Source organism: Caballeronia sp. SEWSISQ10-4 2 (assembly GCF_030464885.1).
Taxonomy (GTDB): Bacteria; Pseudomonadota; Gammaproteobacteria; order Burkholderiales; family Burkholderiaceae; genus Caballeronia.
The window spans coordinates 1-107825 of the sequence record NZ_JALPRJ010000028.1 but is presented as its reverse complement, the minus strand read 5'-3'; the positions used below and the strand labels follow the sequence as shown (position 1 = coordinate 107825).

The window sequence follows — 107825 nt, the reverse complement described above, 5'->3', positions numbered from 1 at the left end:
CGACTTACGATGACCTAACAGTTAGTAGTATTCAGAAGCAGCGGTCGTGGCCGGCGAGAGCTATTTCCTGCGGCGGGTCGTCTGTGACGGCCGCGAACGACAGCAGGTCTGGTTCGCCCTTCCCTTCCCAGTGTGACCACATACAGGCAATCAACATTTCTTGAGGCGGGTTGGGCCTGAATTCCAGGACCACGTTTTCATCTTTTTCTCCCTCAAGCGGCACGCGATTTTCGAGTCGAAATCGACTCACGTTTTCGTAGAATGCGGTCACTAGCATCAGGCCGTGCGTATAACCGAAAAGTCCTTTCCAGAAGCCTTCCAGATTGTCCCGTCGAGCGTTGTAGGTTCCGGGGTATTTGACGTCGTAGATAGCGGGCTTACCTGCCGGCCGACATTGATAGCGCATCGGCTTAATGACGCGCCGGCCATTCTCCATCACCATGACAGGAGCATATTGACCGGGGAATATCCGAGAGTCCCGCTCCGCTGGTTCCGTTCGACGCAGATCGTCGAGGCGGCGCAGCATTCCCTCGATCTTGCCCGTGGCGATCCGTTTGCTCTCGATGGCCGCCTTTGTGGTTTTGGTCTGGAGGACGCGGGCCGCATCCGCGAGCCGGGTGCGCTGTTTGAACAGTTCCTGTTCGAGCTTCGTCATCTGAGCCGCGTCATACCGCTCGATCCACTGCTTGATGCGCCGCTCCTCTTCTGTCTCCGGATTAATGAAGGGCGCATCCATGCCCTTGGGGACCTTCGCGCCGCTGCCCTCGGCGCGCTCCCAGTAGAGCCGCGCGAACTCCCTAATATCCATGTCAGGACCGAACATTCTCACGTACTTGCGGTAGTCCGCCACGATCTGCGCCGAATAGCACATAGGGCAATCTCCCTGATGAAGGCGTGAGGCACCATGATAAAACCGACTGCAACCTCAGTCGCCGTACCCAGAACGCCTGTTTACTGGCGTTCCGGCGTAGCCGCTCTATCCTGCCCCCGGGCACCGGCCGCCACGCAGAGGGGCAGCGGAATTTCGTGAGACTGGACCTCTGTCGAGCAATCAGCGACTTGCCGACTACTTCTCAGTGCTCTTCTGGTCGCGGGTCGCCCATGAGTCATTCCAATAGTTGACGCAATCTGCACTCTGAGGATATTTGGGCAAGCTCGTCTCTTTTGGGAGATGTGGCGGGTGTCCCGGTCGAAAACAGGATAGTTCGAACGCGCCAGGGTCCAGTTCGGGCTTCGGGAAAACAAATCCCTGTGTATGCGTGTCAGCTACAAGATCGGAAATGTCCGCACTATAAAAATTAGCGTTGTGAAAAGTTCCTCTAGTGATTTCCGCGCCCGTCAAATCTGCATCAACAAACAACACACTGCCGCATTGGCAGTTGCTTATATATGCGCCCTCGAAATCGTCTCGTCCCAGGTAAGCGCCCGACAGATCGACGTCAATCATCGACGCTCTCTTGAAGGACGCGCCAAAGGCTTCGAGGCCATGGAGATCGGCCTTTTTAATGATGGCGCCGTGCGCGTCCAGATTATTCAGACTAACCCGATGCCGGACCAGTGTTTCCAACGCGAAGCGCTGCCCTGCGTCGAACTGTACCCGCGGCTCGCCCTGCAGGTACGTCTGCAGCAAGGTCCAAGCGGCGATATCGGCCTGGTCACGGCGGTCGTGGATCAGAAAGATCAGCGCGACCACAGTTGCGACCGATGCGAGCAGCGTCGTCACGTCAACGATGAAGTGAAACGACAGTTCCTGCCTCAGGCGTGCGGCCAGACCACGCAGAATGTTGCACATCGCACCTCCTCCGGCCAGCCGGTTGTGGGCCGGCTGCACGTCTGATCGTAATCCGAGTGAACGGCCGGTACGGTGCGGCCGCACACATGGCGATCACCTGACCGGCCGGAGCGCACGTGAAGGCGGCTGTATTTACAGCTCGCCAACTCAAAAAGACGTTCTCTCGCATTTCTGATACCGTTAAGCTATTCTTTTACTGGGAAGACAAAAAAGTCCTTAACGGGGCCAGTGGCTGGCAGCAAGCATGACGTAAACGATACTCATGCCGAAATAACTTCCAGCCATCATCAAGTACAGATTTGCGTTGTTCATATGCCTCCTTTTTAAAGTGGGCGTGTGGAAACCGAAGGGACCCGTCCGCTATCTGCCAGGACGTTGGCGGTATCCCTAGACCTATTTGAACGGCGCGGACTTCCCGCCCTGTTTCCCTTTGAGCGACAGCATCGCTCAGTTCAATCATACGGCTGAAGCCTTTATCTCCCCTGCACTTCGGTAGCTTCATGCATGTGGCGATCGTAGGCCAGCAAAAACACGAGTCCCGAGCGCGCGAAAAATTAAGGCGCCCTGCCCGTCTGCTTTCAGCATCACGCCGCCCTGTCAGGCCGATCGACGGCGTCGTGTTGCACACCCTCTGGCAAACCTCGTGTATGACTGAATGGTATTGACGGCGCTTATGGGTTGCGAGGGATGAAAACTGGCGCTACGGACTTCCGGAACCCCATTGATCAAAAATGTTTTCCGGAATGTAATTGGGGTGCCGTCAGGAAACGGAATAAATCGTACGTTAGCCCCACTGCACAATCAATAAAATCGACGACTTGTCGTCGTCAGCTACCGCAAAGTTGGTGATCGGTACACGTAGCGAAGCGAGGCCTTATCCGACAAGGTTGTCCGGACCGCTGGCGTACGAAAAAGCTCGTGTCCTGTGTGCACCCCGACAACGGCGCGTGGCTACCCGCAAAATGGGGTATGACCGACATAAGGTAAATCAGCGATCAGCGTCGATCTTTGAGGTGGAGCGTTTCTTCACGGTTGGACGTTTGACGCGGCGCGATGCGGCATGAAGAACCGGCCGCTTGTGCAGCCAGAGGGCGAAGACGGCGAACCCAGCCATTGCTAGCAGAACGAACGCGCCAACAGGGTTGGCCTGCATCGTTTTTGCGAAAAGGCAGCAGCCGTTAAAAAACGCGCTGACGATCTGGATGAACAATTCGGTAGTCATGGGCCATTCTCCTGATGAACCCAGAATACTTCTTGCGAATCCCGAATTCCATGTCGTCTGGACCGGGCATCAATCGATGATCTTGCGAACCGGGGGCGTCTCAAGATCCGGAGGTTTGCGCACGTTAAGCGTTCGCGAGCTGTGCTGTTCGAATGTCGCTGATCGACCCTGCGCGGACAATTGGCTGCCTCGGTAGCGGACGTTCGCCGAGCGGATGTGAAGCCGAGGAGGTGGACTCTGCTTCTAGTAGAAAACGAACCTTTCGCCTATGGCTCGCCTCGGTCAACTTTCCAAACGTAGATTTTGCCGCTCGCACCAATCGTGTAGTCGACTTTCACCGGCTCGCCAGGAACGGCATGAAACGGCGCGGGATACTCGACCTCCTGCCCTTGTACCCGGAAGACGAATTTCTCCGTGGCAGCGAATCCCTGCTTCGGTCCAGGCCGATACATGCCAACGCGCACAATGGTGGAATAGGCGTGATGCATCGATCGGTCCGCAAGCTCCGTTTCGAAGTGACCCGTCAAGTAAAGGTAGCCAGCAATGCCGAGCGCAATCAAGCCGATGACGACTGCAAACGGCACGCCCCAGTCTCGCAAGTAGATTCGCGCATCGAGTAACAAATATCGTCTTTTCATTTTTTGGTCAGCGCCCCGAACCTGATACTTGCTCTACCCGCACCTCTAACACGCGCAGCTATGCAAAAACTCCGGAGTTAGCGCATTACTGATTCAACGATCCAGGAGGCCATGTCGGCCGACTGTTCGTGGCCGCACGCAGTCCCACAGTGACTGGCTGCACATTATCGCGTCAACGGCAGTCGCAGCGACAGATCGCCTGGGTCATGGAACGTCCACAGCGCCGATCTTGTCTGGATTTGACCCCCAACTGACGGGCCAGGCGTTGAAGTCTGCCGCAACGACGATACGATCGTCCTCCAGCACAAAAAACACGTACCGAGGCGGATTGGGCCACCCCCACCAGTCTCGATCGCGAACGAGCCACCGCTCCTTTCCGACATCGGCGACGAGTTGCGTCTGGTCGCCGAAGCGGCCCACAATCGGATGCACATCGACTTCCTGCCTTTCGACATCGGACGGAACACGCCAGGTGATGACGCGACGCCGACGGCTCCAGAAGCGCAATAAGAAACGCAGGTCCTCCCAGAAACTCTGTTCGAAGCCAGCCATCGGTTCCTTGCGAGCCAACTGTTCTCCCCCAATAGTGTCGATTCCCCGGTTGCCCAACCGCCGACCGGCGAACAGCGTATTGACGCTTCCGATCGTGCCGCGGGCGATATTATGTTTCTATCCCTTGATTTTACATTCCCGAGATGATTGTTAACGATCTGAACACTGGGGTCGACCGTACGTTCCTGGCCGAACTCGGTCCGATGCCGGACTTCCGCTGACCCGAAAGCGACGATCACCCGCGATAAATGACGGTCTGAAAAGCAAAAACCAAGCGATCGCTCAAGTGGCTGCCAATAGCTTGGTTCGCTTACCAAAATGACGAAGCGGACACGTCAGCGCAGCTTTTTTTCAAACCAGTGGTGAGCATATGGCTCAGCATTGAACGCATCGACCTCAACGTATCCAGACCTCCGATAGAGAGCAATCGCCTCGCGTAACGTTCGATTTGTCTCCAGGCGAATAACTCGCACTCCGGTCTGCCGTGCATGTTTCTCCGCCTCATCGATCAACCGCCGGCCTACACCCAGACCGCGAGCAGACGGACTCACCCACATCCTCTTGAGCTCGGCCGGCGACTTCTTGTGAAACTTGAGTGCGACGCACCCTATCGGGTTGCCATGGAGTCTCGCTACGATCAACGCGCCCTCCGGCGCCGTCAGTTCACGGGCATCCGCCGACAAGCTGATCGACGGGTCGAATCCTGATTCAAAGCGCTTGTCGAGTTCGGCGAAATACTGTTCGAAGCACCACCGTGCGTTATCGCTATTCGGATCCTCAACGGCGAAGCGCACCAGGGATGGCTGTAGCAAGCGCTCTACTTCAGACATGGCTGTGATAAGCCTCCGGCGCTGCTCATCGCTTAACGGTTCGAGTACACGAGTAGCAACCGCGTCCGAAAGCCGTTCGAGTTCAGCTCTTTCATCGAGGCCAGCTTTGGTCAGACAGGCCCGGCGTACTCTGCGGTCGTCCGGATGCGTCTGGACGACGACAAGCCCCTGTCGTTCAAGGGAGACAAGCGTACGGCTGAGATATCCTGAATCGAGGTCAAGCCGCGCGCGAAGCGTACGAAGATCAGCGCCGTCAACCCCGACCTCCCAAAGAAGGCGGGACTCGCCCATTGGGCGCCCGCGCCCGAGGAAGCGATCATCTATGGCGCCAATGCCCTCGGCAACCATGCGATTAAAGCTACGAATCTGTTGAATGTCGGATGCGTTCATATCTCTGACTTTAGTCAGAGATTTTGATTCCGTCAACCTGCAGATCAGACGCCACCATTCAACGCGGACAATTGAATCTCCGTTGCGGGTAGCACAGGCGCAAAGCGATGCCGCGTCGTTTTATAAGGGAACAAGCCTTTGTCCAGCAAGATGCGCCTGCGGATACTATTGATACAGAATGGCGCGCCAGTCTGCCAATGCGTGACCGAAACCCTCGGATCCCGATAGTCGAGCAACACGCAGGGCAAATACCGTAACCCGAGCAAAGCCGCCGCGCGCGCCCTGTGGTTACCGTCCATGATGATGCCGGTCTCCTTTTCGACGGGGATCGGTGTTGTCCACGAATCGGCCTCGCGGATGACAGCGGCCAGACGGTGTACGTCGCGCTCATCGACCTCCTCGGATGGGAGAAAGAACGCGATCGGTTTGAGCGCGACGCAATACGGCAGCTTATCGAGCATTTGCCCTCCCCTTGGAATTCGCCTTCACTGCCTGTACGAGCGCCTCGATGTCCTCGTCCGAGTTGTACGCGTAGACCGCAAAGGCGCTACGATCATATCGATGACCATAGCCTCCCCAATCAGATGAAATCCTGAACGGCGCCGTCGACAATGACGTGACACGCCCCCCGCGAACAACGCTCGATGCGAGCGTTAATCTGGTACACGTCACGCAGCATCGCGACCGTGATGACGTCTTCGCAAGGCCCGCTGCCGTGCGCCGTACCGTCGGCGATCACCAGCACCTGGTCGGCGAAGCGCAGTGCCTGGTTGAGATCGTGCAGCGCGATAAAGACGATCACCCCGCGCTGCCTCGCGAGCGCGCGCATGAAGCCGAGCACCTGCGCCTGCCGGCGCATGTCGAGGGCGCTCGTCGGCTCGTCCATGAGCATGATCTCGGGATCGCGTGCGAGCGTCTGTGCGATCGAGACGAGTTGCCGCTGTCCGCCGCTCAACTCGTCCAGGTAGCGAAACGCCAGCTCCCCGATACCTAGCGAGGCCATGATCCCGTCAATCAGCGCGAGATCGGCCTCGTGCACCGCCCAGGTCGGTTGCTGCTGCTTGCAAGCCAGCAGGACGGATTCATAGACGGTCAGCCGGGCGCTGGCGGCGCTGTCCTGCGGCATGTAGCAGATGCCATCCAATCCTTTGCGCGAGTCTTCCAGCCGCACGTCGCCGGGCCCGGCGACCAGCCCCGCCATGCGTTTGAACAGCGTCGACTTGCCTGCCGCATTAGGGCCGATCACGGCGACCACCTGGCCGCCGAAAAACGCAGGTGTACTGATCTCAGAGAGAATCCGGCGCCCGCCGTAAGCGGCCCCCACACCGTCCAGCCGTAGCTTCACCATGCGTTCCTCTTGCTGCGCAGAATCAGGGAAATGAAGAACGGAACGCCGACGAGGGACGTCACGACCCCAATGGGAAAAATGGCACCCGGAATCAAGGTCTTGCTCACCACTGAACTCACCGACAGCATCAGTGCGCCTGTCAGCAACGAGGCCGGCAGGAAAAAACGCTGATCTTCGCCAACCAGCATGCGCGCGATATGCGGCCCCACCAGACCGACAAAACCGATGACGCCGACGAACGCGACCGGAAACGCAGCGAGCAGGCTGACCATGATCAGTGTCTGGAAGCGCAAACGCCGCACGTCGATGCCAAAGCTTGCTGCCTTGTCGTCGCCCAGACGCAATGCCGTCAACGCCCAGACGCGCCGCGCGAAGACGGGCAGCATGACCAGGATCGCGAGGAAGATCACACCGACCTTGGGCCATGTCGCCTTGGTGAGACTGCCCATTGTCCAGAACACCACGGCTGCAACGGCCTGCTCGGTCGCGAAATACTGGACCAGCGCGAGCAGCGCATTGAACGTGAACACGAGGGCGATGCCGAGCAATACGATGGTCTCGGCCGTTACGCCGCGCCGCATGCTGAGCACGTGGATCAGGATCGCCGACAATACCGCCATCACGAAGGCATTCAGCGGCACCATATAGTCGACGGCGACCGGAAACAGCCTGAGGCCGAACGCCAGCCCCAAGGCCGCGCCGAAACTCGCCGCGGCGGAAATACCCAGCGTGAACGGGCTCGCGAGCGGATTGTTAAGGATCGTCTGCATCTGCGCTCCAGCCAACGACAGCGCCGCGCCCACGGCCACCGCCATCAAGGCTACCGGCATGCGGATGTCCCACAGCACCACCCGCACTTGCGACGAAACGGTATCCGGCCAGAGCACGGCTCGCACCACCTCTCCCAGGCTGTAGTTCGCCGGGCCGAGCGCCAGATCGAGCAGCACGCTCAACAGCAGCAGCATCGCGAAAACGCCGAGCAGCACGCGCTTGCGCCGCACAAGCCCGCGATAAGCACTGCGCTGGGTGGTTTCGGCCAAGGACACGGCGCTCATTGGCTCACCTCCCGGGCGGGCAGACTCACGAAATAGCCCGGCGAATAGTCGATGGGCAGGAAACGTTGATGCAGCTCACGGAACGTGGCGTCCGGATCGAGATCGGCAAAGAGCGCCGGGTGAAACCACTTCGCCAGTTGCTGGATGGCGACGAAGTCGTACGGACTGTTATAGAACTGATGCCAGATGGCATGAAACGCGCGGTTCCGGTTTGCCTCGATACCTGCATATGCCGGCCGCCTGGTATAAGCCTCGAGCTTGCGTGCGGCTTCCGTCAGATCCGCGCCCGGCCCTACCCCGACCCAGCGCCCGTGCGGCACGAAAGCTTCCCAGTTGGCGCTCGTCACGACCACCTGGTCTGGGTCGGCGGCGACCACCTGTTCGGGATTGAGTTGGCCGAAGGTCCCTCGAATGACACCCTTCGCAATATTGTTTCCGCCCGCCATCTCGACGAACTTGCCGAAGTTTTCGTTTCCGAAGCTCAGGCAGCAGTCCTCCGTGTATCCGCCAATGCGCTCAATGAACACCTTCGGGCGCGCCGGCCGGCGCGCATCGATGACGCCGGTGACGCGCCGGATCTGCGCGGCACGGAAGGCGATAAACGCCTCCGCCCGCGCTTGCCTGCCGAACAGCTTGCCGACGAGGCGCATGGTCGGCTCCGTGTTCTCCACGGGATGGTGGCGGAAATCGACGTACACGACGGGTATGCCAAGCGCGCTGAGCTTCTCGACGTAGCCCGCGTCCTCGGTGGCCCGTTGTGCTTCGATATTCATCAGGATTACATCGGGCTTGAGTGCAATGGCCTGCTCGATATCGAACGTGCCGTCTTCGAAGCCGCCGAACGTGGGGATACCGGCGATCCCGGGAACCTTGCGCAAGTAAGCGGAATACGTGTCCGGATCCGACTGGATCAGATCCTTCCGCCAGCCGACCACACGCTGAATCGGATTTTCAGTGTCGAGCGCCGCAACCAGATAAAGCTGGCGCCCTTCCCCCAGGATCACGCGGCGCACCGGCACGTGCACCTGGACCTTGCGTCCAAGCAAATCGGTCACCGTGGTCAAGGCGGACGGGCTCTCACTGGCCGCTGTCGGCGTCACCCCTGTCCCTTTCAGGACCACAAGCACCACGGCGAGAACGGCGATCCCGGCGATCCCGGCGAGCGCAATGAGCACGATGCTCCAGCGACGTTGTATTGTCATAATAAGTAATACTTATAATAGTTGTGAGTGATCATTCGGCGGCTTCCTGCTGACCGGGTGAAATCGGCGAACCTGCGAGCACGCTGCGCTCCCGCCTGAGGGTCACGATGACGACCATCGCCAGCGCGTAGGAAACCGCCACAAAGAAATACGTGTATTGCAGTCCGACGCCGTCGCTCAGCCAGCCGCCAAGTGCAATGCCCACGACCGACGAGAACTGCGTCATGCTCTGCGCGATGCCGAGGATGCGCCCCTGGTAGCGACCGCTCGCCGCCCTCGAAATCAACGACATCAGCACCGGTGTCGTGGCGCCGAGCAGGACGCCCCACAAGAAATGAATCGCGATGAACACGCCTGCGTTGCGCGTGAGCCCGGCAGCCAGCGTCAGGCCGGCGCAGGCCAGCGCGATGAAGGTCATCCTGCGCAACGCCTCCGGCCGCGTCTTGTCCTCGAAATAGCGGGCCCAAAGCGAGGCGGACACCGCAAAGCCCAACGACAGCATTCCGTAGCACAGGCCCACCACCCAGTTGCCCACGTCGAACATCGAACTCACATAGAGCGAGAACGGCGTCTGAGCGATCATACGGCTCACAAGCAGGATGCCGACGATGCCGAGCAGCCCGGGAATCGGCGAAGAACGCCACATGGATAGCGAGCCGGACCGCGCCACGGCGCCAGGACCCGGATCGGCTGCCGGCACGGGACTCGACACCGGAACGTTGGGCAGGATCGACCACACGGCCGCGGCGCAGCACACGCACAGCACGGCCGCGACGGTATTGATCCAGAAGAATGTCGCATGGTCGAGAATCAGGCCGCCCGCGACTGCGCCAGCCAATGACCCCAGATTGGTCGAGACCTGCAGATACGCGAACAGGCGCGCCCGGCGCAACGGGGATTCGATGCTAACGCCATAGGTTTGTGCCGGTGCGATGTAGCCCGCGCACGCGCCTTGCGCAAAACGCAGCGCGAGGATCGTCCAGACGTCGCCCGCGAAGGCTAGCGCCAGTTGCGTCAAAGACAACCCGAGCAAGGCCCGGATCATCATCAGCTTGTGTCCGGTGCGATCGCCGACACGGCCCCAGAACGCGCTCGTCAACATGATGCCGAGCATCGGCCCCACGTAGACCGCGACGCCGGCAAAGCCGAACTCCAGGCTGGACGTGCTGAGCGCTTTCAGATGAATGGGCCAGAACGGGCCGCTCATTTCCATGGCGCCCATGGAAATGAGCTGAATCACGAACAACACGTGAATCAGGCGCGCCGCCCGGTCTGGCGCGACCATGGCATTCGTCATCGCTCAACCCTCGTTGCGCGCCGGCAGCAGCGGATTGGGCAGATGATGCTGGAGCCGGTAGTCCGAATATCTGAGCAGATGCATTCGCAACACCGAGCGCGTCGGCCAGGGACGTTCGAGAAACGCCTCCCGTTCGGCCTGCCACAACGCGCTGGAAACACGCGGCGCGAGGGTATCGAAGGTACGCTCCGTTTCTTCGCGCAGAATCTCCCACAAGCGGGACCGCGCCAGCCCATATTCCTCCGTCAGCAACAGCGCCACTTCGTGCAGGTGACACACAAAGCATGCGTCGAGCACGAAGGATCGGACCGGCTCGATGTCGTCGTCAAAGACGGTCGGGAGAATTCCTGGATGCACGTAGGGCTTGAGTTCATAGCCGCGTTCAGCAAGCAGCGGCGCATAGGTGCGGCCGTCTCCGAAATCGCGAATCAACACGCGTGCGGGCGTTCCGTCCGCGGCGAACAGCACCGACGTATTCTGCTGATGCGCTTCGAGCGCGATGCCGTACAACAGATAAATGCTGATCACCGGATACGTGACGACTCGCGCGTACTGCCGGAACCAGGCTTCCACCGCCACCGCGCCGGCAGGTGCACCGTCGCACCCGATCAGCTCCGTCATGAGCGACCGGCCGCTCGCCGGCGAGCGGGTAAGCAATGCCGCCACGGTGATCGGGAACAGGCCGTCCGTGCGCTCGAAGGCGTCCTTGCTCGCGCGATACGCAACCGACAAATGGCGTCCTGGCCGGTCCTCCTGCCGCACTGCGTGCTTATAGTGAAACGCAACCTCTTCCGGGAAAATTTCGAGCGTCTGGTCGAAGCCGTTTTCGTCGGCCAGGATGCGTTTGATCACGGTGCTGACGCGCGGCCCCATGTGGATCGACTTCGCCTGGAGGCTGCGCTGCTCGCTGGTTAGCCACAGCGCCACCGGCAGCTTGATGAACGGCACCGGTCCCGGCAGCCGCGGCATCATGGTGCGGAACGACATGGTCGGCCATGTCTCTACATCCGGTCCGTCGAGGATCAGCACGCCCTCTTCGATCTCCGCCGCGTATTCCTTGCGCACGAAATGCTCGAGATGCCACGCATGGATCGGCAACGGCAGCCACGCGCGCTCGTCGAGTTGCCGTGCCATCAGGCCGTCTTTCCAGCGTACCCACAGCTGCGGGAATTGCGCGGCGAACCAGTCGTGGTAACTGTCAACATGCGGCATCCGCTCCACATACGCCATGTCCGCCCGCAGCGAGGCGATACGCACGCCGACCGTCGCGTTGAATTCGGGTGACAGCTCGGCGACTTCGGTTGCGCTCAGGTCCGGCTTGCTCTTCCAGGTGGGATAGAAAGGATGACCTTCGAGCGCGCCCCACTGATCGAGCAGCACCGCCGCATCGCGCACGCTCATGTGCTTGCGCAGGTAATCGACCAGACCAGGGGCACCCGCCGCGTCAATACGCGCGCGCAGATTCGCATCCCACGCCTCGCGGTAAATGCGGGCGAGCGCGTCGTTCCCGATGCTGTTGGCCACATCGGACTTGAGCCCGGCCACGTCTTCGTCGGCTGGCTCAAAATCGAACCCCGGCCGCAGCAAGTCGATCATCTGATCCGGGCTTTCGACAACCATGCGCGTTCCGTCTGATTCGATCAGCGTGATCGCGCCACGGTTGATAAAGGTGTCGGCCGGCGCCGCCTCGAGGTCGGCGAAGAACAGCAGCGCATGCCTGCTCCACAGTGGTAACCAGGCGCCGCGGCCTTCGGGCGCGTAGGCAAGCGCGTCCTTACTGATGATCTTCTCGGCGAACAGGCAGCGGACGATGCGCCGCAAGGCATTGCGCCGTGCCGACGCGAAGGCGCCGTGCTGCCGGTCTGCATAGAATGCGTTTTCAGGTTGCAATAGCGAAAGAGTGGTCTTCATAGAGCTCCGGCTTCAGGCTGGCCAGGTTTCGGGAAAGTAGTCGAGCGCGGAACTGCGCAGGCCGTTCATATAGGACACGTTCCAGTGAAAGATTGCTTCGATGTGAGGCAGACGCATGTCCAGGCGCTTCGCCATCTCGACCAGCAACGCCAGGCCGTAAGCCACATCCTCGTGAAAGGCGCGACTCTCTTTATCGATGACGTACCCCGTGGAGTCTCCGGCCGGGACCAGCGGGGCCGCGATTGCGTCGTAGGCCTGATTAGTGCGCAACACCGACAGCATGGTCTCGTGGTCGCGGATCTGGTCCTCGTAGGCCTCGATGATCTCCTGCTTCAGCGGCTTGATCGACGACAGGTTTACGCCCAGCCGCCGCTCGATGGCTTTGCACAGCATCTGGCTCTCCTCGTCGCTGCGCTCGAGGAAATACGCACCGAGTTCGGGGCAATCGGTCCACCAGCAAAGCGGCGCCGGAAACACCTTGTTGTGCCATTGCCCGTAGGGTCCAATCAGCCCATAGATCACTGAACTGTGCATGATCGGGTTACCAGGTGTCAGCGTGATTTCCAGGTAGTCATCCAGCAATTCGACGGGCGCCGCGTAGAGCCTTTGCAGGTGCGCCAGCAAAGCGGCACGCGACGCGTCGTGTTCGCGTGCGTGCGTCCCGACGTACAGCGTGCTCTTCGCGCCACCCATCCTGACCGACACGCCTGGCCGCAAATCGAAGGCGGTATGAGCCACGTCTTTCATGCCCCAGATGACCGCGTTGGGCCGGGCCGCCAGGCTGTGTTCAGCGAGCCAGTCGAAACCGCAGAAACCCGGGATCGCGCCGACGTAGATGGGCTTGTTCGACGGCAAATGCGTCGCAATGGCGCGCAGCAACGCCGGCCTGACGTGCGCCGGCACAGTGATGATGACGACATCCGCGTTGGCGAGGATCGCAGCTGGCTCGCTCGCGACGGCGTCGAGCCGCGCAGCGCACGCCGTGCCGTCCGGCATCAGTGCGGTGATGCCGGTCGCGCTGCGGCGATGGTTGTCCACCACCTCACTCCGGCTCGTGAGTAACGAAACGCACACGCCGGGAATCTGTTTGAACAGGACTGCCGCGAGATGGCCGGTCCGGCCGCCTCCGCAAACGACCACATTGAGCGGCGGCGAGGCGCTCTGGTTGGCCGCCGTCATACCGCGTGCAAGCGCGGAACTTCGCGCGGCGCCTCTACGGCGCTTTCGCTGCCGAACCACCCGTCGAGCTGATCCCACACTTGCGGGTCGAGCAGATTGCGCTCCTTGAGCCAGCTCTCGCTAAAGACCGTATGCAGATATTTCTCGCCGCCGTCAGCCACTGCCGCCACGACATTGCCGCCGATCAGGCCGCTATGGATAAACTCCAGCGCCTTGTAGATGACACCGCCGGTCGATCCGCCGACCAGCAACCCCGTGCGCTTGGCCATGTAACGAGCCGTCTCGAACGCCTGCGCGTCCGAAACCTGCACGCCCATGTCGATGCAGCTGTAGTCGAGCACGAGGCCGACCGTGTCACCCGCAGGCGTTCCCGTGCCGGATTGATAGTAGGCATGTCCCGGCTGGCCGAACACGATAGAACCGTCGGGTTCGACGGCAATCGTCTTCGTTCGGGGATCGTGCACTTTCAGCCCGCGAGCGATGCCGGTCATCGAACCGCCTGTGCCGACGCAACCGACATACGCATCCACGCCGCCGACCTCGCCAATCACTTCCCGGACGAAATCGGAATACCCGCCCGAGTTGGCCGCGTTGTCCGATTGATTCATGAACACCGCACCGGGAATCTGGCTGGCGAGTTCGGCGGCCATGCGCTGCCGTTCGACGACCGCGACCTCGTCCTCCCGGTAGTCACCCTCGACAAAACGGATTTCCGCGCCAAGCGCGCGCATGATCGCGATCTTGTCCGGCGCGGCATGATGATCGACTACGGCGATAAAGCGCAGTCCGAACTCCACCGCCGCGATCGCGAGGCCGATGCCCGTATTGCCGGAAGACGACTCCACCACCACGCCGCCTGGACTGAGCCGCCCCGATTTGAGCGCAGCAACGATCATGTTGCGAGCCATGCGGTCCTTGATGCTTCCCCCCGGGTTGTTCTTCTCGATCTTGAGCAACAACCTGGCATTCTTTGCTGGAATGGAAATGCTGAGAATCGGCGTATTACCAATGAGGTCGGTTACTTTATTCAAAATCATTCCGGTACTCCATTCGATCGTCAGGTGAGACTTCCATGCCGCCTGTGGCGTCGTAGGTCACAGAAATCCGGCGTGGCACGGGATGGCGGTGAAATTCGTTTTCGAGCATGTCCATCTGGTAGCCCGCTGTGTTCGCGTACACCAGCAGGTCGCCGGCTTTCGGCCTCCTTCGAAACTGGATCAGGCGGTTGGTGATGACGTCTTCGTCAAGACAACTGTGTCCGGCAATGTAGGCGCGCACCGGCGGCTCTCCTTGCTCGCTGCCGACGTGTGCCGACACGAGAATCGGGTCCACCAGGAACTCGGACGCGAACCACGTTTCGCACGCGCTGAAGCTGCTGCCTTCCACGAAGATCACAACGCTGTCCGCAGCCAGCGACTTGACGCGCGTGATCCGGAAAACAGAGACGGCGGTCTGATCGGCGAGGCTGCGCCCGGGCTCGATCGCCAGGGTAAGCCGCATCTCGTTGAGATACCCCGCAATAGACACGCCATCGACACAAGGCGATGCGAGAAACCGGTCCAGCCACTGACACGCGCCGATCGGGCCGCCGTACGGATAGAACGACTCGGGCACCTTGCCATGGCGGTAGTCGCCGCTGCACTGCGCACCCAGAAACGCTTCGTACACCTCGTCATCCACGTACTGGACCGGCAGGCCGCCGCCGATGTCGAGGATTGTCGGATCAAGGCCCATATCGCGCGCTGCAGCGAGGAGGCCGGTGAGCTCGCGCACGGCCTGCACGCGTGATTCATGGCCATAGCCGCCGAGATGGAAATGAAAGCCCTCGAACGAGAACCACTCCTTTAGCTGGGTCAGGCGGCGCACACAGGTAAGAAGGTCGTCGGCGCCCATGCCGAAGCGACTCGTTCCGGACGCTGCGGGCCGATAGCGCAACAGCACCCGCGCCGGGCGATCCGGTTCTATCTCCCGGACAATCATTTCGAGGTCGTTGAACTCCTCGACGGAGTCGACCGCAATCAACGCAGCATTGGCAATGAGCGCCGCGTGAAATACCCTGGTCTTGGCTGGCCCGGTGGCGCAAAGCATGGCTGGTTCGATCCCGGCGCGCAGGGCATCGCGCATTTCATAGATGCTGGATACATCCACGCCGACGGCGGCTTCGACCGCCGCACGTACGAGGCCCGGTGACTTGTTGACTTTCGCCCCGTAGAAGATCTCAAACCGCGCGGTGTGCCGGTTCAGCACGGTGCGCAATGCCTCGACGTTTCGACGCAGAATGTGCGGCCACACGATATTGAGCGGCGAACCATACTGCTCAACCAGCTTCAGCAGTGCGCCCGGTGAATCGAAGACAAGGCTTGAGATGGCGGGATCGAGAAGCGGAGGAAGCACATCGGGTGCATAAGCTTTTATGCGACCGTTTGCTGTTGCCTGCAGCAGCACGTTGTCTCGCGTTTGCGTCATGATTAACCGGCCTAGAAATCCACGGAAGTAGACAGGAAGACGGTGCGCGGAGCACCGAGCGAAATCGTCCCGTACGAGGCCACGCCCGACCAGTACTTACGATCGAACACGTTGAGCAGGCCCGCCCGAACCGTGGTGGACTTCCCGTAAAGCGTGGTCTTGTAGCGGGCGCCCAGATCGACCGTCGTCCAGGACGGCACGGACTGGCTGTTCGCCTGATTGATGTATTCCCGGCCGGTGTAGTTGATGCCGCCGGTCAGCGTGACGCTGGGGACCCACGGCAGGTCCCATTCGGTGCCGACATTGGCCATCCACGTCGGAACGCCCACTGGCCGGTTACCCAACGTCGCGGCGCTGTTGGTCTTCGTTAGCGTGGCATCCAGCAGCGTCACCCCTCCCAGGAAGCGGACGCCCTTGAGCGGCTCGCCGGACACGTTCAGTTCTAACCCCTGATTGCGCTGCTCGCTGTCGACCGAATAGACCGTGCCGTACAACTGGCCGCTTGGCTTGGTGATCCTGAAGGCAGCCAGTGTTGCCAGCACGCCGCGCATGTCGAGCTTGACACCGACCTCCTGCTGTTTCGTCTTGTAGGGTGCGAAAACCTGGCCCGCGTTCGTCGCGGCTGCAGGGGCGATGTCGCCTTTGCTTAGCCCTTCGATGTAATTGGCGTAAAGCGACACGTTTTGCCACGGCCTCACGACAAGACCGACCAGCGGCGTGGCTGCACTCTCGTTGTACGACGATGTCCGTGCCCCGGTAGTCGAACTGAAGTTGTCGGACTGGACGTGCTGCTGACGCACACCGACAGTCAGTTGCAATCGCTCGTTCAGCATGCTCAATGTATCGGCCAGCGCCACACCCGAAAGCGTCGATGACGAGACCTTCGGCACGCGTGTCGGTGCGCTCACGTATTGCTGCGTACTCGCGACGGGCGAATAGATATTCGACAGGACCGCCGTACCTGAATTGCTCGCACTCGCGATACGGTCCTGATAGACGTTCGCCTCGAACACCACTGCATGCTTGACTGCGCCAGTATTGAACTGGGCGCGTACGCCCGTGTCCGCGGTCGAGCGATTGATCTGGAATTTCCAGTTCTGCGGCGTGGCCGAGGTATCTCCTGCAGCATTCAGAATTGTCGGTGTCTGATCCGACAACCGCGAGACATCCGACTTTGTGCCGCCGGCGTCGGCGAATACGGTTACGTTGTCGCTGACGTCGTATTCGGCATGCAGCAACGTCGATATGTCGTTGGATTTCCACCAACCCCAGGACTGGGTGACATTGCGGCGCCCATCCGCTGCAGAGGGCACCTGAATGCCCGATGCCACGAGAAACGGGCGCGTCGGGGCGTCGATCCACTGATACTGCTCGATCACATCGAGCGATGCCCGAAACCGCTCGCCCTGGTAATCGAGCGACAGCGCCCCGACCTCGGCACGTGACTTCTGGTTGTCGAGCGGCGTGCTGCCCTGACGGTGCAAGCCATTGAACCGGATCCCGAACTGACGATCACTGCCAAAGCGGCGACTCAGATCGATCGCCTCGCCCACCTGGGAATCTGACGCATAGTCCAGCGTGACACGGGTCAGATCCTTGTTCAGCGGACGCTTGGGCACCACGTTGACGACACCGCCGACACCACTGTTCGGAGACATCCCGTATAACAATGCGGCCGGCCCCTTGAGCACCTCGACGCGCTCCAGATACTCCGTGAACAGGTGGTAATTGGGCGAAACGCCATACACGCCGTCGAACGCGACCTCGCTCAGATTACCTTCGTTGACCGGAAAGCCGCGGATGAAGAACGAGTCGGTCACGCCGCCGATCTGCCCCGTAAATCGCGTGGACGGATCCCGGTTCAACACCTCCGCCAGCGTCACCGCCTGCAGGTCCTCCATCCGTTGCGAGGTGGTGTCGCTGACGCTAAAAGGCGTATCCATCACGCTCTTGTTACCCAGCAGTCCTACTCGTCCGCCACGCGCGATCTGCCCACCGGCGTAGGGTTGCGGAAGGTCGCTGTCAGACTTTGCGTTGACCGTCACCGCTGGTAATTTCTTTGTGCCGTCACTCACTTCCTGGGTAGTCTCTGTTGCCGCCTGAGCATGGGCAGAAGCACCGAAACCGGTTGTTAGCGCACCTGCAAAGACAAGCCGTATAGACAAAGCCAGTGGTCTGAAAAGTAGGAACGACCGCTCGGGCGGCGAAACGGCGAACCGAAGGGCAATGCGAGAAAAGCGCAATAGCATGATGATTACGTTCGTGTTTTTGTTAAAGAAATCGGTTTCGGTGCCAAGCTTTCACTTTTGTTAACATTAATGCAAATGATAACGATTCGCAATACTATTTTGAAGAAAACCTCTTGTGCATGTATGTGACGAAACTCTTCCAGAGTGAGCACCCGAAGAACCGCTTGAACTCGTGGTGGAACTGAGACGAATCCTCGTAGCCAACGCGCGCCGCAGTCGCTGCAACAGTCAAGCCGTCGCGAATCCCTAGCCCAATTGCCGCGAGCCCTGTCTCTTGAAGAGATCGATCGTGGCATTCGCGTCAATGCGGTCGGCTCTGGCGACGTGATAACGAACATCACGGACAACATCCCCGCAGACGGTCAAGCGTCTCTCGTCGAACATCGAAAAATATTAACTTTGTACTACCAATTAGATAAGGAAGCTCTCGTGAGCGGCACATCAAGGATCGGGCTCGTCACGGGCGAATCGAAAGACATCGCACAGAGACCCGTCAAGAGACTCCTCGAACGCAACAATTCATGTCGAAATATGTCACGACGCGTTTTCCCTGCTCGCAAACCCCCGCCTGGCGGGCCTCTGCCGCGGTGAAACCGCGTGACATATCTTCGTTGCAGATTAAATCCGCACGTCCTCCTATAGTCCGTTCATCGCCACGCCGCAGTGCTGGAAGTGGCCCGGAACCAACAAGGAGATACCGTGAACACCCGCTCGTTTGTCCTCCCGACCGCCGCCTGCCCTACGTTCGTCACGACCACCGCATCGGTACGCGGCGCCCTGCGCAAGCTCGTGCTCGCAGCAACCGTCGCTGTGCTTGCCCTCGGTAGCGCTTCGGCTTTCGCCTGGTCGCAACACGGCACGGCGTACACATCACGTGGCACGTACAACGGCGCCCGGTATGGCTCGTGCGGCGGCGGCAGCTGTTCGCATGCGGGTGGCGTCGCCGGCCCTTACGGCGGAGTGGCGACCAACACCGGTACGGTAACCCGCAACGAGCCGGGCCAGTTTTCGAACTCGGGCACCGCGACCGGACGCTACGGCAACTCGGTCCAGCACGCCGGCGACACCAACTGCGCAGGCGGCACGTGCTCGCACACCGGCACCCTCACCGGACCCGACGGCAAAACGGCCTCCACATCGAGCGACGTGACTAAAACCGCGCCGGGCCAGTATTCATCGTCCGGGTCGATCACGGGCTCGAACGGCAACACGGTCGACCACTCGGCATCGACGAATTGTGCGGGTGCTTCGTGCTCCCGTTCGGGAACGGTGACCGGCTCGGACGGCGGGACCGTCTATCACTCCGGCACGGCGACGCGCGTCGCACCAGGTGTCGTCACGACTTCGACCAACGCCACGGGCACGCACGGCAACACCGTGGTGACGAGCGGGACGGTCACAACCACGGGCGTTGTAACGACGGGCAGCACAACGGTCGTCGTCGCGCCGAAGCCGGTGGTCGTTGCTCCGCCAATCGTGTATGTGCCGCCGCCCCCGGTTGTCTACGCGCCGCCCCCGCCCCCGGCCGTGTACGTCGCACCGCGCGTGGTCTACGTGGCGCCTGCGCCGCGCCCTGTGGTGTGGGTACAGGGCCACTGGTTCGGGAACATCTGGATACCGGCGCACTGGTCCTGAGCTATGACCTGTGACCTGTGAACGGCGGGTCATGAACTGGCGGCATGGTTACGCAAATCGGTCAGCATCCGGCGGGCGGGCAAGGCGGCGGGATGCTCGTGCGTCCAGGTTTAAAATTGCGGCGCACACTGTCATGCAAAGCCGGTGCGTTGGCAATGCTGATCGTCGCGACGGGGTTAGTGACGAGATTGGCAGTTGGCTTCGGCGGCCGCATGGCGAACGTCCCAACGCCGGCCGTGTATCGCGCGATCGAACCCTCGCTGCACTGTGAATAAAAACACCATGTCATCACGCGATCCAGCTCATTTCCTGCCCTCCTTCGTCTGGCATGCTGCCGCCGACGGCCGCATTGAATACGTTAATCCCTGGACGTGCAGCTATCTCGGCAAGACGGCGGAAGATTTGCACGGCATGCATTGGAAGGCTTTCGTGCATCCGGACGACATCGCGCGGGTGATCGACTCCTGGCGACCGATGCTGAAAGGCGCCTCGCTTCGGGACGTCGACGTGAGACTTCGCCGCACCGACAGCCTCTATCGCTGGCACACGCTGCATCTGCAAGCCATTCGCGACGAAGGCGGCCATATTGTTCAGGCGATTGGCGTCGCCATCGATATTCACCAATGCAAGCACGCCTGGGAGATGTACGAAGCCAGCGAGCGGCGTTTGCAAGCAGCCTTCGAGGGAGCCCGGCTGGGCGCATGGGAATGGAACACCGAGACCGGCGCGGTCCGGATAACATCGCAGCTCGCTCAGATTTACGATTTTCCTGCGGGCACTGAAGACGCGACACCTGACGAACTATGGCGACGGATACCTCCCGACTACCAGCCGAGATTCCAGGCTGAACTTGCGAAGTCCCTCAACGACCGGCGCCCCTTCCAGATCGACTATCCGATCATCGCGACAAACGGTTCAAGGCGGTGGTTGCGCATGCGAGGCGAGACCGAATTCACAGACGACAGCGAGTTGAGGCGCGTGCATGGCGTTACCTTCGACATCAGCGCGCAACGTGAAAGCGACGAGCGCCTCAGCATGAGCGAGCGGCGTTATCGCGCGCTCGTGGAGGCGACGACCGCGCTGGTGTGGTCAGCCGATGCGAACGGCGACATCCTCTTGTCAGAAAGCCAGTGGCAACGCTTCACGGGCCGCCCGCCGGAGAGTCACGCGGGCTCGGGCTGGCTCGAAGCGGTGCATCCCGACGATCGGGAGGAAGCGCGGCGTCAGTGGAACCGGTCGGTCGAGAGGCAGACGCTGCACGATTTTACCTTCCGCATGCGGCGGCACGACGGCGTGTATCGGATGGTCCGCGCCTACGCGGCGCCCCTGTACGACGAAAACCACCGCTTGCAGGAGTGGTTCGGCACCACGACCGATGTGACCGGGCAATACGAAGCGAAAGCCGCTATTGAAGAGCGCAACTTGCGGCTGTCAGTGGCCATGGATGCCGCCAACATGACGATAGTGTCCCTGGACCTGCTGACCTGGTCGCTCTCGTGGGAGGGCTGTCTGGGGTCCACGAATCTCTGCCAGAGCAGGACGCTCTCCTACGAAGCCGCGCTCAACTATGTCCACGCTGAAGACCGAGCTGGACTGGACACTTTCCTTACGCATTTATCGAGCGGGCAGGAGACGGACTTTCAATTCGAATTTCGCCTTCTGCTCGACGGCGGCGAACGCTGGATGCATGGTAGCGCCCTGCTTTACCGCACCCCTCAAGGTATTCCGCTGCGTATCATCGGCAGCCTGATCGACATCACCGATCGCAAGCGGATGGAACTGATGCTGCGCGAAACCGACCGCCGTAAAGACGAGTTTCTCGCGATGCTCGCGCACGAGTTGCGCAATCCACTCGCTCCATTGCGCACCGCAATCGCGTTGATGCAGAAGACAGGGCTCGCCGACCTGAAGGCTCAAGACCTGGTCGGCCTGATGCGCCGTCAGGTTGAACACATGACACGCATCGTCGACGACCTGCTGGAGGTCTCCCGCATCACGCAAGGGCACATCACCCTCAAACAGGAGCCCATTTTTGTGGGAAGCGCGGTCTACGGCGCGGTCGAGGCGGTCGCCGATATGGTGGAAAGCCGTCAGCAACGCCTCGAAGTCAGCGTGCCCACCGGAATGACGTGGGTCTATGGGGACCCTACGCGGCTCTCGCAGATTCTCGTGAACATCCTCAACAATGCGAGCAAGTACACGCCGGAAGGCGGCCGCATTGCCGCAGGCGTCCGGGCGGACGAGGATCAGGTCACCATCACGATCGAGGACACCGGCACGGGCATTTCAGCGGACTTGCTGCCGAACGTATTCGAATTGTTCTCGCAGGGAGAACGTACGCTGGACCGCTCCAATGGCGGCCTCGGCATCGGCTTGTCACTCGTGAAAAAGCTCGTCGAGATGCATGACGGAAAAATATCGGTCCAAAGCCCGGGACCCGGAATGGGCACGACAGTGACGGTGCGCTTGCCTCGCCTGCATCAGCACGAGCGTCATCCGGCACATCCGCCACTGACGACTCCAGCGATCGCGTCTTCGACCGGGCATGCCGGCCTACGTATTCTCATTGTCGACGACAATCGCGACGCAGCGGATTCGCTCGCTTTGCTGTGCGAGAGCGAGGGGCACATGACCCAGGTCGCCTATACGTCATATGAAGCAATTTCGCTCGCGCAGAACTTCCTTCCTGATGTCGCGCTGCTCGACATTGGCCTGCCAGATCTAGATGGCTACGAGCTCGCGACACGCCTGCGCCACAAGGGCGCAAAAGTCCCGGTGCTCATTGCCATCACAGGCTATGGCCAGGCTGAGGACCGCTTGCGCGCTCAGGTCGCGGGCTTCGATTATCACTTTGTCAAACCGGTCAATCTGGAAGACCTGCTTAACTTGCTTTCAACGCTAAGGTAGCCAGATTGATGCAGGCGGATTAATGCTGCCGCCTTCGCACAGTTCCCGTGGTCAGGCGTCCCCATGCGCTCCGATCCACTCGCGAAACAGGTTCACCTTTTGCTGGTGCGCGAGGCAATTCGGGTAGACGAAGTAATAGCGGGCGCCGGTCGTCAGTACGATGTCGAACGGCATCGCGAGGCGCTTTGACGCGACATCTTCGCTCACAAGCGAGCAGTCGCTGATCGCGACGCCGAAACCTTGCTCCGCCGCGTTCGTCGCAAGATCGAGCGATTCAAAACTCTGTCCAAGATCGGCATCGATCTCGGGCGCATTGGCATGGGCGAGCCACATCTTCCAGTCGCGATGGTCGCGCGTGGGATGCAGGAGCGTATGCCGGGCAAGATCGGCGACGCTATCGAGCGACTTTTCCTCCAGCAGCGAAGGTGCACACACAGGCGTCAGTTGTTCGTCGAAAAGCTCGATCGAATGAACGTCCACGCCCGGGGAAGAGCCATAGATGATTGCCGCGTCGAACGGCTCGACCTGGAAATCGACGTCGTGCTGCCAGCTGGTCGTGAGTTGCAGCTGGATCTCAGGGTACTCGGCCTGAAAGCGCATGATCTTCGGCAGGATCCAGCGCATCAGGCAAGTGGGTACCTTCAGCGCGAGGTCGGTGCGCTGCCGGGTCAGGCGCAGCGAAATCTCTTCGATCCGCGAGAAGCTCTCTTTCACGGTCGGCAGTAGCTGCTCGCCTTCGTTCGTCAGCGCAAGCCCCTTCGAGTGCCGCGTGAACAGCGGAAAACCGTAGTACTCCTCGAGCGTCAGGATCTGGCGGCTCACGGCTCCCTGCGTCAAACAGAGGTGATCGGCGGCACGCGTGAAACTGCGGTGGCGCGCGACTGTTTCGAAGATTTGCAGCGCATTCAGCGGTGGCAGGCGGCGCATTTTCGTCTCCTTCCTGCATTTCTAAAAATCATGACGGCCGGGTGTGCTTCGGGCCAGAGGGTTTGATACGGACACAGATCCAAGGCCTTATATATACACCGAATCAAGGTCCCAGCTTCTCCTGAAAGCATTGCTTCCCCTTGTAAGCCCATGAGTAAGCCCATGAGCCGGGAACATGGCGAGCATGCAAATTCATCGATTGCCGTTCACGTGCCATGCGCCAAGAATGCACGAACACGCAAACACCGGAGAAAAGCATGCGCCGGCAACGGACCCATACGCAGGAGTCTCATGAATTCGCCTGAAAATACCTCGCGCTTCTGCCACACAAGGAGCCATGCGAGCGGACACCGCCCGCTCAGGACGGTCGATACACGGACCTGTGGCGAAGCGCTCGTGAGACTGCTCGAACACTACGGCGTCGACGTGGTGTTCGGCATTCCCGGCGTCCATACCGTCGAGCTGTATCGTGGATTGGCAACGTCGACGCTGCGCCACGTCACTCCTCGCCACGAGCAGGGCGCGGGCTTCATGGCGGACGGTTATGCGCGCGTTACGGGAAAACCCGGTGTGTGCTTCATCATCACCGGGCCGGGTATGACGAATATCGCGACCGCGATGGCTCAGGCTTACGCAGATTCGATCCCGATGCTCGTGATTTCCAGCGTCAACACCACGCGTCAGCTCGGCGGAGGAACTGGCCGCCTGCACGAACTGCCGTCGCAGCGCAACGTATTCGCCGGGCTCACCGCGTTCTCCCACACGCTGCTCGACGCGGACGAACTCCCGCAAGTCCTGGCCCGCGCGTTCGCGGTGTTCGCGACCGCGCGGCCGCGGCCGGTTCACATCGAGATTCCCCTCGACGTGATCGTCGCGCCGGCACGCGACACCACATCCAGTGCGGTCGTGTTGCCCGCGAAGCCCGCCGGTGCACCTGCCGCCCTCGATGAAGCCGCCGCCTTGCTCGCCGCCGCGCGCCGCCCGCTGATCCTGGCCGGCGGCGGGGCTATCGAGGCTGCTGCGGAATTGCGCGCGCTGGCCGAACGCCTGCAGGGGCCGGTGGCACTGACGATCAACGCGAAGGGCCTGTTGCCGCGCGGCCATGCGCTGTCGATCGGCTCGACCCAGTCGCTCGCCGTGACGCGCACGCTGGTGCGTGAGGCCGATGTGGTGCTTGCGGTCGGCACCGAACTAGGCGAGACCGACTATGACGTGGTGTTCGACGACGGGTTCGTGATCGACGGCATCCTAATCAGGATCGACATCGATGCCCAGCAGGTCATGCGTAATTTCCGGCCGGATGTGGCGATTGCAGCCGACGCAAAGCTCGTGCTCGCCGCGCTGGACCACCGGCTCGCCACGCGCCCGTTGCCGCCGCGCGATGCCGGTTGGGGCGCACCGCGCGTAGGCGCCGCGCGTGCTGCCCTCAACGCCGGTTACGACGCACCGATTCGTTCGCAGGCAGCGCTCTTCGACACCGTCTTGAACGCCCTGCCCGACGCGATCATCGTGGGCGATTCAACCCGGCCCGTGTACGCGGGTAACTTCGTCTTCGAGGCGGCCGCGCCGCGGTCGTGGTTCAACTCCTCGACGGGCTACGGCACGTTGGGCTACGGGTTGCCGGCCGCGATCGGCGCGCGGCTTGCATCGGGCGATCGGCCCGTGATCTGCCTGATCGGCGACGGCGGGTTGCAGTTCACGCTGCCCGAACTGGCGAGCGCTGTTGAAGCCGCCGTGCCGGTGATCGTGCTGCTGTGGAACAACCGGGGTTATGCCGAAATCAGAAAATACATGGTTGAGCGCGATATCGAGCCGATCGGCGTCGACATATACACGCCCGACTTCCTCGCGCTGGCGCTCGGTTTTGGTTGCTGCGCCGCGTCTGCCCATACGCCTGCCGTACTGGCAAACGAACTGGAGCAGGCCGCGAGGCGCCGCGTCCCCACGTTGATCGAAATCGACGAACAGAAGTGGTTCGACCACGTCCCGGGAGTCCCGGCATGAACGCACCGAACGACACGCGATTCCTGACGCAGCTTTATATCGATGGCCGCTGGGTCGACGGCGCACTGGGCCGCACGATTGCCGTGGTTAACCCTGCGACCGGGACCCACTTGGCCGACGTGGCCGCGGGTACCGCGCACGACGTCGAACTGGCGGTGACCGGCGCGGCCCGCGCGTTCCGTACCTGGCAGCAAACGACCGGCACCGAGCGTGCAGGCTACCTGCGCGCTATCGCGGCGGAAGTCGAGGGGCGGCGCGAACGTCTCGCCATGCTGCAATCGCTGAACAACGGCAAGCCGCAAGCAGAAGCGCACATGGATGTTGACGATGTGATCGTGACATTCCGCTATTACGCCCAACTGGCCGAGCGACTGGACGACACCAGCAGCGCGGAAGTCAGCATCTCCAGCACGGAGCACCGTGCGCGGATTCTTCGCGAACCCTGCGGCGTGGCCGCGCTGATCGTGCCGTGGAACTTCCCGATGGTGACCACGGCATGGAAGCTCGCCCCGGCGCTCGCGGCCGGTTGCACGGTCGTGCTCAAACCCTCCGAGATCACGCCGCTGCCCGAACTCGAACTGGCCTCGGCGATCGCATCGGTCGGCTTGCCGGCGGGTGTTTTCAACGCGGTGACGGGCACCGGTGCGGACGTGGGTGCACCGCTCGTCGCGCACCCTGGAGTCGCGAAAGTATCGTTTACCGGTAGCACGGGCGTCGGCCAGACGGTGATGAAGACCGCCACCGACTCGCTCAAGGGCGTGAGTCTCGAACTCGGCGGCAAGTCGTCGATCATCGTGTTCGACGATGCGGACCTCGACCTTGCTGTCGACCTCGTCGAAGCAGGCGGCTTCTTCAACAGCGGCCAGATGTGCTCGGCCACGAGCCGGGTGCTGGTCGCTCGCGAGCTCGCGCTCGCCTTGCTGGCGAGGCTTGTCGAGCGCGCGGAGCGGATCGTCGTTGGCGACCCGTTCGCGCCTGACGTGCAGATGGGGCCGCTCGTGAGCCGTGCCCAATTCGACCGAGTGCGTGGCCATATCGAACAAGGTATTGCCGACGGCGCGCGGCTCGTCACGGGTGGCGACCGGCCAGTTGGAGCGCCGGAACAAGGGTTTTTCATCGCGCCGACGATTTTCACCGACGTGCCGCCGACAAGCGCTTTATGGCGTGACGAGATCTTCGGCCCGGTCTTGTGCGTGCGCGCATTCGACACCGAAGAGGAAGCCATCGAGCTCGCCAATGACAGCGAGTACGGGCTGGTGGCGACCATCGTCACCGCCGGCGAAGCTCGCGGCGAGCGGGTCGCTCGTGCCCTTGCGGCCGGCGTGGTGTGGGTCAACACGCCGCAACTGATCTATCCGCAGACCTCGTGGGGCGGCTACAAGCGCAGCAGCATCGGGCGTGAACTGGGTCCGTTCGGGCTTGCCGCCTTCCAGGAAATCAAGCAGGTGCTGACACGCCGTCAGGCCAACTAGCCCGTCTACTTAAAAGGATTTGCGATGAAGCACGATAACCATTCCGACATCCCGTTCAACCAGCCGCTCGGCGGCAACCAGATGCCTCGCTTCGCCGGTCCGGCGACGATGATGCGCCTGCCGACCGCGACCTCGGCCGAAGGGCTCGATGCGTGTTTCGTCGGCGTGCCGCTTGATACCGGCACGTCGAACCGGGCGGGCGCGCGCTTCGGGCCGCGCGCGATCCGGGCTGAATCGTGCCTGCTGCGCCCGTACAACATGGCGACCCGCGCGGCGCCGTACGACAGCATCCAGGTGGCCGACATCGGCGACGTCGCGATCAACACGTTCAACCTGCAGAAGAGCATGGACATCGTCACCGAAGCGTATGACGAGATCCTCGCACATGACTGCGTGCCGCTCACGATGGGCGGCGACCATACGATCGTGCTACCCATCCTGCGCGCGATGAAGAAGAAATACGGCGCGCTCGGCGTGGTTCATGTCGACGCGCATGCGGACGTGAACGACACCATGTTCGGCGAGAAGATCGCTCACGGCACGCCATTTCGGCGGGCGATAGAAGAAGGACTGATCGACGGCAACCGCGTCGCGCAGATCGGCCTGCGCGGCACCGGCTATACGGCGGAGGACTTCGACTGGTCGCGCTCGCACGGCATCCGTGTCGTGCAGGCTGAGGAGTGCTGGTACAAGTCGGTCGCGCCGGTCATGGACGAGGTGCGCGCGAAACTGGGCGACGGCCCGGTGTACCTGAGCTTCGACATCGACGGCCTGGACCCGAGTTTCGCGCCCGGCACCGGCACGCCGGAAATCGGCGGCCTGACGATCTGGCAAGCGCTTGAAATCATCCGCGGCTGCCGTGGACTGGATATTGTCGGGTGCGATCTCGTGGAGATTTCACCGCCGTACGACCCGTCCGGCAACACGGCGCTGGTCGGTGCAAACCTGCTCTATGAAATGTTGTGCGTGCTGCCGAAGGTGAAGTACCGGGCGTAGGCCGCCTCGCACCAGCGATCTGCCATGCGCCTCGGTCATGGCAGACATGACGATATATCGATTGTGATGCCTATTTTGCGATCCTAACATTTTTCATGCAGGGCGAATTCACACGAATTCAGACGAATTCAGCCATTCACCCGGCGCATAGGTCGGACATCTTATTTAACCACTCACGGAGTCGGCGATGACAAAATTCAGCACAGGACGGCGGCAAGCCTTCAAGACGATCGGCGCAGCGCTCGCGGCGTCCGCGCTACCGGCCCCGTTCGTCAATTTGAGAGCGCAGGAACACAACTTCTCGGGCAAGACGCTACGTCTGCTGACCTGGTCGGACGATACAGGGACAGCCGCGCTGCACAACATCGCCGCGACGTTCATGGCGAAGACCGGCGCGAAGGTGATCGCAGACCGCGCGGACGGCACCTCCGGCATGGTCGCCAAGGTCAAGGCCGCGGGCGACCGTCCCACCTATGACGTGATCACGCTCGCAGGCGTGGGCGCCTCGGGTCTCGGCGATGCGGGCCTGCTCGTCAAGCCCGACCTCGACAGGCTGCCGAATCTCAAGGACGTGCCAGCGCGGTATCGAACGGGCGCGGACGGCTTCGGTGTCGGCTACCTGCTGTGGTCCGACGGCCTGATCTACAACACGTCGACCGTGAAGACGCCGCCTGCGTCGTACGAAGCACTGTGGGACCCCAAATACGCAGGCCGCCTGTTCTTACCGCCGCCCGAGTTTGCCGAGGCGGTCGATCTGGCGATCATCGCCGCAAAAATGTCCGGCGGCTCGCAGCAGAACATCGACCCGGGCTTCAAGAAGCTCACGGAACTGAAGGACCGCGTGATGACGCTCGGCGAGAATCCGAACCAGGTCGCCGACCTGTTTCGCACGGGCTCGCTCGATATCGGCGGCATCTATTCGCCGGCGTTCTTTCCCGACCAGATCAGGAAACCCGAATACAAGATGGGCGTGACGTACGGCATGAAGGAAGGCTTTGCGACGCAACTGATGTTCACGGTGATTCCGAAATCGCACCCTGGCGATCTCGATCTGATCCACGCGTTCATCAACCATTCACTCGATGCCGGCGTGCAAGGCCGGATGGCCGCCGATGTGCTGAACGGCCCGGTGAATTCGAAGGCGATGATTCCCGCCGAGAGCCTCAGGTTCGTGCCGAGCCCGCAGCAGATCGCGGAGAAGTCCGTACTGCACGACGACAAGTCGCTTGCCGTGGTACAGGCTGCGTGGATCAAGCGCTACACCGAGATCTTCTCGGCATGACCACGATGGCCGAACTCTCCTCGCACCGCGCCGGACCGGGGGCGCCGGACCAGCCGGTTGCCCCTGCTTCGACCGCCGCGATGGCCCATGCACGGCCATGGCTGCTGCTCGCCCCGATCCTTGCGTTTCTCGCGGTGCTCGCGGCGGCGGCGCTCGTGGTCCTGCGCATGAGCTTCGGTGCGCAGGGCGACGAGTGGCACGGGTTCACGCTGCAGAACTACGCGAACCTCGCCGATTCGTATTTCCTGAAGGCGCTGTGGCTCACGCTGCGGCTCGCGTTTCAGAGCATGGTGTGCGCGGTGCTGCTGGCGATTCCGGTCGCGCTCGCGATGGCGCGCACCGAGTCGCGGCTCGCGCGGCGCTTGCTGCTGGCGGGCGTGCTGCTGCCGCTGCTCGTCAATCTGTTGCTGCAAGGCTATGGCTGGCTCGTGATCCTCGGCCCGGCAGGCTTGCTCAATCACGCATTGCTCGCAAGCGGCGTGATTCAGCGTCCGATGCAATGGCTTTATCGCGAGCATGGTGTGCTGCTTGGTTTGATCCAGACCGCGTTTCCGCTCGCCGTGCTGCCGCTGTCGAGTGCAATGCGCGCCGTGTCCCTTTCGTATGAAGAAGCCGCTGCAACACTCGGCGCAACGCGCTGGCAAACGCTGCGTCACGTCATGCTGCCGCTCGCGATGCCCGGGCTTGTTTCCGGCGCGCTGCTCGTGTTCGCCTACAACGCAAGCGCGTTCGCGGTGCCTCTCCTGCTCGGCGGCCGGCGCGTGCCGATGCTCGCCGTACTCGTGCACGACGAGGTCTCACCGCTGCTGAACTGGCCGGCTGCATCGGCCTCCGGCGTAGTGCTGATGGTCGCGACGCTCACCGTCATGGCGATCTCGCAGAGCCTCGTGCGCCGCACCCAACGTCTCAAGGAGCCGTCCGCATGAGCACCCCGGTCAATTCACTCCCTGCGCGTGCGAGGATCCTGCCCGCGACCATGCCGGGCCGGCTCGGCAGGCCCGCAGCGCTGCTCGCGGCCATTGTCCTGTTCCTTGCCGCGCTGCCGATCCTCACGATGATCCTGATGTCGTTCAGCGCGTCGGACACGCTGGAATTCCCGCCACCCGGCTACAGCCTGCAATGGTATCGCGCGGCATGGCACAGCTTTGTTTCACCGGATGCAAGCGACGTGCTTTCCATGGGTACCGCATTGACGACGAGCCTGATCGTCGCTGTGTCGACGATGATCATCGCCACGCTGGTCTCTGTGCCCGCTGCCTACGCGTTGAGCCGCTACCGCTTTCGAGGCAAGTCGGCCGTCGAGCAGCTCGTTGCACTGCCGCTCGTCTATCCGCTGGTGATGCTCGGGCTGTCGCTGCTGCTGGTTTTCAACGTGCTGCCCGTGGAACTCGGCGTGTTCCGGCTCATCATCGCGCACGTGATTCTCGCGCTGCCGTTCACGGTGAAGAACTGCGCGGCCTCGGCGGCGTCGATCGGCCCGGAGTTCGAAGAAGCCGCCTGCGTGATGGGTGCGAGCCCGCGCCGCGCCATGTTCGATGTGGTGTTGCCGCTGATGCGCCCCGGCATCCTGGCCGGCATGCTGTTCGCGTTCATCATCTCGTTCAACGAGTTCACGGTGACGTTCTTCCTGTACGGCATCAACACCATGACGCTGCCCGTGTGGCTCTACAGTCGCACGGTGTCGTCGCTCGATCCGACCGTGTTTTCGTTCGCCGTCTTTATCGTTGCCATCGACTTTGCACTGATCTGGCTGCTTGAAAAGCTGATCGGCGACGAGGGTGTCGCACTCTGAGCGCGCAAGAATCCAAGGAATTATCATGACTCATCTGACACTTCAGGCCGTGACCAAGCGCTTCAACACGGCGTACGCCGTCGACCACGTCGACCTGAGCGTCCCGGACGGCAAGCTGGTCTGCTTTCTCGGCCCGTCCGGCTGCGGCAAGACGACCCTGCTGCGCATGATCGCGGGGCTTGAGACGCCGAGCTCGGGCAGCGTGACTTTTGCAGGCCGCGACATCACCCATCTGCCGGCGAACCAGCGCGATTTCGGCATGGTGTTCCAGTCGCTCGCGCTGTTTCCGCACATGAGCGTCGCCGAAAACATCGCGTACCCGCTGCGGCTGCGAAAGACCGGCAAGGCCGCGCAAGGCCATCGCGTGGCCGAACTGCTCGACCTGATCCAGTTGCCGCACATGGCGAACCGGCCGGTCACGCAACTGTCCGGCGGACAGCGCCAACGGGTGGCGATTGCGCGGGCGATCGCATCGTCGCCGAAACTGCTGCTGCTCGACGAGCCGCTCTCCGCACTTGACGCCAAGCTGCGCGAAGCGATGCAGGTCGAAATCCGCCTGCTGCAGCAACGCCTGGGCATCACGACGATCATGGTCACGCACGACCAGCGCGAAGCAATGACGATGGCCGACGAGATCGTCGTGATGGAAAAAGGCCGCATTGCGCAGGTGGGCAGGCCGCTCGACATCTATCGGGACCCGGTGAGCGAGTTCGTCGCCGACTTCATCGGGCTCGGTAACATCCTGCCGGTCACGCATGACGGCCGCGGCGGCGTGAGTCTGCCGGGAGGCCAGCAGATCGTCGTGGTTAATCCCTCCTACGTGCCGGAATCCACCGGGGACATCCGCCTTCTGATCCGTCCAGAAGATGTCTGCGTGAAGCCAGCGTCAACCACTAGTGATCCTAACCATCTCGCGGGTACGGTCACATTTATCCGCGACGTCGGCGCGACGCTCGAAGCGACGATCGAGTGCGCCGGCTTCTCGCTGACCGCCGCCACGACGCCGCGCGAAACGCCCGGCCTCGCCCTCGGAATGCCGGTGCTGGCCGAATTGCCCGCGCATGCCTGCAAGCTGATCGCGGCGCGCCTCGTTCATTAATTCAACCGGCCTTATCTGACCATGAGCAACATTCCATGACCTACGTATTCGATTTCAGCGGCTTCGGCATATACGCTGGCATGCTGGCGCGGGGCGTCGCCGTCACCCTCTGGCTTACCGCGGTGTCGACGGTGCTCGGCGGGCTCGTCGGTGTCGCGGGCGCAAGCGTCAGCGTCGCCGGGCCGCGCTGGGCCCGGACACTGGTCGCCAGTTACGTCGAGCTGATCCGCAACACGCCGTTTATCGTGCAGTTGTTCTTTGTGTTCTTCGGGCTGCCGGGTATCGGGATCCATATCGACGAAATGCAAGCGGCAATCCTCGCAATGACGGTCAATCTCGGTGCCTATGCAACGGAAATCGTCCGCGCCGGCATCGACTCGATTCCGCGTGGCCAGGTGCAGGCAGCGCAGGCGCTGGGCTTGCAGGGACGCCAGGTGTTCCGTCACGTTGTGCTGCCGCAGGCGCTCGCTAATGTGTTTCCGGCGCTCCTTAGCCAAGTATTGATCGTGATGCTTGGGTCTGCCGTGGTATCGCAGATCTCGGTGCCGGACCTGACGTATGCGGCCAATTTCATCCAGTCGCGCAACTTCCGCTCGTTCGAAAGCTATCTGATCGTCACCGCGACCTATCTGTTTCTCTCGATCGTCTTGCGGCTGCTGCTGAACCGGCTGGGCCGGGGTCTTTTTGCGGGACGCTCGCCACGCACGCCTGCAGCAGGGCGCAACAAGCGGATAGGGTTCACCTGGCGTCGCGCCCCGACGCTCGCAACGGAGCGCTCACAATGACCGAATTCACGCTGTGGGATATCGCGCGCAATCTGCTGCTCGCCGCGCGCTGGACGGTTCTGCTTTCGCTGATCGCTTTCGTCTGCGGCGGTGCGGTCGGCCTCCTGCTGCTCGCAATGCGCGTCTCGCCGTTGCCATGGCTGCGCCGTGTGGTAGTGCTCTACGTCGAGCTGTTCCAGGGCACGCCTTTGGTGATGCAGTTGTTCGTTGCGTTCTTCGGCCTGCCGTTGTTGGGTGTGGAGGTGTCGCCATGGGTCGCCGCAACCGTCACGCTGACGCTCTACACCAGCGCGTATCTCGTCGATATCTGGCGTGGCTGCGTCGAAGCGGTGCCGCGCGGCCAGTGGGCGGCAGGCGCGAGTCTCGGCATGACGTTCGGCCAGCAATTGCGCTACATTGTCTGGCCGCAGGCGAAGAAGATCTCGGTCGCGCCAACCGTCGGTTTTCTGGTGCAAGTGGTCAAGAGCACTGCGTTGACGTCGATCATCGGATTCATTGAGCTGACGAAGACCGGTTCGATGATCACCAATACCGCGTTTCGCCCGTTTCCGATCTACGGAATGGTCGCCCTGCTCTACTTCGCGATGTGCTTCCCGCTGACGCTGTATGCACGCCGGTTGCAGCAGGCGCAACTCGCCCAGGCGCACCGGTGACAGAAGCATGCCGTCGCCTTGTTACTCAAATGGATTTCACGATGATCTCAATCAGCAATGTTTCGAAGTGGTACGGACCTTTCCAGGTGCTGACCGGCTGCACGACGGAAGTCAAAAAGGGCGAAGTGGTCGTGGTGTGTGGCCCGTCGGGTTCCGGTAAGTCAACCCTGATCAAAGCGGTGAACGGCCTCGAACCGTTCCAGGAAGGCGCAATCACGATCGACGGCCAGTCGGTCGGCGACCGAAAGACCAATCTGTCCAAGCTGCGCTCTAAAGTCGGCATGGTGTTCCAGCACTTCGAACTGTTCCCGCACCTGTCGATCACTGAAAACCTGACGCTTGCGCAGATCAAGGTGCTTGGCCGTTCAAAGGACGAAGCCGCGGCGAAGGCGCTGAAGCTGCTGGATCGCGTCGGGCTGCGTGCGCATGCGGACAAGTTTCCGGGTCAACTGTCGGGCGGTCAGCAGCAGCGGGTCGCGATTGCACGCGCGCTGTCGATGGACCCGATCGCGATGCTGTTTGACGAACCCACGTCCGCACTCGATCCTGAAATGATCAACGAAGTGCTCGATGTGATGGTCGAGCTCGCGCAGGAAGGCATGACCATGATGTGCGTCACTCACGAAATGGGCTTTGCACGAAAGGTCGCGCACCGCGTGATCTTCATGGACCACGGCCTCATCGTCGAAGACGACAAGAAGGAAGATTTTTTCGCGAACCCGAAGTCCGATCGCGCGAAAGATTTTCTCGCGAAGATCCTGCATTAATGTTGCGCGGCGTTCGGGACGCGTCGCCGTGCCCACGCCAAGGCAAACGGATCCGCTGCATCTGATTTCCGACGCCGCTGTCAGGCTTGCTCGGCCCGAGGCGCGCGGGCGGACTGCATCACAATCAGCACGTCGCCTTCTTCAATTGTGCGCGGCGCGTCCTCGTAGAAGGAAAACAGTCGGCCATCGCGGACCAGCCCGACTATGAGCATGCCCGTCACCGTATTCGTCACTTGACCAACTTCCTGCGGCGCAGCGGGTCGCTCCATCAGCGTGACGCGTCCACGCGCCGACAGCAGGTCGTTGACGAACGGAACAATGTAGCGGCTTTCGACCGCATCGGCCAGTAGCAGTCCGCCGATCTTGGTCGACGACACAATCACGTCCGCACCTGCCTGCCGCAATTGCCGTTGGAACACATGCTCCTTGATCCGCACGACAATCTTTGTTTCAGGCGCGATGCTGCGGACGCTTAGCGTAAGCAGTATTGCGGTCGGGTCATCGGCGACCGCGACTATGACGGCCTTCGCGGAACGAATCCCCGCCTGTTGCAAGATGGCTTCGCGCGACGGGTCGCCAAGCAAGCCGGCGACGCCCAGCGCTGTCGCCGATTCGAGTACCGATTGCTGCTGGTCGATCACAATGATCGAATCGGGATCCACGCCGCTTTCAAGCAGCTCGCGAACGGCGACCGAGCCGCTAAGTCCAAAGCCGCACACAATGACGTGGCCTTGCAACCGCTTTTGCAGGCGTTTCATGCGAAGCTCCTCAAGCACGCGTTGAATGACGAATTGATACGCCGTGCCCAGAAAGACAAACCAGATCGTGATGCGTATCGGCATGACAAGAAACGTGACGATAAGGCGTGCGCGGGCTGTAACGGGCACTATGTCGCCATAGCCCACGGTCGCGACAGTGACCATTGTGAAATACATCAGGTCGATCACGCCGAGTGTCGGCTTGGTTGCATCGCGCAGCCCTTCGCGATCGATATACACCACGGCAAAGGCAAGCGCGCATAGTCCGATCACGAGGTAAAAGCGAAGCAACAGGACGCGTTGCGGGGAAGCCGTGGGCCGCATGAACAACGTGCGTGCACGCGGCGCGTGCCACGGTGATCGCGTCCGACGCGGCAAATGGAATCGACTTGGTCTTCCACGCTTCAGGCCCACGCGCGTCTCCTGAAAAAGGACATACGATTCTACGATAAGCAGACTGGGGCCCGATAGATCCGGCACATCGGGCACGGCCGGAATCCAGTGGCGTTTAAGTAGCTACCCTTAGCCGATTACACCGATAAAAAGATGTTTACTTCCTCCTTTTAGAGACCTAGCTTGAAGCCATGGGATGCAAGCGTCTACTAGCCTTTTGGCTGCGGCCAACGCTCGATGCGGCCGTGGTTTCTGACGCTATCCCGGTCGTGCGCCCTTGACCGATCACGAACACAATCATCGGACTGCTATGACTTACGCCAGCGGAAAATGGAATCTGAGATTTGCGCTGTCTCGCGCATTGTTGACTGCAGGAGTCGTTCTCAGTTCGAGTCTTGCGCCTACAGCGGCACGGGCGAACGCGATGGTAGCCGCGGAAGAAATCTGCATGCCTAAAGGGACCTATCCAATGAGTGGCGGTGGCACAACCGTCTTCTCCCACGACCAGACTTGCTTTAGCCGCCCCGTAACAAACACCTTCCCGTGGGAGAAAAAAGTCCCACGCGCGAACAGGAGCGCCACGGACCCGTTCAATGGGGCACGAGTAGTGCGGTACGACCACCACGACGCGCTGTATCACTGTGCGAAGCGTCATATGCGGCTACCTGCAGTTGAAGAACTGACTGCGCTATTCGTCTACGCGAACCCTGGCGACAATGCTGCACCGGGAAGTCAATACGCGATCGTCGCGCCAAAAGATGATTCGCGTTATCCGGGTGGTCTCTATGGCTGGGGCGGCGGCAGCACATATTGGTCGCACACCTTCGCCGGCAAGGGCTCCCACAAGGTGGTCAACCTTAAGAACGGTCGAGTGAGCATTTACTACAATTCGCGTACCAGCTATGTGTCGTGTGTACATTGAAGAGGTTCGCCGCTTGGCGATCCTTTATCCGTAGATTGGCAGCAGCAGGAACAACTTGATGACGATGGCGTTCGCAATGTCGATAAAGAACGCTCCTACCATCGGTACCACTAGAAAAGCCAGATGCGAGGGGCCGAACCGCTCTGTGATAGCCTGCATGTTGGCGATCGCCGTCGGCGTTGCCCCTAGGCCAAAACCACAGTGCCCGGCGGCCAGCACCGCGGCGGCGTAGTTGCGCCCCATGACCCGGAAGGTGACGAAAATGGCGTAGATGGCCATGGCGATCGCCTGCACCACCAGGATGGCGAAAAGCGGCAGCGCAAGCGAGGCGAGATCCCCTAAGCGCAGGCTCATTAGCGCGATCGCGAGAAACAATCCGAGACTTACATTCCCCAGCAGAGACACTTCGTCCTCGAAGACCTGATACCAGCCACGCACAGCAAGGCCATTGCGCAGAACAACACCGACGAACAATACACAGACGAACGCGGGTAGCTCGAACGCTGTGCCGTCCAGCAAGGATGCAAGCACCGAGCCGACAGCCAGGCAAACCGCGATCAACGCCACCGTCTCGATGAAGGCATTCGCCGTGATCGGGCGAACAGCCTTGGGTTGCTCAAAACCGCTCATGCCTGCGACATCGGATTCCGGGTTGGGGACAAGGCTATAGCGTGTGATCAGAAAACGCGCAACCGGGCCACCGATCAGTCCTCCGAGGATCAAGCCGAACGTGGCGCAGGCAATCGCAATTTCCGTCGCCGATGCGAGCCCATGACGCTCCGCGAACACCTTCGCCCAGGCTGCACCGGTGCCATGGCCACCGGAGAGGGTCACAGACGCCCCGAGCAAGCCGAGCAAGCGCTCTTGTCCCAACGCCCAGGCAAGGCCAATACCGAGCACATTCTGCATCACGAGCAAGCCGACCACGGCGCCCAGAAACACGATCAAGGAACGCCCGCCGGATTTCAGGCTTCCAAGATCCGCGTTGAGACCGATGGTGGCGAAGAACGTGAGCATCAGCGGCGTTTGAAGTGTCGTGTCGAAACGCACGTCGATTTTCAAGACCGCGCGTAGCGCGAAAACCAGGACCGCTACCAGCAGCCCGCCGACGACCGGCTCGGGGATGCTGTAAGTTCGCAGTATCGGAGTCCTGGCGAGAATCTGCCGCCCAAGCAAGAGAACGAGGGAAGCGGCCATCAGCGTTTCGAGAGTGTCGAGGGTCACGATGCTCTTCTCCAGTCGAAAGACCGATTAGTTAGCCGTACGCGATGGAGTTGCCCTGGAATGACCTGGCGCGAACCTGAGCAACAGATAACCGGTAACACCCGACAGCGTTGAACCCGCGATCACGCCTAACCGGAGGGGTGTGAAATAGCCGGGGCCGTCGAAGGCAAGTGAGCCGATGAACAGGCTCATGGTGAAGCCGACGCCACACAGCGCGGCAACACCGATCAGTTGGAGCCAACCGGCGCCCTCGGGAAGCTTGGCCAGACCAAGTCGAATCAGCATGGCGCTCGCCCCGAAAACACCGACGAGCTTTCCGGCGAAAAGGCCCACGGCGATACCAAGCGGCAGTGGCTCTGCCAGCGTGGTCAGCGTAACGCCGGTGAACGAGACGCCGGCATTGGCGAAAGCGAAGACCGGCAACACACCGAATGCCACCCAGGGGTGGAGACTGTGTTCAAGCTGGTGTAGCGGCGCCGCGCCTTGTGCGTCCGTCGTCTTCAATGGCACGGCGAAAGCGATCGCAACGCCTGCGAGCGTTGCGTGAACGCCGGACTTCAGAACGAATACCCACAAGATGACGCCGACCATGACGTAAGGCGCAATGCGCGTGACTTTTTGCAGGTTCAAGGCGATCAGAACGGCTATGGCCACGGCCGCCAAAAAAAGCATTGCGATGGAAAGCTCGGCGGTATAAAACAGCGCAATGATGACGATTGCGCCCAAATCGTCGGCGATTGCCACGGCGGTCAGGAATATTTTGAGCGACACCGGGACCCGCTTGCCGAGCAGGGAAAGAACGCCGAGCGCAAATGCAATGTCGGTGGCCGTGGGAATCGCCCAGCCGTTCAAGGCCGCGCCATTTCCCCTGTTAAAAATGAAATAGATGAGTGCCGGTACTACCATTCCGCCTACCCCGGCAACGACGGGCAGCACTATTTGTGCAGGCGTGGACAGCTCACCTTCAATCACCTCGCGCTTGACCTCCAGTCCGACCAGGAGGAAGAAGATGGCCATCAAACCGTCGTTGATCCACAGTAAAAGCGGCTTCGCGAGCGCGAACGATCCAAAGCGCATCTCCACAGGGATTTTCAGCAGATCGTCGTACGCTTGACGAAGCGGGGAGTTGCTGCAAATCAGCGCGAGCGCGGCTGCAGCCACAAGCAGCAAACCACCCGCCGATTCCAGTTTAAGGAAGTCGGCGATGCCATCGGTCCCCTTGCGAATCACGTTGCCGATCACAATGCCCGATCCATTGTCTGCGCATCAACTCGTGAAGGCCTTAGCTGGCGCCGAGTGCTGTGTTCAGTCGGGCGCAGCGTTTCTTCTATAAATGATGATAGTGTACGCGCGGAATCATTGACACCCATTTTCAATGCGGCTCGAACACCGTCGGACACACAAGGTAAACGGTTTTTCGCAAGATTGAGGAATGGTAAATTGAATAACAGCCAGGTTGGTTGAACCAGGAGCGAAGGGAGATGGCATACGCGCAACGGTGGCGTGATCGTAAGGTGCAGATGCGCATCGGCAGCATGGCGGCGCTCCTGGTCCTACTCGCCCTTAATGTGTTCGTCGTACCCTTTACCGTCGCGCCGGACAGCCTCTTCGCGCACATAGTGAGAGACGTGCTTCTCTCGATGATCCTTCTGAGCGGGGTGGCGACGGTATCGGACCACCATCGGCTGTTCATGGCGATTGCGTTTGTCGCCGGCGTAGCGATTCTGGTCCGCGGGACAGGATGGTTCTATCCGCCGGGAACGACGCCCGGGCTGCTTGACGAAACGGCGCTCTTTTCGCTCGGCATTCTTGGCCTCGTCATGGGCATCAAGGTGTTCAGCGCCGGCACGGTGACGTTCGACCGGATCCTGGGCGCCATCGCGCTTTACGTATTGATCGGGGTCGTCTGGGCGGAGGCCTATCAACTCATCAGCATGCACGTACCGGGTGCTTACGCCGGAATTGTGCACGCCAGTGATTCACAGGATCGCTCATCCTGGATCTACTTCAGCTTCGTCACGCTTACCACCGTGGGCTATGGTGACATCACGCCGGTCGCCCACGCAGCGAGGTCGCTTGCGATTCTCGAGGCGCTGATCGGACAGCTCTATCCGGCGATCGTGCTTGCGCGACTGGTGTCATTGCATGTCGCGGGCGGCGGTTCCGGTACGAACCAGACTTGACGCCGCAAGCCCTGCAAGAGCGCTGCAGCGCATAGGGCCATCTGCGCTCCGCCATAGCCAAAAATCGTGCGGCGTATAGCCCGTAGTTCTTCGACCTGCGTTTCCAGGCCGATCACGAACATCATCAATACGATCAGCATCCCTTCCATACGTCCGGTCCTCGGGTCACGGTCGACGTGTCGAGCGGATTGCGCTGGCGATGGCAGCGCTGACCGCCGCCATCGCCCTGCTATGCGCCGCCACGAGTGCGTCGTTGCCCTGCGCCCCTGTCGGTTCGCTCACCACGGTACGCCCGCTCACCGGCGCGCCCTCCTTCGGCGGCTTCACCGTCCACAGTACCGAGACCGAAGCCGCCTCCGGCGCCGACTCGAAGCTCTGGACATCGACGGACACGGAGTAAGTCAGCTTGGGATCCACGCTTTGCGGATAACCGGACACGAGCGCGCCGGGAAATTGCGCCGCAAGGTCGGCCGCGATGACCCGCCGGATCTGGCTCTTCAGCGGCTCCGCCCAACGGGAGAACTCGTCGAGCGTGATCCGGTTGGGGTCGACCCGTAGCACGAACTGCGGGCGATCGTTGATCTCCGGCACCGTGACAGCGCCCATCACGATGGCCCACGTCGTGGCGGGTGCCAGTGTGCCGGTTCCGGTCTGCTCCTGCGCACGCTCGGCGCTCAGCGTATAGAAGCTCGCCTGAGGCGTGCTCGCGCATCCGTTGGCAAGTGCCGCCGCGAGCACCACGGCTGTCGTTATGAGGGTACGCATCACTTCTTGTCCTCCGTCTTGCCGCGAATCAGTGCTTCGGGATGCCGTTCAAGATAGTCGGCGAGCGCACGGAACGAGGCGGCCGTGCGCGACAATTCGCGCATTGTATCGACGGTGCTCTGCGCCAGCGCAGAGTCGGGTTGCATGGTGCGGTTGGCGGAGGCGAGCGCCTCCTGCGCAGCGGCCAGCGTGGCTCGGGCCTCAGGCGCCACCTGAGTGTTGAGCGTCTTGAGCAGACCGTCCGCGTCGGCCAGGGTCTGGTGCAAATCCTTGCCGATGGTGTCGAACGGAATCTTGTTCAGTTTCGCAACGAGGCTGGTGATCGAGTCCTGCAGCCCTTGCAGGTTGCCCGGGATCGTTGGCAATTCAGGTGGACTCTTGCTCCAGTCCACCGAGGCCTTCGGAGCCGCCGGGAAGAAATCCACCGCCACATAGAGGTTGCCCGTGAGGAGACTCGCGGTTTTCAACTGGCCACGCAATCCATGTTCGACAAGATAGTCGGTGAAGGCCTTGCGGTCCGCCGTGAGGCGCCCCCCCTTCTCGCCGGACTGAAAGCGCGATGTGAATCGCCCGGGGAAAATGCGCACCTCGACCGGAATGCTGAACTCCTTCGTGACCGGGTCAAAGTGCGTATAGATCGCCGCCACCTCGCCGACCACGATGCCGCGGAAGTCGATGGGCGCGCCGACCAGCAGCCCGCGCACCGACTCCTTGAAGTTCATCACATAGGTGTCGACGATGGTGTCATGCCGTTTCATGGCATCGGCGCGGTTACGGAAAAGCTCGAACTCAGTTTGTGCAGCAGCCTCGGTCTTGTCGACAGCATCGGGCGGACTCTGGAACGCAAGGCCGCCGATCAGGATCGACACCAGGGACTCGGTATCGATCTTCACGCCGTTCGTATCCACCGAAACGTCGAAACCGCTCGCGTGCCAGAAGCGGGTGTTGTTCGACACGTATTTGTCGTAGGGTGCGTTGATGAAGACATGCAAGGTCACGCCCGTGCCTTCATGATCAAGCCCGTAGGACGTCACCTGACCGACCTGCAGGCGCCGGAAAAACACGGGGTCGCCGACGTCGAGCGAGCCCATGTCCGCGCTCTTGAGCACGAACTCGCGCCCCGGCACACCGGCCGCGAATACGGGCGGCAACTCAAGCCCGACGAAATCGCGGCGGGGCTTGCTCTGGGTGCCGATGTCCATGCCGATGAACGAGCCCGACAACAGTGTGCTCAGGCCCGAGACGCTCCCCCCGGAAATGCGCGGGCGCACGACCCAGAAGCGGGTATCGTCGACCAGCGTGTTCGTCGCGTCGCGATTCAGTTCAGCGCTAGCTATGACCCGTTTCCGATCGGGCGACAAAGCAACTCCTTTGATCACGCCGATATCTACGTTCTTGAATTTTATTTTGGTCTTGCCCGCCTCCAGGCCTTCACCGGTCTGGAAGCTGATGGTAATGGTCGGACCTTTTTCCAGGACCGTCTTTACCGCGAGCCAGCCGCCGATCAACACTGCGACGAGCGGCACCAGCCAGACGAGTTGAACGCGCCAGCGAGAGCGAGGAGTGGCAACCGCTTCGGGGAAATCGGGCGGCCTATTCATGATCTGCCTCCACTGCGTCCCAGATGAGGCGGGGATCGAATGACATCGCGGCGAACATCGTCAGCACGACTACCGCGCCGAACGCGATCGCACCGGGCCCGGCCTTGATCGTCGCGAGCGCGTTGAATTGCACAAGGGCGACCAGTATGGTGATGACGTAGATATCGAGCATCGACCAGCGTCCAACCAATTCCACCAGCCGATAGATGCGCGTGCGCCTCTCGGGCAGCCAGCGCCAGCGCAGTTGCGCCGTCAGGACAAGAAAGACGAGCGCGATGATCTTGAGCATGGGCACAGCAATGCTCGCGATAAAAACAATGATCGCGAGCGGCCACGAGCCCGACGTCCAGAGATAGACCACGCCGCTCATGATCGTGTCCGTTTGCGCGCCGAACAGCGAGCTTGTGTCCATCACGGGCAGCAGGTTGGCGGGGACGTACAGGATCACTGCGGCAATGACGAACGCCCAGGTGCGTGCAATGCTCTCAGGCTTGCGAAAGTGCAGACCTGCGCCGCAGCGCGGACAGCGACCTTCGTGGGCATGCGATGCCGGCTTCGATAGCAGGCCGCAGTCATGGCAGACGAACAGCCCCGAGCGCGCGGCCGTCGGAGCCGAAGCGCTGATTTGCCCGGCTGGCGCAGAAGCCGAAGCCGCGCTCCGCGCGGTATCGATGCGCGTCCAGATATCGTGAGGATCGAACGTCGAGGCGGCAGCGGCAAGCAGCAGCATCACCGCGCCGAACGCCCACATGGCAATGCCAGGGACAACGCTTGCAATAGCCGCAAGCTTGACGAGCGCGACCAGCATCCCGAGGATCAGCACTTCGATCATGCCCCACGGCGTTACGTGGCGCAGCACGCGCAACACGATATCGGGCCGGCGGGGAACATGCCCCGTGCGCAGCGGCAAAAGCACATACGTCACCGCAGCCATGTCCAGCAGCGGCATCAGCAGGGTCGTGGCAAACACGAGACCCGCGATCGGCCACACGCCGTCGTCATAGAGCACGTGAACCGCACCGAACAGCGTGGTTTCGACGAGAGTGCCGTTCACCGAGAGCCCGACGATCGGGAAGGTGTTCGCCACCACGAACAGGACCATCGCCGCGAGCGTCAGGGCAAGCGCGCCGTCGACATTGGCGGGCGGGCGTTTATACAGCGCCGCGCCGCAGCGCCGGCAGCGCGCGGTTCCACCGCTCGCCAGCGCCGTCTCGCGCTGCAGCAGGTCGCATTCGTGACAGGCAATCAGGCGAGCAGCATTCATGGCGCGGGCCCCTTGGTTTGCGTCGCGGCCGCTGCCGGGTTCGCCATGGCCGTGGTCCCGTCGTAGGTCGTCGAGGTCATATGCTCGGCGTCGGCGACCCAGCCGCCGCCCATCGCCTTGTAGAGGCTCACAGCCGAGGTGAACACCACCCCTTGCGTCTGCGCGTAGCTCAGTTGGGCGTTGAAGAGACTGCGTTCGGCATCGAGTACTTCGATGTAGCTCGTGTAGCCCCCCTCATACCGCAGTCGGGCAAGGCGTGCATAGTTGCGTAGCGCATCGACCTGACTGCCCTGCACCACGAGCTGCTCTCGCGTTTTCTGCAGCGACACGAGCGCGTCGGCGACTTCCTGGAAGGCGACCTGAATTGCCTTCTGATATTGAAACAGCGCTTGTTGCTGCTGCGCTTCAGCCTGCTTCACCTGACCGCCGATGCTGCCCGCGGTGAAGATCGGCAGCGTCACTGCTCCGGCATAGGACCATACGCGCGTCGGCCCGGTGAAAAGCGAAGAGAACTGTCCGCTCGCGGAGCCGAACAGACCGGTGAGCGAGATCGACGGAAAATAGAGCGCACGCGCCGCGCCGATCAACGCGTTCGCGGCAATCAGGTCTTGCTCGGCCTGACGCAGGTCGGGACGGCGTTCAAGCAATTCGGACGGCAGCCCTGCGGGCACGGCAGGCAGCGCCAGGTCGTCCAGTTCACGGTCGCGCGCAATGACCCCGGGGTTGTGCCCAAGCAAGATGGACAACGCGTCCTCCTGCTGCGCGATCTGCAACTCGATCTGCGGAATGGTTGCGAGCGAGGCCTGGTATTCCGACTGGCTCTGCGCCAGCTCCATCTGGGAAACTTCTCCACCCGAGAAGCGTAACTGGAACACATGGACGGAAGCCGCACGGCTCGCGACCGTTGACTTCGCAATATCGAGTTGCCGGTCGAGCGACAGCAGGTTCACATACGACGACGCCACCGATGCCACCAGCGTCAGGATCGTCGCGCGCCGGCCTTCCTCGCTCGCGAGCAGGTTCGCCCGCGCGGCCTCCGTCTGACGGCGCAGCTTGCCGAAAAAATCGATTTCCCAGGACGCGGAGAGCGTCGCCTGGAACTGGTTGAACACCGGGCCAACACCCGGCGGCAACTGCGTCGAGCCGAGCGGCACGCGCTGGCGTTGCGCGTCGAACCCTGCCGCCACCTGCGGGAACAATTGCGAGCGCGTGGTCACGAACTGCCCGAGAAACTGTTCGACGCGGGCCGCCGCGATCTTCACATCCTTGTTATCGGCCAGCGCCGTGGCGATCAACGCGTTCAACGCCGGATCCTGAAACTGCTCCCACCACGCTGTATTGACGAGCGCTTTCGCGTCCGACTCGGCAAAGCGGAATGCGGGCGGTGCATCGACGGCCGGCCGCTCATAGTTCGGTCCGAGCAGGCAGCCGCTAAGCGCAAGCAAGGCAACTAGCGAGAGATAAGAGGTGCGCATGTCAGTCGCCCTCGCGTCTGGCAGACGGCGTTGCCGTCGGGGCGCCAGCACCCGGATCCGGCGGGCTCGCCGTAGGATCCGGGGTCTTCTTGCCGCCGCCCCTCCTCTCCGACATGGATTCGAGCACGTAGAAAAACATCGGGATGAAGAACACCGCGATCACCGTGGCGCCAAGCATGCCGCCGATCACGCCGGTGCCAATCGAATGCCGGCTGTTCGCCGACGCGCCAGTGGCAATAGCCAGCGGCACGCAACCCAGGATGAAGGCCAGGGACGTCATCACGATCGGGCGCAGCCGTTCTGTTGCCGCCGTCACCGCGGCGTCGTAGACCGACTCGCCCGACTCGCGGTTCAGCACCGCGAACTCGAAGATCAGGATCGCGTTCTTTGCGGCCAGTGCAACCAGCATCGTCAGGCCGATCTGGAAGTAGACGTCGTTCTCGAGACCGCGCAGCAAGATGGCGAGCAACGCACCAAAAAGTGCGAACGGCACAGCCATCAGTACGCCCACCGGCAAGCTCCACTTCTCGTATTGCGCGGCGAGAATCAGGAACACCATGATCAGGCCGAACACGAACACGAGACTGGAGGTGCCGCCAGCCTGTCTTGCTTCGTACGCTTCGCCGCTCCACCCGACGTCGTAACCCGGCGGCATCACCTCACGGGCGACCTCGTCAAGCGTGGAGAGAACCTGTCCCGAGCTGTAGCCTGGCGCGGCGTTGGCCGTAACCTTGACAGCAGGAAAATTGTTGAAGCGCGTCACCAGATCCGGACCGGTCACGTATTTCGTGGTTACCACGGCTTTGAGCGGGACCATGCTGCCGGTCTTGCTACGCACATAAATCTGGTCGAGGTCCTGAGGCTTGAGCCGGTACGACGGCTCCGCTTGCAGGATGACCTGCCACAGCCGGCTGGACCGGTTGAACTGCGACACGTACAGCGAGCCGAACATGGTCTGCATCGCGCTGTACACTTCCTCGATCGGAACCCCCAGCGTTTCCGCCTTGTCCCGGTCAACATTTGCCAGCAGTTGCTGGGACGACGCATTGAACGTCGAGGTGACCCGAGCCAGTTCGGGCCGCTGTTTCGCCTTTGCCAGGAAGTCGCTCACCACGCCCGCGAGTTGAGGGATGGTGGCGTCCCCTTTGCTCTGAATCCACATCTCCGTGCCGCCTGTCGTTCCGAGTCCCGGAATCGACGGGGGGTTGACCGGCAGGATGACCCCCTCCTTCACCTTCGAGAGATTTTCGTATGCACCGATCAGGACGGCGCGTGCGTTCTGCGTCTTGATGTTGGCAAACTTGTAGCGCTCGTCGAAGCTCTTGAAGCCGATAAAAAATGTCGACGCGTTGTTCTTGTTCTGGCTGTCGAGCAGGCTGAACCCATCGACTATCGTGACGCTACTCACCGCCGGCTGCTTCATGAAGTAGTCAGTGACGCGCTGCGACACGGCCCCCGTGCGATCAAGACTTGCGGCGTCCGGCATGATGACCGCGCCGAGCAGGTAGCCCTGGTCCTCCGGCGGGAGAAATGAAGTCGGGATCGACCTCATCATGACGACCGCGAGCGCGATCATCCCGGCAAACAGCAACAGGGCCACCACGAAACGCTTGATAACCAGCCTGACCGTGCGCGTATAGCCGGAGGTCATCCGTCCGAACGCGTTGTCGAACCATCTGAAAAAGCCCTTCTTTTCATGGTGCCCGGGTTTCAGCAGCAAGGCTGCCAGCGCCGGCGACAGCGTAAGCGCCACCAGTCCCGAGAACACCACGGAGATCGCGATCGTGATGGCGAACTGCTTATACAGTTGTCCCGTGATGCCGCCAAGGAACGCCACCGGCACGAACACCGCGCACAACACGAGCACGATCGCCACGACCGGGCCGGAGACCTCGTCCATCGCTCGTTTGGCGGCGTCCTTCGGACTCAGCTTGTGGACGGTCATGTTCCGTTCGACGTTTTCGACCACGACGATTGCGTCATCCACCACGATGCCGATGGCCAGCACCATGCCGAACAGCGTGAGCATGTTGATCGAAAAGCCCAGGGCGAGCATGCCCATGAAGGTTCCGAGAATCGACACCGGCACCGCGATCACTGGAATCAATGTGGCACGGAAGCTCTGCAGGAATACGTAGACCACGATCACGACCAGCACGAGCGCTTCGAAGAAGGTGTGAATGACATCCGTGATCGACGCACGCGTGAAGTCAGTCGTGTCCATCGCGATCTCGTAATCCATGCCCTCGGGAAAGGACTTTTTCATCTCCTGCAGTGTTGCGTGCACCTGCTTGGACACGTCGAGCGCATTCGCGCCTGGTTGCTGGTACACAGCGATGATCGTCGCCGGCTTGCCCTGAAACTTGCTGCGGATCGAGTAGTCCTTCTGACCGAGCTGCGCCCGGCCGATGTCCCTGAGACGCACGATCGCCGCGTTCCCGCTCGCCGCGCGAATGATGATGTTATCGAACTCGGCCGGATCGCTCAGTCGGCCGGTGGTCGTCACCGCAAATGACTGCTCGACCGGCGTGCCGGTCGGCGACTGGCCGATGCTGCCAACCGCGAACTGCTGGTTCTGGTTGGATACGGCCCTCTGCACGTCGGAGGCCGTGACGCCGAGTTGCGCCATGCGGTCGGGTTTGAGCCAGATGCGCATCGCGTAGTCCGGCGTGCCGAAGATGGCCGACTGATTGGCGCCGGGAATGCGCTTGAGCGCATCGAGCACGTAGATGTTCGCGTAGTTGGCGATGTAGGTCGGGTCGTAGCGGTCCGTAGGCGAATAGATGGCGATGACGATCATGAACGCCGACGACTTTTTCTGCACCTGGATGCCCTGCGCCTGCACCGACTGCGGCAATTGCGGTAACGCCAGGTTCACGCGGTTCTGTACATCGACCTGCGCAAGCTCGGGGTTGGTGCCGATCTGGAAATAAACGTTGAGCGTAAAGTTCCCCGTCGATGAACTCGACGAGTTCATGTAGATCATGTTGTCCGCACCGTTGACTTGTTGTTCGATCGGGGCCGCGACATTGTTTGCGACGACGTCCCCGGTCGCACCGGGGTAAGTGGCGGAAATCGTGATCTGGGGCGGGGTGATATCCGGATACTGCGAAATTGGCAGACCGAGCATCGCCAACGTACCACCGAGCGTGATGACAATCGAGATGACCGCTGCGAAAATCGGCCGGTCGATGCAGAAGCGGGAAATGTTCATTTCGGCCGCCGGTCAGTTCGTCGCAGTGTGGTCGGGCTGACGCTGTGCCAGAGCCGGCGCTTCGCGCGGCTGCTCATCGGCGGCACTGGGCGTTGCAGGCGGCGCCTGGGTAATCTTCAAGGGCGTGTCCGCAATCACGCGAATCGCGCCATCGACCACTATTCGCTCGCCCGGCTTCAGGCCATCGGTGATGAACCAGTCGTCGCCGTGCCACGTGCCGACTTCGACCACGCGTTGATGGCCTTTAGAGTCCTTGTCGACAACCCAGACGAAATGGCTCTTCGATCCCTGCAACACCGCACGCTGCGGCACGAGGATCGCGTTCGGACGCACTGCCCCCGACACCCGCGCACGCACGAACTGTCCAGGGCGCAAGCTGCCTTGAGGGTTCGCGAACGAAGCCCGCACGAGAAAGGTGCCCGTTTCCGTACTGAACGCGGGATTGGCGAAATTGATGCGGCCGCGAGACGGGAACACCGTGCCGTCCGCAAGCACGACGGTGACCTCGAAATCGTCATTCGGCGGAAACCGCAATTGTTTCTTCTCGATCTGGTCGCGGTATGCCAACAACTCATTCTCCGAAATGCTGAAGTTCACCCACATCGGGTCGAGTTGGTACACGTTGGTTAGCAGACCGGTTGCGGCGGCTGTCACGTAGCTGCCATCCTGCTGTCTGGCGAAGCTCGACAAACCCGTGAGTGGGGACTTGATCGTCGTGTAACTTAGGTTGAGTTCGGCGGTCTGGACCTGGCCTTTGGCCGCGATCACGGCGGCCTCCGCCTCCTTTTCATTGCCTATGGCGTCGTCACGCTCCTTCTGGCTCAGTGCGTTCTGCGCGACGAGTGGAACCACCCGGGCAAGGTTGGCTTTCGCCACAGTCAGGCGGGCCTGCTGCTGCGCAAGCTGGCCCCGGGCGGACTGCAAAACCGCCTGGAAGGGCTTGGGGTCCATCAGAAAGAGCGTCTGCCCGGTATGCACCAGCTGACCCTCGGTATAGACCCGCTTGTCCAGGAAACCGTCGACGCGTGCGCGTATCTGGACCTCGCGCGAGCTTTCTGTCTGGGCGGTAAATTCAAAGTCGACCGGCGTATCACGCTCCGCGACCGTCATGACCGTGACATCGATCGCCTGACGCGGAATCTCGGCCGCCGGCTTGTGGCAGGCGGCGAGCACGACCAGCGCCGCACTGGCAAACAGGCGGCGCGACCAGACGCTGGTGCATGCGCACCGGCTATCACCCTTCTTGATGCGTGAAGCTGACATCGAAGCTGACATCACCATGTGAGTCTCCCCGTGGGAACTCGGACTCGTGGAACACACCATGAGCAAGACCGGGCGCGCAGCCGGCTAAGGCAGTGTGCAATAGCCAAAGGCCGTGAATGCGTCGTCGCGACTGACAAGCGTCAGTGACATCGCGCCGTCGGTCTTGTCGAGTACGACAGTCCATGCATAGCCGAGCTCGGTGCCCTGCATCAGGATCTGATCCGCGCTGGTGTCCATATAGCGGATCTGGGTTGTGCGCTTAGGTCCTGCGATAGTCTTTGCGGCGAAGTCGACGCGCATGAAGCGCGGCACGCCGAGGTCGTCCGGCAGTCCTCGAAGGCACCCTTCGCCCGGGTCGCAGGCGTGTGCATCCACAGTCGCGCATATCAGCCGCTTGCTGCCGTCGAAGTCCGCGCCGAACACCGCGGTCGTCGCGCAGAGCAACGCTGCCGATGCCGCTGCCAACGCTGTTCGCCTTAGTCTGGTCATCATGCTTGCATCTCCGCTGGCTGCGCTGGCCGACGCTACTGAACGGTGTATCCCCGGCCCGTCATGCACGCGGCCACCGCCCGGTTGAAAGTCGCCATCTGCTGCGAGGCCTGTTGATTGTTCGCTTGTTGTTGCCCGGCAACAGCCTCGTTCTTGCGGCGCTGACGCAGCCCTCCTGCCGCTGTGCCGACCACCGCTCCGATCGCCGCACCCTTGCCCGCGTCGCCTCCGATCGCCCCCCCCACCGCACCCAACGCGGCGCCGCCAGCCGCCCCCTTGAGCATGCCCCCTTGCTGTTGGGGAACCGCCGGCTGGTTCGCTCCCTGCTGCGCTATTGCGACGGGATCAACGCCCGTCGTTTGCTTCGCCCACAACTGGCATTCGGCGGTGTCCGTGTTTTGCTTCTGCGCGCTCTGCCCTTTGGCCGGATAGATGATGGGCTGCTGCGCGGCTGCCGCGTATGTTAGCGCCCATACCGCCAAACCAATTGCGACTCGCTGCATTCGTTGCATGGCTTGAGACCCCTCAATGTTCTTCGGGTGGCCTATTCACTGACGGTCAATGTCTGCGCAGCGCACGATTGATCCCCTAGCCCCCGAAGCAGCTTTCCCGTTTCCCGCGCCCGGTGCGGCGTGCACTACATAGGCGAATCGCGTAAGAGGATCGATCGCTCTGACTGCGCGGGAATATCGCGCGCTTCACTGGTCAAACTTGACAATTCTCTGCCCTTGCACGCCGAGACCAGCAAACAATCCCTCCTGGCCAAAGATGAACGCGTAGACATCCGCTTTCAACGTGGTGGTGGTCATCGACCTGGCCATTCCCGCATCCACCACCACGACGCTCGGTCCCACACCAACGGACAACCCGGTGCCACTTGTGAGCGAGGTGATTGCCGAGTCGGTCATGAGAAACATCGCTTCCGAAAAGCTTTGCGCGCCTGCTTGCATCCCGTATGAAAGCCCGCGCGCTCTGTAGTACCCAAGGATCTTGCCGTCCGGACCAAACATCACGCCTTTTCCGCCTTGCGCACCTACTAGCAGCCCAGCCTTGACGATGCTCGGAAACACGACGACAGCTTTTGCCTGGTATTGGAGATCCTTCGCCTTCGGAGTGCTATCGAATAGTTGCTGCAGTGCCGCACGTGCTTCCGCTTCTAACTCGGGGTCTCCGCCGTTGGCAACCGTCGGGTTCGTCGAACAGGCCATCGCGACCAGCATCAACGGGATCGCGAGAGTAAGTCGGAGGTATCTGATCATGATGCGTACTCCATTAGAGATGACGTCAAAAAGGGAACCTGCGCGACCGCCCGGACTTTCTTCAGAACCAGTCTGATAGTGCAATCAACGTTTCCCCAAAACAATTGGACCTTGGTCCAATAGCACCGTTGGAAGCTCGATCGCCGGCTCATGGTTTCGGAGCCGGATCGATGGCTGAGCGCACTGCCTTGATAAGAATTTCATCGTTGAATGGCTTGCGAAGGTAAGCTGCGGCGCCCGCCGCCAAGGCCTGCCCGCGAACGACCGCGTCATCATGTGCCGTGATAAAAATGACTGGAATACCGCTACCCGCCAGCCGCCGCTGTACCTCAAGCCCGTTCAGACCCGGCATCTGCACGTCAAGCACGATGCAGGCGGGACGGTATGACGGTATTGAATCGAACATGTCTAAAAAATCGTTGCCCGTTTTGAAGGTGTCCGCCGAAAATCCCGTAGACCGTAACAGTCGCTTGATGGCTCGACTCACCGATTCATCGTCATCTACTACTGCGACGAACGGTTTGACTTGGCTCATGGCGAATATCCCCAATACAAGCACCTCGGTACCAGACGTGGTTCGACGCTGATTTGAGACTATGACAATTTGCAGGGTCCGGATATTGGACCTTGGTCCAATATCGGCACGGGAACGGGAGCGGCTCCCGGGGACGCCAGCCGTTCAGCGTCAGGCTGACTGACCGGGTGAAAGACGGATACAGACTTTATCGATAACTCGCACCAGGTCGACGAGCGAGTGCGCTTCCATCTTTTCCATCACGCGGGCCCGGTGGACCTTGATGGTCTTCTCAGCGACGCCCAGTTCACACGCGACCTGCTTGTTAAGCCGGCCTTCAACGAGAAGCGCCAACACTTCGCGCTCGCGCGGTGTGAGCCGCGCCATACGACGGTGAATGCAGTCCAGTTCAATGCGGCTCGAAAGGGCTTGCGAAGAGACCCGCAGCGCATTCTCTATCGCGGGCAGGAGCTCGGAGTCGCGCACCGGTTTCGCCAGGAAATCTGTCGCACCTGCCTTCATCGCTCTTACTGTCATCGCGATGTCGCCGTGACCCGTGATGAAGATGATAGGCAATGATCTGTTCCCAGCGTTCAATTCGTTCTGCAATTCGAGACCGTTGATGTCTGGCAGTCCCACGTCCAGTACAAGGCAAGCGCAGCCCTGAAAGTGAGGGCGGGACTCAAGGAACTCGTGTGCGGATCCGAAGGATTCAACGCGATATCCAGCCGAGCCTATCAGGCGCGTCAGCGCCCGGCATACCGCGTCGTCGTCGTCCACCACGAAGACGATTGACGCAACCTCGCTCATCGCCGCCCCCGCGGAAAGCTTCGCTCTGCCCTCGCTCCCGTGGGCAATGTGAAATAGAAGGTGGCACCGCGATCCACATTGTTTTGGGCCCAGATGCGTCCTCCGTGCATCTCGACAATAGAACGGCTAATTGAAAGTCCAAGACCAAGTCCGTCTCGCTTGGAGGTAAAGAACGGCAGGAACAGTTTGTCCAATGTGTTGCCGGCGAGACCCGTACCACCGTCTTGTACCGCGACACGTATGCTCTCACTCCCTTCAGGGATGACCTCAATCGCGACCTCACGATTGAGCACCGGGCAGGACTCCAATGCGTCGAATGCATTGAGCAATAAATTCAACACGACTTGCTGCAATTGCACCTTGTCACCGTGCACGGGCGGCAACTCGGGGGTAACGGCCACACGCACGCGGATTCCGCGCACGATTGCATCGCTATGCACGAGCAAGGCCACATCCCTGACTACGCTCGCAATGCTCAGGGGCGCAGCCTCGAGCTCACCCTTTTTGACGAGGGCTCGAATCTTTCGGATAACTTCGCTTGCGCGGTGATTGTCCTCGACAAGGTCATGCAATATCTCGCGCACCTCCGTAAGGTTGACCGGCTCTGTCGCCAGGAAGCGTTGCGCTGCCTGCGCGTTACTTAATATGGCCGTAAGCGGCTGATTCAACTCGTGGGCGAGCGATCCGGCAAGCTCTCCAAGTGTGGATACGCGGGTCAAATGGGCAAGCTGTTGCCGATTGCGCAGCAACTCGTATCGCTCTGTGCGGTCGATCACGATTGTTAGTGCACAGGCCTCGTTTCCCCACGAAACGGGGTTTATTGTGATCTCTGCCGGAAACTCGGTGCCATCCCTGCGCCTCGCGACCAGGTCTCGGTGACCGTCCCACTCCCTGCCCGCAAGCGTCAAATCTGTGTAGGCGGAATCGGCGACACAAGCGTCGAGGTGCAATGCAGGAACCAACTCGTTGGTCACCACGCCACTCAACGCTTCACGGGAATAGCCAAAGAGCTTCTCCGCTGCCGCATTGGCAAAGAGGATTTTCCCCTGTGGATCAGCCACCAGAATGGCTAGCGGCAAGAGATCGAGCGTGGCACCAAACTGCTCGTCATGCCGCGGCTGCCGCCCAGCAGCCCATAGGCTATCTGGCGGTTCGACGCTCGATTTCACGTGACACGGGTGCGGTTCGTTCTCAAAGGATGCCCGGCGAAAACGCCCCCTGGAAAACATGGCCGCAGGCGTGGGAAGGATATGCCGGCCAGATAGTCGCGGCGGACGGAAACCGGCACTTCGTCGAGAGTTTGTATGTTCCCGAATCGCCTCGTTAGTCCGCTCCATTCCCGCCGCTTCATCAGACACCGCGAAGGCATAGTTGTTATACCTCTGCTGTGACAACCCAGTGTCGGCGGGTAAACCAACAGCCGATCCCGGCATCCGGGTTCGTCTGATCTGAAATAAAATAAGCAGTACAACGAATACAGCTGCGATAGCAGCTGAAAAAGTGGTCATGACGCCGTGCTCCCTCAGAAGCTCGGCAGGTATGCGCAAACCCGGGCGCGGTCGGCTTCGGAAGGCCCGACTTCGCGAGGGTTTTTTGTCCGCGCATGCACTTGCCGAACAAGCATCGTGCGACATCGCAACGAGAACACCGTAGATTCCTATTCCACGCGGCCTCGAGCGGCGGCTTTTAATTTATTTCTTGCGACAAGCTTGCTGGAATCGATAGGCAACAACGGCCCGCGACGCGCAACCGCGCGTCAGGAAGACAAAATCGTATGATCCGCCTCCGATCGGCATCATGCCGACAGCTAACGGATTCTCTTCAAGAGCTTAGACGCTGTCTTTCTTTCCGTAAAGCAATTCATCGCCTATACGTCGCTGCCGGCTTTATTCAACTCGACAGACAAATTAAACAAATAGCTAACGTCTACCCCGTATAGGACCAAGGTCCAATTGCTCGAACGTAAGCTCAGGCCTATTTTCAAAAGAACGGCCCGGTATCAAGTAGTCGGCGAGCGTAAACCCTTTATACGGTGCGATTCGGCAATTCGGTAAAGAGTAAATGATAATCGGATCGCTTAAAACAAACTGGCAATTCGATCTGCGTTTTCTGATGCGCATCATTATCCGGGTTCGATTTACGCTGGGAGACGTTAAACATGGCAATGCCCATAAAACGCTGGTCAGCAAAGGGTACGACTCTTGCGCTCACGCTAACGCTTGTAGCTTCAGGCTTCCCGGTTCGCGCCATGGCAGACGATCCCGGCTGGCCGCGCGAGCGCGATCAGGATGGCACTCGCCTCATCCTCTATCAACCACAAATCGACGACTGGAAGCAATTCAAGCAAATAAGCGGCCGGATGGCGATTTCATTGACTCCGAGAGGCGGACAGCCGCAAGTCGGCGTGGTGGCGCTGCAGATGGACACCGCTACCGACATTGACAGTCGAACTGTTCTACTAAGTAATCCTACAATTACAAGCACCTCGTTTCCAGGGGCGGATCCGGCTACCGCCCAAAAGCTCGATCAACTAGTGCGTACGTTCCTCAGGCCCGAAGCCACGATGACTCTATCGGTAGACCGTCTGGTCGCGAGCGTCGATCAAAAAAGCGATGTGCCGGCGGTCTCCGTCAAGAACGACCCGCCCGCCATTTTTGCCAGCTTCGGGCCCGCGATCCTGCTATTTATCGATGGCGAACCCGTGCTTGCTCCGGTTGGGAACACTGATATGCAGGCGGTGATCAATGCCAGCTGGCCGCTCTTTCTCGATGGCGCCACGCACCAGTATTACCTTTTCACCGGGCAGCGGTGGGTCGTGTCGAACGACCTGAAAAGCGGATGGAAAGATGCGGCGAGCCTTCCCGCGAAAATGGCGAAGATCCCGGAAGATCCGCAATGGGCATCGCTCAAACAATATATCGGAGCGACATCCGCTCACGCGGGAAAAGCCCCGGCGGTGTATGTCAGCAATGTGCCCGCTGAACTTATCGTCTTTGCCGGCAAGCGGGTTTTTACGGCGATCGCCGGCACCAAGCTCACGTTCGCGACCAACACTGACAGCGATTTGTTCGTCTACTCGCCAACCGGCGCGTATTACTACCTGAGTGCCGGCCGCTGGTTTTCGGCGCCTGGGCCGACCGGCCCGTGGACTTACGCGACAGACCAATTGCCGGCGGATTTCGCCAGGATCCCGCCCAATAGTCCAGCGGGAAGAGTGTTGAGTTCGGTGCCGGGAACGCCGGAAGCCAAAGACGCCGTATTGCTGGCGCAGATTCCCACCACGGTCGAGATCAACCCGACTGCAGCGGCGGCTGCGGTCAAGGTTTCGTATAGCGGCGAGGCCACTTTCGATCCGATCCCGGGAACCGCGATGTCCTACGCATCGAACACACCTGCGAAGGTGATCAAGGTGGAGCAGCGCTACTACCTCTGCTCACAAGGCGTGTGGTTCGATTCTGCTTCGCCAGGCGGCCCGTGGCAAACAACCACCGTTGTGCCGCAGGTGATCTACACGATCCCGCCCAGCTCGCCCGTCTACAACGTCACCTACGTAACGCAACAGGTCACGCCTGCGGGCACGGTCCAGGCAAGCTATACAGCGGGCTATCTTGGTGTGTTCATCGCCGGTGCGGCGCTTGGTGCGATCGTCGCCCAAGGCAATGGTTATTACTATCCGCCCTACGTCGCAGTCGGTCGCGGACCGTATCCGGCCTACTATCCGCGCCCCGCCCCTTACGGCTATAACACCTACAACCCTTATACCGGTGCAAGCGGTGTACGAGGCGGTGTGTCTGGCCCAGCGGGAAGCGCCCAATGGGGCGCATCGTATAACCCCTATACGGGTACCTACGCCCGCGGAGCGACCGCCTCCGGGCCCGGCGGAACTGCGTCCGTAGGGCAAGCATACAACCCCAGGACGGGTGCGTATGGCGCCACGCAACAAGGTTCGAACGCCTATGGCCAGTGGGGAAGTTCGGTGGTCACGAAGGGCAACCAGTGGGCTGCGACGCAACACACGACGACCTCGAACGGAACAGCCGGCAGCTTTCAGAATTCAGCGGGCGGCAAGGCTGTGGCGGCCCAGGGCGCCAACGGCAGCGCCACCGCAGGCAAGACAGCTAGCGGCAATATGTACGCAAGCAAAGATGGCAATGTGTACAAGAACACCAATGGAAGCTGGCAAAAATACGATAACGGTTCATGGTCTACGGTCAACAAACCGACTGCGCCTGTATCGTCTGCTGGCCAGCAAAAGGCGCAATCAGCTCAGCCACAGCGTACCGCGACGGCTCCAAGCGGCAATCCCTCGCAACCCAGGCCCAGTGCAACGGCGAATCAGCAACAACGCTCTCCCGCTGCTGCCGGTGGAAAGCCCCCTCAGGCCACCTATCAGCAACAACGCCCGACGCAACAGCCGGTCGCCCAGCAGAGAACCGCTGGCGGGGAATATGGACAACTGAATCGGGATATGCAGAGCCGCCAACGAGGAGCGGTCCAGAGTCAACGGTTCGCGCAAACTGGGAACGGCGGCGGCCGAGGCGCGGCTTTTCGTCGATAAGCGGGCGGCTCGCTCACTCGACACTCCCCGGAAGCCACGACAGCCCGATGTTGTGAACTCATGCTGATGCGCCAGCGGACGAGAGGATGAATGCTCACGTATGCGCATGGCCAGCAGCAAAGTCGCCTCGCCGGCCCGGCCAAGGTCCGCGCCCGGACCACATCGACAGCTGCAAAGGAAACCGTTTGTTGGACTACAGCAGTCGGCGTCGAATACCTGCAGGCACAACACGCGCGACCCAAATGGAGGATCCAAGGGTGAACCACCTCGTTACCGCCTCGATCGTGTTTGCATGTGTATTTGGCAGCGGGCTGCTTGGTCTGCATCTGCGCGAGCTGCTGCCGGCACACCACTTGAGTGATGATTCGATCGGTGTCGTAAAACTGGCAACCGGCCTGATCGCGACCATGGCCGCGCTAGTGCTGGGCCTACTGATCTCGTCGGCGAAAAGCTCATTCGACACCGCAAACGGCGAGCTTGTGCAAAATGCAGCCACCGTCATCCAGCTCGACCGCGTATTGGCGAAATATGGACCGGAAACCCAGGAAATTCGTGCGTCGCTCAAGCGGAACTACGCCGGCGCGATTCAGATACTCGCGTCAGGCGATGCTGCACAATTGGCAAAACTAAACAACTCCGAGACGATCAACAGGTCAGAAGACCTCGAGCGCAGAGTGGACGAACTGACTCCATCCAACGACACGCAGCGTGGACTTAAAGCGCGTGCCATCCAGCTCGTCGACCAGGTGTCCGCGGCGCGCTGGCTGGCGCTGCTACAGGCACGAGGCTCAATCCCGACACCGCTGCTGGTCGTCCTCGTGGCGTGGTTATCCATTATCTTCGGGACCTTCGGCCTGTTCACTCAGCGCAACGGGACGGTCGTGGCGGCCATGGTCCTGTGCGCGCTATCTACATCCGGAGCAATTTTCCTGATTCAGGAAATGAGCACGCCGCTCAGCGGCACAGTGAGAGTGTCCGTCGCGCCCATGCGTGACACGCTGGGCCGCCTCGACCAATAACGGCAATGCGCTCCGCTACAAGGACACGTCGACAAGCTTCCGGCGGTATTCGACGGACGCTACCGAGTGCGTCGAGTAACCAGCCGCTCAGCGATTGAACCAGCGGTATTGAAGCGCGACCGAGATGGTCTGGAAGTTTCCGCCGATACTCGTTGTCAGCCCACGTGACCACGCGAGCTTCCCGGACCATTGAGCAGAAAGCGGAAATGACAGCGTGAGACCGTAGCGGACATTGCGTTGCACGTCTTTGTCCTGAACACCGTTGACGCTTGTCTGACCGCCCGTGAAATACGTCACGTCCGCGGCGAGCCACAGCCCGGGCCGCCAGTTGTAACCGCCATGCCACTGGAATGTGGGCAACGGGTCCTGGCTGCGCCGGCGGCCGCCGAAGAAGTCGGTATTGTCAGTGAAGAGCCAAACGCCTGCCGCGCCCTCCACGAACCAATTGCCGATCGGTTGCGACAGCCCGACTTCGGGCTTGAACGACCACCGGTTCGAGCCCACGTTGATCAGGCGGGACGGAACATACTGGCCCGTCGGCGCGATGACGCTCACGCTCGCACCGAGGATAGTAGACGGGCTGCGCCGAACGAACTCCTCCGGCGTGAGTGCGGGACCACCCAGGAGATTGACAGCGAGTCTGAAGCGCATGTCCCCCAATCCTGATCGGTACGCGTGCCCTGGCGCGCCCTCGACGTTACCCGTCAGGTTCGCATTGGCGTATGGCACCGCGATGGCGACGCTTGCGACATGGCCCAGAACGCCAAGGCTATGAGAAAGCCCAAGCGAATACGTGTTGATTTTGGCCTGCAGATCGGTAACTGGCAGCGAGGGGTCGAACAGGATGTCACCGCTCGATCTCGCGTAGTCCATCACAATAAAATTCGTTCCGATCGGGACAGCCGAATAGCTGCGCGGCTCCATTTCCTGGGCTGCTGCCAACGTGGACCAGATGACAACGGCACCCGCACTCGCGTGCCTAAAGGACCTGACAGTTTGCGTCCGCGAACGGATGTCTTGTGTGCAAGTCGAGTCGATCGAAGCTCTCGGTATGGTCATGACCGCCGTCCCTTGGTAATCGCACTCCAGGCAACGTAAGAGGTTTATCCCTTTCGAGCGATCGTGTGTAAAGGATATGCAGGAAACTCCGTGAGTGACCTACTATTAAATGGCGCACGCGCCGTTACAACTGCCTCGCGCCCATGACACCCGGAGGTCACCATGAGAATTCTTGCGCTGTTGGCATGCGTCGTGTTTTCCACAAACGCATTCGCGGAGTGCACGACCACCGCGACTGGCCGTACCGTTTGCAATAACGGACAACAGGCCGGGGGATATAACCGGAACACAGGCACCGCCTGGAAGTCCGAGAGGAATCAGAACGGAGTGGCTACGACTCAGACGAGCAAGGGTGGAGAAGCGAAGACAAAGAATGGAAAGGGTATATACAAAAGCCCAACCGGGAAGACGTGCATGAAAACCACCAACAATCAGGGCTGCAACTGAAAAAGTCACAGCACGACGGGGGTGGCAGCACACATAGCGAAACCGCAGCGTGTACAGCTGGCGAACCCTTGTGGTCGTTCGTGAGCGCGACCGCTGAGACCTATCAAGGACAGATGCGGCGGTGGTGGTCCACTGAGCGGTTTGCAGCTGAGCGCTGCGAAGGATACAAAGCCTGCGAAAGGAGACACGATGCACACCGATCACGATCTTCACCTCACCCTGCTGCCATCGACCAACGACGGTGCTCTTTTCAGTCGCAAGCGCCAGCAAGCAATCACGCGGTTTTATGTCGAGGCTCGGGCTGACGGTAGCCGGATTAACCCTGCTGGTTTCGTGCTGGATACTGCGGGTCTTCAAGGCGGCTTCAGCGGCGAATTCGTCGTCAGCCTCGGTGACCTTGCAGGACCTGCGCTGGGTGCGGCTGCACGCGCATGGTTAAACGGCCGTGCGGGCCGCAAGATAAACCTGCGGATCCGCAAAACCGATGTTGAAGCGAAAGATCAGGAAGAGTTCGATCGTTTCCTCAATGAAGCGTTGACGCTGCCGCCCGTGGAAACACCGAGTGAACACGGCCACAGGTGAAATCGCAGTGATGAAATCGTGCGTTATGATATTGACAGTCTAAACAAAGATAATATGATAAGGATGACTGTCAATGCCAAGGGACAATCCAGCGCTTCATCGTAGCCAGAAAGCGCCCGTGACACCGGGGCGCCGGCGGCTTCTCATCATTGGCACGATACTGCTGCTCGCCGCGCTAGGCTGGGCGCTGGCGACCGTACTCAAGCCCGCCATCCAGCGCACGATCGTCATCACAACCGGGGCTGACAAGGGTATCTATCGCGGCTTTGCGGATCGCTATGCCCCCATCCTGAAACGCGATGGCATCACGCTCGATATCCGCAGTTCTTCCGGTTCGATCGAAAATTATCAGCGGCTGAAGAATCCAGACAGCGAATACGAAGTGGGCTTTATCCAGTCCGGCACCACCAGTCCGAAAGAAACAGATCACCTGCAGACCATCGCTGCCGTCTCATATGAACCGATCTGGGTGTTTTATCGTGGCGACACCACCATCAACCGGCTGGTACAACTGCGCGGCAAAAGGGTCGCCATAGGCGTTCCCGGCAGCGGCCTGCTCAATGTCTCCCAGGTATTGCTCGCCTATAGCGGCATCAGCCGCGACAACACCACGCTACTGGAAATGGATGCCGTCAAGGCATATCAAGACCTCGAAAATGGCCAACTGGATGCCGCATTCTTTATCGGCAGGCCCGATGCTTCCATGCAGCAAACGCTATTGAACAGTGATCTGAAGCTGATGAGTTTTGCCCAGGCCGACGCCCTGGTGCAAAAATTCCCGTCTCTCTCCAAGATTATTTTTCCGCGCGCCTCGACCAGCATCGTCAACGATCTTCCGCAGGCCGATGTCACCCTGCTGGCCGCCACGGCTCTGCTCGTATCCAAGGACGCCCTGCACCCGGCGCTCGCCTACCTGCTGCTCGAAGCGGCCAAATCGGTCCACGGCGGCGAAGATTACTTCACGCCGCGCGGCGCGTTTCCCAACCTGAACACCGAAGAATTCCCCATCTCCGACGAAAGCACGCGCTACTTCAAATCCGGTCGTCCCTTCCTGCAGCGCTACCTTCCATTCTGGCTGGCCAGTTTTATCGAAAGGCGCCTGCTGATCCTGCTCCCCTTCATGGCCTTACTGCTAGGCTTGCTGCAGGCATTGCCGCGCATGGCGGAGGCGCGGATAAAAAACCGGCTGGTGATTTGGTATCGGGAAATCAAATCGCTGGAAGATGAAATATGGAGGAACACGCAACCGAGCCCTGACCAGATTGCGAAATGGCGAGACGAAATCGAGAACATCGATGCACATGCCAGCCAGATACGGATTCCTCATCGTTATTTTCAAGACGTTTACGCCCTCAAACAGGCAATTGGGATCGTACGGGATCGGATTTCCCAAGTGGGCGGGAAGATGAAGAAATAGCTGCCAGGCGAAAATAGTTTCGGCTGGAGCGTGCCTTTATACCTTGATGCCAGATGCAAGCTCCCCAATGTTCGCGCTGCTGCATCGCGAATTGACGCGTTTGCCCTGGAGGCCATCCGCAGTCAACAAAAGCGGACACTCCGCACCATTCGCACGACCGAAAGTCTCTGTACCCTCAGACCCCGATATCGCGCTACACCCTCGCGCAAGGAATGGTGTGCGACTCTCCCGACTGGAGGGTGATGCCTCAAAGGCATCACGTTGGGCATCAATCGGCATTGGCGTAAATCGCATTGATTTCCGATAGTACGGACATATCGCTGCGTCGTTTGCATTTGCCGCCGCACCCCATGCCAACAGTAAGGAGACGAATCATGGCGACCGACCGCTCCCGCATCTCGACGGATATCGATTTCGAGCAGGAAGGCTTTCAGACTGGCACGTTGCGCGTGCCGCATTCGGTGGATCGCTCCGCATACGGGCACATCCCGATCCCGATCGCCGTGCTTAAGCGTGGCGACGGTCCGACGGCGCTCCTCACCGGCGGCAATCACGGCGACGAGTACGAAGGTCCGATTGCACTGATGAAACTGCTGCAACGCGTGCTGTCGATGCAAATCAGCGGTCGTTTGATCGTCGTTCCGGGTCTGAATTTTCCCGCGCTTCTCGCGGGGCACCGGACCTCGCCCATCGATGGCGCGAACATGAACCGGATCTTCCCGGGCCGTCGTGATGGATCCATCACGGAGATGATCGCGCACTACGTGGACACCGAGTTGTTTCCACGCGCCGATTTCGTCTTCGACATTCACGCGGGAGGCGCGTCGTTCGATCATCTGCCAACGCTGCTGGTCGCGCAGCCGCTCGACGCCGGACAACGCCGCGAATATCGGCGGATCGTCGACGCATTTGCCGCGCCCAACGCGATGGTGATGGATCTGCTCGGCGAGGACCGCACCTACGGCGCGGCCATCGAGCGACACGGAAAACTGTTTCTGTGCGGCGAATTCGGCGGCTACGCGACGTGCAATCCGCAAGGCCTGGCTATCGTGGAGGAAGGCTTGCAGCGAGTGCTAGCGGCACTCGGCATCTGCGCGAGCGAGTCGCTTCCTGCACCGCGCTACGACACCCGCTGGCTGCACGTCGAGGGTGAGCGGCATTACGTCTTTGCGGATACGCGCGGGATCTTCGAGCCGGTATTCAAGCTCGGCGACCGCGTGAGCGCCGGCGACCTGGCCGGGCGCGTATTCGATCCGCACGCGCCGTGGGCAACGCCCGTCGAGCTGAAGTTTCGCAGTGCGGGCGTGGTCGTCATCGTGCGTTCGCTCGCGAGCGTCGAGCCGGGCGACTGCGTCGCGCTCGTGGCGGCCGACGCCCACGCGCAATGAACCCGGAGATGACCATGTCCGCCATCCCCCTGACAGAAGGCATCGACCCGCGCGATGCGCTGTACCGAAAGATCACGTGGCGCTTACTGCCGTTTCTGACGCTGTGCTACATGCTCGCGTACCTGGACCGCATCAACATCGGCTTTGCGAAGCTGCAGATGCAGAACCAGCTCTCGTTCTCCGACGCGGCCTACGGAGTCGCTGCGGGCATCTTCTTTATCGGCTATGTGTTGTTCGAGATCCCTAGCAATCTGCTCCTGCCGAGGATCGGCGCCCGAAAGACACTTTCGCGCATCATGGTGTTGTGGGGGATCACCTCTGCGTCGATGCTGTTCGTTCGGGACATCCACGCGTTCTACGCTCTACGCTTTCTACTTGGTGTTTTCGAAGCGGGCTTCGCACCGGGAATGGTGCTCTACCTGACGTACTGGTACGCGCCATCGCGGACCGCTCGCGCGATGGCGGTCGTGATGTGGGCGGGACCGATCGGTGGCATTGTCGGCGGACCGTTGTCAAGCTGGGCAATGACCACGCTCGCAGGAACTCATGGCCTCGAAGGCTGGCAGTGGATGTTCATCGTCGAGGGCCTGCCGTGCTGCGTGCTGGGCGTGATCGCATTCTTCTTCCTCGACGATCGCCCGCAGCAGGCAAACTGGCTGTCCAATGAAGAGAAGACGCTGCTTGGCGCTGATCTTGACGCGCAACGCCTGGGCCGTGCGGCGAGCGAAGCTCGGCACCACTCATTGCGAACCGTTGTCTCCGACCCACGCGTGCTTACGCTCGCCTTCAGCAATTTTTGCGTGATCGCGGGGATTTATACGGTGAGTTTCTGGCTGCCCACAATCCTGAAGACTGCCGGTGTTGCCGGCACGACGGCGATCGGCATGTGGTCGTCAGTACCCTACGTTGCAGCCATTGCCGCGATGGGTTGGCTCTGCCGCAGCTCCGACCGTCGCAACGAGCGCCGCCGCCATAGTGCGCTTGCAAGCATCGTGGGTGCCATCGCGCTTGCAATCGCCGGACTGTACCCAAGCAAGCTCGGCATCGCGCTGCCTGCAATCGGTCTGTCCACCGCCATGCTGTGGGCGTCCTACACGGTTCTATGGGCGCTGCCTGCGGGGTACCTGGGCACGGCGGCGGCAGCGGGCGGGATTGCCTTCATCAACATTTGCGGCGCGCTTGGCGGCTTCGCCAGTCCGATCATCATCGGTGTCGTCAAAACCCTGACCGGCGACATGCAGGCCGGCATGTTGACGATAGTCGGCATCGCACTCGCCGGTGCGGTCGCGATGCTCCTGAATCCCATTGAGTCCCCAGCGGAGACCCCTCATGGATGAACAATCGACGACCTACCGCGTCGGCGACGCGTTGATCGCCCGTGTGACCGAACAACAGTTTCAGTTGAAGACCGGCATGCTGTTCGCCGATTTCGATCCCGCCGTGATTGAGGAACACCACGCATGGCTCGCTAACGGACAGGTCGACGCGGCCGCGGAACACTTCCTCCTGAGCGTCAACACCTGGGTGTTGCGAGTCAGTGGAAAGGTCATTTTGGTCGACACCACAAGCGGCAATCATAAGGACCGTCCATTCAGCGCCATCTTCCACCAACTGAATACTCCCTACCTCAAGCGGCTGGAGCGCGCGGGGGTGAAGCCCGAAGAGGTCGATTTCGTGCTGCTCACGCACCTGCACGTGGACCACGTAGGCTGGAATACCCGGCTCGATAACGGCCGTTGGGTACCGACTTTCCCCAACGCGCGTTACGTGTTCTCACGCGTTGAGCGGGAGTTCTTCGACACACCCGCCGGCGCGAGCCGGCGTATGGTCTTCGATGACAGCGTGTTGCCGGTGATCGACGCGGGACTCGCCGAAGAAATCGGTCCGGAAGGCGGCGAATATCTTCCAGGCATCCGCTTTCATCCGACGCCGGGTCACAGCGCGGGACACATGACGATCGAAATCGAGTCGGCGGGTGCACACGCGCTCTTTAGCGGCGATGTGTGGCATCACCCGATCCAGGTCTATCGTCCGGTATGGAGTTCGGTGTTCTGCGCGGACAAGCCTCGTGCGAATGTCTCACGACGGTGGGTACTTGACCGGGCGATCGAAACAGGCGCGACTGTGTTCACGCCGCATTTTGCCGGGACGTCGGCTGGTGTCGTAGCGCAAAGCAACGGCGGCTTCACATGGCGCTTTTTATGAACCGGTGATTCACCCCTGCGGGACCGTACCGGCATGCAGATATTTCGCGTGACCTGTGGTGCATCCGAGGCGATCGATGACGCATCTACTGACCGTTACGCTCCGCGCCGCTTACGCTGGTGTGCAGTATCGCATCGAGAACGCGCAGCAATCGCTGCAATGCCGCGTTGGGATTGGTCGCGAGGTAGGCGAACGCCAACGGCATCTGGACGGACAGGTCGGTGAAGCCCAGAAACTGCGCGCGCGCCGGCGGCCGCCCGAGATTCGCGGCATTGACGATCGCAGCTCCCATGCCGGCCGACACGAGCGACAGGATCGCGGCCTCGGTAGGCACTTCCTGCACCACGTTCAGGGTCAATCCGGCTTCGCTGCAGGCGCTGACCAGCATGTCGTAGTACGCCGGGTACGTTTGCCGCGGGAAACAGACCACTGGCAGGCCATTCAGGTCACGTGCGGAAATCGGTTGACCTACCGGAAGGTTCCAGCTTCGCGGGACCGCTGCCACTACGTCGCCAATGGCCAGAGGCAGCACGCGCAGCGCGCGCGGAAGCTCGCCGTAGGTGTAGATAAAGCCGCCGTCAAGCGTTCCGCTCAGGATCTCGGCAACCTGCTCGGGCGTGTTCATTGGCGCCAGATGAATGCTCACCTCGGGTGCTTCGCGCTGGAAGCGGTTAAATGCATCAGGCACAAGACCATCCCAACTTGCGTTCTCGACCACGCCAAGGCGTAACGTGCCCTGGAGCCCCGATGCAACGAGTTTGACCGCACGCGTGGCCGACTCAAGAATGTCGAGCGACTTGCGAGTCTCACGCAAGAACAGTTCGCCCGCGACAGTGAGCCTGACTCCCTGCGGGGTACGGTCGAAAAGCCGTGCGCCCAGCATCTGCTCAAGATCCTGTATCTGGCGAGTAATCGCGGGCTGCGTCACGTTGATGCGCTCGGCGGCCAGCCGGAAGCTCTGATTTTCGGCGACCGCCGCGAAATACCTCAGGTGTCGTAGTTCCACGGTTGTTCCCTTTGTTGTCGCGCCAATCCGCTATTTTCACCGTACGTCTTGGTGGCTTATTTATGCCTTCATCGGTTGCGACGGCAGGTCAGGAACGAGTGCTGAACGTTGAACCGGAAATGCTCGGCAATCTCTCCAGCGCTCACAAAGGGACGTCTTTGATCAAAGCCGAATGCACCGTGCGGATTCGACGATCGACAAAATACCCTCCACCCTCCGTGTATCGAAGATAGAGCCGGCTGCACTGCGTGCATTGCCACACGTTACAGCGGTTATAGGGAAAAAAACGCGGTGCGATGGGCGCCTCTGGGGACCAGTAATCAATATTGCCCGGCAGGTATTCCCGATAGCTAGGCTCGGGATCACCATCCACAACGAGTGTTCCGATTTCCTCGAGACGTTGTTCGTCGAGAGAAACCGGCTGTGAGTTCCAGCCGTGAAGCGGCGTCCGGGTGCAATTGCACGGCCCGGCGGCGAGCGACTCCGCGCGCAACGCAATCTCAGTGAGAGTTAAAGCATCGAGATGATTTGACATAGTGGATCAAGCGGGTGTGGCTGCGTTGTTTAGTCTGGCTGCAACAGGGTAATAGGATGCCAGATTTTTCTATCGCAATGATTCAAGGCAGTGACTCAAGGCTTCGATCCCTTGGCAAGGCCCAATTTTTCCATTGCCTCATGAGCATCGATCACCATCGTAGCGATCTCGCCTACAGTGACCCGGAGGCTCGTGGCACGTGAACGAATGTGTTCGTACGCTTCGTTTTCGCTTAGCCGGTGCGCCTCGATAAGGATGCGGATAGCCTTCTCGATGTGACGTCTCGCCTTGATCGCCTCCTCGAGCTTGCCGATCTTGTTGTGCAGACGCTGCTGATAGCCCGAGGATGCGCGCGCGAGCACCAGGGTGCTGAGAATGCCGGTGGAACGGTACGGCTTCGTGATCACGCCATGCGCTTGTGTATCCACCAGCATTTTTAACGCGGTGGGATTCTCGTAGTCGGACAATGCAATCAGCGTCGCTTCAGTGTCCGCCGCACACCAATTTCCTGCGCTCCGCGTTTCGGGACCGACGAGGAAAAAAATGACATCGACGTCCACGGGCAGTCGAGACGGAAACGGCCAGAGAATACGCACCGGACAGCCAATCCGGCGCAATTGTTCCTCCAGGACACTACGGTCGTCCCCGGGTGGATGGATCACGAGGACGCGTAGTGTGCGTAGGTCGTCAAATAGCCGACGAGCGCCTGTGCTCATGCCGGGTCTCCATCGAGCCAGAATTCTGCGAATCCGTACGATGTCAGGTAGGGATCGGGTTTAATCGGACTGCGCCCCTCCCAAACTATATCGAACGAGCCGTCCGGTCTGCAAACCGCAATGCGCGGGGTCAAGATCGCGTGGTTGTTCTCCGGATCGATTTTGAGCACCCCTTCTGGCGAATCGAACTCGACCTCGTGGATGGCCTCCACCAGCTTTGCCGTGTCGAGACTTCGGGTACGGGCCAACGCCAGCGCAAAGAGGTGGACCTGGTTGTACGCCATCTCCGACCACATGCTGGCCGGCTGGTCTCCGAATCGCGCTTGCCACGATGCCAGGAAGCGCTTGTTGCTCTCGTGGCCCAGCGTGTTGACGTAGCTGGCGGAGATAATGTGGTTGCCGCACAGTTCGGGACCAATCATGCGCGTCTCGCCTTCCGTCATCGTCAGGCTTGCGATCGGGATGCGTGCGGGGTCTATACCGTGCTCGCGGTACAACTGATAAAAGGCGCGCGCACCCCGGCCGATCAGGGTGGAGAAAACCACGTCGGGCTCGACGGCCTTGATCTGCCGTACGACCTCCTCCAATGCCGAGGGATCTGCGTCGCTGGGTAAATAAAGTTCTTCCACGATTTCGCCGCCATGCTGCTCGACCATGTCTCGCATGATCCGGTTCGATTCTCGAGGATAGATATAGTCGGCGCCCACCAGAAAAAAACGCCGGCCGTGATTGCGGAGCAGATACGCAGCCAGTTGCATGCTGTTCTGGTTCGGCACCGCCCCTGTGTAGATCACGTTCGGCGAATATTCGAATCCTTCGTAGATCGAGCAATACCATAGCAGCGCGTTGTTGCGCTCGATGACCGGCAGCACCGCCTTTCGGCTTGACGAAGTCGAGCAGCCGAAAATCACCGTCACGTCGTCTTCCTGAAGCATCCGCGTGGCGAGCCGGCGATATTCGTCGGGATCGCTCTTCGGATCGTACACGACTGGATCAAGCAGACGCCCGTCGACGCCACCGGCCGCGTTGACCTCCTCGATCGCGAGGACGGTGCCAAAAAAATGCTCTGATTCAGTCGCCGCGGTCACGCCCGTGCGGGAGTACAGGACACCGATGCACCATCCGGTGTCTGCAGACACCGGGCTTGCCGGTGGTTGCGAGTTCGCCCCCATTGTGTTTCCTCCTTGTATCTACTTGCACTTCCCTACGCAGAGGGAAAACGTCCGGCAGATGCATGACGACGATCGTACTCGAATCCTAACGCTCGATACGCTTCGTCGCCCTGGATCTCGTCGCGTGCGGTGATCAAAAATGTCAGACGCGCAGGTGTTCGAAGATCGATGCCGCCGCAGCTTCGTCTTTCGCATTTCCGTGGTCGATGATTTCACCTTGCTTGAGCACGGCGTAGCGGTCGGCGACCTTCAGCGCAAAAGGGACGTTCTGCTCGATCAGCAAGAGCGTGGTGCCGTGTTGGCTGCGTTCCCATAGCAACGCTTCGGCTAGCCGGTCGATCACGGACGGCTGCAACCCTTCCGTGATTTCGTCAAGCAGGATGATCAACGGACGCATCATGAGCGCACGGGCCACCAGGAGCATCTTCTGTTCACCGCCGGAGAGCGTGCCGGCGAATTGCTTCAACCGGCTCTTGAACACCGGAAAAATCGGTTCAATTTCGGCAAAGCGTTCGTCGAACACAGATACTTTGGCAAGCCCGAGGCGCAGGTTGTCGCGGATACTGAGGTCCTGAAACAACGCATGTTCCTGGGGCGCGTAGGCAATGCCTGCCCGGGCGATCCGATGAGGCACCATGCGGGTAATGTCCTGCCCACGCACACGGATAGCGCCGGTTTTCTTCGGCAGATAACCCATGATCGTCTTGAGCAACGTAGTCTTGCCCATGCCGTTCTTGCCAAGCAAGGCGACGGCCTCGCCATTGGCGACGGTCATCGACAGATTGCGAAGTACGACCGAGGCCTTGTAGCCGCTGGTCACATCCTGCAGGTCCAACGCGATCTGACTCATGACGCCTCCCGATGCGGTGTGCTCCCGTCGGATCCGGCGCTTTGCGCGGTTCCGGCATAGATCGTCTTGACGAGCTCCGAGTTGACTACTTCATTGAAGTTGCCTTGCATCACAATACGCCCCTGATGCAGCACCACGATGCGCGTGGCAATCTCCGCAACGAAATCGAGGTCGTGTTCGACCAACAGACAACAGAGCTGATATTGATGCGCCAGCGCGGCCAGCACATTGCCGATTTGCGTGCGCTCTGTTTTGGTCAATCCTGCCGTGGGCTCGTCGAGCAGTACGATTCGTGGCTCCAGCGCAAGCACCATTGCCAACTCCAGCGCCTGCTGTTCGCCGTGCGAGAGATCGTTGGCTACAGCGCCCAGCTTCTGATCGAGGCGCGTGGTGCGGACAACTTCCATGGCATACGGCGGCAAGGCGAGGGTATTCGAGCGTTTGAAGAGTGAAGGCCGTTCGATGATCGTCCCCGCGAGTCTCAAACACTCCGCCACGGTAAGCGTCTCGAAGACGTTCGCGTTCTGGAACTTGCGCCCTAACCCAAAGCGCACGCACCGGTCCGGCGGCAATTGCCGGATATCGTTGCCGCACAGCACGACCGCACCGGCGGAGCGCTCGGCTCCGTCGCTCATGCAGCGCATAAGCGTCGTCTTGCCGGCGCCGTTCGGGCCGATAAGTCCAACCAGCTCGCCCGCGTTAGCGTTCAGGTCGATGCCTTGCAGCACCTTGAGGCTGCCAAAATTCTTGGCGACGCCGTTCATTTGCAGCGCTGGTCTGGACAATGCCTGTTTGTACTCTGCCCGTACGGCCCGCTCGACCAGTTCGGGTGCGGCGCTATTGCCGGCCAGGTGGCGCAATGGCTTCAGAAGCAACGGCACCAGCCCTTGCGGCAGCAATACGATCACCGTCACGAATGCGGCGCCGAGGATGAGTTGCCACGCAAATGGCATGCTGCCGCTGAGATACGCGGTCCCGACGTTGATCAGGAGCGCGCCGATAACTGGTCCCCACAGCGTTCCCCTGCCACCGAGCGCGACCCAGATGATCAGTTGGGTACCGAGGACAAACCCGGTCAGTTCCGGGGCGACCACGCCGCTAAACGATCCGTAGCCGAAGCCTGCAAGACCGGCGATGACCGCAGTCGCAATCAGCAGGATGATCTTGACGAGCGACGTATTGATACCCAGGTACGAGCAGCGCGATTCATTGTCGCGAATGGCGGCCAACACGCGGCCGCCATCGCTGCGCACGAATAGCCAGGCCAGCGTTGCGACGGCCAGCAAGGCCGCTCCGGCGATCCAGTACCAGGCCGGGAGAGAAAGATCGAACGTCTCGTAGCCGGTGAGCCCCGAACTCGAGCCGGTCCATTGACCGCCGGACAGCAGCAATTGACTGAGCACGATCGGCAGCACGAGCGACATCACCGTCGCGAAAAACGGCGAGGCGCCTCGATAAAACGATAGCCAGCCGAGCAGTGCAGCGACGGCTGCAGTCACCGCGATGGTCGCTCCCAGCGCCAGCACCACATAACCTGTGGAGAAACCGCCGTGCGTGAAGACCAGACCCGCCGCGTAGGCACCGAGGCCAAAGAATGCCGATTGCCCGAACGTCAGATACCCCGTGTATCCCCAAAGGATGTCCACCGTCACGGCGACTATCGAGAAGAAGAATGCCTGGATCAGGACGTTCAGCAGGTACGTGCCGAAAACGAACGGGCCGGCAGCCAGCAGCAGAACGCCGAAGCAGCCGGCCATGAGCAATCCCCGCCCACGCGGCTCCAGGCGGTTGCTTGCTCGCTCGTCGCGCTGCGCGGAATAAGCGCCGGCATGATCCGGCGGCGCATCGACTTTAGCCATGAGAGAACCCCTTCGGCCGAATGCGCAGCGTCAGCGCGGCCAGTACGGCGATGGTCAGGCCACCCAGTACCGGGCTGACGAACGTGCTGACCAGGACCTGGCAGGCGCCGAATACAAGACAAGTGAGCAGCAGGCTGACCATCGAGTAGCCAGAAACCATGACGAGCATGAAGGCGCTCACCAGCCAGGTCAGTCCCATGTCGGGATCGACGCTCGATAACGGCGTAATGAGCGCGCCGGCCAGGGAACCCAGCGCGGCGCCGATACTGAACGTAATGAATCGAATCCGGCCGGAATGAATGCCGAGCCCCCGGGCCAGGTCCTCATTCATGATTACCGCACGGGTCTTGACGCCAAAGCGCGTTCCCGCGAGAAGCGCGGTCATGAGGGCGCAGAGACCGAGCGCGATCAGGATCAGCAACAGGCGATAAGCAGAATAGTCAGTCCCTGCGATGGAAAAGGCCCCTTTCAGCGGCGTTTCCACGAACTGGACCTCGCGGCCAAAGGCCATCACGATGAGCTGTGCAATGACGATTCCGAGGCCCCAGGTGGCAAGGATCGCGTCGAGCGGGCGCTTGTAGAGCGGGCGCACGATCACCTGCTCGACGAACATGCCTGCCGCGGTACCGGCCACCAGCGCGAGCGGCAAGCTGACCCACGGATTCAGCTTCAACTGCGTCACGACGAAGCTCGCGTAGGCGCCCGTCGTCAGCAATGCGCCGTGGGCAAAATTGACGATTTTCATAACGCCGAAAATCACCATCAACCCGGCGGTCACGATGAACAGCACGGCCGCTGTCGTGAAAATATCAAGTGCCAGAACCATTGTCATCTCCAGTCACATCCGCCTGTGCATTGACCGCAGCCAGGTATCAGGCGGATGCCTAGTTCCAAAACCACGTCTACTTGATGTTAGGACACTGTGCGCCCGGGTCCACTTCTGAAAAGGTTTGCAGGATCTTGATCGACCCGTCTGCCTGAATCTGGCCGAGGCGCATGGCGAGCGGCGTATGCCGGCTCTTGTCCATCGTTACCGGACCGCGCGGACCGTCGAATGACACCTGCCCCAGCGCCTTGACCACCTTCGCCGAATCCGTGGAACCCGCCCTCTCGACCGCAGCCTTGTAAAGGAAGAAGGCCTCGTATTGCGGCTCGGACAGTTCATTTGGCGTCTTCAGATCGTGGCCGAAGCGCTTGTCCATGGCCGCGAGAAATTTCTTGTTCCCGGGCGTGTCGATACTCGTCAGGTAGGAGCCCGACATATATATGCCCGTGGCGACGTCGCCCATGCTCCTGGCGGTCCCTTCGTCGATGGCCAGATTGCCGTACGGCAGCGTTAGCCCCGAACCGTTCAACTGCTTGGCGAGAGCGACGTTGGGCGCGCCGCCCGCAGTTGCACTGATGAGCGCGTCGGGATGAACCGAGCGGATCTTGGAAAGAATCGGCGTCCAGTCAGTACCGTCGATCGGCAGGTACTCCTCGCCCACTACCTTGCCACCATGCTGCTCGATATATTTTTTGGTGAAATCGAGCATGCCTCGGCCGAAAGCATAGTCGTTGCCGACCAGGTAGAAGGTCTTGGCGCCCTTGCTTTTCGCGAAGTAGTCCACGACCGGTGCGACCTGTTGTTCCGGTACCCAGCCGTTGACGTACATCCACGGGCTGCATGACCGGCCTTCATAGAACGACGTATAGATAAACGGCTTCTTGCCGCGCGCCAGGATGGGAAGCGCCGCATTGCGCGCGGCACTGGTTTCCATGGAAATGACGGCGTCGACGTTCTTCCGGAAAACCAGTGTGTCGTATGCCTTTTGCGCACCGACCGCGCCAGACGCGTCGTCTGTGATTTCGAGTTCGACCTGGCGACCCAGGATGCCGCCTGTGGCGTTGATTTCTTCAACGGCAAGCTGCGAAGACTGAACCACGGCCGGCGCGACCACGCTATTGGCGCCGGACAATCCGACTGCGACGCCGATCTTGATGGGATCGGCCGCAAACACATCGATGCAAGTGCTGGCACCGGCGACTGCCGCGATGGTGGCAACAAGGATTTTCTTCGTTAGCTGACTCATGGAGTTTCCTTCGTGGTGGTCGGTAGTGGTCGGGTTGGATTTCGAGGAACAATGCAGGCGCAGGTGGATATCTCACGAGCAAGAAGAAGGCAAGCCAGTGCCCAGCATCGGGTTGTACGCGTCAGCGCGCCGATCGCGCAGCACGTGATTGAAAGCGTTGAGCGTGCGCCCGGAGCGTGTGCGCTTCAGATCGATCGCGGCGTAGAGGACTTCTTCGCAGTCACTGCTGGCCGGCCCTGCCACGGGCCATCCATCGCCACCCACAATCAGGCTCTGGCCGATAAACGGCTGGCCGCGCTCGGTCCCGATCCGGTTTGCACATGCGATCGCCATGCCGTTGCTGTGAGCCGCCGCCATGGCGAGCGTCGTTGCCATTGCTGGACGATCATCCGGCTGTGCTGGCATCGGCACCCAGTTCGTCGGTACGCAAACGATATCCGCGCCTTGCACGGCCGCCAGTCGATATGTTTCGGGAAACCACCCGTCATAGCAGATCGCGATCGCGATTCGCCCCAAGGGCGTGTCGAACACCGGGACGCCAAGGTCGCCGGGCTCGAAGAAGAGATGTTCGTTGTTCCAGAGATGCAGCTTGCGATAGCTGCCGATGTGACCCGAAGGGCCGACGAACAGGGCCGAGTTGTATAGAAGCGTCCCCGCCCGCTCGGCGACACCGGCGACGATATGAATGCCGAGGCGCTGCGCCGTTTCGGCAAAGACCTGAGCGGTTTCCCCGTCCGGTAGCGCTTCTGCCAGGGAGAAAGCCTCGTCGCGGTCCGCAAAGACGTATCCGGTGTTGGACAACTCAGGCAGGAGCACTAACGACGCGCCGTTTTTTGCGGCGGTTTCAATATGCCGGATCGAGCGAGCCACGTTATCGCGCTTCGCTCCAATCTTCGGCTCCATCTGAACGCATGCGATGACGGGGCCTTCGAATTCACGTTCTGCGGGGTTGTACTGCGACATCACGATTTCGTCTCCCAAAAACAAAAAGCCCCCGAACCAGCGTTGGACGCAAGTTCAGGGGCTGCATAGCCGTTCATGTGTAGCACGGCATCGTTGCCGTGGAGCCGTCATAAAACATGACGACTCGTTGGAGGCGAATTTACGAAGCCAAATTTACGATGTCAAGCGCTTTGCAAGCCGCAACAGCCATCCAGTTTTCTCGACAACGGACAGTCGCCCGGCTCGTGAACAATCGAGAGGCGGTTGCCTCCGTGGTCGACCCTACGCGACCATTCAGTCGGACAGGGCGCGAACGACGCTTACTGACCAGACGCATGTGCCCGGAGAAACGCCACATAGCCATTCTGAGTCTTGAGGATCTTCTCGGCGCACTTGTCATAGTCCGAACCTCTCGCGCTGTCCTGCCCATACATGCCGCGGCACTGCGCAAAGAGGGTTAGCGTCCCGCCAGCGCCTCTCGCAGTACGGGTCGCCGAAAAGGCGGCCTTGCCTGAATCAGAGGGCACGTCGGTGTCGATTGCGACTGCGTCCGCGCGCGTCACCGACGTGTCGGAATGCTGCTCGATATAGCGTTTCGTAAGCACCCAGGCGGCGTCGCAGTTCGCCGGTTCGCAATCGACCGCCGCATTGCGTTGGGCGGCAGCAAGGCTGGATTCGTTGTGGAGGAATTCCTGAGCTTGCTCCGCCTGCTTTTGGGGGGACGAGCAACCGGTGAGTACAAGCGCGACGAGCGCAAAGGCAGCGATCTTTTTCACGAGTAAAACTTCCCTAGCCATGTTCGAGCGCGATTATAGCTGTGCGTCGGAAGCATTCGCAGATTCGCACAACCGGCCAAAATGACTCTGACCGACTCGTTCAAGTCGCTCAGCCCGAGCAGACGGATGTCAAGAAATGTGTCCAGATGCCGATATACTTCCCGTACGCAAGCCATTGCCCCGGCTTTTTTCTGCAAAAAGAGACCTCGCTGGGACACTGCTTTCAAGCTGTCCACGGAGAATTGTTTGATTTTGAATCGACCATCCATCATTTGGCGTGCGATTGCGTTCGTGGCAATCGTCTGCCTGTCTCTCGTTGTGCTCGATGGCTGGCGGAGTTGGAACGCACGATCAGTCGAACTGGGCGAAATGAATGTCGCCACCTCGAATCTGGCACGGGCAATGGCTCAGCAGGCCGACGACACATTCAAGGAGGCGGACACGGCGTTGCTGGGCATCGTCGAGCGCGTGGAATTCGACGGGACCGGTCCGGCTGCTCTTAAACGACTGCACGACATCCTGGTGATGCATCGACAGGAGCTTCCCCAACTAGACGGTCTTTTTGTCTATGACGAAAACGGCAACTGGATTATCAATTCCACGTCAGCGCCGCTAAATCGATTCAACAACGCGGATCGCGAATATTTCATCTTTCATCGGCACAACTCTGGTCCTGGTCCGCACATTGGTGTGCCGGTAATAAGTAGATCAAGTGGAAAGTGGGTTATTCCCGTTTCAAGGAGAATCAATAAACCGGATGGCAGTTTCGGCGGCGTTGTGCTGGCAACCGTCGATATTGATTTCTTTAAAGCGTTCTACGATAGCCTTCAGATCGGCAACGCGGGCGCCGTTGCCCTCGTCCTGGATAGCGGCGTCATGCTGATTCGTCGACCGTTCGATGTAAAAGTGATCGGCAAAAGCATGCGAGGAACTGCGCTGTTCAACTATTACACGACGCAGGGTCCTGCCGGAACGGCTTTCATCAAGTCGGCGCAGGATGGCGTCACGCGGCTAAACAGTTATCGCGGCCTCGAGCATTTTCCGGTCTTTGTAGCGGCTGCATTGTCCAAGGATGAGATTTTGCTTGAATGGTGGCGCGACACGATCTTGCATTCCGCCGGCGTGCTTTGCCTTGCCATTGTGGTGGGCTTGTTCGGCTGGCATCTGATCCGGCAGATCGAACTGCGAACGACTGCAGAGGCGGAATTGACAAAGACGCACGCCACCCTTGAAAAGCTCAATCGGACCCTTGAACGACTTGCGATGCAGGACGGCCTGACAGGGCTCGCGAACCGCCGCCAATTCGATGTCACGTTGCATAACGAATTCAGCCGCGCCACGCGTCAGGCGAGTACGTTGGCACTGATCATGATGGATGTCGATTGCTTCAAGCAATACAACGACATCTACGGACATGCAGCGGGCGATGAGTGCCTGCGGACGATCAGCCGTCTCATCGGGGACCTGACAGCCAGGCGTCCGGGGGACCTTGCTGCCCGATATGGCGGAGAGGAAATCGCGGTGCTTCTGCCGAATACCGATGTAGCTCATGCCGTAGCGATCGCGGACAATATCCGCAGCGCTATTCGTGGTCTGGAAATTGAACATTCGGGCAGCCCCGCTGGCTTCGTCACGATAAGCGCGGGTGTTGACGCCCGGGTCCCGACTCGCGACGCGGGCGAGCCTACGGAGCTCATACTGGCTGCCGACAAGGCCTTGTATGAGGCGAAGAAGAAGGGGCGTAATCGAGTGCTCGCCGCCAGGGGTAATCTTTCGTCTTCGACTACAGCTTGACATCGTAACTGTGCACTCCGGACCCGGCGCGTTTTGAACAGACTTCGTCATGAACACTTTTGCTCACGACGTTCGCTCGGCCACAGCGACGCGGCGGCGGTCTTCAATTGCAAGCCAGCCGAGCGTTGTTACCGCAACGGTTGGCAAGCGCGGTAGTTCAGACAGGTCGTTGTGTACTGCAAGGGTATTTTCCGATCAGGAAAGAGCCATCGCTGTCGTTATCCAGATATACATCGCACCGCTCGGCTCAATCGCGAGGCCAGGCGAGCGCTCCTCATCTCGTTAAATTGTCCCTATCAACAATACGTCACTCGGCCTTTGTCATGGCCAGGCGCAACCGCGCGCTGAATTTACAAGCGTGCATCGACAGGTAATCTTCATGGCAACGCAATCACTTTCTGTCAAGGCTCGGCTTACGCTCATCACCGGCTCGCTCTCCGCGATTGTCGTGGTTGTCGCGGCCGCCGGTTTATACGGGATGAATCAAAGCAACAACGGGCTGCGCACTGTGTATGAAGATCGGACGGTTTGTATCCAGCAACTGGCCCAAATAGATCACCGGTTGCTGGATCAACTCGCGACCCTGACCCGTGCCTCCCTCGACGTCTCAAGCACGCGAACAGCGGAGGCACTGGCCCGCGTTGAAAAAGACAGCTCGGAAATCGATACGATCTGGAAAGAGTACACATCGACTTTCCTCACGCCCGACGAAAAGCAGATGGCCACCGACTTTCGCACAGCGTATGACGCACTCGCGACGCAAGGCTTTGCAAAGGTAAAAGCGGCACTCGCCAATACCAATACCGATGCTGCGCAAGCACCCGCTCTGCTACGCGACAACGTCGATGCGCTATTGCCGCCTGCGGTTGCCGGACTCAGCAAGCTGCGCAAATTGCAGGTCGACGTTGCCAAGATCGAATACAACGACTCGCTTGAGCGTTTTGCAACCCTGCGGGCGACGCTGATTGCGATCGTACTGACGGGGCTGATATTCGGCGTCACGCTTGGTGCATTGACCGGCCGTCGGCTGCATAAACAACTCGGCGGCGAGCCCGACTACGCCGCGCACGTCGTCGGCCAGATCGCCGCCGGCGATCTCACCGTGACGGTCCAGACCCGTGCGGAAGACTCCTCCAGCTTGCTGTTCTCGCTGGCGCTAATGAAAGAGCAGCTAACGGGTATCGTGCACGGTATCAAGTCGTCGAGCGAATCGATCTCGGTTGCCGCAAGCGAAATCGCGCAAGGCAACACCGATCTTTCGCAACGAACGGAAGAACAAGCTGCGTCACTCGAGGAAACCGCATCGAGCATGGAAGAGCTGACCGCGACGGTGCGTCAAAACGCCGAAAATGCCAGGCAGGCGAGCACCTTGGCCGGCACAACCTCAGAAATTGCACGGCGCGGTGGCGAGGTGGTAGGACGCGTGGTCGAGACAATGCACGGCATCACCGAAAGCTCAAGCAAGGTCGCAGAGATCATCAGCGTGATCGAAGGCATCGCTTTTCAGACCAATATTCTCGCGCTCAATGCCGCGGTCGAGGCGGCCCGTGCGGGTGAACAGGGTCGTGGATTTGCTGTCGTAGCAACCGAGGTTCGCACGCTCGCTCAACGCAGCGCGACGGCAGCCAAACAAATCAAGGACCTGATCGGCGACTCGGTGAACCGGGTCGACGCGGGCTCCAAGCTCGTTGCGCAAGCGGGCAGCACGATCAGCGAAATCGTGCAATCCGTGGCGCGAGTGACCAATATCATGAGCGAGATCTCCTCGGCGTCGGACGAACAGAGCACAGGCATCGAGCAGGTCAATCAAGCCGTCAGCCAGATGGATGAAGTGACACAACAGAATGCCGCCTTGGTAGAACAAGCCGCGGCGGCCGCACAGTCAATGGCCGAACAAGCACAAGCGCTGCGCGAGGCGGTCGGTGCGTTCAATATCGGTGGCGCCGAATCAGGGAGCGTGATCCGGCGGGTGCCATCCTTGGCGTCGAAGGCAACGGCATTGAAACCAGGCAATCGCCGGTATCAGGCCAGGCTCAACGCAGTTTGACAAGGAGCGCCCGCAATCTTGCTGTAGCGAGTAGTTGGCAAACGTTCTAACGTTCTCGACAGGCGCGCAAGGGCTTGTTCGTCCAAGCTGCCCGGGCGACCCGGATCGCGTCTTCACGCGGAGTCGACAGGATCATGCACGGCGCCGCTCTGCCCCGTCTGCCCCAGCGGCTCGCCGAACTGAAGGGCGGCTAGCTGGGCATAGAGCGGCGAGCTCACAAGGAGCTCGGCGTGGCGGCCCTGCGCGACGATGCGGCCGTGTTCCAGCACGACAATGCGGTCCGCTTGCTGCACGGTCGCGAGGCGGTGCGCAATGACCAGCGTGGTGCGGTCCTGCGCGGCATTATCCAGTGCCTTCTGCACCAGCCGTTCGCTCGCGGCATCGAGCGCGCTGGTGGCCTCGTCCAGCAGCAGGATGGGCGGATTCTTCAGGATCGCACGGGCAATCGCAATGCGCTGGCGCTGTCCGCCAGACAGCCGCACTCCGCGCTCGCCCAGAAATGTATCGTAGCCTTGCGGCAGTTCTTCGATAAAGCCCGCCGCCGCAGCCATGTCGGCAGCCCGCTGCACTTGCGCGAGCGTGGCTTCGGGCGCGCCGTAGCGGATGTTGTCCAGCACGCTGCCTGAAAAGATCACCGACTCCTGTAGTACCACGCCGATTTCCCTGCGCAACTCGGCGAGCGGCACCTGCCGCGTAGGGACGCCGTTGATCAGAATGTCACCGGCCTGGGGGTCGTAAAAGCGCAGCAGCAGTTGGAACAGAGTGGTTTTGCCGGCGCCAGACGGTCCAACCAACGCGACATGCTCGCCTGCGCGGACGTCAAGTGAGAGGCCGGAGAGCGCCGCGATGCCGGGGCGGGACGGATATGAAAAGCTGACGTTGTCGAAGCGGATGCCCTCCCCGCGTGTCGGCAGCGGCACCGTCGTCTCGGCCTCAACCACCGGAGAGCGCGCCGACAGCAGTTGCAGCAGCCGCTCGGTGGCGCCGGCGGCCCGCTGCAGATCGCCCCACACTTCGGCAACGGCCCCGACAGCGCCGGCCGTGAACACCGCGTAGAGGATGAACTGGGACAGCTGGCCGGCAGTCATTCGCCCGGCCAGCACCGCCTGCGCCCCGAGCCACAACACGAAGACGATCGCGGTAAACACCAGCACGATCACCACCGCAGTCAACCAGGCGCGCGCCCGGATGCGCGTGAGCGCTGTCTCAAAGGCCAGCTCTACCGCGCCGCCAAACCGCCGCGCTTCAAAGGGCTCCTGCGTGTACGACTGCACGGTCGGCATGGCATTGAGCACCTCGCCCGCCACCGCGCTCGCGTTCGCTACCTTGTCCTGGCTAGCACGCGAAAGCCGCCGCACGCGCCGGCCGAAGATAACGATGGGCGCGACCACCACAACCAGCGTGGCGATGATGTAGCCCGACAGCACCGGGCTGGTCACCGCCAGCATCGCCACGCCGCCGGTAAGCAGGAAGAAGTTGCGCAATCCCATCGACAGGCTGGTGCCCACCACCGTCTGGATCAGCGTGGTGTCGGCGGTGAGCCGCGACAGCACCTCTCCGGTCTGCGTGGTCTCGAAGAACTGCGGACTCATCCCCAGCACGTGGTCGTAGACCGCACGCCGCAAGTCAGCCGTAACCCGCTCGCCCAGCCACGACACCAGGTAGAAGCGCATCGCCGTGGCACCGGCCAGCACCAGCGAAACGGCGAATAGCGCGAGGAAATAGCGATCGATGTGGGCCCGGTCGCCCCCGGCGAAGCCACGATCAATCAGGTATTTGAACGCCACCGGCAATGCCAATGTGGCTCCCGCCGACGTCACCAGCGCCAGGAACGCAAGCGCCCAGCGCCCGGCATAAGGGCGCAGGAAGGGAAACAGGGCAAACAGGGGGCCGATAGCCCGCGAAGGCGGCAAAGGCGGGACGGCATCTGGCATGAGGATTCCCAAGCGGATCGAAGATCACCTCGATTGTGCCAGTGCTGCGAGTTCGAAGGCAGTTCACGCAAAAGCCTGGCGCTGATCCACGCGTGGCTGCGTGTTGGCTACGCACCGCCGGCATCCGATCTTTGCTCACCCATGAACACTTGTTACCACCCTTGCCCGGTGACAAATTGCACGTTTTGTCTGTATTGGCTGGGCGTCACGCCTTGCTGACGAACAAAGAAGCGCGTGAAGTTTCCCGGCGAGTCGAAGCCCAGATCGAGCGCAATATCCTGAAGCGCCATCTCGTGCTGCGAGACGCCTTCAATCGATAGGTCCATCCTCAGCATGCTGCTGAAAGTCGCCGGGGTCATTCCGGTCTGCTTATGGAATAGATGAAAGAAATGCGGACGGGATAGCCCAACCGCTTGTGCGAGATCGTCGAAGTCGGGAGGGATGCCCCTTACCTGTTTCATTGCTTCGATCGCGCGACGAATCCTGATGTCGTACGCTATTCCGCCAACAGACCCGGCTGCCGACAGTTCACTCCTTCGCGGCGATATGCCGACCAGTTCGCCGGTCATGTCGGCGATCAACCCCTGGACCGCTTGCAGCGACTGGCCTTCACGGTCGGTCAGAATGTCGAGCAGATCAGTATGAAGACGGCGAAGCTTCCCTTGAACCGGCGCGGAAGACCTCGGAAAGAAACGGGGGTGAATGCTGTATGCGAAACGCCGGTCAACATCCTTCAACCAATCTGGCTCCAGGTAAAGCGCAAGCAGCACAGTCGGCTGCGATTGCGGGCGATGCTCATAGAAATGCGGCTCCCACGCATTCACCAGTAGTACGTTCTTGTCTGACAAAACATGCTCACGATTGCGGATCCCGAACTGGATGTCAGGACCTCCTTCCTTGAAGATGACGTGAGAAACCCGATGTGCATGGAGGACCATGCTTTTGTCCAGCAGCAGCAACGCCACTCTTCCAAACGGGCCATGAATGATTCGCAAAGGTTCCGACACTGTGAAAAGCCTCCTGCTGTCCCGATGAATTCAAAGCGCTCCTACTGTCTCAACCGTTTCGCGGAAAAAAATCATCATCCGGAATGATAAATCGGCCTCTTCCGTGACAAGTTTCCATACGGCCGGGACAGCGGCAAGTGGGACATTCGCCTACTCTGAGTACAGGCTCTCTCGCACCGCAGCTATTGAAGTACGGTCCAGCGCCGACCAATACGTTTTGAACGTCTGAACGTGAATGGCGTTGCTGCAATGCGGGACGCCTCTCGCACCATTCGTACACCTCATACATTCGTACACCTCAAGGAGATAGTCATGGCTGGCGTCGGCAGTGAAAAGGTATTTGAGAATGACAAGGTCATTGTATGGAACTTCGTTCTCGCTCCAGGCGAGGAAACGCCAGTACATACCCACACGCTTTCATACATGTGGTACGCAATCGAAGGTGCGCCCTTGCATATCTTCGACGAAAACGGCGGGGACCTCGGCATCTTCGACGTGCCAACGGGCGCGATTTACTCGCTCAAATGCGAGAACGGGTATCTGGAAGTGCTGTCCGATATCGGCAAGGGCGCCAAGGTCCCTGCAACGCACAAAGCGCGCAACGAAGGAAGCAAGCCATACCGCGAAGTGCTGGTCGAATACAAAGAGCAGCACGCTTGATTGAGTCTGTCTGAGTAGCCTCCCCGAACGCCTCTCGATGCGAGGTGGCGTTCGGCCAATACTGCAATCCGCCGACGGACACGATGCAAGTTTCACTCTCTTGACGATCCGGAAAACCGGTAGTTCCAGATCAGACCACGGATTTAAGCCCGATGGTGCAGCAGTGCGCTCATGTTGCGAGTCTCGAGCTCAGTGAACTGCGCCACGGCATCGGTACCATCCAGCGACAGATCCGGCTCCAGACCGTCTGCCAGACGTTCGAGTTGCATGTTGTTCCATGGCAAAAGATGAAACGGATGCAACGCGGCTTCGGGACTGGGAGCACGATCAACTTCACCTGAGAGAATGCGCTTCGGCACCTCAGGATCGGCAATGATCGGGCGGCCGAGCCCGATGATGTCCAGTTCGCCGCGCTCCAGCGATTCGATCATGGCCGCCGTCGTGCGAAATCCACCCACCACCATCACCGGCATCTTCGCCGCCGCACGAACCGCCGCCGCGAAGTCCACGAAAAATGCTTCGCGCTTGACGGTACTTTCGCGTGGCGCGTCTTCGCCTTCGTCCATTAACGTGAGGCCGGCGATCTTCGGCTGTTCAAGGGAGCCGCCCGACAGTTCCAGCAGATCGAGCGTCGAATTGTTGAGCTTCTTCACCAGTTCGATGCACTCGGCATTGGTGAAGCCACCCTTCTGAAAATCCGACGAATTGAGCTTGAGCGCGATGGGAAAGTCGGGACCAACGGCAGAACGAACCGCAGCCAGCACCTCAAGCACGAAGCGGGAACGGTTTTCGAGCGAACCTCCCCAGCGGTCTGTGCGCTTATTGGCAAGCGGGCTAAGGAACTGCGAAATCAGGTAGCCGTGCGCCCCATGCAGCGAGACACCGGTGAAACCGGCCTCGCGAACTTTCCCGGCGGCGAAGGCGAACTGCCCGATGGCCTGCTGGATCTGCTCTTCGGTCATTTCGCGCGGCGTGGCAAATGAAAAGCCGGCGCCCCGCATTACATCGATATCCACAGAAGACGGTGCCAGCGGGGAAGTGTTGATCCCGCTTTGCACCTGCCGTCCAGTATGACTGAGCTGTGCCCAAAAGTGAGCGCCGTCCGACGTTCCGGCTGCGGCGAGCCGCGCCAGTTGCGTCTGCCCGCTGTCGTCATCAATGACGATGTTGCCCGGGCGTTCGAGGTGCCAACGATCGACCTGGATATTGCCGGAAAGAAGCAGCCCGGCGCCAGAACGCGCCCAGCGGCGATACAACGCCTCGAGGCGCGGCGTTGAATGGTTGTTGGCATCGGCCATGCCTTCACTCATGGCCGCTTTGGCCAGGCGGTTTGCGAGGATCGCGCCACCGGGTAACCGCAGCGGCTGCGAGAGGGAATTGTTCATCTGAATGTCCATCGGGAAAAAATTGTATGAAGGCCAAACCCTCCCCTGATAAGGCAAAGAGCGGCTAGGCGCACAAACGACAGTAGTCGCTGTCGTTTGTTGTATAGTGATCGCTGTCGTATCATCCGTCAAGCAGATAAAAGAGGGACACACACATGGTCAAGACCTGGTCGGATGACAACCCGAAGGCCGCACTGATGTCGCGCAAGCGAGCGATGATTGTCGACGCTGCGCTGCGGGCCTTCCTGGAGAACGGCTATGCGGAAAGCTCGGTCAACCGCATTGCCGAGGAAGCTGGCGTATCGATCAAGACGCTATATCGCCACTTCGAGAGCAAGGACGATCTGTTCAGTGCGGTGATGGAGGCGGCCTGCTCGACGCCCGGCACGCAGCCCGTTTCCGCGACTGGACTCGCCGGGACTGACGAGCCTGACTGGTTCAGCGCCCCCCCGCCCGTCGCGTTGCCGATCGCGGGCAGCGAATATCTTCGGCACGCGCTTTCGGAAGAGCAGTTGGCCCTGTATCGCGTCGTGACCCGCGATGCCCCTCGCTTCCCCGAACTCGCTCGCCGTTATCGCGAACAGATTACGGGTACGCGCGATGCGCTATTCGCGAGCTATCTTGACCGATGGCTGCCTGTCACAGGCTGGAAAGTAAAAGACAAGTACGGCGCTGCAGCAACCTTCGCGGCACTACTTAAAGCCGCGCTTTTCGACGATGCGTTATTCGGCGTGACAAGTGCCAGCGACGATGAGATTGCCTCATGTGCCCGCCACGCGGCTATCCAGGTGCTGGCCCTCATGGAAGCCGGTCGGCTCTAGCGTGGTTGCGGCTCCGCTTTCAAGGTCGGACTTCATCGCAAGCAAGCGCGGGGCGGATTCAATCGCTCACGGGATCGACGCTACTATTCAGCCGTTGCGATCGATGTATCGACGATGTCGCGCCCTGCGCGATAGGCCGCATCAAGAGCCTCTGCTTCGGTCTGAAAGACGTCGCCAAGCTCATAAAACTGCGTGCGCTGCCCGGCATGATGCAGATCAGCGCCAGGACGGCATACATACCCGTTGTAGTGGTAAGGGGTATCTGGCGCCGGAGGTCCGTATGCGAGGATCGGCAGCACCCAGATCTCAAATCCCTTGTAGTCTATTTTTTCCCACATGGACACCTCCAACATCAGGATCGCGGAACCGGGAATCAGACCGCCCCGCCCAGTATGCGAGCGACGAAGTGTCTACCCCATGCCTCGCCGTGAGCAATGGCATCCGCCATCGTGGGGTATGGCCCGTGATCACCGGTCAATTCTCCGGAATCTTCCGCATGTGTCGAGCCTCGAACCGGCGTTCCATCATGGCGAGTCACGATCACGCGGACATTAAAACCAATCACTCTTGCTTCGTCAGCGGGGTCGCATTTTTGCTCGACGTTTATAGCCAGAAGGTGGTCGCCAACTTCAATGTCTTGATGCATGGCCGTCTCCTTTCTCGTCGAGGAATCTCATTATGACCGCGATCACCAGTCAATGCGGCACATACGGCTACAAGCTGACGAAGCCGGCGACACGCTATTCAGCGACCATGGGAAAGCGATGTTTCCCATGCTGAAGCCGGACGGCGTTCTCGACTCTCCTTGTGGCCGGACTCAGCCTATCAGCGATCGGCAGCACAAGACAAGCTGTGTCTTTTCGACAGCAATGGCAACGTCCCCGCCACCCTGCCAACACTATGCGGTCAATGTCCACCAGAGCGCTTAAGCCCGGGCAGGCGTTCTTTGAAGAACCCTGCGAAGAGTGCGGCGCCTTGTCTCGTAGAGGTGAGTGATGGCGGCGACCTGCCGCATACCTCGGGATCGTTACCGCCTGCACAAGCTATTCGGCGAGAGCGCCAGGTCGTCTTCGATACCAAAGGTGGACGACATCGAGTAGCCGAAATGTGCAACGACCGGGCGAAAGCAAAACCGACTCCCTCGTGTCCGACGCGGATGCGTGTGCGGCATCGTCGATGCGAACACCCCTCAGCTTTCGCACACCAGGTGTTAAGCGCACCCCTGCTCGCGTCTCGCTGCGTTAGTAACGAGGCGGCACCGCGAACGTCTGTGCTGCCTTCTTTCCCGCAGGCGTGCGGGGCGGAGGTCCGCCGTATGTCGCCGGAGTCCGTCGTCATCCGAGCCGGAGTTTGACGGACCGACCTTGCCGGCACTTTTACGGCCCAGGAAACTGCCGCCCGGATCACTTCCGATTATCATGGTTCGAAGCTTCTTCAACATACAAATGCATGCTCCCTTTGACCTACTGGCCATGCAACTGGCCGTTTACCAGTCGCATGGCCATGACATCTCGCAAATTTCGCGATGAACCCCGGCATACAGAGGCAACCGCAAGCCCACGGGGGCGAGACGCACACATCAAGCGTGAAGCGAGCGAACGCACCCGCTCGATTCATCTCAGGCACCGCTGTCCACACGCACACCTGCAGGCTGCATCGCGTCCGAAACGACTGGACTCTCCTTGGGCAGCGCCCATTCCAACCAGCGGGTGCGATGCAAAACCACCAGCGCGAACGCGATGGCCGACAACCCGCCGAAGGTAGCGAAACCCATCTGATAGCTACCGGTGCTTTCCTTAGCTATCCCCATGATAACCGGCAGATAAAATCCTCCGATCCCGCCGGCTGCGCCAATGATGCCGGACATCAGCCCGGTCTTGCCCTTCCAGCGTTGCGGCACGAGCTGGAAGGTCGCCCCGTTGCCGAGCCCGAAGCACATGTAGGTGGCCACCAGCAGTGCAATCCCGGCCGGCAGCGGCGGCATCCACGCGGCGAACGTAAAGTCGCACGCGGAGATTGCGGCGAGCAGCAGGACGAGCGCGCGCACGCCGGAAATCCGGTCTGCGATCAGACCGCCGATCGGACGCACCAGCGCGCCGATGAATGCGAGCAGCGACATGAAAAGACCGGCTTCGAGTTTCGGCAGTTGATACAGCGAAATCAGCAACGTAGTCACATAGGACGACATACCGACGAAGCCGCCGAAAGTGATGCTATAGACCAGCATCACAACCCAGGTATCCCCTTCTACCAGCACGCTGCGGTAATGCTTCGGCAATACCGCGATGGCCAGTAGCGCACCCAGTACCGGAAGCAGCAACACGCCGGTTTTGCCCGCGCCGAAAATGCCCGAATGCACTGCGAGCACGAGCGCGACGAGACCAACAAGCGTAATGCAGAAGCTGAGAAAAGCTTGCGGCGCACTACCCGACTTGGATCCCAGATCCTTCGCCCAAAAGATCAGCGCTGTAGCCGCCAACGCTAGCAACGGCAACGCCGCGCCCGTCGCTTTCGCCCAGCCGAAATGCTCTGCGAGGCCCGGGAACATAAATCCGTCCAGCACCGCGCCGATATTGCCCGCGGCGGCTAGCCCGAGCACGAGACCCTGCACCTTGGGTGGATAGTTGCTTCCGGCCATCGGTAGCGCGACGGCGAAGCTTGCACCACCCACGCCGAGGAACACCCCGAGCACGAGCAGCAGCGTATAGGACGGGACAGACGGCAACAGCAGCAAGATGACAGAAGGCAAAGCCGACAGCGCGATACCCAACAACGCGACGCGCCGGCCGTCGTAAGCCTGGTACAGATTGCCGAGCGTGACTCGCAGGATGGCCGCACCAAGCACCGGAACCGCAACCAGGAAGCCCAGTTCGGCGGGAGACATCGCGATATCCTTGTGGATGAACGGCGCGAGCGGCCCGAACATTACCCACACGGTGAAACCGGTATCGAAGTAGAGGAAGCACGCGAGCAACGCGCGCCAGTTACCGCTCGATAGAGAATTCAGCAGGTTTTTCATGGGTCTCTCTCATGGGGCGAAGGCTATTGAAAAGCACGATCGGCACGGACGTGCCGACCTTGTGCGGGAACGCTGCCTCGCGGCGGCGCCTCGTTGGCGCTACGCGTGTTGACAACGCTGTGGATCAACTGGTCCATCTCCTTGATGATGTCGGCGAGTACCGTGGTGATCACCGCGAATTCCCGGCCGAATTGCCCCGCACGCGCGGCTGCGATGCGCGCATTGAGGGCCACGATGTTGGCCTGCATGGAGATATGCCCGAGCTGCTCAGCAATGTCGCTCTGACGCTTGAGCGACGCAGTCTCGATGCTGCGCATCTCCTGTTGATAGGCGAGCGTGATTTCCTGCAGGAGTTCGAGCAGCGGCGTGGCCTGAACAACAAGCGCGTCGGTCTTCTCGCGTCCGTCCGTCATGCCCGACTCGAGACACGACACAGCTTGATTCGCTTGCGCGATAAATCGCTGGATGCTCTCGTCTGCGTGTCGATTGCCGAAGTAGAGCTGACGCAGGGCGTCCGAAAATACGCCTGTCAACGGACCATCGCCGCTCACCAGGTCGGCGTGCGTTTGCGCAAACGTGGCTAGGCAGTCCTTGACAACTATCAGTGCGGCGTCATCGCCGTATGATGCGAGCAGCACATGCAGAACGATGCGCTGCGAGAGCATGCGTTGCCTCCCCGACAGATTGATGAGCTGTCCGATGGTCTGCGCCGAGACTTCTGCGCGACTTGAGTGTGTCCACTGTTTCATGGGTAAGGCCGATATCCCGAGACCGTTGACCCGATCGCAAAAGGTGAACCAGGACGAGGTTCGCAATGGTTGATCGAGCGCGCAAAAAAAAAGCGCCCCGAGCGTCAACCATGCCCCGATTACTCGGTCGCACAGTTGACACTCGGGACGCCGTTGTCCCTGCAGGCCGCTCAACACGAGTGGCCGGAGAGGATTCAATACGCTGAGGCCTCCGTTGGCCCCGGTCCGAACCAATGCAATAGCCGTGCCAAATCCGCATGACGCGGATCATCAGTAGTCTCTTGGGCACGCTCCAACGTTGTGCCAATCGGCTTTTAGTCCGTCCCGTGGGGCTCGGCGATTCAACGACGTATCGCCTGATCGTCGAATTTGATAAAAGCCGATAGGTTCATCGCACCGCAGGCGATGGTTTGTCGCTCGCGGCTGAACACGGATTTGCGACCTGAGTTGGTGCGATGCAATGATGCATTGCACTATGACTGTGCGCGGCGTCGACCCACGCTTGCAGCGCCACAGTCTGCCTGAGGATTACGGAGGAGCGCGAAGGAGCGCGGGGACGTCGGACCACGCTGCGCGGAAATTCGCGGCAGCCATTCCACTACTGCGGGACCCAAGCCTTGACGATCCCGGCGAGGCCTGCGGCATTTATTTTCCAGCGCCCGTCTGGCCGACACAGCTCAGCACAAGTGTGTCGTCTGGCCCAACCTCGGGGCTGAGCATAGCGATATGGACCTCGGTTTCGCCGCAGCGCCACTCTGCAATAAAGTCCTTCGGGCAACCCGCAGCGGGGTCCCCAACCGTTCTCCTGTCAATGCGATATTCGCACGTGTCTCGCCCGTTGCATTGGGTCTCGAGATCGGGTGTTGCGTTGCCGCGTTGTCCCCCGCAGTTCTGCCCGTAGGTACCGGACACCCCCCTGATCGCAATTGTCTGTGCGCTTGAATTCACCACCAGCACTACAATCCCGAAGACTATCCAGATGTGGCGGATCCGGACTGCCCACTTGCGCGTCGGACAAGGGATAGTCTTGCTCACAGATCCCCCAACGCAGGGCGATATTGCCCGATTGCCCGTGAAGGCAACGTCCGGTCAAGGCGGTTCATGCCCGTCGCTGCCCCGGCGATCTTCATCCGTCAAACGCCTCAGTACGTTCGCAACCACGCGGTTACAGTGAGCGCCGCCAAACTCGAACACATCGCGCTCGGCAAGATCGATCGCTTGCGCCAACGATTCACGCAGCAAACTCCTTGCGCGAAAATGCCTGGTGCGAACGGTTGCTTCGGAAATATGGAGGCACTGCGCGGTCTCCACGATACTAAGTTCCTCGACTGAGCGCAGAACGAATACCGTGCGAAAGACTTCTGGCAACTGGTCCAGTTTGCGCTCGAGCAGCGCACGCATCTCGGCGCGTGCTGCAGCCTTGTCTGGCGGGTCGGAGTCGTTTGCAGTCATGGCATCGATGTCAGTATCGGCGAGGGTGTTCAAATGAACCATCGGGATCACATTCTGGCGACGGGCCTCCTTTCGCAAGCGGCCGAAGCATTCATTGAGGACCAGCCGCGATAACCACGTCAGGAGAGCGGCGTCGCCGCGGAACTGACTGATCCTCTTGTAGGCCGACAGATGAGCTTCCTGCAGCGCGTCCTCCGCCTCCGTGTCGTTGCCCAGCGTGGCCCGCGCGAGCCGATACAGGCGCCGGTTGTATGTGCGCATCAACAACTCGAACGCCGTGCGATCCCCCGCGGCAATGCGCCGCGCGCAAGCTTCAGTTCGTCGCCCGCGATCGACACTGAATATGTTTCAGCTGTTTGCGTCACGGAATCCCCTTTAGCCTGGCTCATTGGACGGTCAGTGTCCCACCCATCGTCGGGTGAAAGCCGCAGCGGTACGGATAATTGCCTGGCTGGCCAGCAACATAAGTCCAGGATGCGTCCGGTGCGATGCTGCGCGAATCGAATGCCTTCGAGTTTGCGCTCGCGGTGTGAGGAAACGGATCCTTGTTAACCCATCTCACGTGATCGCCGCGCCGCACAGTCAGAGCCGGTGGATTGAAGCGCATCTGCTCGATCACGACCGTGTATGTCGTGGGTGAGGCTTCGGCCGCGCCAGACAACGCAAGAACGAGAGATGCAATCACACCCAAGTCAAACCCGGATGCGCGCCGACGGAGGTTGCCACGAAGGCGGCCGGCGGCATCGGGCAAGAAATCATGCACCGCTTGTCCCCAGTTCCGCCTGTATGTGCTTTGCGTGCTCGAGGTGTGCGACAAAAGCCGGCCGCACCTTGACGAGAAGCGCTTTCAGTTCCCCGTTCTGGGCGCTCGGGATCAGCGTCTTGTCGAGCGCACTCAGAACGCTTTGATGGTAGGCCACCTCATGGTCGATGTACGCCCGGTCGAACTTCGTGCCGCCAAGCGCCTTGAGCTTGGTCAGATTGTCATCGCCGCCTTGTTTGAGGCTCTGGCTGGTCGGGCTTTCCTGTGGCGTCACACCTAGCTTGTGCACCAGGTCGACGGCCGCCCGGTTGACGCCGCTATGGTCAGTGATCATGCGCTGCGCGAACGCCTTGACGTCAGCCGACTTCGTCTTTGATTCCGCAAGCTTGCCGGCATCGATATCGACTTGATTGGCGGTCACGACGATCACTGCGATCTGCGGATCTGTGGGTCCAGTGCCCTGCGCCCAGCCCGGGAAACTGGCGAGCGCAAGTGCGCTGAACAATGCTGCGCTAATGGCTTTCATATGATCTTTCTTGACGGTGACGGGGCCGGCTGGCCAATCCGCGTCGGTTTGTGTTGACCGCGGTTATGTACTTAGATGTCGCGTGTCTGAGCCCTGTTCCCAGCCGCGCGGTCGCATACGAACGCCGGGCAGCCTGTGCGACCATCGGCTAAGCGTGAGGCGCTTTGTCGTGGATATATTTGATATCTGGCGCGACACCAGAAGCAAACATCACACGAAAATCACCACGAAAAATTTATCCCACATATTGATCATTTGGCAGAGAGCGCATTAAGATGATCGCCTCGCATCCGCAATCCGTCCGGTAAATCGGCTAGCGGCGCAAGTCAAGTTCCCAGCGAATGAAGCACCTATTACATAGGAGACGACAATGCTGAGTCCTCATGAATTTGCAACCCTGATGCTGCTCCAGGACGCGCCGGATCAGATCGACCTGGACCATGCGGATCTGGAAGCCCTTCTTGAACGCCAGCTCATTACACTGGAAAGGCTCACGTCCGGGCAACCGCGGCCGCTTATCACCATCAATGGTCACTCGGTTCTAAAGGCTGCTGCGCGAGTCCGATGAATGACACTCGCGTAACACGGTCTGCCGCCCGATCCAGGCGCGATGTGTGATTCGATCCGTGTCTGATCGAATGCCGTCCCGAAAGCCTGATCGGATTCCGCAATGGAAAGGAGTCTTTCGTGAGTGACTTGTGGACGGGGATTATCGTGGGTTCATTCGGGCTGGCTGTCGCTTCGCTGCTAGTCATTGGCCACTATCGTCGTGAATGGGTCCGGCAGCGACGGCTCAGGCAAATGGATCATCGGCACTGTTGGGACGTGATGCGAAACCGTCGCTAATGACGACGCTTGCCGGTCGCTGTGGGCGATCAATTGAGACGAGTACGCCTTTCGCTCTGCCGGCGCTCCTTGCTCGCCCGAACCCAGTGTTGATTCCAAACAGGAGAACGAAGTACTTTCTCCACGGGCTTCTGCGGCCATCGCCCGCAAGCCACATGACCGACCCCTCCTTCGCTTTACCGTGAAAGTCACGCTTGCTAGTGTCCGCGCAAGACCGTTGAAGATACGGCGATATTCAGTTTGCTGCAATATCGGACGATAACTTGGCTCACACCTCGGCTGCCATATCCGCCAGGAATCGGCTCAGGCGATATCTTGATATATGTCATAATCACATATATTTCTACGATGCGTTTGGCAGGAGACGCTGCCTGACGGTGATGACGTTCCATGTAACGTCGCCCGCGCACAATATCTTCCAGGCTTATGGTCCGATCCGCTCTCGCGCGCTGGCTTTTCAGCTTCTCCCCTTCACCGGTCACGCTTGGTTGGCCTGAACGATTCAGGTCGTGTCTCGGCGCACTGCTCGGCATATCCTTCACCGCAGGCGTGACGCATGTCTTGCTGGGCGACACCGCGCTCATCCCGCTTCTGGTTGCGCCAATGGGCGCCTCCGCAGTGCTGCTGTTTGCGGTTCCCGCGAGCCCGCTCGCCCAACCCTGGTCGATCATCGGCGGCAATATAGTTTCCGCGGTCATCGGTGTGGCGTGCGCAACCTGGATCACGAACCCGATCGACGCCGCGCCGATTGCAGTGGCCATGTCAATTGGCGCGATGTTTGCGTTCAGATGCGTGCATCCTCCCTCGGGCGCAGTCGCGCTCACTGCCGTGCTCGGTGGGCCGGCCGTGCATGCTCTCGGATTCGGCTTCGTCTTTGCGCCGATAGCGGTGCAGTCGTTTGCGCTGTTGGGGGTCGCGATCGTGTTTCACGCAGCGACTGGACACCGTTACCCTCATGCGGCGCACTCGGCGAAGGAAACAGGCGTCCGTTCGCCAGCGGCCAGCCCTGGATTCACACGGGAAGACCTCGAGGCGGTACTCGGTCGTCGCAACGAATTGCTGGACATCGACCCGGCGGATCTCGAATCGCTGCTGCTGGAAATACAGCTGCAATCGTACGTACGCAGCTTCAGCGGATTGAACTGCGCGGACATCATGTCCAGCCCCGTCGTTTCGATCACATCCGGCACGACGGTGGCAATAGCCGCCGCCATACTCCAGCGTCATGGCATCAAGGCGCTTCCTGTCATTGACGACCGCTCGTTCGTGATCGGGATCGTCACTCAGGCCGACATCGCGAGAAACATGGCGGCCGGAAAGCTTCGGGCGCTGGCGACAATCATCGAACGATGGTTCGCCGGCCCCGATTCAGCGCCGACGGTAGCGTCCATCATGACGACCGACGTGTCCACCGTCAGCGTCACCACGTCGATCGCCAAGCTCGTGCCGATATTCGCCGCTTATGGCCATCACCATATTCCGGTACTCGATACGCAGGACAAACTCGCCGGCATGATCACCCAGGCAGACCTGATACTCGGCCTCTACCGGCAGACGCACGCCTAGATTTGAACGTGCCGCACGGACGAGATCGTGAAGGCGGCACGCAGGATCCTTCCGAATATATCACAACATGATATATTTAGACCGGTGCGCGCTGACACCGCCCGCCTCCGTTGCGCATTGCAGCCAGGTCACGCCGTTCCATCAGCCGACGCAACAAATAAATCTGAATTGATGAGGAGTTAAGGTGCACGAAAACGCTTCACGAGGTGATTTTGCAGCGAATGCTCATCTGTTGCGCATCACGGCCATCGCGATAGTGATCGGCGCGTTGAGCACGGTCACGGCCTATGTCCTGCTCCACCTGATCAGTTTTTTCACCAACCTTTTCTTCTTCCAGTCCCTGTCATTCGACAGTCGCTCGCCCGCGGAAAATACCCTCGGTCTTTGGGTGATCGTGATTCCCGTGATCGGCGGTCTGGTAATCGGGCTGATCGCACGCTATGGCAGCGAAGCCATTCGTGGACACGGTATTCCCGAAGCGATCGAAGCCATCCTGTTCGGCAAGAGCAAGATGTCGCCAAAGGTCGCCGTGCTCAAGCCCCTTTCCTCCGCGATCGCCATCGGCAGTGGTGGCCCGTTCGGTGCGGAAGGGCCAATCATCATGACAGGCGGCGCACTGGGCTCGCTGCTCGCACAATATTTCCACCTGACCGCTGGCGAACGCAAGACGCTGCTCGTCGCCGGCGCCGTAGCCGGGATGACGGCGGTTTTCGGTACGCCTGTCGCGGCAGTCCTGCTCGCGGTCGAGCTGTTGCTGTTCGAACTGCGCCCGCGTAGCCTGCTGCCCGTTGCCGTCGCGTGCGCGGTGGCCGGTTTCACGCGCCCTCTTCTGATCGGCAGCGGTCCGCTCTTCCCGTTGCAAACCATCGCACTGGGTCCGCTCGGCCTCATTTCATGTCTGGTTGCGGGTCTCATGGCGGGCGCCATGTCCTGGGGCCTGTCATCGGCGCTATACAAGGTCGAGGACCTCTTCGGCAAGTTGCCGATTCACTGGATGTGGTGGCCGGCGCTTGGCGGCATTGCCGTGGGCATCGGCGGATATTTCGAGCCGCGCGCGCTCGGCGTAGGCTACGACGTCATAGGCGATTTGCTGCATAACCATCTTGCCGTCAGCGTCGTGGCCGGCTTGATACTGGTGAAGGCGATCATGTGGGTCATCGCCCTCGGTTCGGGGACATCCGGAGGCGTACTCGCTCCGCTGCTGATGATGGGTGCGGCCATGGGAACGATCGTCGGGCCCTACCTGCCTGGCGGTGAGCCGGCGGTGTGGCCACTGGTATTCATGGCGGCGACGCTTGGCGGGATGATGCGCGCACCCATCATGGCGACGGTGTTCGCATTCGAACTCACCCACGACGCCAATGTACTGTTGCCCCTGCTCATGGCTTCGGCTGTCGCATACGGATTCACGGTGCTGCTGATGCGGCGCTCCATCCTTACCGAGAAGATCGCACGCCGCGGTTATCACATCTACCGGGAGTACGGCATCGACCCGCTCGAACGCCATTTCGTCGAGGAGGTGATGACGCGCAAGGTCGAGACGATCGATGCAGATGTGCCGGTCGCTGATGTGCTGGCGAAGTATTTTGGCGAAAGGCAAATACATCGTGCGTTTCCAGTAACACGGGGCGGCGCTCTGGTAGGAATGATCGAGCGTGAGGGATTGATTGCGCGAACCGGCAATCCAGCCATCCAGGTAATGAGTGACCTGTTCGGCGCAAACACACCGATCATGGCCTTGCCCGGGGAAACCTGCCGGATCGTGTCCAACCGGCTGGCGGTGCACGGGCTCGAGCGCTTGCCGGTGGTGTCGGACGCGCAGTCACGTCGTCTGGTGGGCTTGATCAGCCGTAGCGACCTGGTCAAGCCGTCGCTCGCCTTCTTCGAGGAGGAGGAGCGGCGCGAGATGTTCCGGCGCTCGCCCCTGCACCACCTGAAGAAACGGTTTGCACCGGTGAACAGACACAAAAACGACGCAATGCGGGAGCGCCCGTAAGCCACCCGACACTTGGTGGCTCGAATTGACCTTCTATCAATCTGCTATTCGAGCGCTGCCGCTGGCCCAAAAAATTCGAAGCGTGTCTGCGTTTCAGGCACGCCGAGGGCTTTCAAATGACGCTTCACCGCTCTCATGAACGCAATTGGCCCGAGGAAATACGCGTCGACATCGCGCGTTTCCGGTAGCCATTCCGCGAGGCGCACTTCATCCAGGTAACCGATTCCGTGCGCGGGCGAATCCTCCCCTCGCTCTTCCGCATAACAATAGAAGTGCTTGATCTGGGGGTGTCGCTCGGCATACGCATTCACCGCATCCCGGAACGCATGCACCCCGCCGTGCCGCGCCGCATGAATGAAATGCACGGGGCGCTTTGTGCCCGAAGCAGCTTCCAGCATCGCGAGCGTCGGTGTGATGCCAACACCGCCGCTGATCAGCACCAGCGGTTTGCTACCGGGTTCGAGCTTGAAATCGCCCGCGGGTGCAAGCAGTTCAATCGCGTCATTCTCGTGGAGATTGGAATGCAGGTGATTCGAAACCTTGCCGTCAGGCTCGCGCTTCACGCTGATCCGGTATTCGCGGCCGTTCGCCGCCGCCGACAGCGAATAGTTGCGGCGCACCTCCTCACCATCGATGAAAAGCCTGATTCCGATGTACTGTCCCGGCTGGAACGCGAGCAGTTCGCCGCCGTCATCGGGGCGCAGATAGAACGACGTGATCTCGTCACTTTCCCTGACCTTGCGCGCGACGCGGAACAACCTCGTACCGCGCCATCCCCCCGGCGATTGCTCTTTTTCGACATACAGCTTTTCTTCACAACTCATCAAAAGATCGGCAAGCTGGCCATATGCCGCGGTCCAGGCTTCGATTACAGCATCGGTGGCGATCTCCGCGCCGAGTACTTCGCGAATGGATCTGATCAGGCAGCCGCCGACAATCGGAAAGTGCTCGGGCAGAATGTTGAGCGCTACGTGCTTATTGACGATCTGGGAGACAAGGCCTCCAAGTTGCTCAAGCTGGTCGATATGCCGCGCGTACATTAATACGCCGTTCGCGAGAGCGCGCGGTTGAGCGCCGCTCGCTTGATGCGCCTGGTTGAAGTACGGGCGCACTTCAGGATGCTCGCTGATGAGCAAGTCGTAAAAGTGGGTGGTCAACGCTTCGCCGCCGCTCTCGAGAAGCGGGACGGTAGCTTTGACAATGGCGCGATGTTCAACAGAAAGCATGTGAGATCCTTAAAAAGCCAGCAAGCTTCAACAATTGAGAAGCGGCCTGTACTATCCACGATTCATGCCAAGGCTATATACCAATGAAATCAAATATTTACATACCTTCATGGTCAAACTGACGCAGTCCAAATGACTCTTAAAGAAGTCAAACTGACTCCAAAGTCATTACTTGATGCACTGATTCCGCTGGTGCAGGATTTGTCTCGCGAACTGAGCGACCTGGAGCGATATCGTCGCCTGTTGCAAAGCATGCGCACCCTGTTCCCCGCCGATGCAACGGCGCTTTTGCGACTCGAAGGCGAAACGCTGGTGCCGCTCGCCATAGACGGGCTGAGCACCGATACGCTCGGACGGCGTTTTCGGGTTGCCGAGCATCCGCGATTCGCGCAGTTGCTGGCACGACCGACGCCAACGCGCTTCGCCTCGGATTCAAACCTGCCGGATCCCTACGACGGACTCGTGCAAGGCCTTTCGGGACAACTCGAAGTGCATGATTGCCTGGGTTGTCCACTTCTCATCGGCGGGCGGCCGTGGGGTCTGCTGACCCTCGATTCCCTCGATCCGGCGCGCTTCGACAGCATCGACATGGCTTCACTGGAGGCGTTTCTGAGTCTTGCTGCGGCGACAGTCAGTGTCGCCGAGCGAATTGAATACCTCGCCCGTGTTGGCGAGGAAGCGCGGCGACGCGCGGACGCATACCGTCAGGCCGGCAACCAAAATCACCGCACGATGATTGGCCGCAGCAAGCAGCACAAACGGCTGATGGAGGAAATTGCGGTTGTAGCTGGCAGCGATCTGACCGTGCTGATCACCGGCGAGACAGGCGTCGGCAAGGAACTCGTAGCCAATGCGATCCACGCGTCTTCTGCACGGGCAAACAAAGCGCTGATCAGTCTCAACTGCGCGGCGTTGCCTGACACCTTGGCCGAAAGCGAGCTGTTCGGGCATGTACGCGGAGCGTTCTCGGGCGCGGCGTCGGATCGGCGGGGGAAATTCGAGTTGGCCGATGGAGGCACCATTTTCCTCGATGAAGTCGGTGAACTCTCTCTCACGGTACAAGCAAAATTACTTCGGGTCCTGCAGAACGGCCAGCTTCAGCGGATCGGATCCGACAGTGAACACAATGTCGATGTCCGCCTGATCGCCGCTACCAATCGCGATCTCGCTGACGAGGTGCGGGCCGGGCGCCTGCGGGCGGACTTTTACCATCGGTTGAGTGTGTACCCGTTGCATGTGCCGCCGTTACGCGAACGAGGTCGCGACGTGCTGTTGCTGGCCGGTAATTTCCTGGAGGAGAATCGCTCGCGCCTGGGACTGTCAAGCCTTCGTCTCGCTTCTGACGCGCAGACTGCGCTGCTCGAGTATGGATGGCCTGGAAACGTGCGTGAACTGGAGCACCTGATCGGACGAAGCTCGCTGAAGGCGCTCGCGGCGCATACCGAACGCCCGCGGATCCTGACGCTGACTGCCAAAGATCTCAGCCTCGACGACGGTGGCCCGGACGAGACTGTCGAGTTGTCAAATGCCACCTTGCCAGACCTGGCAGACCTGGCAGACAAGGATTTCCGCAGCTCCGTTACGTCTTTCGAGCGAACCCTGGTACTCAACACACTAGCTCGCCACAACCAAAACTGGGCGTCGGCGGCACGCGCACTGAATATGGATCGAGCGAATCTTAACAGGCTGGCCAGGCGCCTGGGCCTGAAATAGCGTTTGCATCTATACCGGATGAAACCGCCGGTTGCCGACGGACTGTCAACTATCGGCTGCCATCTGGCCGCCATGTGCGACTTCGTCGAAGGTCCGGTCGATGAAATAAATAGCGACCTTGTCGGGCGATGCGCCGTAATAGCACGCGAGCAAGGGAGTAAGCGCAACTGCGAGCGCACGACGCTGGTCGATCGACCGCGCATAGGCATGCACCTTCACAAAGATACGTTGACGTCGCGGATCATCGCTTGGCATATCTGCCGCCAGCTCGCCCTCGTGCGCGTAGGACTCTTCGTTCAGCGGTATGAAAAAGAGCGTGACGGTAGCCGCAAGGACGCTGAACGCCGACACCACCGCTGCGGTCATATCGCGGGCAAGAGCGGAACGTTCATCGCGCAAAGCACGGGTATCGGCTGCGTAGTTGTCCTGGTCCAGCCGCGGGTTTCGAGCGAGTATTTCCAGATATGGCATGTGAAGGGCACCATCGGGATACAAGGAGAAAGCCACCGTCGAGTGACGGCGCCAAGGAGTCGGCAAGTGCACGCATCCATGCACTCATGCACGCGCGCGATCAGGTCACTTGCTGCAGGAAAGCCTGCGCGCGGGCGCATCGGGGCCGTGTGAAGAACTCTTCGGGCGGCGCCACTTCGGCGATCTTTCCCGCATCCATGAAAACGATCCTGTCCGCCACGGTCCGCGCGAAGCCCATTTCATGCGTTACACAGAGCATCGTCATGCCGTCCTGAGCGAGACCGGTCATCACGTCGAGCACTTCCTTGATCATCTCGGGGTCGAGCGAGGACGTGGGTTCATCGAAGAGCATCAGGCGTGGTTTCATGCACAACGCGCGCGCTATGGCCACACGCTGTTGCTGTCCGCCCGACAGTTGCCCCGGATACTTGTGCGCGTGCTCCGGAATCCGGACCCGTTCGAGGAAATGCATGGCGAGTTCGGTTGCATCGCGCCTGGAGAGCGTGCGGATCCACATGGGTGCGAGGATCAGGTTGTCCATCACGCTCAGGTGCGGGAACAGGTTGAATTGCTGGAATACCATGCCCACTTCGCTGCGGATCTTCGCGAGGTCCTGCGTACTCGAAGTCAGCTCGATGCCGTCGACTATCACCTGTCCCTGCTGATGTTTCTCGAGCCGGTTGACGCACCGGATCAGTGTCGACTTGCCAGAGCCCGAGGGGCCGCAAATCACGATGCGTTCACCGCGCGCCACTTCGAAGTTGATATCGTCCAGTGCGTGGTATGCGCCGTACCACGTATGGACGCCACGGAATTCGAGCATCAAGTCCCGACGAGTGTCATTCATGGACGTGGCCCCTTGCATTGCCCGCTGCGCCGTCGATCAGTCCGATCTGGATGAGCGCTTCCCGGATCGCGTCTTGCGTTGCTGTCCCGACGGGCTCGAAGGGTTCGCGCGACTTCGCGCAATCGATCACGTTCATCATCTGGAGCGCCACCTTGATACGTGCATACATTTCGTTGCGAGGTGCTGCGTAGATCGCTCGCACCAGCGGGAGCATGCGAGCGCTCGCTGTTCGCATGGCCGGCAGGTCGTTGTTCTTGCTCGCTCGCCATAGTTCGACGAGTTGATGCGGGACGAGACTCGCGAGCCCGGAGAGGATGCCGTCGCTGCCTACCGCAAGTTGCGCAAGAAACCAGTCGAAATTCGATGCGAGCACCTGCACTTCGGCGCGCGCACCCTTGATCGCGTGCCAGTTTTCTTCATAGGCGCGCATCGAGTCGCTGCCTTCCTTGATCGCCACGACGGAAGGAACGGCCGCGAGTTCGAGGAGCGTGCTCGTCGAATACCCGAAGCCGGACGCAAGCGGATACTGGAAGATCGCGAGCGGCAGCGAAACGGCCTCACTGATCGCGCGAACGTAAGCCAGGACCATCGCAGTGCTTGCGCCGGCGAACGTCGCGGGCGGGAACAGTGTCAGCATGTCCGCACCCGCGGTTTCGGCGGACGTCGCCTCGGCAATCGCCTCACGGGTGGACTGAGCAATAATCCCGGCCACCAGTGTCCGCTGCGAGCCCAGTGTCTCGCGCGTGAAGCGCAGTACGTCGACCCGCTCAGAGGTGCTGAGCGCGCCGCCCTCGCCGGCGTGCCCGTTGACGAACACGGCGGAAACGCCATCGGCTTGTCCGCAATAACGCAGCACGCGTTCATAGCTCGGCCAGTCGATTTGCTGCGCCTCGTTGAAGGGCAGCACGGTTGCGACTACCACGTCGGTAAGGGAACAAGGTTTCATCGAATTGCTTATCCTGATGAGGGCGCCCGGATGTGCCGGGCGTCGCGGCTCCGGTATGTCGGGATTCAACGGTTCTGTTCGTGAGCCGCGCCAAAGTGCTTTTCCAGCCGACGCTGAATCAGGCTCCAGCCGGTCGTCATGACGAGGTAAAACACCGCCGCCGCGCCGAACACCTCGAGCACTTCGAATTTTTCCTGCATCAGCATCTGGCTGCGCCGCATGAGCTCTTCCATCGAGATCACGGAGGTAATCGACGTCGATTTCAGCAGCCCGTTGATCGAGTTGCCGAGCGACGGGATCATCAACCTGAATGCCTGCGGCAGCGTGACCTTCCACATCACGAGCCACTTCGGCAATCCGAGCGCTTCGGCGGCCTCGTATTGTCCGCGCGGCACACCCATGAAACCGCTGCGGATGATCTCCGCGAGATAGGCCGCCTCGTTGAGAATGAGCGCGAGCAGGGACGACTCGACTACGTTCAGGCGCAGTCCGAGTTGCGGCAGCCCGGTGTACACGATCACGAGCTGGATCAGGAGCGGCGTGCCGCGGAAAAACCAGATATAGAACTGCGCCGCGCCGGCCAAGGGTTTCTTGCCCGACATCCGCATCAAGGCGACGAGCATGCCGAACAGCATCCCACCGATGACGGTCGCGACCGTCAACCCGAGCGTGACCGCGACTCCGCGCAGCAGGAAGCCGTTGGAGAGATAGCCGAAGAAGTCCTGGAGGTTGAACAGAGTCATCGGATTCGGCACCCGCTCACACGGGACCGGTGCCGCGCACCGAGATGTGCGCATCCGGCAGCTTCGTCATGCCGTAGCCATCGAGCAGCTTCGCATAGCTGCCGTCGGCCAGCATGCCGTCCAGCGCACGGGCGACCGATTCAGCCACTGCGCGCTGCCGGAATGCGAGTGTGGTCTGCGTATTGCCCTGTCCGGTCAAAGCCATGCGTGCCTGATTGCGCTTGACGATGGCCGCCGCCGCATAGCTCGGCAAGACCGCCATCTCGAGCTGCCCTGCGCGCAGGGCGGCCATCACATCGCTTGCGGTCGTGAACGCATGTATCTCGATGGGTTTGCCGCCCTCGCCTGCACTTTCCTTCGCCCGCTCGCGCAACCAGCGCTCCTGGTAAGAATCCGCTTCGACGCCGATCGAATGCCCGCGCAATGCGCGTACGTCGGCGAGCTGGAGCTTGCTGTCGGGACTGACCACCACGTCGATAGTCGACACCGCGTAGGGCACGGTGTACATCATGCGCGAACGCTCCTCGGTCCAGAACATGCCTGTATCGATACCGTCGAAGCGGCCTGCTTTCAGGGCCGGGATCATCGCGGGAAAATCCATGCGCATGAAGTCCACCTCGACACACAATCGCTTCGCAAGCTCGTGGCCCAGCTCGATATTCATGCCCTTCAACTGGCCATCGCTGTCAACATACTGAAGGGGCGGCAAAGTCGGGTTCGTCGACAACGCAAGACGGCCAGGACTCACCAGCTGGTCGGCCGGAATCGCTGATGTGCATGCATAGGCTGGATTCGCGACCGGCAGCAAGACCGTGCAGGACGTCAGGACGCTTGCCAACGTCGTCCAAATGCGGCGTGAAAACATGACTTCTCCAGGCTTCGTGGAATCCAGGCTTCGTGGAATAGTGAGCGGCCGAGAGATTTCCGGTCTCGCTAGCGAAACATTAAAGGCCGCCAAGCCAGACGCGCCAGTGAAAAAAAAGTGCCCGACTATAAGCCGCTGTTATAAGCGCACCTCTTTTTGCGCTAGACCCGCGCGCCTCAAGGTTCTTGCGGGAATCCGCCCGGCGTTGTCGCGCGATATCGACATAATTTTGGCCACGCCCTGCTTTCAATATGGCGGCTTAACATGAGGGCCCGCGTGCGCAACGGTGCGCACCGGCCAAAATTCATACGGGAAATTTGATGACCGGGGGTGGTTCCGCGCGCGTACTGATCAACCTGCGCCAGCTTGAAGTGCTGCGCGCCGTGATGCGCTATCGCACCACGACAGGAGCGGCCGAAGAACTAGGCATGTCGCAGCCGGCCGTCAGCAACGCGATCCGTCTTGCGGAAGCAAAACTCGGTTTCGCGCTGTTCGACCGGATCAGCAACCGGTTGATCCCGACCTCCGAAGCCAAGATGCTGTTCGACGACGCGGAGCCGCTGTTCCTGGTTCACCAGGCGATCCAGCAGAAAGCCTGGGACCTGCGCACGGGACGCGCGGGCGTGATCCGCGTATTCGCCACGGCCGAACTCTCGGAATGGCTCGTACCGAAGATTCTTGCGCGGTTTTCCGTCGATCATCCGCGCGTGAAGATCCATCTGGAGACGATGCGCATGGACGCCATGCTCGAAAGTCTCGATTCAGGCATGGCGGACGTCGGTTTGTCGATGATGCCGCCGTCGCGCCCCGGGCTCGTCAACGAGTTGCTTGCCGAATTCCAGGTCATGTGCGCGGCGCCGCCCGGAGACGCCATTCAGGCGCTCGACGTGGTCACCCCCGCCGACCTGCGCGGCAGAAGGCTGATCGGTGCTCCGGCGCGCAGTCCGCTGGGCTTGATCGTCGAGCGTGCATTTGAAGCGGCGGGTGACCTGTTCGTTCCCGACATCGAAGTACGCTTCTCGAATGTGGCGTGCCGGCTCGTCAGCGAAGGGCTGGGTGTCGCGGTGGTCGACGAGTTCTCGGCGCTGTCCGAACCGGCAAACTCGCTCGTGGTCCGGCCCTTCAGTCCGCGCCTGCCGATCACGCTGTGTGCGCTGCTGCCGAAGGACCGTCCGCGCCAGCGGCTCACGCAGAGCTTCGTGACGCACGCTCGCGAGGTCGTCAACGCGCATCGTGCAGTGACTGCCGTGAGCACCGTGCGCCATCGCACGAGGGAAACGTCGTAGCGTTCATGACCGGGGCTTATAGTCACCGGCACGCATTTAATAGTCCGGCACGATCGGCGAGCAGGTTCCGGTTGCTATTCTGAAGTCAATTCCAGGCGTCGCGAAAAACCCTTCAATCAAGGGTCCAAACGCAAAGCCTCTAATTGTCCGGAATGGTCATGCTCAAACTTCTCGATGGTGTCCGTGTCATCAGCTTCAACCATTTCCACGCGGGCCCGATGGCCGCCCAGATGTTGGCGGACCTCGGCGCAGACGTCATCGCGGTAGAGCCGCTCGACGGCGCTTTTCATCGCAACTGGGCGATTGCCGATCACTTCGTCGGCACCCAGAGCGTGAATCTGCTCACCACGGGACGCAACAAACGCAGCCTTGCCGTCAACATGAAGAGCCCCGAAGGCCAGGCGCTGACGCAACGGCTGGTGCGTGACGCCGACGTCGTGATGGAGAACTTCCGGCCCGGCGCCATGACCCGCCTTGGCCTGGGCTACGAACAGGTGCGCGCTGCCAATCCTCGAGTTGTCTACGCCAGCGCAAGCGGCTATGGCGGTTCCGGCCCCTACGCGGCGAAGCCGGGGCAGGACCTGCTGATACAAGCGCTCTCGGGGCTTGCCGCCCGCACCGGCCGCGCCGACGGTCCACCGACGCCAGTCGGCCCCGTGGTAGTGGACCAGCACGCGGCCGCTCTTTGTGTGATGAGCATCCTTGCCGCGCTGTTCAATCGCGAACGCACGGGGGCCGGCCGGCTTGTGGAAGTGAGTCTGTTGCAGGCCGCAATCGATCTGCAAACCGAATCCCTCACGGCATGGCTCAACGGGGCGCGCAGTGTTTCGCCACGCGGGCCGGACGGGATGGCAAGCTGGTTCAGTCCGGGCGCCTACGGCATCCATGCAACGGCGGACGGTTATCTCGCCATCGCCATCGCGACACCCCGGGCGCTCGCGCGGGCGCTGGAGCTCCCGGCACTCGATGCGTATGCGGACAACACATCGTTCAGCCATCGCGAGGAGATCAACAGTCTCGTTTCGCAGCGACTGCGCGAACAGGGCACCGCCGAATGGCTCAGGCGCTTGCGCGATCACGACGTGTGGCACGCGCCGGTGCAGGACTACGAAGACCTGCCCGAAGATCCTCAACTCAGGCACCTCGAGTCGTTCAAGACGGTTGAAGGCGCCGACGGCAAGCCTGTCACCCTCGTCATGCACCCGGCTCGCTACGATGGTGAAGCGCCCGGCCTCACGCTCGTGCCACAACCGCTGGGTGCACAAACGGCCGAGATCCTCGCCGAACTCGGGTATGCGGACAGCGAGATCCGGGCGCTCGCGGACGCGGGCGTGGTGCTCGCTCCTCACGCCGCGTCCGCGCCGTAAGTGCGCTTCTTATCGTCTGGTCTCGACAACTAACAACCATGATTGATTTCTCCATTCCGTCAGAAAGCCGCTTGCTGGCCGACACCGTCCGCAAGTTCGTGACCCAGGAAGTCCAGCCGCTCGAAGCTGAAACCGAGACGACGGGCATGATTCCCGCCGACAAGCTGCGCATCGTTCGCGACAAGGCGCAGTCGCTCGGGCTCTTCGCCATGAACATGCCGGAGCCGGTCGGCGGCGGCGGCCTCTCCAACGTCGACATGTGCCTTGTGGAAGAGGAACTTGGCAAGACCTCCGACGCCCTGATCCGGCGCATCTTCGGCCAGGTCTATCCCATGCTGATGGCCTGCGAAGGGCCTCAACGCGACGCCTACCTGCTGCCGACCGTGCGCGGCGAGAAAATCTGCGCGATGGCGATCACGGAACCCGGCGCCGGTTCGGACGCCGCCTCCATTTCCACCGCAGCGCGTCTCGACGGCGACGAGTGGGTGCTCGATGGCCGCAAGCACTTCATCAGCGACGGGGACATCGCCGACTATGTGATCGTGATGGCGCTCACAGACAAGGAGAAGCGCGCCAAGGGCGGCATCACGCTGTTCCTCGTCGACAAAGGTACGCCCGGTTTTCACGTGACCGGCAAGCAGCCGATGATGGGCCACCGCGGCTACGGGCACGCCGAACTCGTGTTCGAGAACTGCCGGATTCCTCGCGACAACGTTCTTGGCGGGGTCGGCGGGGGATTTCGCCTCATCATGGAAAGCGTTGCATCGATACGTCTTGCGCACATCGGCGCACGTGCTTGCGGAATGGCTCAGCGGGTGCTCGAACTGATGCGCAATCACGCGGCGCAGCGCGAGCAATTTGGGCAGCCGATCGGTGAATTCCAGATGGTCCAGCAGATGATCGCCGACTCCGCCACCGAGATCTTCGCGACCCGCATGATGGTGCTTAACACGGCATGGGAACTGGATCAGGGCAACGACGTGCGCGACAAGGTCTCGATGGTCAAGGTCTATGCGTCCGAGATGATCGGCCGGGTTGCCGATCGCGGCATCCAGGTCTTTGGCGGCATGGGTTTCACAAAGGAAATGCCACTTGAACGGATCTACCGCGACAGTCGCGTGACGCGCATCTACGACGGCACCTCCGAGATCCACCGCATGCTCATTGCCCGCAGCGTGATCAAGCGTGGCCTCACGCTGTAACGCTGAAACCTTAGTTCCCTTTTCCCCGGCGTATCCCATGCAAACCGAAACCACACTGCAGCCTGGTGCAACCCTGTCGTTCCGAAAGACCATGACCGTCGCCGAGCAGGCGCTGTTCACCGGCATCAGCGGCAACCTTGCTCCGATGCACGTCGACGTGTGCGCCGCACGCGCCGCGGGCTTCGACAACATGCTCAGCTTCGAACTTGCGGTGGCGTCGCTCGCCACCTCGTGCCTGAACCGGATCGCCGGGCCGGCGTGGCGCATCGGTGCGCTTGACCTGACGTTCGATGCGCCCGTCACGGTGGGCAGCACGATCGAGGCGGCCGTTCGCGTGCTCGATGCAAACGCGCAGTCAAGCCGCCTTGAAGTGACATGCAAGGTCGACGGCGAGGCTTGCGTCATCCGTGGCCATGCCACGCTCGTGCCGCTCATTACGCCGCTGAGCAGCTCGCGCGAGGAGCCGGGTCATGTATGACATCAAGCCGTTCGACAGCCTGTCTGTCGGCGATGAAGTGAGCATTTGCAAGACCATCACCGAAGCTGACGGCGCGCTTTATATCGCGGCCACGGGGGACTTTGGACCGGTGCATATCGACGAAGGTTACGCACGCGGGACGCGTTTCGGACAGCGGCTGGCGCCGGGCATTCTCGTGGCCGGCATCTGCACGAGCGTGTTGACGGCGGAACTCGCCGGCACGCTGGGCGTGTCGATCGAGGACCGGTTCTGGTTCACCGGCCCCGTGTTTTATGGCGATACGCTGCGCTTTCGTGTCTGGATCGCCGCGTTGGACGCCGCCACCCGGACGGCCGTCTGGCAAGCAAGCGCTGCGAACGAAGCGGGCGCGGAAGTGCTGAAGGCCGAGGCCACACTGAAATTTCCGCGCGTGAAGCCTGCAGCGGCAGCCGCATCATGATGCAATTTCCGGCCGGCCGCCTTCCCGCCAATACACAGGGTCCGTACATTCATATTGTCAGGATCGACGTGGCGCCCGGGTTCGATGCGGCCTTCAATCGCTGGTATGACGAAGTCCACCTGCCCGCCATTCTTGCGTGTCCGGGCTGGCTGTCGGGAAGCCGCTACGTCGCGATCGACGATGGTCCGCGCTACGCGGCCGTCTATACCATCGCCGGCGACTGGGTGTACGACACCCCCGAGTTCCTGTCCGTCAAGGGCTTCATGGAGTTCGAGCCGCACGTGAGCAATTTTATGCGTCTGCGGCTCGCTCCGCTCTGAGGTGCTCTTGGGAAATTGACCAAAAGGATCGGTGGTCGGGGTCAGTGCCGGGTTGCTGCTGCTCAGGCCCGTGGTCGTTATATGTTAGTTATTCTATTTATCACTATTAGCCACAGTGCGTGGCGGCACTTCATTTCTTTTTCCAACGGCGAAAAAGAAACAGAAGCAAA

At 60.7% G+C, this 107825-nt stretch carries 94 protein-coding genes and 2 pseudogenes; 36 read left to right on the top strand and 60 right to left on the bottom strand.

Going from position 1 to position 107825, the window contains the following annotated elements; translation table 11 throughout:
* Positions 1-31: 31 nt before the first annotated feature.
* The 17 genes and pseudogenes from M0D69_RS20220 to M0D69_RS20140 all read right to left on the bottom strand — a co-directional run.
* Complete coding sequence (locus M0D69_RS20220) at positions 32-871, bottom strand: SOS response-associated peptidase family protein (protein WP_301783717.1); 840 nt, start codon at positions 869-871, stop codon at positions 32-34.
* A 195-nt stretch (positions 872-1066) separates the two neighbouring features.
* Complete coding sequence (locus M0D69_RS20215) at positions 1067-1792, bottom strand: pentapeptide repeat-containing protein (protein WP_301783716.1); 726 nt, start codon at positions 1790-1792, stop codon at positions 1067-1069.
* Positions 1793-2780: 988 nt separating this feature from the next.
* Positions 2781-3014 (bottom strand): hypothetical protein, encoded by a 234-nt coding sequence (locus tag M0D69_RS20210; RefSeq protein WP_301783715.1) that lies wholly within the window; start codon positions 3012-3014, stop codon positions 2781-2783.
* A gap of 266 nt (positions 3015-3280) precedes the next feature.
* Positions 3281-3652, bottom strand: coding sequence for a hypothetical protein (locus M0D69_RS20205; protein ID WP_301783714.1), 372 nt, complete (start codon positions 3650-3652; stop codon positions 3281-3283).
* Between the two features lie 204 nt (positions 3653-3856).
* Positions 3857-4222, bottom strand: a complete 366-nt coding sequence (locus M0D69_RS20200) for a hypothetical protein (RefSeq protein WP_301783713.1) — start codon at positions 4220-4222, stop codon at positions 3857-3859.
* A 317-nt stretch (positions 4223-4539) separates the two neighbouring features.
* Entirely contained in the window at positions 4540-5424 is an 885-nt protein-coding gene (locus M0D69_RS20195) for a helix-turn-helix domain-containing GNAT family N-acetyltransferase (RefSeq protein ID WP_301783712.1), read from the bottom strand.
* A 44-nt stretch (positions 5425-5468) separates the two neighbouring features.
* Positions 5469-5885 (bottom strand): ParB N-terminal domain-containing protein, encoded by a 417-nt coding sequence (locus tag M0D69_RS20190; RefSeq protein ID WP_301783711.1) that lies wholly within the window; start codon positions 5883-5885, stop codon positions 5469-5471.
* Positions 5886-6004: 119 nt separating this feature from the next.
* The gene (locus tag M0D69_RS20185) at positions 6005-6772 is read right to left on the bottom strand and encodes an ABC transporter ATP-binding protein (RefSeq protein ID WP_301783710.1); all 768 of its coding nucleotides are present in this window, start codon (positions 6770-6772) and stop codon (positions 6005-6007) included.
* Positions 6766-7827, bottom strand: coding sequence for an iron ABC transporter permease (locus M0D69_RS20180; RefSeq protein ID WP_301783709.1), 1062 nt, complete (start codon positions 7825-7827; stop codon positions 6766-6768). The genes M0D69_RS20185 and M0D69_RS20180 overlap by 7 nt, the downstream gene beginning before the upstream one ends.
* Complete coding sequence (locus M0D69_RS20175) at positions 7824-9029, bottom strand: ABC transporter substrate-binding protein (protein ID WP_301783708.1); 1206 nt, start codon at positions 9027-9029, stop codon at positions 7824-7826. Before M0D69_RS20175 ends, M0D69_RS20180 begins: the two co-directional genes overlap by 4 nt.
* A gap of 31 nt (positions 9030-9060) precedes the next feature.
* Positions 9061-10326: an MFS transporter gene (locus M0D69_RS20170; protein ID WP_301783707.1), complete on the bottom strand. Its 1266-nt coding sequence runs from the start codon at positions 10324-10326 to the stop codon at positions 9061-9063.
* Positions 10327-10329: 3 nt separating this feature from the next.
* Positions 10330-12237 carry an IucA/IucC family siderophore biosynthesis protein gene (locus tag M0D69_RS20165; protein ID WP_301783706.1) on the bottom strand — a complete coding sequence of 636 codons (1908 nt, stop codon included), beginning with the start codon at positions 12235-12237 and terminating at the stop codon, positions 10330-10332.
* Between the two features lie 12 nt (positions 12238-12249).
* Complete coding sequence (locus M0D69_RS20160) at positions 12250-13416, bottom strand: NAD/NADP octopine/nopaline dehydrogenase family protein (protein ID WP_301783705.1); 1167 nt, start codon at positions 13414-13416, stop codon at positions 12250-12252.
* Positions 13413-14453, bottom strand: a complete 1041-nt coding sequence (locus tag M0D69_RS20155) for a PLP-dependent cysteine synthase family protein (protein ID WP_301783703.1) — start codon at positions 14451-14453, stop codon at positions 13413-13415. Before M0D69_RS20155 ends, M0D69_RS20160 begins: the two co-directional genes overlap by 4 nt.
* Complete coding sequence (locus M0D69_RS20150; protein WP_301783702.1) at positions 14440-15882, bottom strand: Y4yA family PLP-dependent enzyme; 1443 nt, start codon at positions 15880-15882, stop codon at positions 14440-14442. The genes M0D69_RS20155 and M0D69_RS20150 overlap by 14 nt, the downstream gene beginning before the upstream one ends.
* 11 nt (positions 15883-15893) lie before the next feature.
* Complete coding sequence (locus M0D69_RS20145; protein WP_301783725.1) at positions 15894-18110, bottom strand: TonB-dependent siderophore receptor; 2217 nt, start codon at positions 18108-18110, stop codon at positions 15894-15896.
* 172 nt (positions 18111-18282) lie between these two features.
* A pseudogene (locus M0D69_RS20140) lies at positions 18283-18381 on the bottom strand (AraC family transcriptional regulator); the annotation flags it as partial.
* A 449-nt stretch (positions 18382-18830) separates the two neighbouring features.
* On the opposite strand from M0D69_RS20140, the gene M0D69_RS20135 reads away from it, so the two are divergent.
* The 3 genes from M0D69_RS20135 to M0D69_RS20125 are packed head-to-tail and all read left to right on the top strand — an operon-like array spanning position 18831 to position 22673.
* Positions 18831-19766: a hypothetical protein gene (locus M0D69_RS20135; protein WP_301783701.1), complete on the top strand. Its 936-nt coding sequence runs from the start codon at positions 18831-18833 to the stop codon at positions 19764-19766.
* A 44-nt stretch (positions 19767-19810) separates the two neighbouring features.
* Positions 19811-20041, top strand: coding sequence for a hypothetical protein (locus M0D69_RS20130; RefSeq protein ID WP_301783700.1), 231 nt, complete (start codon positions 19811-19813; stop codon positions 20039-20041).
* Positions 20042-20048: 7 nt separating this feature from the next.
* Positions 20049-22673, top strand: coding sequence for a PAS domain-containing protein (locus M0D69_RS20125; RefSeq protein WP_301783699.1), 2625 nt, complete (start codon positions 20049-20051; stop codon positions 22671-22673).
* A 51-nt stretch (positions 22674-22724) separates the two neighbouring features.
* On the opposite strand, the gene M0D69_RS20120 is transcribed toward M0D69_RS20125, so the two are convergent.
* Positions 22725-23600, bottom strand: a complete 876-nt coding sequence (locus M0D69_RS20120; RefSeq protein ID WP_301783698.1) for a LysR substrate-binding domain-containing protein — start codon at positions 23598-23600, stop codon at positions 22725-22727.
* A gap of 291 nt (positions 23601-23891) precedes the next feature.
* On the opposite strand from M0D69_RS20120, the gene M0D69_RS20115 reads away from it, so the two are divergent.
* From M0D69_RS20115 to M0D69_RS20070, 10 genes are all read left to right on the top strand, one after another.
* Positions 23892-25604, top strand: a complete 1713-nt coding sequence (locus tag M0D69_RS20115; protein WP_301783696.1) for a 5-guanidino-2-oxopentanoate decarboxylase — start codon at positions 23892-23894, stop codon at positions 25602-25604.
* A complete protein-coding gene (locus M0D69_RS20110) occupies positions 25601-27076 on the top strand; it encodes an aldehyde dehydrogenase family protein (RefSeq protein ID WP_301783695.1) in 1476 nt (491 codons plus the stop codon). The genes M0D69_RS20115 and M0D69_RS20110 overlap by 4 nt, the downstream gene beginning before the upstream one ends.
* Positions 27077-27100: 24 nt before the next feature.
* Positions 27101-28072, top strand: coding sequence for an agmatinase (gene speB / locus M0D69_RS20105; protein WP_301783694.1), 972 nt, complete (start codon positions 27101-27103; stop codon positions 28070-28072).
* A 187-nt stretch (positions 28073-28259) separates the two neighbouring features.
* A complete protein-coding gene (locus tag M0D69_RS20100) occupies positions 28260-29354 on the top strand; it encodes a PotD/PotF family extracellular solute-binding protein (RefSeq protein ID WP_301783693.1) in 1095 nt (364 codons plus the stop codon).
* Positions 29355-29434: 80 nt separating this feature from the next.
* Positions 29435-30280, top strand: a complete 846-nt coding sequence (locus tag M0D69_RS20095; protein ID WP_301783724.1) for an ABC transporter permease — start codon at positions 29435-29437, stop codon at positions 30278-30280.
* Positions 30277-31146 carry an ABC transporter permease gene (locus M0D69_RS20090; protein ID WP_301783692.1) on the top strand — a complete coding sequence of 290 codons (870 nt, stop codon included), beginning with the start codon at positions 30277-30279 and terminating at the stop codon, positions 31144-31146. Before M0D69_RS20095 ends, M0D69_RS20090 begins: the two co-directional genes overlap by 4 nt.
* Positions 31147-31171: 25 nt before the next feature.
* The gene (locus tag M0D69_RS20085; RefSeq protein ID WP_301783691.1) at positions 31172-32245 is read left to right on the top strand and encodes an ABC transporter ATP-binding protein; all 1074 of its coding nucleotides are present in this window, start codon (positions 31172-31174) and stop codon (positions 32243-32245) included.
* Positions 32246-32280: 35 nt separating this feature from the next.
* The gene (locus M0D69_RS20080; RefSeq protein WP_301783690.1) at positions 32281-33030 is read left to right on the top strand and encodes an amino acid ABC transporter permease; all 750 of its coding nucleotides are present in this window, start codon (positions 32281-32283) and stop codon (positions 33028-33030) included.
* The gene (locus M0D69_RS20075; RefSeq protein ID WP_301783689.1) at positions 33027-33683 is read left to right on the top strand and encodes an amino acid ABC transporter permease; all 657 of its coding nucleotides are present in this window, start codon (positions 33027-33029) and stop codon (positions 33681-33683) included. Before M0D69_RS20080 ends, M0D69_RS20075 begins: the two co-directional genes overlap by 4 nt.
* Before the next feature lie 41 nt (positions 33684-33724).
* A complete protein-coding gene (locus M0D69_RS20070) occupies positions 33725-34450 on the top strand; it encodes an amino acid ABC transporter ATP-binding protein (protein WP_301783688.1) in 726 nt (241 codons plus the stop codon).
* An 80-nt stretch (positions 34451-34530) separates the two neighbouring features.
* Here the strand turns inward: M0D69_RS20070 and M0D69_RS20065 are convergent, their stop codons facing one another.
* Positions 34531-35622, bottom strand: coding sequence for a TrkA family potassium uptake protein (locus M0D69_RS20065; RefSeq protein ID WP_301783687.1), 1092 nt, complete (start codon positions 35620-35622; stop codon positions 34531-34533).
* A 634-nt stretch (positions 35623-36256) separates the two neighbouring features.
* Here M0D69_RS20065 and M0D69_RS20060 point away from each other — a divergent pair.
* Positions 36257-36523 (top strand): hypothetical protein, encoded by a 267-nt coding sequence (locus M0D69_RS20060; protein WP_301783686.1) that lies wholly within the window; start codon positions 36257-36259, stop codon positions 36521-36523.
* A 24-nt stretch (positions 36524-36547) separates the two neighbouring features.
* Here M0D69_RS20060 and gltS read toward each other — a convergent pair whose 3' ends face one another.
* Together gltS and nhaA are read right to left on the bottom strand one after the other, a co-directional pair.
* Complete coding sequence (gltS, locus tag M0D69_RS20055; protein WP_301783723.1) at positions 36548-37750, bottom strand: sodium/glutamate symporter; 1203 nt, start codon at positions 37748-37750, stop codon at positions 36548-36550.
* A gap of 24 nt (positions 37751-37774) precedes the next feature.
* Entirely contained in the window at positions 37775-38992 is a 1218-nt protein-coding gene (gene nhaA / locus M0D69_RS20050) for a Na+/H+ antiporter NhaA (protein ID WP_301783722.1), read from the bottom strand.
* A gap of 236 nt (positions 38993-39228) precedes the next feature.
* Here nhaA and M0D69_RS20045 point away from each other — a divergent pair, with 236 nt between their 5' ends.
* Positions 39229-39930 (top strand): potassium channel family protein, encoded by a 702-nt coding sequence (locus tag M0D69_RS20045; protein ID WP_301783685.1) that lies wholly within the window; start codon positions 39229-39231, stop codon positions 39928-39930.
* A gap of 165 nt (positions 39931-40095) precedes the next feature.
* On the opposite strand, the gene M0D69_RS20040 is transcribed toward M0D69_RS20045, so the two are convergent.
* From M0D69_RS20040 to M0D69_RS19985, 12 genes are all read right to left on the bottom strand, one after another.
* Positions 40096-40695 (bottom strand): membrane integrity-associated transporter subunit PqiC, encoded by a 600-nt coding sequence (locus M0D69_RS20040; RefSeq protein ID WP_301783684.1) that lies wholly within the window; start codon positions 40693-40695, stop codon positions 40096-40098.
* Positions 40695-42296, bottom strand: a complete 1602-nt coding sequence (locus M0D69_RS20035) for an intermembrane transport protein PqiB (RefSeq protein WP_301783683.1) — start codon at positions 42294-42296, stop codon at positions 40695-40697. Before M0D69_RS20035 ends, M0D69_RS20040 begins: the two co-directional genes overlap by 1 nt.
* Entirely contained in the window at positions 42289-43560 is a 1272-nt protein-coding gene (locus M0D69_RS20030; protein WP_301783682.1) for a paraquat-inducible protein A, read from the bottom strand. The genes M0D69_RS20035 and M0D69_RS20030 overlap by 8 nt, the downstream gene beginning before the upstream one ends.
* Positions 43557-45035: an efflux transporter outer membrane subunit gene (locus M0D69_RS20025; RefSeq protein ID WP_301783681.1), complete on the bottom strand. Its 1479-nt coding sequence runs from the start codon at positions 45033-45035 to the stop codon at positions 43557-43559. The genes M0D69_RS20030 and M0D69_RS20025 overlap by 4 nt, the downstream gene beginning before the upstream one ends.
* Before the next feature lies 1 nt (position 45036).
* Positions 45037-48249, bottom strand: a complete 3213-nt coding sequence (locus M0D69_RS20020; RefSeq protein WP_301783680.1) for an efflux RND transporter permease subunit — start codon at positions 48247-48249, stop codon at positions 45037-45039.
* A 12-nt stretch (positions 48250-48261) separates the two neighbouring features.
* Positions 48262-49524 carry an efflux RND transporter periplasmic adaptor subunit gene (locus M0D69_RS20015; protein ID WP_301783721.1) on the bottom strand — a complete coding sequence of 421 codons (1263 nt, stop codon included), beginning with the start codon at positions 49522-49524 and terminating at the stop codon, positions 48262-48264.
* A gap of 72 nt (positions 49525-49596) precedes the next feature.
* Complete coding sequence (locus M0D69_RS20010) at positions 49597-50004, bottom strand: hypothetical protein (protein ID WP_301783679.1); 408 nt, start codon at positions 50002-50004, stop codon at positions 49597-49599.
* 32 nt (positions 50005-50036) lie between these two features.
* Complete coding sequence (locus tag M0D69_RS20005) at positions 50037-50513, bottom strand: YMGG-like glycine zipper-containing protein (protein ID WP_301783678.1); 477 nt, start codon at positions 50511-50513, stop codon at positions 50037-50039.
* Between the two features lie 186 nt (positions 50514-50699).
* Positions 50700-51260, bottom strand: a complete 561-nt coding sequence (locus M0D69_RS20000; protein ID WP_301783677.1) for a lipid-binding SYLF domain-containing protein — start codon at positions 51258-51260, stop codon at positions 50700-50702.
* Positions 51261-51408: 148 nt separating this feature from the next.
* Positions 51409-51795, bottom strand: a complete 387-nt coding sequence (locus M0D69_RS19995) for a response regulator transcription factor (RefSeq protein WP_301783676.1) — start codon at positions 51793-51795, stop codon at positions 51409-51411.
* Positions 51796-51945: 150 nt separating this feature from the next.
* Complete coding sequence (locus M0D69_RS19990; protein WP_301783675.1) at positions 51946-52584, bottom strand: response regulator transcription factor; 639 nt, start codon at positions 52582-52584, stop codon at positions 51946-51948.
* Positions 52581-54092: a nitrogen regulation protein NR(II) gene (locus M0D69_RS19985; RefSeq protein ID WP_301783674.1), complete on the bottom strand. Its 1512-nt coding sequence runs from the start codon at positions 54090-54092 to the stop codon at positions 52581-52583. Before M0D69_RS19985 ends, M0D69_RS19990 begins: the two co-directional genes overlap by 4 nt.
* A 650-nt stretch (positions 54093-54742) precedes the next feature.
* Here M0D69_RS19985 and M0D69_RS19980 point away from each other — a divergent pair.
* Both M0D69_RS19980 and M0D69_RS19975 read left to right on the top strand, forming a co-directional pair.
* Positions 54743-57142 carry a hypothetical protein gene (locus tag M0D69_RS19980; protein ID WP_301783673.1) on the top strand — a complete coding sequence of 800 codons (2400 nt, stop codon included), beginning with the start codon at positions 54743-54745 and terminating at the stop codon, positions 57140-57142.
* 86 nt (positions 57143-57228) lie between these two features.
* Positions 57229-58161 (top strand): hypothetical protein, encoded by a 933-nt coding sequence (locus tag M0D69_RS19975; protein ID WP_367619739.1) that lies wholly within the window; start codon positions 57229-57231, stop codon positions 58159-58161.
* A gap of 87 nt (positions 58162-58248) precedes the next feature.
* Here M0D69_RS19975 and M0D69_RS19970 read toward each other — a convergent pair whose 3' ends face one another.
* The gene (locus M0D69_RS19970; RefSeq protein ID WP_301783672.1) at positions 58249-59034 is read right to left on the bottom strand and encodes a transporter; all 786 of its coding nucleotides are present in this window, start codon (positions 59032-59034) and stop codon (positions 58249-58251) included.
* An 822-nt stretch (positions 59035-59856) separates the two neighbouring features.
* Between M0D69_RS19970 and M0D69_RS19965 the strand changes: the two genes are divergently transcribed.
* The 5 genes from M0D69_RS19965 to M0D69_RS19945 all read left to right on the top strand — a co-directional run bounded on the left by M0D69_RS19965 (position 59857) and on the right by M0D69_RS19945 (position 65259).
* Positions 59857-60249, top strand: a complete 393-nt coding sequence (locus M0D69_RS19965) for a hypothetical protein (protein ID WP_301783671.1) — start codon at positions 59857-59859, stop codon at positions 60247-60249.
* Positions 60250-60322: 73 nt separating this feature from the next.
* On the top strand, positions 60323-61666 hold the full coding sequence (locus tag M0D69_RS19960; RefSeq protein WP_301783670.1) for a TAXI family TRAP transporter solute-binding subunit: 1344 nt from the start codon (positions 60323-60325) through the stop codon (positions 61664-61666).
* A 374-nt stretch (positions 61667-62040) separates the two neighbouring features.
* On the top strand, positions 62041-63054 hold the full coding sequence (locus tag M0D69_RS19955; RefSeq protein ID WP_301783669.1) for a succinylglutamate desuccinylase/aspartoacylase family protein: 1014 nt from the start codon (positions 62041-62043) through the stop codon (positions 63052-63054).
* A gap of 14 nt (positions 63055-63068) precedes the next feature.
* Entirely contained in the window at positions 63069-64391 is a 1323-nt protein-coding gene (locus M0D69_RS19950) for an MFS transporter (RefSeq protein ID WP_301783668.1), read from the top strand.
* Positions 64384-65259, top strand: a complete 876-nt coding sequence (locus M0D69_RS19945) for an MBL fold metallo-hydrolase (protein ID WP_301783667.1) — start codon at positions 64384-64386, stop codon at positions 65257-65259. Before M0D69_RS19950 ends, M0D69_RS19945 begins: the two co-directional genes overlap by 8 nt.
* Positions 65260-65344: 85 nt before the next feature.
* On the opposite strand, the gene M0D69_RS19940 is transcribed toward M0D69_RS19945, so the two are convergent.
* The 10 genes from M0D69_RS19940 to M0D69_RS19895 all read right to left on the bottom strand — a co-directional run bounded on the left by M0D69_RS19940 (position 65345) and on the right by M0D69_RS19895 (position 75187).
* Entirely contained in the window at positions 65345-66265 is a 921-nt protein-coding gene (locus tag M0D69_RS19940; RefSeq protein WP_301783666.1) for a LysR family transcriptional regulator, read from the bottom strand.
* Positions 66266-66407: 142 nt separating this feature from the next.
* Positions 66408-66800, bottom strand: coding sequence for a hypothetical protein (locus tag M0D69_RS19935; RefSeq protein ID WP_301783665.1), 393 nt, complete (start codon positions 66798-66800; stop codon positions 66408-66410).
* A gap of 95 nt (positions 66801-66895) precedes the next feature.
* A complete protein-coding gene (locus M0D69_RS19930; RefSeq protein WP_301783664.1) occupies positions 66896-67516 on the bottom strand; it encodes an ANTAR domain-containing response regulator in 621 nt (206 codons plus the stop codon).
* Positions 67513-68688, bottom strand: a complete 1176-nt coding sequence (locus M0D69_RS19925) for a transporter substrate-binding domain-containing protein (RefSeq protein WP_301783663.1) — start codon at positions 68686-68688, stop codon at positions 67513-67515. The genes M0D69_RS19930 and M0D69_RS19925 overlap by 4 nt, the downstream gene beginning before the upstream one ends.
* Positions 68689-68830: 142 nt before the next feature.
* Complete coding sequence (locus M0D69_RS19920; protein WP_301783662.1) at positions 68831-69538, bottom strand: ABC transporter ATP-binding protein; 708 nt, start codon at positions 69536-69538, stop codon at positions 68831-68833.
* On the bottom strand, positions 69535-71397 hold the full coding sequence (locus M0D69_RS19915; protein WP_301783661.1) for a branched-chain amino acid ABC transporter ATP-binding protein/permease: 1863 nt from the start codon (positions 71395-71397) through the stop codon (positions 69535-69537). Before M0D69_RS19915 ends, M0D69_RS19920 begins: the two co-directional genes overlap by 4 nt.
* A complete protein-coding gene (locus M0D69_RS19910) occupies positions 71390-72223 on the bottom strand; it encodes a branched-chain amino acid ABC transporter permease (protein ID WP_301783660.1) in 834 nt (277 codons plus the stop codon). The genes M0D69_RS19915 and M0D69_RS19910 overlap by 8 nt, the downstream gene beginning before the upstream one ends.
* 76 nt (positions 72224-72299) lie before the next feature.
* Positions 72300-73469 carry a substrate-binding protein gene (locus M0D69_RS19905; RefSeq protein ID WP_301783659.1) on the bottom strand — a complete coding sequence of 390 codons (1170 nt, stop codon included), beginning with the start codon at positions 73467-73469 and terminating at the stop codon, positions 72300-72302.
* Positions 73470-73541: 72 nt separating this feature from the next.
* On the bottom strand, positions 73542-74432 hold the full coding sequence (locus M0D69_RS19900) for a nitrilase family protein (RefSeq protein WP_301783658.1): 891 nt from the start codon (positions 74430-74432) through the stop codon (positions 73542-73544).
* Between the two features lie 299 nt (positions 74433-74731).
* Positions 74732-75187, bottom strand: a complete 456-nt coding sequence (locus tag M0D69_RS19895; RefSeq protein WP_301783657.1) for a hypothetical protein — start codon at positions 75185-75187, stop codon at positions 74732-74734.
* Between the two features lie 246 nt (positions 75188-75433).
* On the opposite strand from M0D69_RS19895, the gene M0D69_RS19890 reads away from it, so the two are divergent.
* Positions 75434-76981 carry a diguanylate cyclase gene (locus M0D69_RS19890; protein ID WP_367619738.1) on the top strand — a complete coding sequence of 516 codons (1548 nt, stop codon included), beginning with the start codon at positions 75434-75436 and terminating at the stop codon, positions 76979-76981.
* A gap of 379 nt (positions 76982-77360) precedes the next feature.
* Positions 77361-79028, top strand: coding sequence for a methyl-accepting chemotaxis protein (locus M0D69_RS19885; protein WP_301783656.1), 1668 nt, complete (start codon positions 77361-77363; stop codon positions 79026-79028).
* Between the two features lie 113 nt (positions 79029-79141).
* Here the strand turns inward: M0D69_RS19885 and M0D69_RS19880 are convergent, their stop codons facing one another.
* The gene (locus M0D69_RS19880; RefSeq protein WP_301783655.1) at positions 79142-80962 is read right to left on the bottom strand and encodes an ABC transporter transmembrane domain-containing protein; all 1821 of its coding nucleotides are present in this window, start codon (positions 80960-80962) and stop codon (positions 79142-79144) included.
* Between the two features lie 152 nt (positions 80963-81114).
* Positions 81115-81900, bottom strand: a complete 786-nt coding sequence (locus M0D69_RS19875) for an AraC family transcriptional regulator (protein WP_301783654.1) — start codon at positions 81898-81900, stop codon at positions 81115-81117.
* A gap of 381 nt (positions 81901-82281) precedes the next feature.
* Here M0D69_RS19875 and M0D69_RS19870 point away from each other — a divergent pair, with 381 nt between their 5' ends.
* A complete protein-coding gene (locus tag M0D69_RS19870; protein WP_301783653.1) occupies positions 82282-82629 on the top strand; it encodes a hypothetical protein in 348 nt (115 codons plus the stop codon).
* A gap of 143 nt (positions 82630-82772) precedes the next feature.
* Here M0D69_RS19870 and M0D69_RS19865 read toward each other — a convergent pair whose 3' ends face one another.
* The gene (locus tag M0D69_RS19865) at positions 82773-84014 is read right to left on the bottom strand and encodes an NADH:flavin oxidoreductase/NADH oxidase family protein (RefSeq protein WP_301783652.1); all 1242 of its coding nucleotides are present in this window, start codon (positions 84012-84014) and stop codon (positions 82773-82775) included.
* A gap of 155 nt (positions 84015-84169) precedes the next feature.
* Here M0D69_RS19865 and M0D69_RS19860 point away from each other — a divergent pair, with 155 nt between their 5' ends.
* Complete coding sequence (locus M0D69_RS19860) at positions 84170-84835, top strand: TetR/AcrR family transcriptional regulator (protein WP_301783651.1); 666 nt, start codon at positions 84170-84172, stop codon at positions 84833-84835.
* A gap of 83 nt (positions 84836-84918) precedes the next feature.
* Here M0D69_RS19860 and M0D69_RS19855 read toward each other — a convergent pair whose 3' ends face one another.
* The 7 genes and pseudogenes from M0D69_RS19855 to M0D69_RS19825 form a co-directional block, all read right to left on the bottom strand.
* Positions 84919-85173, bottom strand: coding sequence for a hypothetical protein (locus M0D69_RS19855; RefSeq protein WP_301783650.1), 255 nt, complete (start codon positions 85171-85173; stop codon positions 84919-84921).
* A 35-nt stretch (positions 85174-85208) separates the two neighbouring features.
* Positions 85209-85481, bottom strand: a complete 273-nt coding sequence (locus M0D69_RS19850; RefSeq protein WP_301783649.1) for a hypothetical protein — start codon at positions 85479-85481, stop codon at positions 85209-85211.
* Between the two features lie 972 nt (positions 85482-86453).
* Entirely contained in the window at positions 86454-87854 is a 1401-nt protein-coding gene (locus M0D69_RS19845; RefSeq protein WP_301783648.1) for an MFS transporter, read from the bottom strand.
* Between the two features lie 23 nt (positions 87855-87877).
* Positions 87878-88603 carry a type IV pili methyl-accepting chemotaxis transducer N-terminal domain-containing protein gene (locus M0D69_RS19840; protein WP_301783647.1) on the bottom strand — a complete coding sequence of 242 codons (726 nt, stop codon included), beginning with the start codon at positions 88601-88603 and terminating at the stop codon, positions 87878-87880.
* A 1089-nt stretch (positions 88604-89692) separates the two neighbouring features.
* Positions 89693-90420, bottom strand: a pseudogene (locus M0D69_RS19835) (RNA polymerase sigma factor).
* Positions 90421-90440: 20 nt separating this feature from the next.
* Positions 90441-90740, bottom strand: a complete 300-nt coding sequence (locus M0D69_RS19830; RefSeq protein ID WP_301783646.1) for a cupredoxin family copper-binding protein — start codon at positions 90738-90740, stop codon at positions 90441-90443.
* Positions 90741-90810: 70 nt separating this feature from the next.
* Positions 90811-91344, bottom strand: coding sequence for a DUF4142 domain-containing protein (locus tag M0D69_RS19825; protein WP_301783645.1), 534 nt, complete (start codon positions 91342-91344; stop codon positions 90811-90813).
* A 370-nt stretch (positions 91345-91714) separates the two neighbouring features.
* Here M0D69_RS19825 and M0D69_RS19820 point away from each other — a divergent pair, with 370 nt between their 5' ends.
* From M0D69_RS19820 to M0D69_RS19810, 3 genes are all read left to right on the top strand, one after another.
* The gene (locus tag M0D69_RS19820) at positions 91715-91912 is read left to right on the top strand and encodes a hypothetical protein (protein ID WP_301783644.1); all 198 of its coding nucleotides are present in this window, start codon (positions 91715-91717) and stop codon (positions 91910-91912) included.
* Between the two features lie 704 nt (positions 91913-92616).
* Positions 92617-93756 (top strand): HPP family protein, encoded by a 1140-nt coding sequence (locus tag M0D69_RS19815; protein WP_301783643.1) that lies wholly within the window; start codon positions 92617-92619, stop codon positions 93754-93756.
* 184 nt (positions 93757-93940) lie between these two features.
* Positions 93941-95752, top strand: coding sequence for a chloride channel protein (locus tag M0D69_RS19810; RefSeq protein ID WP_301783642.1), 1812 nt, complete (start codon positions 93941-93943; stop codon positions 95750-95752).
* Between the two features lie 44 nt (positions 95753-95796).
* Here M0D69_RS19810 and hmpA read toward each other — a convergent pair whose 3' ends face one another.
* Positions 95797-96978 (bottom strand): NO-inducible flavohemoprotein, encoded by a 1182-nt coding sequence (gene hmpA / locus M0D69_RS19805; protein ID WP_301783641.1) that lies wholly within the window; start codon positions 96976-96978, stop codon positions 95797-95799.
* A 132-nt stretch (positions 96979-97110) separates the two neighbouring features.
* On the opposite strand from hmpA, the gene norR reads away from it, so the two are divergent.
* The gene (norR, locus tag M0D69_RS19800; protein WP_301783640.1) at positions 97111-98691 is read left to right on the top strand and encodes a nitric oxide reductase transcriptional regulator NorR; all 1581 of its coding nucleotides are present in this window, start codon (positions 97111-97113) and stop codon (positions 98689-98691) included.
* Between the two features lie 45 nt (positions 98692-98736).
* Here norR and M0D69_RS19795 read toward each other — a convergent pair whose 3' ends face one another.
* The 5 genes from M0D69_RS19795 to M0D69_RS19775 form a co-directional block, all read right to left on the bottom strand.
* Positions 98737-99162 carry a hypothetical protein gene (locus M0D69_RS19795; protein WP_301783639.1) on the bottom strand — a complete coding sequence of 142 codons (426 nt, stop codon included), beginning with the start codon at positions 99160-99162 and terminating at the stop codon, positions 98737-98739.
* A gap of 100 nt (positions 99163-99262) precedes the next feature.
* A complete protein-coding gene (locus M0D69_RS19790) occupies positions 99263-100009 on the bottom strand; it encodes an amino acid ABC transporter ATP-binding protein (protein ID WP_301783638.1) in 747 nt (248 codons plus the stop codon).
* Positions 100002-100955: a dihydrodipicolinate synthase family protein gene (locus M0D69_RS19785; protein WP_301783637.1), complete on the bottom strand. Its 954-nt coding sequence runs from the start codon at positions 100953-100955 to the stop codon at positions 100002-100004. Before M0D69_RS19785 ends, M0D69_RS19790 begins: the two co-directional genes overlap by 8 nt.
* Positions 100956-101020: 65 nt before the next feature.
* Complete coding sequence (locus M0D69_RS19780) at positions 101021-101698, bottom strand: amino acid ABC transporter permease (RefSeq protein ID WP_301783636.1); 678 nt, start codon at positions 101696-101698, stop codon at positions 101021-101023.
* A 16-nt stretch (positions 101699-101714) separates the two neighbouring features.
* Positions 101715-102563, bottom strand: a complete 849-nt coding sequence (locus M0D69_RS19775; protein WP_301783635.1) for an ABC transporter substrate-binding protein — start codon at positions 102561-102563, stop codon at positions 101715-101717.
* 320 nt (positions 102564-102883) lie between these two features.
* Here M0D69_RS19775 and M0D69_RS19770 point away from each other — a divergent pair, with 320 nt between their 5' ends.
* The 6 genes from M0D69_RS19770 to M0D69_RS19745 all read left to right on the top strand — a co-directional run bounded on the left by M0D69_RS19770 (position 102884) and on the right by M0D69_RS19745 (position 107655).
* Positions 102884-103849 (top strand): LysR substrate-binding domain-containing protein, encoded by a 966-nt coding sequence (locus M0D69_RS19770; RefSeq protein ID WP_301783634.1) that lies wholly within the window; start codon positions 102884-102886, stop codon positions 103847-103849.
* 158 nt (positions 103850-104007) lie between these two features.
* A complete protein-coding gene (locus M0D69_RS19765) occupies positions 104008-105216 on the top strand; it encodes a CaiB/BaiF CoA-transferase family protein (protein WP_301783633.1) in 1209 nt (402 codons plus the stop codon).
* 38 nt (positions 105217-105254) lie between these two features.
* A complete protein-coding gene (locus M0D69_RS19760) occupies positions 105255-106418 on the top strand; it encodes an acyl-CoA dehydrogenase family protein (protein ID WP_301783632.1) in 1164 nt (387 codons plus the stop codon).
* 37 nt (positions 106419-106455) lie between these two features.
* Positions 106456-106896 carry a MaoC/PaaZ C-terminal domain-containing protein gene (locus M0D69_RS19755; protein WP_301783631.1) on the top strand — a complete coding sequence of 147 codons (441 nt, stop codon included), beginning with the start codon at positions 106456-106458 and terminating at the stop codon, positions 106894-106896.
* Positions 106889-107335 (top strand): MaoC/PaaZ C-terminal domain-containing protein, encoded by a 447-nt coding sequence (locus M0D69_RS19750; protein WP_301783630.1) that lies wholly within the window; start codon positions 106889-106891, stop codon positions 107333-107335. Before M0D69_RS19755 ends, M0D69_RS19750 begins: the two co-directional genes overlap by 8 nt.
* Positions 107332-107655 carry a DUF4286 family protein gene (locus M0D69_RS19745; RefSeq protein ID WP_301783629.1) on the top strand — a complete coding sequence of 108 codons (324 nt, stop codon included), beginning with the start codon at positions 107332-107334 and terminating at the stop codon, positions 107653-107655. The genes M0D69_RS19750 and M0D69_RS19745 overlap by 4 nt, the downstream gene beginning before the upstream one ends.
* The last annotated feature ends 170 nt before the right edge of the window (positions 107656-107825 follow it).

Bases quoted from the DNA above. Each gene is read 5' to 3' on its own strand.
- M0D69_RS19755 (WP_301783631.1), top strand. From the start codon at position 106,456: ATGCAAACCGAAACCACACTGCAGCCTGGTGCAACCCTGTCGTTCCGA.
- M0D69_RS19900 (WP_301783658.1), bottom strand. From the start codon at position 74,432: ATGTCGCAGTACAACCCCGCAGAACGTGAATTCGAAGGCCCCGTCATC.
- M0D69_RS19795 (WP_301783639.1), bottom strand. From the start codon at position 99,162: ATGCCATATCTGGAAATACTCGCTCGAAACCCGCGGCTGGACCAGGAC.
- M0D69_RS19875 (WP_301783654.1), bottom strand. From the start codon at position 81,900: ATGGTCCTCCATGCACATCGGGTTTCTCACGTCATCTTCAAGGAAGGA.
- M0D69_RS20075 (WP_301783689.1), top strand. From the start codon at position 33,027: ATGACCGAATTCACGCTGTGGGATATCGCGCGCAATCTGCTGCTCGCC.
- M0D69_RS20115 (WP_301783696.1), top strand. From the start codon at position 23,892: ATGAATTCGCCTGAAAATACCTCGCGCTTCTGCCACACAAGGAGCCAT.
- M0D69_RS20210 (WP_301783715.1), bottom strand. From the start codon at position 3,014: ATGACTACCGAATTGTTCATCCAGATCGTCAGCGCGTTTTTTAACGGC.
- M0D69_RS20100 (WP_301783693.1), top strand. From the start codon at position 28,260: ATGACAAAATTCAGCACAGGACGGCGGCAAGCCTTCAAGACGATCGGC.
- M0D69_RS20165 (WP_301783706.1), bottom strand. From the start codon at position 12,237: ATGAAGACCACTCTTTCGCTATTGCAACCTGAAAACGCATTCTATGCA.
- M0D69_RS20130 (WP_301783700.1), top strand. From the start codon at position 19,811: ATGGTTACGCAAATCGGTCAGCATCCGGCGGGCGGGCAAGGCGGCGGG.
- M0D69_RS19770 (WP_301783634.1), top strand. From the start codon at position 102,884: ATGACCGGGGGTGGTTCCGCGCGCGTACTGATCAACCTGCGCCAGCTT.
- M0D69_RS19820 (WP_301783644.1), top strand. From the start codon at position 91,715: ATGCTGAGTCCTCATGAATTTGCAACCCTGATGCTGCTCCAGGACGCG.
- M0D69_RS19765 (WP_301783633.1), top strand. From the start codon at position 104,008: ATGCTCAAACTTCTCGATGGTGTCCGTGTCATCAGCTTCAACCATTTC.
- M0D69_RS20080 (WP_301783690.1), top strand. From the start codon at position 32,281: ATGACCTACGTATTCGATTTCAGCGGCTTCGGCATATACGCTGGCATG.
- M0D69_RS20120 (WP_301783698.1), bottom strand. From the start codon at position 23,600: ATGCGCCGCCTGCCACCGCTGAATGCGCTGCAAATCTTCGAAACAGTC.
- M0D69_RS20095 (WP_301783724.1), top strand. From the start codon at position 29,435: ATGGCCCATGCACGGCCATGGCTGCTGCTCGCCCCGATCCTTGCGTTT.
- M0D69_RS19925 (WP_301783663.1), bottom strand. From the start codon at position 68,688: ATGGGGGCGAACTCGCAACCACCGGCAAGCCCGGTGTCTGCAGACACC.
- M0D69_RS20160 (WP_301783705.1), bottom strand. From the start codon at position 13,416: ATGACGGCGGCCAACCAGAGCGCCTCGCCGCCGCTCAATGTGGTCGTT.
- M0D69_RS20020 (WP_301783680.1), bottom strand. From the start codon at position 48,249: ATGAACATTTCCCGCTTCTGCATCGACCGGCCGATTTTCGCAGCGGTC.
- M0D69_RS19985 (WP_301783674.1), bottom strand. From the start codon at position 54,092: ATGACCACTTTTTCAGCTGCTATCGCAGCTGTATTCGTTGTACTGCTT.
- M0D69_RS20110 (WP_301783695.1), top strand. From the start codon at position 25,601: ATGAACGCACCGAACGACACGCGATTCCTGACGCAGCTTTATATCGAT.
- M0D69_RS20170 (WP_301783707.1), bottom strand. From the start codon at position 10,326: ATGACGAATGCCATGGTCGCGCCAGACCGGGCGGCGCGCCTGATTCAC.
- M0D69_RS19780 (WP_301783636.1), bottom strand. From the start codon at position 101,698: ATGACTCTGTTCAACCTCCAGGACTTCTTCGGCTATCTCTCCAACGGC.
- M0D69_RS19980 (WP_301783673.1), top strand. From the start codon at position 54,743: ATGGCAATGCCCATAAAACGCTGGTCAGCAAAGGGTACGACTCTTGCG.
- M0D69_RS19880 (WP_301783655.1), bottom strand. From the start codon at position 80,962: ATGCCAGATGCCGTCCCGCCTTTGCCGCCTTCGCGGGCTATCGGCCCC.
- norR (WP_301783640.1), top strand. From the start codon at position 97,111: ATGACTCTTAAAGAAGTCAAACTGACTCCAAAGTCATTACTTGATGCA.
- M0D69_RS20045 (WP_301783685.1), top strand. From the start codon at position 39,229: ATGGCATACGCGCAACGGTGGCGTGATCGTAAGGTGCAGATGCGCATC.
- M0D69_RS19990 (WP_301783675.1), bottom strand. From the start codon at position 52,584: ATGAGCGAGGTTGCGTCAATCGTCTTCGTGGTGGACGACGACGACGCG.
- M0D69_RS19785 (WP_301783637.1), bottom strand. From the start codon at position 100,955: ATGAAACCTTGTTCCCTTACCGACGTGGTAGTCGCAACCGTGCTGCCC.
- M0D69_RS19955 (WP_301783669.1), top strand. From the start codon at position 62,041: ATGGCGACCGACCGCTCCCGCATCTCGACGGATATCGATTTCGAGCAG.
- M0D69_RS19950 (WP_301783668.1), top strand. From the start codon at position 63,069: ATGTCCGCCATCCCCCTGACAGAAGGCATCGACCCGCGCGATGCGCTG.
- M0D69_RS19905 (WP_301783659.1), bottom strand. From the start codon at position 73,469: ATGAGTCAGCTAACGAAGAAAATCCTTGTTGCCACCATCGCGGCAGTC.
- M0D69_RS19935 (WP_301783665.1), bottom strand. From the start codon at position 66,800: ATGTCAAATCATCTCGATGCTTTAACTCTCACTGAGATTGCGTTGCGC.
- M0D69_RS20035 (WP_301783683.1), bottom strand. From the start codon at position 42,296: ATGAATAGGCCGCCCGATTTCCCCGAAGCGGTTGCCACTCCTCGCTCT.
- M0D69_RS19995 (WP_301783676.1), bottom strand. From the start codon at position 51,795: ATGAGCCAAGTCAAACCGTTCGTCGCAGTAGTAGATGACGATGAATCG.
- M0D69_RS20125 (WP_301783699.1), top strand. From the start codon at position 20,049: ATGTCATCACGCGATCCAGCTCATTTCCTGCCCTCCTTCGTCTGGCAT.
- M0D69_RS19965 (WP_301783671.1), top strand. From the start codon at position 59,857: ATGCACACCGATCACGATCTTCACCTCACCCTGCTGCCATCGACCAAC.
- M0D69_RS20180 (WP_301783709.1), bottom strand. From the start codon at position 7,827: ATGAGCGCCGTGTCCTTGGCCGAAACCACCCAGCGCAGTGCTTATCGC.
- M0D69_RS19860 (WP_301783651.1), top strand. From the start codon at position 84,170: ATGGTCAAGACCTGGTCGGATGACAACCCGAAGGCCGCACTGATGTCG.
- M0D69_RS20220 (WP_301783717.1), bottom strand. From the start codon at position 871: ATGTGCTATTCGGCGCAGATCGTGGCGGACTACCGCAAGTACGTGAGA.
- M0D69_RS19915 (WP_301783661.1), bottom strand. From the start codon at position 71,397: ATGGCTAAAGTCGATGCGCCGCCGGATCATGCCGGCGCTTATTCCGCG.
- M0D69_RS20185 (WP_301783710.1), bottom strand. From the start codon at position 6,772: ATGGTGAAGCTACGGCTGGACGGTGTGGGGGCCGCTTACGGCGGGCGC.
- M0D69_RS19930 (WP_301783664.1), bottom strand. From the start codon at position 67,516: ATGAGCACAGGCGCTCGTCGGCTATTTGACGACCTACGCACACTACGC.
- M0D69_RS20025 (WP_301783681.1), bottom strand. From the start codon at position 45,035: ATGCGCACCTCTTATCTCTCGCTAGTTGCCTTGCTTGCGCTTAGCGGC.
- M0D69_RS20195 (WP_301783712.1), bottom strand. From the start codon at position 5,424: ATGAACGCATCCGACATTCAACAGATTCGTAGCTTTAATCGCATGGTT.
- M0D69_RS19870 (WP_301783653.1), top strand. From the start codon at position 82,282: ATGGCTGGCGTCGGCAGTGAAAAGGTATTTGAGAATGACAAGGTCATT.
- M0D69_RS20085 (WP_301783691.1), top strand. From the start codon at position 31,172: ATGACTCATCTGACACTTCAGGCCGTGACCAAGCGCTTCAACACGGCG.
- M0D69_RS20000 (WP_301783677.1), bottom strand. From the start codon at position 51,260: ATGATCAGATACCTCCGACTTACTCTCGCGATCCCGTTGATGCTGGTC.
- hmpA (WP_301783641.1), bottom strand. From the start codon at position 96,978: ATGCTTTCTGTTGAACATCGCGCCATTGTCAAAGCTACCGTCCCGCTT.
- M0D69_RS19970 (WP_301783672.1), bottom strand. From the start codon at position 59,034: ATGGACTACGCGAGATCGAGCGGTGACATCCTGTTCGACCCCTCGCTG.
- M0D69_RS20015 (WP_301783721.1), bottom strand. From the start codon at position 49,524: ATGTCAGCTTCGATGTCAGCTTCACGCATCAAGAAGGGTGATAGCCGG.
- M0D69_RS19815 (WP_301783643.1), top strand. From the start codon at position 92,617: ATGGTCCGATCCGCTCTCGCGCGCTGGCTTTTCAGCTTCTCCCCTTCA.
- M0D69_RS20040 (WP_301783684.1), bottom strand. From the start codon at position 40,695: ATGCGTACCCTCATAACGACAGCCGTGGTGCTCGCGGCGGCACTTGCC.
- M0D69_RS20010 (WP_301783679.1), bottom strand. From the start codon at position 50,004: ATGATGACCAGACTAAGGCGAACAGCGTTGGCAGCGGCATCGGCAGCG.
- M0D69_RS19960 (WP_301783670.1), top strand. From the start codon at position 60,323: ATGCCAAGGGACAATCCAGCGCTTCATCGTAGCCAGAAAGCGCCCGTG.
- M0D69_RS19920 (WP_301783662.1), bottom strand. From the start codon at position 69,538: ATGAGTCAGATCGCGTTGGACCTGCAGGATGTGACCAGCGGCTACAAG.
- M0D69_RS19790 (WP_301783638.1), bottom strand. From the start codon at position 100,009: ATGAATGACACTCGTCGGGACTTGATGCTCGAATTCCGTGGCGTCCAT.
- M0D69_RS20030 (WP_301783682.1), bottom strand. From the start codon at position 43,560: ATGAATGCTGCTCGCCTGATTGCCTGTCACGAATGCGACCTGCTGCAG.
- M0D69_RS20215 (WP_301783716.1), bottom strand. From the start codon at position 1,792: ATGTGCAACATTCTGCGTGGTCTGGCCGCACGCCTGAGGCAGGAACTG.
- M0D69_RS19760 (WP_301783632.1), top strand. From the start codon at position 105,255: ATGATTGATTTCTCCATTCCGTCAGAAAGCCGCTTGCTGGCCGACACC.
- M0D69_RS19825 (WP_301783645.1), bottom strand. From the start codon at position 91,344: ATGAAAGCCATTAGCGCAGCATTGTTCAGCGCACTTGCGCTCGCCAGT.
- M0D69_RS19855 (WP_301783650.1), bottom strand. From the start codon at position 85,173: ATGTGGGAAAAAATAGACTACAAGGGATTTGAGATCTGGGTGCTGCCG.
- M0D69_RS19945 (WP_301783667.1), top strand. From the start codon at position 64,384: ATGGATGAACAATCGACGACCTACCGCGTCGGCGACGCGTTGATCGCC.
- M0D69_RS19840 (WP_301783647.1), bottom strand. From the start codon at position 88,603: ATGAAACAGTGGACACACTCAAGTCGCGCAGAAGTCTCGGCGCAGACC.
- M0D69_RS19865 (WP_301783652.1), bottom strand. From the start codon at position 84,014: ATGAACAATTCCCTCTCGCAGCCGCTGCGGTTACCCGGTGGCGCGATC.
- M0D69_RS19845 (WP_301783648.1), bottom strand. From the start codon at position 87,854: ATGAAAAACCTGCTGAATTCTCTATCGAGCGGTAACTGGCGCGCGTTG.
- M0D69_RS19850 (WP_301783649.1), bottom strand. From the start codon at position 85,481: ATGCATCAAGACATTGAAGTTGGCGACCACCTTCTGGCTATAAACGTC.
- M0D69_RS20155 (WP_301783703.1), bottom strand. From the start codon at position 14,453: ATGATTTTGAATAAAGTAACCGACCTCATTGGTAATACGCCGATTCTC.
- M0D69_RS19910 (WP_301783660.1), bottom strand. From the start codon at position 72,223: ATGGTTCTGGCACTTGATATTTTCACGACAGCGGCCGTGCTGTTCATC.
- M0D69_RS20190 (WP_301783711.1), bottom strand. From the start codon at position 5,885: ATGCTCGATAAGCTGCCGTATTGCGTCGCGCTCAAACCGATCGCGTTC.
- M0D69_RS20175 (WP_301783708.1), bottom strand. From the start codon at position 9,029: ATGACAATACAACGTCGCTGGAGCATCGTGCTCATTGCGCTCGCCGGG.
- M0D69_RS19775 (WP_301783635.1), bottom strand. From the start codon at position 102,563: ATGTTTTCACGCCGCATTTGGACGACGTTGGCAAGCGTCCTGACGTCC.
- M0D69_RS19745 (WP_301783629.1), top strand. From the start codon at position 107,332: ATGATGCAATTTCCGGCCGGCCGCCTTCCCGCCAATACACAGGGTCCG.
- M0D69_RS20005 (WP_301783678.1), bottom strand. From the start codon at position 50,513: ATGCAACGAATGCAGCGAGTCGCAATTGGTTTGGCGGTATGGGCGCTA.
- M0D69_RS20070 (WP_301783688.1), top strand. From the start codon at position 33,725: ATGATCTCAATCAGCAATGTTTCGAAGTGGTACGGACCTTTCCAGGTG.
- M0D69_RS19885 (WP_301783656.1), top strand. From the start codon at position 77,361: ATGGCAACGCAATCACTTTCTGTCAAGGCTCGGCTTACGCTCATCACC.
- M0D69_RS19750 (WP_301783630.1), top strand. From the start codon at position 106,889: ATGTATGACATCAAGCCGTTCGACAGCCTGTCTGTCGGCGATGAAGTG.
- speB (WP_301783694.1), top strand. From the start codon at position 27,101: ATGAAGCACGATAACCATTCCGACATCCCGTTCAACCAGCCGCTCGGC.
- M0D69_RS20090 (WP_301783692.1), top strand. From the start codon at position 30,277: ATGAGCACCCCGGTCAATTCACTCCCTGCGCGTGCGAGGATCCTGCCC.
- M0D69_RS20205 (WP_301783714.1), bottom strand. From the start codon at position 3,652: ATGAAAAGACGATATTTGTTACTCGATGCGCGAATCTACTTGCGAGAC.
- M0D69_RS20150 (WP_301783702.1), bottom strand. From the start codon at position 15,882: ATGACGCAAACGCGAGACAACGTGCTGCTGCAGGCAACAGCAAACGGT.
- M0D69_RS20060 (WP_301783686.1), top strand. From the start codon at position 36,257: ATGCGGCTACCTGCAGTTGAAGAACTGACTGCGCTATTCGTCTACGCG.
- M0D69_RS19975 (WP_367619739.1), top strand. From the start codon at position 57,229: ATGAATGCTCACGTATGCGCATGGCCAGCAGCAAAGTCGCCTCGCCGG.